General features: G+C 42.3%; 113 protein-coding genes, 4 pseudogenes and 1 riboswitch (1 of these 118 running past the window's edge). Of the genes and pseudogenes, 96 read left to right on the top strand and 21 right to left on the bottom strand.

The genetic code is table 11. The annotated features are described in order from the left end of the window. Positions 1–92: 92 nt before the first annotated feature. Positions 93–311 (bottom strand): annotated as a pseudogene (locus tag EV207_RS08595) (LysE family translocator); the annotation flags it as partial. 103 nt (positions 312–414) lie between these two features. Between EV207_RS08595 and EV207_RS23430 the strand changes: the two are divergent. From EV207_RS23430 to EV207_RS08610, 4 genes are all read left to right on the top strand, one after another. Further along, positions 415–519, top strand: a complete 105-nt coding sequence (locus EV207_RS23430; RefSeq protein WP_243646998.1) for a DUF692 domain-containing protein — start codon at positions 415–417, stop codon at positions 517–519. Between the two features lie 114 nt (positions 520–633). Continuing rightward, positions 634–825, top strand: a complete 192-nt coding sequence (locus EV207_RS08600) for a hypothetical protein (RefSeq protein WP_132745716.1) — start codon at positions 634–636, stop codon at positions 823–825. Positions 826–858: 33 nt separating this feature from the next. Continuing rightward, positions 859–1,422: a histidine phosphatase family protein gene (locus tag EV207_RS08605; RefSeq protein WP_132745718.1), complete on the top strand. Its 564-nt coding sequence runs from the start codon at positions 859–861 to the stop codon at positions 1,420–1,422. A gap of 47 nt (positions 1,423–1,469) precedes the next feature. Further along, entirely contained in the window at positions 1,470–1,940 is a 471-nt protein-coding gene (locus EV207_RS08610) for a GNAT family N-acetyltransferase (protein WP_132745720.1), read from the top strand. Positions 1,941–1,997: 57 nt separating this feature from the next. Here the strand turns inward: EV207_RS08610 and EV207_RS23890 are convergent, their stop codons facing one another. After that, on the bottom strand, positions 1,998–2,162 hold the full coding sequence (locus tag EV207_RS23890) for an NUDIX hydrolase (RefSeq protein WP_132745722.1): 165 nt from the start codon (positions 2,160–2,162) through the stop codon (positions 1,998–2,000). Positions 2,163–2,394: 232 nt separating this feature from the next. On the opposite strand from EV207_RS23890, the gene EV207_RS23710 reads away from it, so the two are divergent. From EV207_RS23710 to EV207_RS08630, 4 genes and pseudogenes are all read left to right on the top strand, one after another. Beyond that, positions 2,395–2,517 carry a hypothetical protein gene (locus EV207_RS23710; protein WP_279389183.1) on the top strand — a complete coding sequence of 41 codons (123 nt, stop codon included), beginning with the start codon at positions 2,395–2,397 and terminating at the stop codon, positions 2,515–2,517. Positions 2,518–2,573: 56 nt separating this feature from the next. Beyond that, positions 2,574–3,628, top strand: a pseudogene (locus EV207_RS08620) (bifunctional transcriptional activator/DNA repair enzyme AdaA). A gap of 68 nt (positions 3,629–3,696) precedes the next feature. Further along, a complete protein-coding gene (locus tag EV207_RS08625; RefSeq protein WP_132745724.1) occupies positions 3,697–4,518 on the top strand; it encodes an alpha/beta fold hydrolase in 822 nt (273 codons plus the stop codon). 6 nt (positions 4,519–4,524) lie between these two features. After that, complete coding sequence (locus EV207_RS08630) at positions 4,525–5,091, top strand: class I SAM-dependent methyltransferase (protein ID WP_132745726.1); 567 nt, start codon at positions 4,525–4,527, stop codon at positions 5,089–5,091. Positions 5,092–5,115: 24 nt separating this feature from the next. Here the strand turns inward: EV207_RS08630 and EV207_RS08635 are convergent, their stop codons facing one another. Then, positions 5,116–5,733: a LysE/ArgO family amino acid transporter gene (locus tag EV207_RS08635; protein WP_132745728.1), complete on the bottom strand. Its 618-nt coding sequence runs from the start codon at positions 5,731–5,733 to the stop codon at positions 5,116–5,118. A 167-nt stretch (positions 5,734–5,900) separates the two neighbouring features. On the opposite strand from EV207_RS08635, the gene EV207_RS08640 reads away from it, so the two are divergent. Next, positions 5,901–6,440 carry a DinB family protein gene (locus EV207_RS08640; RefSeq protein ID WP_132745730.1) on the top strand — a complete coding sequence of 180 codons (540 nt, stop codon included), beginning with the start codon at positions 5,901–5,903 and terminating at the stop codon, positions 6,438–6,440. Between the two features lie 64 nt (positions 6,441–6,504). Here EV207_RS08640 and EV207_RS08645 read toward each other — a convergent pair whose 3' ends face one another. After that, positions 6,505–6,930 (bottom strand): FAD-dependent monooxygenase, encoded by a 426-nt coding sequence (locus EV207_RS08645; protein ID WP_132745732.1) that lies wholly within the window; start codon positions 6,928–6,930, stop codon positions 6,505–6,507. Between the two features lie 364 nt (positions 6,931–7,294). Between EV207_RS08645 and EV207_RS08650 the strand changes: the two genes are divergently transcribed. The 3 genes from EV207_RS08650 to EV207_RS08660 all read left to right on the top strand — a co-directional run bounded on the left by EV207_RS08650 (position 7,295) and on the right by EV207_RS08660 (position 9,583). Then, entirely contained in the window at positions 7,295–7,771 is a 477-nt protein-coding gene (locus EV207_RS08650) for a DinB family protein (protein WP_132745734.1), read from the top strand. A 152-nt stretch (positions 7,772–7,923) separates the two neighbouring features. Then, entirely contained in the window at positions 7,924–8,775 is an 852-nt protein-coding gene (locus EV207_RS08655; protein WP_132745848.1) for a VOC family protein, read from the top strand. Positions 8,776–8,794: 19 nt separating this feature from the next. Continuing rightward, positions 8,795–9,583: a PhzF family phenazine biosynthesis protein gene (locus tag EV207_RS08660; RefSeq protein ID WP_132745736.1), complete on the top strand. Its 789-nt coding sequence runs from the start codon at positions 8,795–8,797 to the stop codon at positions 9,581–9,583. A 119-nt stretch (positions 9,584–9,702) separates the two neighbouring features. Here the strand turns inward: EV207_RS08660 and EV207_RS08665 are convergent, their stop codons facing one another. Further along, entirely contained in the window at positions 9,703–10,896 is a 1,194-nt protein-coding gene (locus tag EV207_RS08665; protein ID WP_132745738.1) for a styrene monooxygenase/indole monooxygenase family protein, read from the bottom strand. Between the two features lie 151 nt (positions 10,897–11,047). Here EV207_RS08665 and EV207_RS08670 point away from each other — a divergent pair, with 151 nt between their 5' ends. The 5 genes and pseudogenes from EV207_RS08670 to EV207_RS08690 all read left to right on the top strand — a co-directional run bounded on the left by EV207_RS08670 (position 11,048) and on the right by EV207_RS08690 (position 16,495). Beyond that, positions 11,048–11,965, top strand: coding sequence for an aldo/keto reductase (locus EV207_RS08670; protein WP_132745740.1), 918 nt, complete (start codon positions 11,048–11,050; stop codon positions 11,963–11,965). 344 nt (positions 11,966–12,309) lie between these two features. Next, positions 12,310–12,954: pseudogene (locus EV207_RS08675) on the top strand (transglycosylase domain-containing protein). Positions 12,955–13,085: 131 nt separating this feature from the next. Beyond that, complete coding sequence (locus EV207_RS08680) at positions 13,086–13,634, top strand: RNA polymerase sigma factor (protein ID WP_165886879.1); 549 nt, start codon at positions 13,086–13,088, stop codon at positions 13,632–13,634. Next, positions 13,627–14,319: a response regulator transcription factor gene (locus tag EV207_RS08685; protein WP_132745744.1), complete on the top strand. Its 693-nt coding sequence runs from the start codon at positions 13,627–13,629 to the stop codon at positions 14,317–14,319. Before EV207_RS08680 ends, EV207_RS08685 begins: the two co-directional genes overlap by 8 nt. Continuing rightward, positions 14,297–16,495, top strand: coding sequence for a sensor histidine kinase (locus EV207_RS08690; protein ID WP_132745746.1), 2,199 nt, complete (start codon positions 14,297–14,299; stop codon positions 16,493–16,495). The genes EV207_RS08685 and EV207_RS08690 overlap by 23 nt, the downstream gene beginning before the upstream one ends. A 48-nt stretch (positions 16,496–16,543) precedes the next feature. Here EV207_RS08690 and EV207_RS08695 read toward each other — a convergent pair whose 3' ends face one another. Together EV207_RS08695 and EV207_RS08700 are read right to left on the bottom strand one after the other, a co-directional pair. After that, the gene (locus EV207_RS08695; protein WP_132745748.1) at positions 16,544–17,479 is read right to left on the bottom strand and encodes an aldo/keto reductase; all 936 of its coding nucleotides are present in this window, start codon (positions 17,477–17,479) and stop codon (positions 16,544–16,546) included. Positions 17,480–17,577: 98 nt separating this feature from the next. Continuing rightward, entirely contained in the window at positions 17,578–18,462 is an 885-nt protein-coding gene (locus tag EV207_RS08700) for an AraC family transcriptional regulator (RefSeq protein WP_132745750.1), read from the bottom strand. A gap of 114 nt (positions 18,463–18,576) precedes the next feature. Between EV207_RS08700 and EV207_RS08705 the strand changes: the two genes are divergently transcribed. The 4 genes from EV207_RS08705 (at position 18,577) to EV207_RS08720 (ending at position 21,470) form a co-directional block, all read left to right on the top strand. Then, complete coding sequence (locus EV207_RS08705; protein ID WP_132745752.1) at positions 18,577–19,482, top strand: EamA family transporter; 906 nt, start codon at positions 18,577–18,579, stop codon at positions 19,480–19,482. 58 nt (positions 19,483–19,540) lie between these two features. Then, positions 19,541–20,164, top strand: coding sequence for an FMN-binding negative transcriptional regulator (locus tag EV207_RS08710; protein WP_132745754.1), 624 nt, complete (start codon positions 19,541–19,543; stop codon positions 20,162–20,164). A gap of 194 nt (positions 20,165–20,358) precedes the next feature. After that, a complete protein-coding gene (locus EV207_RS08715) occupies positions 20,359–20,586 on the top strand; it encodes a hypothetical protein (protein ID WP_132745756.1) in 228 nt (75 codons plus the stop codon). Positions 20,587–20,651: 65 nt separating this feature from the next. Continuing rightward, positions 20,652–21,470, top strand: a complete 819-nt coding sequence (locus EV207_RS08720) for an MBL fold metallo-hydrolase (RefSeq protein WP_132745758.1) — start codon at positions 20,652–20,654, stop codon at positions 21,468–21,470. A 31-nt stretch (positions 21,471–21,501) separates the two neighbouring features. Here the strand turns inward: EV207_RS08720 and EV207_RS08725 are convergent, their stop codons facing one another. Then, on the bottom strand, positions 21,502–22,050 hold the full coding sequence (locus tag EV207_RS08725; protein WP_132745849.1) for a flavodoxin family protein: 549 nt from the start codon (positions 22,048–22,050) through the stop codon (positions 21,502–21,504). A gap of 142 nt (positions 22,051–22,192) precedes the next feature. Here EV207_RS08725 and EV207_RS08730 point away from each other — a divergent pair, with 142 nt between their 5' ends. From EV207_RS08730 to EV207_RS08760, 7 genes are all read left to right on the top strand, one after another. After that, a complete protein-coding gene (locus EV207_RS08730) occupies positions 22,193–23,092 on the top strand; it encodes a LysR family transcriptional regulator (RefSeq protein WP_132745760.1) in 900 nt (299 codons plus the stop codon). 211 nt (positions 23,093–23,303) lie between these two features. After that, positions 23,304–23,708 carry a hypothetical protein gene (locus tag EV207_RS08735; RefSeq protein ID WP_132745762.1) on the top strand — a complete coding sequence of 135 codons (405 nt, stop codon included), beginning with the start codon at positions 23,304–23,306 and terminating at the stop codon, positions 23,706–23,708. A gap of 129 nt (positions 23,709–23,837) precedes the next feature. Next, on the top strand, positions 23,838–24,554 hold the full coding sequence (locus EV207_RS08740) for a response regulator transcription factor (RefSeq protein ID WP_132745764.1): 717 nt from the start codon (positions 23,838–23,840) through the stop codon (positions 24,552–24,554). Then, the gene (locus EV207_RS08745) at positions 24,551–25,588 is read left to right on the top strand and encodes a sensor histidine kinase (protein ID WP_132745766.1); all 1,038 of its coding nucleotides are present in this window, start codon (positions 24,551–24,553) and stop codon (positions 25,586–25,588) included. The genes EV207_RS08740 and EV207_RS08745 overlap by 4 nt, the downstream gene beginning before the upstream one ends. A 17-nt stretch (positions 25,589–25,605) precedes the next feature. Then, the gene (locus EV207_RS08750) at positions 25,606–26,859 is read left to right on the top strand and encodes a molybdopterin-dependent oxidoreductase (RefSeq protein WP_132745768.1); all 1,254 of its coding nucleotides are present in this window, start codon (positions 25,606–25,608) and stop codon (positions 26,857–26,859) included. Positions 26,860–26,888: 29 nt separating this feature from the next. Continuing rightward, positions 26,889–27,080 (top strand): twin-arginine translocase TatA/TatE family subunit, encoded by a 192-nt coding sequence (locus EV207_RS08755; RefSeq protein WP_132745770.1) that lies wholly within the window; start codon positions 26,889–26,891, stop codon positions 27,078–27,080. A gap of 77 nt (positions 27,081–27,157) precedes the next feature. Beyond that, positions 27,158–27,236, top strand: a riboswitch (ZMP/ZTP riboswitch). A gap of 42 nt (positions 27,237–27,278) precedes the next feature. Then, complete coding sequence (locus tag EV207_RS08760; RefSeq protein ID WP_132745850.1) at positions 27,279–28,130, top strand: bifunctional 5,10-methylenetetrahydrofolate dehydrogenase/5,10-methenyltetrahydrofolate cyclohydrolase; 852 nt, start codon at positions 27,279–27,281, stop codon at positions 28,128–28,130. Between the two features lie 46 nt (positions 28,131–28,176). Here EV207_RS08760 and EV207_RS23715 read toward each other — a convergent pair whose 3' ends face one another. Beyond that, positions 28,177–28,338, bottom strand: coding sequence for a nuclear transport factor 2 family protein (locus EV207_RS23715; protein WP_279389184.1), 162 nt, complete (start codon positions 28,336–28,338; stop codon positions 28,177–28,179). An 81-nt stretch (positions 28,339–28,419) separates the two neighbouring features. Here EV207_RS23715 and EV207_RS08770 point away from each other — a divergent pair, with 81 nt between their 5' ends. Together EV207_RS08770 and EV207_RS08775 are read left to right on the top strand one after the other, a co-directional pair. Further along, on the top strand, positions 28,420–29,247 hold the full coding sequence (locus EV207_RS08770) for a thiamine pyrophosphate-dependent enzyme (RefSeq protein ID WP_132745772.1): 828 nt from the start codon (positions 28,420–28,422) through the stop codon (positions 29,245–29,247). 75 nt (positions 29,248–29,322) lie between these two features. After that, positions 29,323–29,877, top strand: coding sequence for a hypothetical protein (locus EV207_RS08775; protein ID WP_243646999.1), 555 nt, complete (start codon positions 29,323–29,325; stop codon positions 29,875–29,877). A 2-nt stretch (positions 29,878–29,879) separates the two neighbouring features. Here the strand turns inward: EV207_RS08775 and EV207_RS08780 are convergent, their stop codons facing one another. Next, on the bottom strand, positions 29,880–31,193 hold the full coding sequence (locus tag EV207_RS08780; protein WP_132745774.1) for a PQQ-dependent sugar dehydrogenase: 1,314 nt from the start codon (positions 31,191–31,193) through the stop codon (positions 29,880–29,882). Positions 31,194–31,406: 213 nt separating this feature from the next. Between EV207_RS08780 and EV207_RS08785 the strand changes: the two genes are divergently transcribed. Then, positions 31,407–32,816 (top strand): YVTN family beta-propeller repeat protein, encoded by a 1,410-nt coding sequence (locus EV207_RS08785; RefSeq protein ID WP_165886880.1) that lies wholly within the window; start codon positions 31,407–31,409, stop codon positions 32,814–32,816. 143 nt (positions 32,817–32,959) lie between these two features. Here EV207_RS08785 and EV207_RS08790 read toward each other — a convergent pair whose 3' ends face one another. After that, entirely contained in the window at positions 32,960–33,826 is an 867-nt protein-coding gene (locus EV207_RS08790) for a TetR/AcrR family transcriptional regulator (protein ID WP_132745778.1), read from the bottom strand. Between the two features lie 163 nt (positions 33,827–33,989). Here EV207_RS08790 and EV207_RS08795 point away from each other — a divergent pair, with 163 nt between their 5' ends. From EV207_RS08795 to EV207_RS22985, 7 genes are all read left to right on the top strand, one after another. Continuing rightward, positions 33,990–35,525 carry a DHA2 family efflux MFS transporter permease subunit gene (locus EV207_RS08795; protein WP_132745780.1) on the top strand — a complete coding sequence of 512 codons (1,536 nt, stop codon included), beginning with the start codon at positions 33,990–33,992 and terminating at the stop codon, positions 35,523–35,525. Between the two features lie 130 nt (positions 35,526–35,655). Then, positions 35,656–36,846 carry an MGDG synthase family glycosyltransferase gene (locus EV207_RS08800; protein WP_132745782.1) on the top strand — a complete coding sequence of 397 codons (1,191 nt, stop codon included), beginning with the start codon at positions 35,656–35,658 and terminating at the stop codon, positions 36,844–36,846. Between the two features lie 190 nt (positions 36,847–37,036). Beyond that, positions 37,037–37,774 carry a class I SAM-dependent methyltransferase gene (locus tag EV207_RS08805; RefSeq protein ID WP_132745784.1) on the top strand — a complete coding sequence of 246 codons (738 nt, stop codon included), beginning with the start codon at positions 37,037–37,039 and terminating at the stop codon, positions 37,772–37,774. A 181-nt stretch (positions 37,775–37,955) separates the two neighbouring features. Continuing rightward, entirely contained in the window at positions 37,956–38,456 is a 501-nt protein-coding gene (locus EV207_RS08810; protein WP_132745786.1) for a DinB family protein, read from the top strand. Positions 38,457–38,537: 81 nt separating this feature from the next. Further along, entirely contained in the window at positions 38,538–39,092 is a 555-nt protein-coding gene (locus tag EV207_RS08815; RefSeq protein ID WP_132745787.1) for a spore coat protein, read from the top strand. Between the two features lie 243 nt (positions 39,093–39,335). Continuing rightward, the gene (locus tag EV207_RS08820) at positions 39,336–40,313 is read left to right on the top strand and encodes an RpnC/YadD family protein (RefSeq protein WP_132745788.1); all 978 of its coding nucleotides are present in this window, start codon (positions 39,336–39,338) and stop codon (positions 40,311–40,313) included. A gap of 328 nt (positions 40,314–40,641) precedes the next feature. Then, positions 40,642–40,794 (top strand): hypothetical protein, encoded by a 153-nt coding sequence (locus EV207_RS22985; RefSeq protein ID WP_165886881.1) that lies wholly within the window; start codon positions 40,642–40,644, stop codon positions 40,792–40,794. Between the two features lie 93 nt (positions 40,795–40,887). On the opposite strand, the gene EV207_RS08825 is transcribed toward EV207_RS22985, so the two are convergent. Beyond that, positions 40,888–41,157: a hypothetical protein gene (locus EV207_RS08825; protein ID WP_132745789.1), complete on the bottom strand. Its 270-nt coding sequence runs from the start codon at positions 41,155–41,157 to the stop codon at positions 40,888–40,890. 281 nt (positions 41,158–41,438) lie between these two features. Further along, on the bottom strand, positions 41,439–42,857 hold the full coding sequence (locus EV207_RS08830) for a YfcC family protein (protein WP_207902936.1): 1,419 nt from the start codon (positions 42,855–42,857) through the stop codon (positions 41,439–41,441). Positions 42,858–43,029: 172 nt separating this feature from the next. On the opposite strand from EV207_RS08830, the gene EV207_RS08835 reads away from it, so the two are divergent. The 5 genes from EV207_RS08835 (at position 43,030) to EV207_RS08855 (ending at position 48,493) form a co-directional block, all read left to right on the top strand. Further along, a complete protein-coding gene (locus EV207_RS08835; RefSeq protein WP_132745790.1) occupies positions 43,030–43,854 on the top strand; it encodes a MurR/RpiR family transcriptional regulator in 825 nt (274 codons plus the stop codon). Positions 43,855–43,878: 24 nt separating this feature from the next. Continuing rightward, positions 43,879–45,000 carry a M20 peptidase aminoacylase family protein gene (locus EV207_RS08840; RefSeq protein ID WP_132745854.1) on the top strand — a complete coding sequence of 374 codons (1,122 nt, stop codon included), beginning with the start codon at positions 43,879–43,881 and terminating at the stop codon, positions 44,998–45,000. A 12-nt stretch (positions 45,001–45,012) separates the two neighbouring features. After that, positions 45,013–46,137, top strand: coding sequence for an o-succinylbenzoate synthase (gene menC, locus EV207_RS08845; RefSeq protein ID WP_132745791.1), 1,125 nt, complete (start codon positions 45,013–45,015; stop codon positions 46,135–46,137). A 162-nt stretch (positions 46,138–46,299) separates the two neighbouring features. Further along, positions 46,300–47,886: a plasmid pRiA4b ORF-3 family protein gene (locus tag EV207_RS08850; RefSeq protein ID WP_165886882.1), complete on the top strand. Its 1,587-nt coding sequence runs from the start codon at positions 46,300–46,302 to the stop codon at positions 47,884–47,886. Positions 47,887–48,004: 118 nt separating this feature from the next. Continuing rightward, on the top strand, positions 48,005–48,493 hold the full coding sequence (locus tag EV207_RS08855) for a peptidoglycan-binding domain-containing protein (protein WP_132745793.1): 489 nt from the start codon (positions 48,005–48,007) through the stop codon (positions 48,491–48,493). A gap of 54 nt (positions 48,494–48,547) precedes the next feature. On the opposite strand, the gene EV207_RS08860 is transcribed toward EV207_RS08855, so the two are convergent. The 3 genes from EV207_RS08860 to EV207_RS08870 form a co-directional block, all read right to left on the bottom strand. Next, a complete protein-coding gene (locus tag EV207_RS08860) occupies positions 48,548–49,573 on the bottom strand; it encodes an LLM class flavin-dependent oxidoreductase (protein WP_132745794.1) in 1,026 nt (341 codons plus the stop codon). 117 nt (positions 49,574–49,690) lie between these two features. Further along, positions 49,691–50,992 carry a helix-turn-helix domain-containing protein gene (locus EV207_RS08865; protein ID WP_132745795.1) on the bottom strand — a complete coding sequence of 434 codons (1,302 nt, stop codon included), beginning with the start codon at positions 50,990–50,992 and terminating at the stop codon, positions 49,691–49,693. Between the two features lie 34 nt (positions 50,993–51,026). After that, positions 51,027–52,328: an amidohydrolase gene (locus EV207_RS08870; protein ID WP_132745796.1), complete on the bottom strand. Its 1,302-nt coding sequence runs from the start codon at positions 52,326–52,328 to the stop codon at positions 51,027–51,029. Positions 52,329–52,546: 218 nt separating this feature from the next. Between EV207_RS08870 and EV207_RS08875 the strand changes: the two genes are divergently transcribed. From EV207_RS08875 to EV207_RS08920, 10 genes are all read left to right on the top strand, one after another. Continuing rightward, on the top strand, positions 52,547–53,932 hold the full coding sequence (locus EV207_RS08875) for an aminotransferase family protein (RefSeq protein WP_132745797.1): 1,386 nt from the start codon (positions 52,547–52,549) through the stop codon (positions 53,930–53,932). A 65-nt stretch (positions 53,933–53,997) separates the two neighbouring features. Beyond that, positions 53,998–55,479 (top strand): aldehyde dehydrogenase family protein, encoded by a 1,482-nt coding sequence (locus tag EV207_RS08880; protein WP_132745798.1) that lies wholly within the window; start codon positions 53,998–54,000, stop codon positions 55,477–55,479. A 58-nt stretch (positions 55,480–55,537) separates the two neighbouring features. Continuing rightward, positions 55,538–56,995 carry a Na+/H+ antiporter NhaC gene (nhaC, locus tag EV207_RS08885; RefSeq protein ID WP_132745799.1) on the top strand — a complete coding sequence of 486 codons (1,458 nt, stop codon included), beginning with the start codon at positions 55,538–55,540 and terminating at the stop codon, positions 56,993–56,995. Positions 56,996–57,122: 127 nt separating this feature from the next. Next, positions 57,123–58,301: a flavin reductase gene (locus EV207_RS08890; RefSeq protein ID WP_132745800.1), complete on the top strand. Its 1,179-nt coding sequence runs from the start codon at positions 57,123–57,125 to the stop codon at positions 58,299–58,301. Between the two features lie 34 nt (positions 58,302–58,335). Continuing rightward, positions 58,336–59,787: a 4-hydroxyphenylacetate 3-hydroxylase family protein gene (locus EV207_RS08895; protein ID WP_132745801.1), complete on the top strand. Its 1,452-nt coding sequence runs from the start codon at positions 58,336–58,338 to the stop codon at positions 59,785–59,787. Between the two features lie 12 nt (positions 59,788–59,799). Continuing rightward, on the top strand, positions 59,800–60,330 hold the full coding sequence (locus EV207_RS08900) for an FAD synthetase family protein (protein WP_132745802.1): 531 nt from the start codon (positions 59,800–59,802) through the stop codon (positions 60,328–60,330). 50 nt (positions 60,331–60,380) lie between these two features. After that, a complete protein-coding gene (locus tag EV207_RS08905) occupies positions 60,381–60,818 on the top strand; it encodes a RidA family protein (RefSeq protein ID WP_132745803.1) in 438 nt (145 codons plus the stop codon). Positions 60,819–60,836: 18 nt separating this feature from the next. Continuing rightward, positions 60,837–61,523: a DUF1028 domain-containing protein gene (locus tag EV207_RS08910; RefSeq protein ID WP_132745804.1), complete on the top strand. Its 687-nt coding sequence runs from the start codon at positions 60,837–60,839 to the stop codon at positions 61,521–61,523. A gap of 222 nt (positions 61,524–61,745) precedes the next feature. Beyond that, positions 61,746–63,179 carry an amino acid permease gene (locus EV207_RS08915; protein ID WP_243647000.1) on the top strand — a complete coding sequence of 478 codons (1,434 nt, stop codon included), beginning with the start codon at positions 61,746–61,748 and terminating at the stop codon, positions 63,177–63,179. A gap of 16 nt (positions 63,180–63,195) precedes the next feature. Further along, entirely contained in the window at positions 63,196–64,449 is a 1,254-nt protein-coding gene (locus EV207_RS08920; protein WP_243647001.1) for a Zn-dependent hydrolase, read from the top strand. Between the two features lie 54 nt (positions 64,450–64,503). Here EV207_RS08920 and EV207_RS08925 read toward each other — a convergent pair whose 3' ends face one another. Next, a complete protein-coding gene (locus tag EV207_RS08925; RefSeq protein ID WP_132745805.1) occupies positions 64,504–65,748 on the bottom strand; it encodes a cytochrome P450 family protein in 1,245 nt (414 codons plus the stop codon). A 231-nt stretch (positions 65,749–65,979) separates the two neighbouring features. Between EV207_RS08925 and EV207_RS08930 the strand changes: the two genes are divergently transcribed. The 19 genes from EV207_RS08930 to EV207_RS09020 all read left to right on the top strand — a co-directional run bounded on the left by EV207_RS08930 (position 65,980) and on the right by EV207_RS09020 (position 88,193). Then, the gene (locus EV207_RS08930; protein WP_132745806.1) at positions 65,980–66,633 is read left to right on the top strand and encodes a hypothetical protein; all 654 of its coding nucleotides are present in this window, start codon (positions 65,980–65,982) and stop codon (positions 66,631–66,633) included. 68 nt (positions 66,634–66,701) lie between these two features. Further along, positions 66,702–67,352, top strand: a complete 651-nt coding sequence (locus tag EV207_RS08935) for a YesL family protein (protein WP_132745807.1) — start codon at positions 66,702–66,704, stop codon at positions 67,350–67,352. Between the two features lie 176 nt (positions 67,353–67,528). Beyond that, on the top strand, positions 67,529–68,530 hold the full coding sequence (locus EV207_RS08940; protein ID WP_132745808.1) for a LacI family DNA-binding transcriptional regulator: 1,002 nt from the start codon (positions 67,529–67,531) through the stop codon (positions 68,528–68,530). Between the two features lie 60 nt (positions 68,531–68,590). Then, positions 68,591–69,466 carry a carbohydrate ABC transporter permease gene (locus EV207_RS08945; protein WP_207902937.1) on the top strand — a complete coding sequence of 292 codons (876 nt, stop codon included), beginning with the start codon at positions 68,591–68,593 and terminating at the stop codon, positions 69,464–69,466. Between the two features lie 206 nt (positions 69,467–69,672). Beyond that, on the top strand, positions 69,673–70,341 hold the full coding sequence (locus EV207_RS08950) for a carbohydrate ABC transporter permease (protein WP_243647002.1): 669 nt from the start codon (positions 69,673–69,675) through the stop codon (positions 70,339–70,341). Positions 70,342–70,386: 45 nt separating this feature from the next. Beyond that, positions 70,387–71,649: an ABC transporter substrate-binding protein gene (locus EV207_RS08955; RefSeq protein ID WP_132745810.1), complete on the top strand. Its 1,263-nt coding sequence runs from the start codon at positions 70,387–70,389 to the stop codon at positions 71,647–71,649. A gap of 24 nt (positions 71,650–71,673) precedes the next feature. Next, the gene (locus EV207_RS08960; protein WP_132745811.1) at positions 71,674–72,930 is read left to right on the top strand and encodes an amidohydrolase family protein; all 1,257 of its coding nucleotides are present in this window, start codon (positions 71,674–71,676) and stop codon (positions 72,928–72,930) included. Positions 72,931–72,934: 4 nt separating this feature from the next. Beyond that, on the top strand, positions 72,935–74,995 hold the full coding sequence (locus EV207_RS08965; RefSeq protein ID WP_132745812.1) for a YyaL domain-containing protein: 2,061 nt from the start codon (positions 72,935–72,937) through the stop codon (positions 74,993–74,995). Positions 74,996–75,007: 12 nt separating this feature from the next. Beyond that, positions 75,008–75,643: a D-sedoheptulose-7-phosphate isomerase gene (locus EV207_RS08970; protein WP_132745813.1), complete on the top strand. Its 636-nt coding sequence runs from the start codon at positions 75,008–75,010 to the stop codon at positions 75,641–75,643. After that, complete coding sequence (locus EV207_RS08975; protein WP_132745814.1) at positions 75,640–76,623, top strand: ROK family protein; 984 nt, start codon at positions 75,640–75,642, stop codon at positions 76,621–76,623. Before EV207_RS08970 ends, EV207_RS08975 begins: the two co-directional genes overlap by 4 nt. Beyond that, on the top strand, positions 76,616–78,769 hold the full coding sequence (locus tag EV207_RS08980; RefSeq protein ID WP_165886883.1) for a Sip1-related alpha-galactosidase: 2,154 nt from the start codon (positions 76,616–76,618) through the stop codon (positions 78,767–78,769). Before EV207_RS08975 ends, EV207_RS08980 begins: the two co-directional genes overlap by 8 nt. A gap of 18 nt (positions 78,770–78,787) precedes the next feature. Then, a complete protein-coding gene (locus EV207_RS08985) occupies positions 78,788–78,964 on the top strand; it encodes a hypothetical protein (RefSeq protein WP_165886884.1) in 177 nt (58 codons plus the stop codon). A gap of 64 nt (positions 78,965–79,028) precedes the next feature. After that, the gene (locus EV207_RS08990) at positions 79,029–80,372 is read left to right on the top strand and encodes a GH1 family beta-glucosidase (protein WP_132745817.1); all 1,344 of its coding nucleotides are present in this window, start codon (positions 79,029–79,031) and stop codon (positions 80,370–80,372) included. Between the two features lie 304 nt (positions 80,373–80,676). Continuing rightward, positions 80,677–81,351, top strand: coding sequence for an aspartate/glutamate racemase family protein (locus EV207_RS08995; RefSeq protein WP_132745818.1), 675 nt, complete (start codon positions 80,677–80,679; stop codon positions 81,349–81,351). After that, positions 81,344–82,903 carry an FGGY-family carbohydrate kinase gene (locus tag EV207_RS09000; RefSeq protein ID WP_132745819.1) on the top strand — a complete coding sequence of 520 codons (1,560 nt, stop codon included), beginning with the start codon at positions 81,344–81,346 and terminating at the stop codon, positions 82,901–82,903. The genes EV207_RS08995 and EV207_RS09000 overlap by 8 nt, the downstream gene beginning before the upstream one ends. Next, positions 82,842–83,759, top strand: a complete 918-nt coding sequence (locus tag EV207_RS09005; RefSeq protein ID WP_132745820.1) for a class II fructose-bisphosphate aldolase — start codon at positions 82,842–82,844, stop codon at positions 83,757–83,759. Before EV207_RS09000 ends, EV207_RS09005 begins: the two co-directional genes overlap by 62 nt. 18 nt (positions 83,760–83,777) lie before the next feature. After that, positions 83,778–86,252, top strand: coding sequence for an alpha-mannosidase (locus EV207_RS09010; RefSeq protein WP_207902938.1), 2,475 nt, complete (start codon positions 83,778–83,780; stop codon positions 86,250–86,252). Continuing rightward, positions 86,245–86,895: a class II aldolase/adducin family protein gene (locus EV207_RS09015; protein ID WP_132745821.1), complete on the top strand. Its 651-nt coding sequence runs from the start codon at positions 86,245–86,247 to the stop codon at positions 86,893–86,895. The genes EV207_RS09010 and EV207_RS09015 overlap by 8 nt, the downstream gene beginning before the upstream one ends. Beyond that, the gene (locus EV207_RS09020) at positions 86,892–88,193 is read left to right on the top strand and encodes a four-carbon acid sugar kinase family protein (protein WP_132745822.1); all 1,302 of its coding nucleotides are present in this window, start codon (positions 86,892–86,894) and stop codon (positions 88,191–88,193) included. The genes EV207_RS09015 and EV207_RS09020 overlap by 4 nt, the downstream gene beginning before the upstream one ends. 60 nt (positions 88,194–88,253) lie before the next feature. On the opposite strand, the gene EV207_RS09025 is transcribed toward EV207_RS09020, so the two are convergent. Further along, entirely contained in the window at positions 88,254–89,126 is an 873-nt protein-coding gene (locus EV207_RS09025) for an AraC family transcriptional regulator (RefSeq protein ID WP_165886885.1), read from the bottom strand. A gap of 132 nt (positions 89,127–89,258) precedes the next feature. Between EV207_RS09025 and EV207_RS09030 the strand changes: the two genes are divergently transcribed. The 13 genes and pseudogenes from EV207_RS09030 to EV207_RS09095 all read left to right on the top strand — a co-directional run bounded on the left by EV207_RS09030 (position 89,259) and on the right by EV207_RS09095 (position 103,087). Further along, complete coding sequence (locus EV207_RS09030) at positions 89,259–90,032, top strand: phytanoyl-CoA dioxygenase family protein (RefSeq protein WP_132745824.1); 774 nt, start codon at positions 89,259–89,261, stop codon at positions 90,030–90,032. Between the two features lie 54 nt (positions 90,033–90,086). Continuing rightward, positions 90,087–90,932, top strand: a pseudogene (nagA, locus tag EV207_RS09035) (N-acetylglucosamine-6-phosphate deacetylase); the annotation flags it as partial. Positions 90,933–91,045: 113 nt separating this feature from the next. Continuing rightward, positions 91,046–91,633, top strand: coding sequence for a DUF624 domain-containing protein (locus EV207_RS09040; protein WP_132745826.1), 588 nt, complete (start codon positions 91,046–91,048; stop codon positions 91,631–91,633). Between the two features lie 303 nt (positions 91,634–91,936). Then, the gene (locus EV207_RS09045; RefSeq protein WP_243647003.1) at positions 91,937–93,259 is read left to right on the top strand and encodes an ABC transporter substrate-binding protein; all 1,323 of its coding nucleotides are present in this window, start codon (positions 91,937–91,939) and stop codon (positions 93,257–93,259) included. 55 nt (positions 93,260–93,314) lie between these two features. Continuing rightward, positions 93,315–94,274, top strand: a complete 960-nt coding sequence (locus tag EV207_RS09050; protein ID WP_341539798.1) for a carbohydrate ABC transporter permease — start codon at positions 93,315–93,317, stop codon at positions 94,272–94,274. Then, positions 94,271–95,143: a carbohydrate ABC transporter permease gene (locus EV207_RS09055; RefSeq protein WP_132745827.1), complete on the top strand. Its 873-nt coding sequence runs from the start codon at positions 94,271–94,273 to the stop codon at positions 95,141–95,143. The genes EV207_RS09050 and EV207_RS09055 overlap by 4 nt, the downstream gene beginning before the upstream one ends. 409 nt (positions 95,144–95,552) lie before the next feature. Continuing rightward, on the top strand, positions 95,553–96,356 hold the full coding sequence (locus tag EV207_RS09065) for a DeoR/GlpR family DNA-binding transcription regulator (RefSeq protein WP_165886886.1): 804 nt from the start codon (positions 95,553–95,555) through the stop codon (positions 96,354–96,356). 75 nt (positions 96,357–96,431) lie between these two features. Next, positions 96,432–97,502 (top strand): Gfo/Idh/MocA family protein, encoded by a 1,071-nt coding sequence (locus EV207_RS09070; protein ID WP_132745830.1) that lies wholly within the window; start codon positions 96,432–96,434, stop codon positions 97,500–97,502. A gap of 51 nt (positions 97,503–97,553) precedes the next feature. Further along, the gene (locus EV207_RS09075; RefSeq protein WP_132745831.1) at positions 97,554–98,330 is read left to right on the top strand and encodes a sugar phosphate isomerase/epimerase family protein; all 777 of its coding nucleotides are present in this window, start codon (positions 97,554–97,556) and stop codon (positions 98,328–98,330) included. A 58-nt stretch (positions 98,331–98,388) separates the two neighbouring features. Then, positions 98,389–99,792 carry an alpha-galactosidase gene (gene melA, locus EV207_RS09080; protein WP_132745832.1) on the top strand — a complete coding sequence of 468 codons (1,404 nt, stop codon included), beginning with the start codon at positions 98,389–98,391 and terminating at the stop codon, positions 99,790–99,792. 339 nt (positions 99,793–100,131) lie between these two features. Beyond that, a complete protein-coding gene (desA, locus tag EV207_RS09085) occupies positions 100,132–101,187 on the top strand; it encodes a Delta(5) desaturase DesA (protein ID WP_132745833.1) in 1,056 nt (351 codons plus the stop codon). Positions 101,188–101,354: 167 nt separating this feature from the next. Beyond that, entirely contained in the window at positions 101,355–102,491 is a 1,137-nt protein-coding gene (locus tag EV207_RS09090) for a sensor histidine kinase (protein ID WP_132745834.1), read from the top strand. After that, positions 102,488–103,087 (top strand): response regulator transcription factor, encoded by a 600-nt coding sequence (locus EV207_RS09095; RefSeq protein ID WP_132745835.1) that lies wholly within the window; start codon positions 102,488–102,490, stop codon positions 103,085–103,087. The genes EV207_RS09090 and EV207_RS09095 overlap by 4 nt, the downstream gene beginning before the upstream one ends. Here EV207_RS09095 and EV207_RS09100 read toward each other — a convergent pair. Further along, a complete protein-coding gene (locus EV207_RS09100; RefSeq protein ID WP_132745836.1) occupies positions 103,080–103,871 on the bottom strand; it encodes a class I SAM-dependent methyltransferase in 792 nt (263 codons plus the stop codon). The two genes, EV207_RS09095 and EV207_RS09100, sit on opposite strands and share 8 nt — an antisense overlap. 110 nt (positions 103,872–103,981) lie before the next feature. Here EV207_RS09100 and EV207_RS09105 point away from each other — a divergent pair, with 110 nt between their 5' ends. From EV207_RS09105 to EV207_RS22995, 10 genes are all read left to right on the top strand, one after another. Continuing rightward, positions 103,982–104,911 (top strand): LysR family transcriptional regulator, encoded by a 930-nt coding sequence (locus tag EV207_RS09105; protein WP_132745837.1) that lies wholly within the window; start codon positions 103,982–103,984, stop codon positions 104,909–104,911. Continuing rightward, positions 104,898–105,044 (top strand): hypothetical protein, encoded by a 147-nt coding sequence (locus EV207_RS22990; RefSeq protein ID WP_165886887.1) that lies wholly within the window; start codon positions 104,898–104,900, stop codon positions 105,042–105,044. Before EV207_RS09105 ends, EV207_RS22990 begins: the two co-directional genes overlap by 14 nt. Positions 105,045–105,533: 489 nt before the next feature. Further along, positions 105,534–105,743: a hypothetical protein gene (locus EV207_RS09110; RefSeq protein WP_132745838.1), complete on the top strand. Its 210-nt coding sequence runs from the start codon at positions 105,534–105,536 to the stop codon at positions 105,741–105,743. 246 nt (positions 105,744–105,989) lie between these two features. Further along, positions 105,990–107,312 (top strand): MmgE/PrpD family protein, encoded by a 1,323-nt coding sequence (locus tag EV207_RS09115; RefSeq protein ID WP_132745839.1) that lies wholly within the window; start codon positions 105,990–105,992, stop codon positions 107,310–107,312. A 70-nt stretch (positions 107,313–107,382) separates the two neighbouring features. Further along, entirely contained in the window at positions 107,383–108,045 is a 663-nt protein-coding gene (locus EV207_RS09120) for an ABC transporter permease (RefSeq protein ID WP_279389185.1), read from the top strand. Positions 108,046–108,062: 17 nt separating this feature from the next. Further along, positions 108,063–109,070: an ABC transporter ATP-binding protein gene (locus EV207_RS09125; protein WP_132745840.1), complete on the top strand. Its 1,008-nt coding sequence runs from the start codon at positions 108,063–108,065 to the stop codon at positions 109,068–109,070. Next, entirely contained in the window at positions 109,067–109,807 is a 741-nt protein-coding gene (locus EV207_RS09130; RefSeq protein ID WP_132745841.1) for an ABC transporter permease, read from the top strand. The genes EV207_RS09125 and EV207_RS09130 overlap by 4 nt, the downstream gene beginning before the upstream one ends. A 13-nt stretch (positions 109,808–109,820) precedes the next feature. Then, positions 109,821–110,723, top strand: coding sequence for an ABC transporter substrate-binding protein (locus EV207_RS09135; protein WP_132745842.1), 903 nt, complete (start codon positions 109,821–109,823; stop codon positions 110,721–110,723). An 8-nt stretch (positions 110,724–110,731) separates the two neighbouring features. Next, the gene (locus EV207_RS09140; RefSeq protein ID WP_243647004.1) at positions 110,732–111,568 is read left to right on the top strand and encodes an SIMPL domain-containing protein; all 837 of its coding nucleotides are present in this window, start codon (positions 110,732–110,734) and stop codon (positions 111,566–111,568) included. Between the two features lie 126 nt (positions 111,569–111,694). Next, complete coding sequence (locus tag EV207_RS22995; RefSeq protein WP_165886888.1) at positions 111,695–111,856, top strand: hypothetical protein; 162 nt, start codon at positions 111,695–111,697, stop codon at positions 111,854–111,856. 27 nt (positions 111,857–111,883) lie between these two features. On the opposite strand, the gene EV207_RS09145 is transcribed toward EV207_RS22995, so the two are convergent. Both EV207_RS09145 and EV207_RS09150 read right to left on the bottom strand, forming a co-directional pair. After that, on the bottom strand, positions 111,884–112,516 hold the full coding sequence (locus tag EV207_RS09145; RefSeq protein WP_132745843.1) for an NAD(P)-dependent oxidoreductase: 633 nt from the start codon (positions 112,514–112,516) through the stop codon (positions 111,884–111,886). 65 nt (positions 112,517–112,581) lie between these two features. Then, entirely contained in the window at positions 112,582–112,995 is a 414-nt protein-coding gene (locus tag EV207_RS09150; RefSeq protein WP_132745844.1) for an Rrf2 family transcriptional regulator, read from the bottom strand. Positions 112,996–113,353: 358 nt separating this feature from the next. On the opposite strand from EV207_RS09150, the gene EV207_RS09155 reads away from it, so the two are divergent. Further along, a protein-coding gene (locus EV207_RS09155) for a xanthine dehydrogenase family protein molybdopterin-binding subunit (RefSeq protein ID WP_132745845.1) crosses the window boundary here: on the top strand, positions 113,354–115,343 show its 5' portion. It continues 338 nt past the right edge of the window; the window shows 1,990 of its 2,328 coding nt (coding positions 1–1,990); the start codon lies at positions 113,354–113,356; the stop codon falls past the right edge of the window.

Here is a 115,343-nt window from a genome sequence, read left to right on the forward strand (position 1 = left end):
GAAAAACACCTTCAAATTCCGAAATAAATGAAGGCGTTTGCCAATTTTCATCCAAATTGCTTCTTCGGTTAGTCCTATGAATAATCCGGGTTAAAAATGGAAAACAAAAAGGCTGACTTTACAATGATGGCTGAAAGACCTACAACAGCGGCGAGGGTATGGATCAGGAGCGCAGAACAAATCCCCAATGTAGTTTTAAGCCCTCCCTTTCTTCCCAATGTTAAAGTGTTTTTTGTTGCAATAACGTTATCTGGTCCGGGTAATAAGATCAAAAGAACAGACATAAGAACAAATAGGTAAAAGTGGCCCATGGTATTAACCGCCTTTCAAGGATGATGGGTACAGCTAAAGTAATAAATACAATTTAACATAAAAAGAGTGGTCCTTAATAGAACGAATTTAGGGGGTTACATCGTGGCTTTCCGTGCAATCATTGAGCCGGAGGTGATCACTGAATTTGTCAAGGAAACAAAATGCGGACTCTTACTGGATATAGCACATGCCCAGATGACAGTATAGTATTTAGAAACGAGTGTCTATGATTATCTAAAAGGATTTCCGCTTGATCATCTGTGCGAGTTACACATAACCGGAATACAATCCGATGGTAATAGGTTAAGGGATAGCATGCCTGTGGCACCTGATGATTTTATACTCGCGGAATGGGTGACAACAAAAGTGAAAAATGGATATATTCCTGAACCATGGGTGGCCGCATTAGAATATGGCGGTGTAGGGCCGATATTTGAGTGGCGGAGTGATATAAATGTCCTCGAACAACAAGTGCCTAGGTTATTTGAATTGAACCATGGTGGAAGGAATTAATCCAAAGGTCGGTTGATTATAGGAGGTGGCCTATTGAGTACAAACCTTTATTTTGTGCGTCATGCCCATTCTACATATACACCAGATGAATTAGGAAGGCCGTTATCAGAAAAGGGTTTCCAGGATGCCAATAGGGTTACTAAGTTGTTAAGTTATAAACACATTGATCATGTTATTTCAAGTCCCTATTTAAGGGCTAGGCAAACTGTTGAAGGGTTGGCGGATTCTGTAGGCAAAGACATTAAAATAATAGAGGGATTTAAAGAAAGAAAGTTACAAGATGGATCCGCGGGGAATTTTGAAGAAGCGGTCAAGAAAGTTTGGAGTGACTATTCCTTTGCTTGGGAGGGCGGGGAATCGAATCTAGAGGCTCAGAAAAGGGGTATAGTCGCCACTGAATGGGTACTGAAGCAATTTAAAGGATCTAATGTTGCGATCGGAACGCATGGCAACATCATGGTTCTTATCATGAATTATTATGAGAAACAATATGATTATGAATTTTGGAAGCAGCTTGCCATGCCGGATATTTATAAACTGTCTTTTGATGGTGATAAATTAATAGGATGTAAAAAGATATGGAATCACCAACGATAAAAAGAATAAAAAATAAGCAAAATCAAAAGAAAAAAGGATGTTAAGACATGAAAATACGCACAGTTAAAGCTTCTGACTATAACGACATCATACCTGTCATCAACGATTGGTGGAGCGGGCGGCAAATGGCTGATATGCTGCCAAAATTATTTTTTGTCCATTTTTCAAATACAAGCTTCATTGCAGAACAGGATGGGAAGATCATCGGGTTTTTAATCGGCTTCCTCTCGCAAACCTATCAACAAGAGGCATACATTCACTTCGCCGGTGTTCATCCTGAATATAGGAAACAGGACATTGGAAAACGGCTGTATAATACATTTTTCAATGTTGTTCAGGAACATGGACGCCATATTGTTCGTTGTGTCACGTCACCGGTAAACAAGACATCTATTGCTTACCATACCGAGATGGGTTTTGAAATTGAAAATGGGGATAAAAGTGTGGACGGCCTGCCTATAGGCTCCAATTACGACGGTCCAAATCAGGAAAGGGTATTGTTTATTAAAAGGCTTTAAGAAGGGCGCAGCAAGGTGACTTTTGAAGAAGCAGCTAATAACATCCACAGATTATTGCTAAAGGAGAGAATTTAATGGGCCGACGTCAACAATATAACCGGCCTCTTCCATGACTTCTCTTTTGACACCATCAATCGGTGACTCACCATGTTCAAGATGTCCGCCTGGCAAAGTCCAATTTCCGGATCCATAATTTATTTTCTTGCATAAAATTCTTTCCATTTCATCAAATATAGCGGCAAATTGGTCCTGTTATTCAGCGCTAAAATAGTAGAACAACTAGAATGGTCGTCAAATGATGAAATTGAACAGATAGCCTTTTTTGAGCAAAATAGCCTTCCTGCTCGGATCCATGAGTGGAATGTAAAAAGAATCAATGATGCTTATCAAAATAAAGTCAGCCATTTATACATTTTTAATAAGGAATAATCTACCTTTCTGCTAGGAGGAAACAGTGAATAGAATAGATGTTATTCGCAAAGAAGAAAAGACATATCACGATTATTGCTATGATGCCATCACATTTGTTGTTCAAAAAAAATATCAATGCCTGAATTTCGGCGGCAGAATGTTATGAACACGCTATACTAGGAAAATGAATAGCATTCCCGGGCTTAGTATAGGAGGAAAAGCATGATAACAGTCGAAAATAAAAAGGAATTTTATCAAGCTTTAATTGATAAAAAGCCGGAATACGAAGGGATCTTTTTTGTAGGAGTCAAGACAACAGGGGTGTTTTGCCGTCCAACGTGTCCTGCCAGGAAACCTAAATATGAGAATTGTGAATTTTACGAAACCGCAGAGCAAGCGCTTCTAGCCTCATATCGACCTTGCAAACGCTGTCAGCCGCTCTCACATCCTAACCATGTCTCGGAGCTGGTCCAAAAGCTTGTCAGGGCGGTAGAAGAGAATCCGGAAAAGAGATGGAAAGACAAGGATTTTCAAGAACTATCGGTGGATGCTTCAACAGCGCGCCGTCAATTCAAAAAGCGATTAGGCATGACGTTTGTTGAATACGCCCGTGCTCGGCGGATGGGGCTTGCCATGAAACAAATCAGAGCGGGCCAAGCCGTGATTGATGCCCAGCTTTCAACAGGATATGAATCCAGCAGCGGCTTTAGAGATGCCTTTTCGCGGATAATGGGTGCGGCACCTGCGCGCGCTGGGCAAAGTAAGATTCTTAAGGCATCATGGCTTGATACACGTCTTGGGCCTATGATAGCCATAGCGGATGAAGATGAGCTGTACTTATTAGAATTTGTGGATCGCCGCGGTCTGGAACGAGAAGTAGAAAGGCTTCGACAGAGAACAAAATCTGCTGTCATACCGGGGTATACAAAACCGATTCGTTCAATTGAGAATGAATTAAGCGATTATTATAAAGGTGAGTTAAAAGCTTTTAATACACCGATTGTTTTAATTGGATCCCTTTTCAAAAGGGTGTCTGGGAAGAGTTAAAGAAAATTCCTCCAGGTGAAACAAGGTCTTACGCTGAACTTGCCGCTGCTATTGGGAACCCATCAGCTTATAGAGCTATTGCTCGGGCAAACGGTGCAAATCAGCTTGCGATTATTATCCCGTGTCACCGTGTCATTAACACGAATGGAGAACTTGGCGGCTACGGCGGCGGACTTGCCCGTAAGAAATGGCTGATCAATTACGAAAAACAGGGAGGATTAACACAATGAACCATTTAGAACGCGCTGAATTATTAAAAAGTCTCCATTTCAATGAATTAGTATGGGGAGGTTAGAGCATGCCATATTGCCAAGTTAAAAAAGCCAATATTTATTATGAAGAATACGGGATCGGAAAGCCGATTATAATGATTCATGGCTTTACCCCCGATCATAGATTAATGACCGGCTGCATGGAGCCAGTTTTTAAAGAAAGAAAAGGGTGGAGACGAATCTATATCGATCTTCCGGGCATGGGACAAACAAAAGATTACGAACAAATCAATAACACAGATGAAATGCTGGATGCGGTATTGGATCTTATTGATACCCTTATTCCAAATCAAACCTTTTTAATTGCTGGGGAATCTTATGGGGGTTACTTAACAAGGGGAATCATCGCAAAACATCATGAACAGGTCGAAGGTGTCGTGTTAATTTGCCCTATGATTTTACCTGAGAAGGAAGATCGGACACTTCCAAACCATTATATCATTGAAAAAGATGACGACTTTCTATCCCATTTAACTAAAGAGGAAGCAGAAGATTTTAGCTCCATGCATGTTATTCTGAATGAATATATCTGGCATAGGTATCAGGACGAAATATTATCCGGTTGCAAGATAGCTGACGAAGCCTTCTTATCTAAGATTAAAAAGCAATACGGTTTCTCATTTAGTATAGATGAGATTGTATTTGAGAAACCAAGCGTTTTCCTAGTTGGCAGACAAGATGCTTCGGTTGGATATAAAGATGCGTTTGCGATTCTGGATAAGTTTCCAAGAGCAATGTTTGCTGTTTTAGATAAGGCTGGACATAATCTGCAAATAGAGCAGCCTAACATTTTTCATTCCATGATTAATGAGTGGTTAGATAGAGTGGAAAGCCATGGCAGGTGTTGAAAAGTGATGAATCAAAAAGATATCAAGGTCGTTATTGGGGCGGGAGAATATCGCAACAACCCAGGTTGGATCCATACCAAAGAAGAAGAGCTTAATCTGCTTAATAAAGATGACTGGGACCGCATGTTTAAGTACGATGACATCTCGGCCATTTTAGCAGAGCATGTATGGGAGCATCTTTCATTTGAAGATGGCATTAAAGCAGCAAGGATGTGCTATGACTATCTGAGACCTAATGGATATATTCGTTGCGCGGTGCCGGATGGTTTTTTCCCTAATGAAAGTTATCAAAATATAGTAAAGGTTGGCGGCCCGGGTCCGAAAGATCACCCGGCTGCCAGCCATAGGATCGTTTATAATTATAAGACTTTTACCAAGATGTTTCATTCCGCTGGATATGAAGTCAGGTTGCTTGAGTATTTCGATGAAGATGGCCAATTCCGCTGCAATGACTGGAATGGGGCAGATGGTGTGATTTTCCGGTCGAAAAAGTTTGACCCACGAAACCAAGGTGGAAAGCTGCAATTCCCCTCTTTAATTCTTGATGCTATCAAAACGGAAGAGAAAGGGTGATCATCCTAAGCTTGTAATTTTTCTTTAGATAGAGCTGAGGAACTCTTTTCCTATGAAAATAGCAACAAGCCAAATTATGAGGGCAGACATCTTGTTTAACCTGACGATCCATTTACCGGTTGTATCCACTCTTCCCAGTATCCTGCCGGCTATTGCTAAACCAAAGAACCATATCCATGACACGGCAATACAGACCATCGCAAAAACAAATTTATCCAAACCAGTATAACTAATGGAATTTGTACCAATCACCCCAATGGTGTCTATTATGGCGTGAGGATTTAATAAGGATACTGAAGTGGCAAAGGTCACTTGTTTTTTGGCAGACATTCTTTTTCCTGTTGTTTCATCCTTCGAAGGCACAGTTCGCCAGATGGACCAACCCATGTAAACTAAGAAAATAAAACCGATGCCATAAACAATGGTTTGGAGCCAACTAAACGATAAGACAATCACAGAAACACCTATAACAGCCAAGATGATGAGGATTGTATCACAAATAGCTGCCGTGAGGATAACGGGCAGAGCGTTTCTGAAATGTGATTGTAATGCGCCTTGATTAAACACAAAAACATTTTGTGGACCTAAAGGTAAAATAAGGCCAAAGGCTAAAAGAAAACCATGCAAAAATGCTTCAAACACTTTCTAACCTCCTGATATGACGGTCTTTTTCACCGCCCGAAAGTGACCGATAGTTTGTTACAACTTAAGTATAATTCATTTCTTCAGTAAAATGGATATAGTCGAACTAAACCAACATTTTTAAAGGTAAGATAATGATTCCGACAAATGCGAAAGGAAGAATGACGATGTTAAGTGAAATAGGAGAGATATGCAAAATTAAGAAAGTATCGGGGTATAGTCCCCAAATTGGTCATTTGGTTTCAATGATGAATTATGCTAGATTCACAACATTGAATGAGGTAAAAGGGCTGAATATCGATCAGTTGGATTTTATGTATAACGATAACAGTAACTCCATTGGGGCATTGCTATGGCATATAGCCGCAGTGGAATTTGGTTTCCAGACTGAAATTTTTGAAGGCCGAATGCCGAATAGAGAAGAAGTTGAAGAATGGCAAGCTGCTTATGGTCTTGGTGAAATCGGTCGAAACAAAATTAAAGGTAAGTCATTAGAGTTTTATATAAATAAATTAAATGATGTCAGACAAAGAACTCTTGAAGAATTTAAAAAGCTGGAAGACAGCTGGCTATATATTGAAAGGGAATGGGAAGGACACTTGTCAAATAATTATTTTATCTGGTTTCATGTCTTTGAGGATGAACTAAATCACCGCGGTCAAATCAGATGGTTGAGGAAGCGGATGGGTGAATATGAGGAGGGCTGAGAATGGAAAAGCTAAAACCAAGATTGGGTTTAAGGGTCAAAAGCCTTGAAGCATCTACAAACTTTTATACCGATAATTTTAATTGGAAGAAGGAATGTGAGGACACGGAAAAAGGGTTAGTTCGGTTACATGATTGCGAAGGACTAAGCTGATCTGTATTCTCTTGTACTAGCATTTTTAGCATTTCTTTTGCCTTTTTACTATGAAGGCCTTGAGTAAAATCAGCCTGTGCAAGTGTCTTCGCATTAAGAAAACCAAAATTGCCAGCCATTGATCTGCCAGCTTGTTGTATGTTCTGTTCGAGCCCTACTTGCCGCATCAACTCCATAGCACGAATGCGAAGGCCCCGGGCCCGCGGATGAATGGATGTGCCGGAATGCCGTTCAATAACGACATAAGGGATTTGGTGTTCACTAAGGAAAACAGCCATGGATAGACCAACCAATCCGCCTCCGACAATTAAAATAGGCGTTGTTGTTTCTTGTTTCATATGAATCTTCCTCTCTTTCGTTTTAAAAAGAGTAGCATGTTATTGTGAACTGAAGGTGAACGGTTATTCGGTCGGGTAATTATGACAGGAGTCCATGACCGGAAGACAGGGATTCCAATTTCGAATATTATTGCCCGGGAATTATCACAAAGTAAATGGCTGATGTTTCAGCATAGTGCACATTTCCCTTATTTAGATGAAATTGGGCAATTTGTTGCTGAGGTAAACCGATTTTTAAAGAATAATTTGCCCGCTTGTTGAAAAGAAGAAGGGGTTAATTGAAGTAAAGTTGAAATACGAATTATATTGTACAGATGTTTTGAAATAGAGTTAAACTAATTTTAATTTGAAAGGAGTCAAAAAAATGAACACAAATGATTTGCTTATCCTAAATTTTGAAGAGGTTCGCCGCCGTAGTATTGCTATCTGGACATCTATTCCTGAAGAATCATTGGACTTCCAGCCTGATCCCGAGGCAATGTCATGTCAGGAAATGATAAGGCACGTCATTGAAGCGGAGTATCTCTATCACCAAATTTTGAAGAATCATGGGAGTGCCTTTTTAACCAATGTCCATAACCCTTACGAATCCAGAGTATTTACCACGGTTAAGGAAGAACTAGAGTTTGCTATGCCATATCGAAAGGAATTTTTAAATTATGTAAAGTCGCTTAGTAATGAGGACTTAAGCAATATAAAAATAGACCGTTCTGATGCAGGCTATATTCGTTCACTTGGTGATATGCTGCTAAGAATTGCCTATCATGAATCGGTTCATGCTGGACAACTTCTTGATTATTTGCGTACCGCTGGGGTAGATCGAGCTAAAATGTGGGATTAAGTGCCGGCTTTAAAGAGTTAACTTTATCCAAAAGCGTAGTATGGCTTAAGGCTACTTACTTGCCAATAGAAAAAGTTGAAAATATAATTACTTACATAAAGTTAATAACTAATTTATTTTTTGTAATTATAAAAGGAAGGTAAGTGGCTACTATGGAATTTCATTGCGACGGGCACATCTACCCAGGACAAGTTGAATTGAAAGTTGAAAATTTAAAGCGTTCAATTTTATTTTACCAAGAAGTTATTGGGTTTCGAATTCTCGAACAAACGGAAACAAAAGCCTTGCTTACTGCAAATGGACAAACATCTTTGTTAACAATTGAACAACCAGAAAGCGTGATCCAGAAACAGCCACATACAACGGGCTTATATCATTTTGCGCTTTTGCTGCCAAATCGGACTGAATTAGGGAAAATATTAAACCATTTTATCAAACTCGATTTGCCATTAGGCGCATCAGATCATCTTGTAAGCGAAGCACTTTATTTAAATGATCCTGACGGGAATGGCATCGAAATCTATGCTGACCGGCCTGCGGCGACATGGCAATGGGAAAATAATCAAGTTATTATGGTAACCGATCCATTAGACGGCGATAGTCTTCTTAAGGAAGTAGACGGTGAAGACTGGCAGGGACTCCCGGCAGATACGATAATGGGCCATATCCATCTTCATGTATCTGACTTAGCTAAAGATGCCGAATTTTACTGCAAAGGTCTAGGGTTTGATATTGTCAGCAAATACGGCGGTCAGGCACTTTTTATATCAACTGGTGGATACCATCATCATATTGGTTTGAATACATGGGCTGGAGTGGGTGCCCCCAAGCCTTCGGAACATAGTGTTGGATTAAACTGGTATTCTCTAATATATCCAAATGGTGAAGCCATACAAGCAGCTATTACGAGGTTACAAAAGATCGGGGCGGTTGTTAAGAAAGAAAATGGATTCTTTCTTACGAAGGACCCGTCAGGTCATAATATCCGATTGGCTGGATGCTGAAAAAAAAGGAGGAGATTAAATGTCGGTTCGTTTTTATCATATCAATGCATTTGCTAAAGAGCCGTTCTCCGGCAACCCTGCTTGTGTTTTGATTTTAGAAGATCCAAAAAGTGATGCGTGGATGGGGCAAATTGCCAAAGAATTAAATCAACCGGTTAGTGCGTTTGTTTATAAATTGGATAAAGAATATTATTCGCTAAAATGGTTCACACCAACCCACGAGCTTGATTTATGCGGACATGGCACACTTGGGGCTGCTCATATCCTTTGGGAAAAAGGAGTTGTATCCAAGCATACTGCCTTGTCTTTTCAAACGAAATCCGGTTCCCTAGCAGTTGACTATACCACAGAAGGGATTCGAATGCCGTTTCCGGCAGATCCCTCTAGAGCAACTGATTACCCCGAAACTTTAACTAGAGCGTTGAATGTTCCGTTTAAAAATGTGGAGCGGAATCAACAACGTTACATCGTGGAGCTTGAAAATGAGGATAGCGTCAAAGAATTGAAGCCAGACTTTGAATTGTTGGCACAGCTTCCGGTTACCGGAGTCATTGTAACGAGTACATCCTCCAAGTATGATTTTATTTCGAGGTATTTTCCCCCAAGGATAGGCATTAAAGAAGATTATGTAACTGGTTCGGCTCATTGCGGCTTAGCCCCCTATTGGAGCGAGCGGCTTGGTAAACAAAAGCTAAGAGCTTACCAGGCATCAGAGCGCGGTGGAGAAATGAACATTGAACTTAAAGAGAAGGACGTTTACCTAACGGGAAAGGCGATTACTTTAACCGAAGGGGAACTTGTTTTTTAGCACTTTCAACGACTCGCCCATTTACCCGATCCCATCTAAGATAAGAGCTATCTAAGATGGGATCGTGTCGTGAATGCAAATAAAGCCCCCTTTAAAGGGGGCTGCCTGTTCAGTCGCTTCTACTGACTTAATACTCCGTTCTTTTCAAAAAAATCGTTGTAAGCTGTAGTAGGGTGTTCAAACCATTTAGCGATATGGGCAGCAACAGCAGAATCCTCGGCGCCTTGCATAATCATCCCGAGAACATGATCAGGGAGCGGCTTCATCATAGCATTGCTCCACCCGATGACGTGTGTTACATAAGGCTTAATACGCTCCCAGTATTTTTCCGCTGTCGCCTCGTTCCATCCGGAATCGAGGTCTTCAATAAGAGATAAAAAGAGCTGCTCTGTCACGAATGATGCAGTATTGTCACCTTGTCCGGTAATCGGGTCATTTAGTATCACGCTGTCACCGCACCCTATGACGGTTTTGCCGTTAACGGTGCAATAGGGGAGGTGAACCTTTGGCCGGATAGCGGTGCGGATAAAGGCTTGTTCATCGCACAAATCCAACACTTCTAAATCCATACGTTCCCTAATTTCCGGGAAAAAGGATTCGGTTAGATCAATCATAGCTGTCTTAAAGTCAATGGCATGCCTGACCCTGTTAAATACATCAAGTTTTCCACCAGGGATGGCTTCAACAAATAATACCGTCGTCTGGCCATGTTCCGTGTATGCGGGAATTTCAAAGAGCTCACCTTCCCCCGGAATGATATGGGCAATGATTCCGGCGGGTTCCGCATGCCGGACGCCATGAAAATAACCGGCTGAGCATTTTCGTAACGGCGACTTGGGCTGTTCGAAGCCTCTATTCAGCTGGAACGGGGCGACAGGACCTGAACGGCCGGTGCAATCCACTATAAGGTCATATGACTCAGCCAATTGCGTGAGCTGATCCGCTGTTACTTTTTGATAGACAAAATGAACACCTTTTTGTTCTAAATCATTCATGCACTCTGAGAAATAGAGCCGCTGATCAACCGATTGAGCATGGTTGTCAAGATGGCCTGAGAAAAGTGTTTTCCCGCCTACTGAAATGTGAACCGTATGTAACTTTTTTGCTTCCTGCCAATTGGGCATATGGTAGCGTTCTTCCCTTGTCAATGCAGGTGAGAAGTGGACCTGTGTTGATCGCACCCTGCCGCTGCGAATCTCCTCAGCTGTTTCTTTAGTAAAAATGGTCACCTCAAAATAAGGTTTGCTTAGCAACTCATAAGCTAAATGAATACCTGCAGTCCCGCAACCTAAAATCGCGATTTTCTTATTCAATGAAGCTCCTCCTTGAATTTATTGTTTTTTAAATTATATCCCGACGGTCCTCAAGCGTTAATAGGGCGTATGAACGAAATAAGACGGATCAGACTCGCTATCAACCTATCAATGTTAAAATAGAATCATAACACGTGAGAGAGGTGTTCTTTTGAAAAAATTAAGATTAGGCAGCAGTAATTTGGAAGTTGGGGAAATTTCACTAGGCTGTATGCGGATGAACAGTCTGTCGAAAAAGGATGCAGCCTATGTGATTGACAACGCCATAGCATCCGGAGTGGATTTGTTCGACCATGCGGATATCTATGGCGGCGGAAAATCTGAAGAGGTTTTTGCTGACGCGATTGAAATGAACCCTTCTGTTCGGGAAAAAATCATTCTTCAGACAAAATGCGGCATTCGTGATAGTTTTTTCGATTTTTCCAAAGAACATATTCTTCAATCGGTCGAAGGCAGCCTGAAGCGGTTAAAAACAGAATATATCGATATTTTACTGCTTCACCGGCCGGATGCCTTGATGGAACCCGAAGAAGTGGCCGAAGCCTTCTCCTATCTGAAGAAAAGCGGTAAAGTGCATTATTTTGGCGTGAGTAATCAAAATCCGATGCAAATTGAATTATTGAAAAAGTATTTGAAGGAAGACTTGATTGTCAATCAGCTGCAATTCAGCATCATGCACACGCCGATGGTGGATGCAGGATTAAATGTCAACATGCGGCATGATCCGGCGACCGTCCGTGACAGCAGTGTAATCGAATACAGCCGGTTGAACGATATGACCATTCAAGCATGGTCACCGTTCCAATACGGGATGATAAAGGGGCCATTTGTTGGTAACGATGATTTCCCTGAAGTTAACAGCAAGCTGCAAGAACTTGCCGAGGAAAAAGGCGTGACGGAATCTGCTATTGCCATTGCTTGGATTTTACGACACCCGGCGAGAATGCTTCCTATTGTCGGGACGATGAACCCAGGACGCTTAACAGACATTGTGAAAGCAACCGAAGTTGATTTAACTAGAAAAGAATGGTACAACCTCTATTTGGCGGCAGGAAATGAGTTGCCATAAAATATCAATAAATGAGAGAGTCCCAAGAGCTATAAGCTTTTGGGACTCTCTTTTTTTAAAAAGGGGTCTGACCCCCAGGGGTCAGACCCCTTATTTTTCTTCCTTACAAAATTGTAAGGATCAGGCGATGGAATGAAAGGTTAATCGATTTTTAAGAGGCGTTTCCCTTCTTATAATAAAGGTATAGATGTAATAGGTTTCTTATTGGATTACTTTAAGGAGGCAACAAATAAATGAGTTTATCATATTTAATAGACGATACGAGAACACGGAAACGACAAGAAGTGAAAGAAAAACGCAGAAGGTTGCGAGTGAAACGCTATGCTGTTCTTTTTTCGGTATTAATGATTTTGTGTTTAGCTTGCCTTTCAGCAGTAACCATTACCGGAAATGCCTTGATTGATGAGAAGAAAATTGAACAATTGCAGCATCCGGCTAAATCCGACAGCCATGCTTATGTTCCGATTCAACAAATGCCCGATTATGTATGGGAAGCGTTTATAGCTATAGAGGATCAGCGGTATATGTCCCACTTCGGTGTTGACCCGATTGGTTTAGTAAGGGCGGCATGGACTGATATAAAAGAGGGGACATTTGCCCAAGGTGGGAGCACGATAACCATGCAGCTTGCCAGGAATTTGTATTTGTCCATTGATAAGACGATCACACGCAAGTTCAAGGAAATGATCATTGCCGTTAATCTTGAACGGAAATATTCGAAGAAAGAAATTCTTGAAATGTATTAGAATGATATTTATTTTGGTCATGGAAAATACGGTATTGAACAGGCTGCAGAATTCTATTTTGGAAAAACTGTGCGAAAAGGCAATGGCAAGAACACCATCACTTTGAAGGAAGCGGCAATGCTGGCTTCGCTTCCAAAAGCTCCTGAATATTATTCACCAATTAAATATCCAAAAAAAGCGAAAGAACGACAAGAGGTTGTTATCCATAAAATGGTTGATATGGGATTTATAATAGGGGTCTGACCCCTGGGGGTCAGACCCCTATAAACCTTAAGAAAATCTTAAGGTTTATAGTCACTAGATGTTAAGAAATGGTGTCTACAATAAAGATAACTCGGGATGATCTGATATACTTTTTGAAAGAGGGATTACAAATGATGACGGCCGAAGTCATAGAAACAGAAAGTCATTCATCTAGCTTTGAAGCTTTTGTTTCTTATTATCACAAACCATTACTAAATTATCTTGAACGGATTTTACACGATCCTGCTAAAGCCGAAGATATTATACAAGAGACATTTCTTAAATTTTTGCTTCAGATTAAATATAAACAAACACCAGACAATGTGAGGGCTTGGTTATTTCGGGTTGCTACCAACCTTTGCCGGGATTATTGGCGAAGTGCGGGCTACCGAAGAGAAAAGCAGCTTCTCGATCAGCTGCCGGAACAAAAGGACAGATGCGCTCAGGCAGCCGAATTTTACGAGCGCGCAGAAACCCGCATGGAAATGTTTCAGCTTCTAAGCGAACTTTCGGAAGCACACCGGAAAATCATTATTTTACGATTTTACAATGATATGAAATTACAAGACATCGCGGCGGTTATGGGATGCCCGGTCGGTACCATCAAATCGCGGCTGTTCCATGCTTTGCGTTACTTAAAGAACCGTATGGAAGAAGAGGGGAGAAGAGGATTTGGATAATTTCACTGTTTTAGTAGTCGATGATGAGAAAGAAATTCGGGACGCCATTGAAATCTATCTAAAGAATGAAGGGATCACCGTAATAAAAGCCCATGACGGAATTGAAGCGATTGAAAAATTGAATGAAAATGACATCCATCTGATAATATTAGACATCATGATGCCGAGGCTTGATGGGATCGCGACGACGTTTCGCATTCGTGATGATAAGGATATCCCTATCATCATTCTCAGTGCCAAGGGAGAGGATACTGACAAAATTCTTGGTTTGCAGATTGGCGCCGATGATTACGTCACAAAACCCTTTAACCCTCTTGAACTCATTGCCAGGGTGAAGTCGCAGCTAAGGCGATATGTGACGTTTGGTACATATGAAGGGAAAGACAAACTAATTAATCTCAACGGCTTGACGCTTGACCAATCAGCAAAAGAAGTGACAGTTAACGGTGAATCTGTGAAATTAACACCGATCGAATATAAGATTGTCGAATTGCTCATGACAAATGCCGGCCGCGTCTTCTCCATCACGGATATTTACGAACGGGTCTGGAATGAACCAAGTTATAATGCTGAAAATACAGTAGCGGTTCATATCCGGAAAATACGTGAAAAAATTGAGATCAATCCAAAAAATCCGAAGTACTTAAAGGTGGTGTGGGGCATTGGATACAAAATGGAAAAATAGTTTGGTTGTTTTGATATGGCTCATCCTATTAACATTCGGAATAAGCGGTATTCTGTCATTAATAACACAGGGTAGTCAATATATTGGCAGTTATTATCAAACACCCCGCTTTGATAACGACTTAAACCAATTTATTGGGGGTTTGCAAACATATGAATTAGATGCAATGACGAAGGAGGAAGCGATAGATGCCATACATGTTACGGAAGATGATATTAATACATACCGTAATATCCACTATGGTGACCTGCCAACCCAGCTTTCCGTCATTAAGGATAATTATAAGCAAAAAATCACAGACGCCGAGGCGGAAAATAATAAGGATGCAGTAAAAAAATTAAAAGCGGCAAGAACTAAGAAATTAAAAGATATTACTGAGATCTTCAAAAACGATGAGCTCATCAAAAAGAAAATTAAGAAAAATAAAGCAGGGCAGATTAATGCCTATTATAGTAATTTAAACAATCAGTATCCGCTATTCAACAGGTACAAACAGGATTTTAAATATTATTTAAAAGACACGAAGACTGGCAAGGTTTACACGAACTTAAAATCAACACAAGACCCCGATAAGTATTTTAAAAAGGATATGGTTTTCATTCGAAGTTACCCTTCTGCAAATTATGGCTATCTTTCTGTTGACAACGGATCGAAGTATGGCAATGGGGAGCTTATGCATATTATTAACCAAACGCCTAGAAACTTTGAGGGCACGATTGCTGTGCCAAAGTCTTTGCCGGCTGACAGCATCGTTATGGAAGGTTACCATACCTATCATAAAGGGCAAGTTATATTTTTTATCTACACAATCAGTAGTATCGTCGCTTTGGTTTTAAGCTTGTTGTTATTAAGGACATCATCAGTTATTGAATATAGGTCTAACATTAAAGAAAAATGGCAGCCCATATATAATCGCATCCCTCTTGACGCATGTCTGCTCATTTTTATTGTTACGATCGTCATCATTTTACAGGCATTGACAATGAGTATGGATTATTACTCATATATAGACCCTTTTGCCGTTTTTCTGCAAATCATCATTCCGGCCATTATTGTCGCACTCACTTTAATCCAGATCATCCTTTTAAAAGGCAGACTAAAAGGGATTGGGCATCCTGAAATAGAATGGCAGAAGAGTCTTGTGCGCAGATCATTTAAGGGTATTAGGGAAGCCTTTTTTACCAGAAATTTTGGCTTTCAATCGATTCTTGTCTTAGGTGTTATCTTTGCATCGGGATTTGGGCTAACCGTCGTTTTATTATACCCTCAGACCTTCTTTATTTATATACCGTTATTTATCATTGTAACCATCCCTACTCTTGTAATCACCACAAGGTGGATTGGACGATTCAATAGAATGATTGATCATACATCGGAGCTGATCAAAGGGAAGAGCCAGCCAGATTTGCCGGCTAAAGGCCATTCAGCAATAGCCATACTTTCAGGTAATATTAACAGGCTAAAGCAGGGTGTGCGGGTGTCGCAAGAAAAGCAGGTAAAAAGCGAACGATTAAAAACGGAGTTGATCACAAATGTCAGCCACGACCTGCGCACACCTTTAACATCAATTATTACCTACACTGAACTTCTGAAAACACCTGAGCTGTTAGATGATGATCGCAGCGCTTATATCGACATCATCGATCGCAAATCCAAACGGCTAAAGGTCCTTATCGATGATTTATTCGAGGCTTCTAAGATGGCCAGCGGCAATATTGACCTTGTTAAAGATAAAGTAGATATCAATCAACTGCTGGAGCAAGGGCTTGCTGAAAATGATGAATCTATAAGTGATTCAACGCTGCAATTTCGTGTGACAAAACCTGATTCACCTGTCATTTGTTTTGCCGACGGTCAAAAATTATGGCGCGTTTTTGATAATTTGATTGGCAACATTCTGAAATACGCATTAGAAGGGACACGAGTATTTATTGCCGTCAAAACAGTTAACAGCCAGGCAGTGATTACTTTTAAAAACATAACAAAATATGAGCTGAGCGAAAATATTGATGAGCTTTTTGAACGGTTTAAACGCGGTGACACATCGCGTCATACGGAAGGGTCTGGGCTTGGGCTCGCCATCGCAAAGTCGATTATTGATCTGCATGATGGCACCATGGATATCGAAGTGGATGGTGATTTATTTAAAGTAACGATTACGCTTGATTTGTCGTAAAGATGAAAAGGATGAAGGCTGCCCGGCAGCGCTTCATCCTTTTCTATCTTATGGCTGGAAAATCCGGCTGATTTTCTCTACGTCCTCGTTTGTCAGTTCCACATCAAGTGTCTTAAGATTTTTCACAACTTGCTCTGGCTTTTTGGCCCCTGGGATCAGCACATCAATGGCATCTCGGGTTAAATACCAAGCAAGCACGACATGGGCGATTTCAGCCCCTTTTTCGTTGGCAATCTCGCGCAGTTCATCAACCTTTTCTAAATTGCGTTCGAAGGCTTCACCTTGGAACAACGGGTTTTTAGCCCGGCCATCATCAAAGGTTGTTTTTTTATTGTATTTTCCGCCAAGGAGCCCGGCCGCAAGCGGAAAGTAAGGGATAAATGAAATATTATGTTCCTTTGTAAAAGGCAAAATTTCTTTCTCCGCTTCCCGTTTGAATAGGTTGTATTCTGATTGCAGGACATCGACATAACCATCCTGATTCGCTTCTTTTAATTGATCAATCGAAAAGTTAGAGACACCGATCGCTCTGATTTTCCCTTGATCTTTCAATTCTTTCAAAGCACCGACGGCTTCCGCTTTTGGCGTGTCTTCATCTGGAAAGTGAATGTAAAACAAATCAATATAGTCGGTTTGCAGCCGTTTTAGGCTTCCATCGACGGCTTGTTTTAGAAATGCTGGTGAATTGTCAAATACAACATCGCCACCAACAAACTTGTGGGCGCCTTTGGTAGCAATAACGGTTTCTTTCCTCATCTTTTCTTCCTTTAAAACGTCACCGACGAGTTCTTCTGACCGCTCCGGCCCGTATATAAAGGCTGTATCCAGGAAATTAATGCCGTGAGCTAAAGCAGTCCGCACGACATCTTTACCGGTTTCTTCACTTAAGTTTGGGTAGATATTGTGCCCGCCGACAGCATTTGTCCCAAGACCAATAGGATTCACATATAAATCAGATTTGCCGATTTGAGTTTGTTCCGCCATGTTGTCATTCACTCCTTATTCCGATTTAGTATCATCATAACAAAATGTCCATCACGGTTAGAAATAATTTGATTAAGCCCCTACAAATCATTCATTTATTAAAGACTGTCCATTTTATATTTTTTATAAGCTAATGGTGTCATGTCCATTGCTTTTCGGAATTTATCAATAAAATAGCTTGTACTATTAAATCCAACTTGGTAGGCAACTTCCGTAACATTGGATTCCGCTTGTTGCAGCAAGACTAAACTTTTTTGAATGCGATAATCAATGACATAACCGAGCGGCGTTGTTTGTAACATGCGTTTGAAATAGCGGCAGCATTCAGATCGGCTCAATTGACCCGCTCTTGCAATATTGTCTAACATAATTTTCTCAGCATAATGCAGGTGTATCCAATTTAACATTTGCTTCATTCGATGGCTCTTTAACATTTCCGTCTGATCGTATTCTAATTGAAAGCCATTAATGACTAGGTTTTGCCAAATTAACGTTAGCTGCAATGTAAGATTAATTTCATAGTAAAGTGATTTTTGCTGAATCAGTTGATTTATATTTTTGATGGCATCCAATATGTTTTTCCCCCAATCCACATTTGCACCCAGGTGAAGATAAGGTAAATTGGTTGCCTGAATATAGGGATATACATAGGTTGTATAAAGTTCTTGCGACAGAATAAAACGCGGAGAAACATTTAAACAAATATAGACACAGCCTGAATTGTTCATATCTTCCGCCAGATGCAAGCAGCCGCTATTTATAAATAAGCCGTCTCCTTTTTGAACCGCCAGTTTTTCTTCATTTATTTGAAAGATTGCTTCCCCTTTTACAATTAGGACAAATTGAATTTCATCGTGCCAATGAAGTGGTATATAGCCATGGATATTGTGATCAATTGTTGTTTCGTAACAAGCAATCGGTAACACAACTGTACGATGCTTGGTGAGCTCCTTTAAGCTTTGATCGACCACAAAGTTTTTCAATTGCAAGAGATCACCTCAATATATTTATACTTTACTATTCAATATGAGTATTTTTAAAACAAATTTCCCCTTATTATAACACTATAATTATATTTAGAAGGTGGAGAATCAATCATGAATGGACCTAATAGAAAAACAGGGTTATTCCTCGTTATAACAGGAGCGATATTTTGGGGTATTGGCGGCACAGTGGCGCAAAAACTCTTTCAACAATATGCCATCAATGTTAATTGGCTTGTAACGGTTAGATTACTCATAGCAGGATTTTTACTCTTAACAGTTCAATTTTTTGGTAAAGATCGTTCTCAGATACTTGGTGTTTGGAAAAAGAGAAGGACGGCTGTCCAACTGATTATTTTCGGGGTATTTGGCATGCTTGCGGTCCAATACACGTATATGGCATCTATTAAATATGGTAATGCTGCTATTGCCACGTTATTACAATATTTAGCACCCGCAATGATTATCATTTATTTAATTTTACGTAAACAAACTGTTCTGACCGGGCGAGATTTGGCAACTGTTTCACTTGCTTTAGCTGGTTGCTTCTTCTTATTAACTAACGGCTCCATTTCTGGGCTATCTGTGCCGACATCTGCCATTGTTTGGGGTGTTTTATCTGGCGTAGCGTTAGCATTTTATACCTTATATGCCGTTCCTCTCCTTAAGCAATACGATTCCCTTGTCATTGTTGGCTGGGCGATGATTATCGGTGGTTTTGCATTAAGCTTTATACATCCGCCTTGGCAAGTCAACCTTGCAACCCTTACGCTGGAAGCTTATTTGTACTTAGTATTCGTCATCATATTTGGGACGATGATCGCATTTTGGTTTTATATCGAAAGTTTACAAAGTCTTTTACCTAAGGAAACAAGTCTTCTAGGCAGTTTGGAGCCGCTTGCAGCTGTTTTGACAACGGTCTTTTGGTTAAAAGAACCTTTTGGACATTTTCAATGGGGTGGTACGGCTTGTATCATTGGGATGATTTTATTATTGGCATTGGATAAAAAAACGTCTTAATGAAAATGGATATATTTATACCAATCGAATAATTATGAAGGGATGGAGGAGATTCGATATGTACATTCCAAAACACTTTATGATAAAAGATGAAGAGGAAGCTTATAACATTATTAAAGAACATAGTTTTGCTACACTGTTTTCCCAGCACAACGGGGAGCCATTCGCAACGCATTTGCCTCTAATATTAAATAGGGAAGAAGGTTTATTATACGGGCATTTTGCTCGTCCGAACCCCCAATGGCGAGACATAGAGGATCAAAACGTACTTGCCGTCTTTCATGGACCTCATGCCTATATCTCTTCATCTTGGTATGAAACTACTAAATCAGTGCCGACATGGAGCTATGTGGCGGTCCACGTAACAGGGCGAGTTAAAATAGTAGAGAACGAGGAGGAGTTAATCGGTTACCTTCATGATTTGGTACAGGCATATGAAGAACCGGACAGTTCCTATAATTTAGAAGAAATAGACCCAAGCTTCATTAGTGGGATGTCTAAAGGAATTGTTGGCTTTAAAATAAACATTGATAAAATGGAAGGGAAGTATAAATTAAGTCAGAACCATTCTTCGGAACGGAGAAAACGTGTCATTGACCAACTCGAACAAATTCCAGGTGAGGACGCCAAGCAAATTGCAAAACTTATGAAGGAGAATCTTGGTAACAAAAAAGTGAAGTAATATGAATTAAAAAATGTTAGAGTTTTTACCGAACGCACATTCCCTTTTGGTTTGAGTTTTGCTATAATAAAAGCTATAATAATTTTAATTATTCCCCATAATCCATCCTTCATAACTTAGACATTTTTTAATTCCTAAAGGGATGTGGTAATACTATGAATTCTGAACCTTCACCAATGATGAAGATGGTGTAGTTGAGGATTAAAGACTATGGATTTGTCAATCAGGCGTTCATTAAAGGCTATAATGGGTTTGAATCAGAAATGAAGAGAGTTCCTGATATTGTAAAATCCTTCTATCAATATGATACGGCCGTTATGCTGACATTGTTGTTTTACACCGAGTTAAACGATAAAAGACAAGGCGAATTGGCGAAAGATCGTCTTTTGGCACTCTATAAAACTATTAAACTGGCACTATAGTATATTTATAATTGGCAATATTATAATATAAAAGTTGAAACAGATATAAGAAGGGATGGAAATGAATGCAACATTATGTTTGTGTGACTTGCGGAACGCAATATCCTTCGACGCAAGAGCCGCCAGCTGAATGCACGATTTGCAATGAAGAACGGCAATACGTGGGCCCGAATGGTCAAGTTTGGACGACATTAGAAGACATGCGGCAAAGCGGTGAATGCCATAATGATATTCTTCATGAGGAAGAAGGGCTCTACAGCATAACAACCAAGCCAAGTTTTGCTATCGGCCAAACGGCTTACCTCATCCAAGGTCAGTCATTCAATCTCTTATGCGATTGCATAACTTATATCGATGATACAACAATCGAGGCTATCAAGAAGTTAGGTGGCGCCGACGCGATCGCCTTATCACACCCTCACTATTATTCCGCACAGGTAGAATGGGCTGAGGCGCTGGATGCGCCAATTTATATCCATGAAGATGACAAAGAATGGGTGATGAGGCCGAGCGACAAAATTAAGTTCTGGTCTGGTGAAGTACTTGAATTAAGTGAAGATCTCACTCTGCATCGCTTAGGCGGTCATTTTAAAGGCGGATCGGTTGTACATTGGGATAATAAGAAGAATGGCACTCTTTTTACAGGTGATATCATTCAGGTTGTCGCGGATCGTGGGTGGGTAAGTTTTATGTATAGCTACCCTAATAGCATCCCGCTGCCAGCTGAGAAAGTCGAAGATATAGCAAATAGGGTAAAGGATTTGACCTTCGATCGCTTATACGGTGCCTTTCATAGAGTTATTAAAGAGAATGCAAATGAGTCGGTCCAAAAATCCGCCAAGCGCTACATTGATGCTATCAAAGGGAAGTTATTTACAACATAGAAATAGGATGAACATTCCGTTCATCCTCTCATCATCCTTCATAGGCTTTTAATTTGTTATTCAATTGCTGAGCTGCAAGTATTGCTGCCTCATCCTGCCTTATATCTCCCGGTTTATTTCCCTCACCAAGAACATAGCCGTCAAAGGACATTCCCATAAAATCAAAAATGTGCTGAAATTGCTGGATCAGTGGTAACCCTTTCACATAAGGATTATCTCCCCCTACAGCAATGACAAACGCCTTTTTGGCAGACATTGATGCCTTGAAATTGGAGTAATTTGTATCCCTTAATGACTGTGACCAGCGATCGATGAAATTTTTCATAGTGCCTGACATGCTGTACCAATAGATCGGCGTAACGAATATTAGGATGTCATGCTGTAAAATTCGGTCAATGATTGAATTGTAATCATCGCCTATATTCTGAAAGCCCCCAAGTATATGGCGCTGGTCAACAATAGAATGGATGCTATAATCCCTGAGATATATTTTTTCCGCTGCTAATTCTTGAACGGCATAATGCGCTAACATTTCAGTATTCCCTTCGCGTGTCCCTCCATAAATGATGCCGATCGTCATCATGATCATTCCCTTCTAACCCATGGTATTTTAATAACCAACTTGTTGTTTGATTACATCTATCTTATTATGGAATCATAAATCAATAAAGATGATAAATTTGATATTATAAATCGGAAATATCGATTAAGGGGCGGTGGTTATGGAAATAAAGCAATTGATGACGTTTAAAACAGCTGCAGAAAATTTGAATTTTACGAAGACAGCAAAGATCTTAAACTTTGCTCAATCCAGTGTTACCGCACAGATAAAGGCTCTTGAAGCTGAAATTGGAGCACCATTATTTGAACGCCTAGGAAAACGATTAGTTTTAACGGAGGCAGGAAATAAGTATAAATTATATGCTGATAAGATGGTCAGGCTTAGTGATGAGGCTAAAATGGCGGTTAATGGGGTAGAGGAACCGGCAGGCACCCTCACAATAGGTGCCCAAGAAAGTCAATGCACATATCGGCTCCCGCCTATACTAAAAGCGTTCAAGACGAAGTTTCCGCGTGTTAAACTCGTCTTTAAGCCTGCCCATTCCGATGAAAAGGCAAGAGAGCATCTTATGGAAGGACTGCTTGATGTTGCTTTCATTATGGACATATGCAAACCTGAAGGGGCGTTAAAAATTGAGCCTCTTGTCAAGGATGACATAAAAATGGTTGCCCCGCCTTCGCATCCGTTAGTGGCTAAACCTGAAGTTTTCCCTAAGGACCTTGAACAGGAAACGCTTTTACTCACAGAAATTGGCTGTTCTTACCGGTCTATTTTCGAAGGGTTCCTTCATTCATCTGAGGTGTACCCTTTGGATAAAATAGAATTCGTCAGCATAGAGGCCATAAAGCAATGTGTCATTGCCGGGCTTGGCATTGCTTTGCTGCCGGCTATTGTTGTGGAAGAAGATATCAAGATCGGACGCATGAAAGAGATAGCCTGGAAACATCGGGAACCACCAATTTTCACTCAAATTGCTTGGCACAAAGATAAATGGATGACACCGCCTTTAGAGGCTTTTATAGATTTAACCCGAAAAATATTTATCGAAGGAAAGGCTTAATAAACCCAAAAGGTAAGGAGATCAACTCCTTGCCTTTTTATATAGTTAGTGGTCAATTCAGGTGTTTCATAAGGAGCATCAAATGATCGTAAAAAATAGTTTCCGCGTTTTTCATGATTTAATACTTTGTTAATCTTTTCGTTAGGAATTGATAAGGTTTATTTTTTAGGCTTAACTGTGAAAACAAATAGAAAGGAAAGGGTGAAGGTAAATGATTACTTTAAACAAACCTATATTAACTTTAGCAGCTGCTTGTGTTCTCACATTAAGCGGATGTGCAGCGGGACATTCCGACACAAACAACGGAGGTTCCGAACAAAAAATGCACGATAATAAACAGGACGATATGAAAAACAAAGACGACATGAAAAGCAAAGATGATATGAAAAGCAAAGACGACATGAAAAACAAAGACGACATGAAAAGCAAAGATGATATGAAAAGCAAAGACGACATGAAAAGCAAAGACGACATGAAAAGCAAAGACGACATGAAAAGCAAAGATGATATGAAAAGCAAAGACGACATGAAAAGCAAAGATGATATGAAAAGCAAAGACGACATGAAAAGCAAAGACGATATGAAAAGCAAAGATGATATGAAAAAAGATCAGTAATAAACATAGAAACGGAAATTTTAGAGATCACGGTTCCAAAATGACTTCTTTTTTATGCACCTTCTTAAAGCTTCCTTTAAAACCAGCTATAATAATAAGAAAATAGATATTTAAAAGAAGGTGCTTTCCATGAGTTACAAAATTTTGGTTGTTGATGATGAAGCAAATATTACTGATGTTTCGAAGAGGTATCTGGAAAGAGAGGATTTTGATGTCATTCTCGCATCAGACGGCGTGGAGGCACTTGAAAAGTGGCAATCCGAATCTCCAGACTTGATTGTTCTGGATGTGATGATGCCGAAAAAGGACGGTTGGCAGGTATGCGAAGAAATCCGTAATGAGGATGAGGTGCCGATCATCATGTTAACGGCGCGTGGAGAAGAAATGGATCGAATTATGGGCTTGACGATGGGTGCTGACGATTACATCACAAAACCATTCAGCCCCCGGGAGTTGGTCTTACGAGTGAAAACCATTTTCCGGCGTATGAATATTGGATACAAGAAAAAGGCAAAGGATGACTTATCCAAATCAAATCGGATAACGTATGGCAGGTTGGATATTGACCCAGAAACGAGGATCGTTCTTATTAACAACCGGGAGATCGATCTAACCATCAAAGAGTTTGATGTTTTATGGCTGCTCGCCAGTCATCCTAACCAAGTGTTTTCAAGAAATCAGCTTCTTGACCAAATTTGGGAACTGGACTACTTCGGTGATACCACAACCGTGACCGTCCATATCAGCCGGCTGAGGGAAAAGATCGAAGCGATCCCTTCAAAACCTCGTTTTATTAAAACGGTTTGGGGGATTGGTTATAAGTTTGAGGATCGTGATGACGAATGAAGTTACGTAGTCAATTGATGATTGCTAACGGTCTAAGCATTGGGTTTATTTTCATTTTTTTAATTTTTAGCTATATTAGGATGTTCCTTCATCTGGAGGCAATTTTAGTATTAACCGCGGTGACGCTTTTTGCCGGTGTGATTTCTTTTTTGACGCATTATATATTGACAAGACCGATTCATCGTGCAATCCGGACCATTTCATTGGAAACAAAAGAAATTTCTGAAGGAAAGTTTGAAGGTAAGGTTCCGGCGATGGGTCCCATTGAATTTCGGGAGTTGGCTGATCATTTTAATGAAATGAGAGGCAAGCTGGCGCAAAGTTTTACCCGTCTGCAGCAAGCTGAGATGTCTCGCAAAGAATTGGTGGCCAATGTTTCTCATGATTTAAGGACACCGCTGGCATCAATACAATCTTTTGTAGAAGCACTTCAGGACGGGGTGATTGAAGATGACTATACTTTTCAAAAGTATTTAAAAACCATCAGTTTGGAGACAGGGCGAATTAGCCATTTAATCGACGATTTGTTTCAGTTGTCAAGATTAGATGCTGGATCGGAAACCTTTCAACCGGAACCTTTTCACCTCGATAATCTGATTCTCGAAACGCTTGAAAACCAATATGTCCAATTACAGAATAACCAGATTGAGGTTTCCGTCCATATTCCCGATAAAATGCCGCCTGTTGTGATTGTTCCCTATCAAATCAAACGCGTCCTCATCAACATTTTGCAAAATGCGATACGTTATTCACCGACTGGCAGCCTGATCACGCTTGAAGCGGAAAATCTGTCAGGGGAACAGGTGAAAGTGACTGTTTCCGATCAAGGTGAAGGAATGATAGAGGAAGATATGGCCGCTGTGTTTGAACGGTTTTATCGTGTGGAAAAATCAAGAAACCTAAATTACGGCGGGTCAGGATTAGGGCTATCGATTGCAAAATCCATCGTAGAAATGCATGGCGGGTCAATTGGTGTGGAGAGCACACTGGGGAAGGGAAGCATGTTTTGGTTTACACTTCCTAAATACAACTAAAAGGGAGGGGGTTCGTGGTGGACAAAAGGCAGGGCTGGCTGAAATACCCCTTTGGGAAAAAGTTAAAAAGACTGCATAAATGGAATGCTTGGGTGATTTTACTGTTAGCGATTACGGGGATCATGCTTTATTTGCCTTTCCTTCGCCGCTATGTAGCGCCATTTAGGGTAAATTTAAAGTTGGTTCATATTTATCTGGGTTATGTTTCTATTTTTCTTTTACTCCTTTATACCCCATTATTAACTAAACATATGAAACAAATCTGGAAAAGAGTGAACCATCGCAATAATCTCCGGTTTGTCCTTTTTATTATTATCGGATGGAGTGTCTCGGGGATAATCCTGGCCTTTTACCGCCATTTTCCAGATGTCTGGAGTTCAACCGCCCTCATCTTCCACGATTTGTTCACGTTTGTCGGGATCCCGTACACGGTGTATCACGCGATTTCAAGAAGTCGTTGGCTGAAGAAAATGGATAGGGAAGAACGCAAGACCCGTGACCAGAAGAAAAACTTAGATGGTACTCAACCTCTTGCCCCTAAAAAAAGAGAAACATTGATGTCGCGTAGAAAATTTATCCGCCTAAGCGCGGGAGGGCTTCTTGTTGTTGCAGTCGCTCCATTTTTCTACGGTTGGCTTGGCCGAATCGCTGGATTCAGCGGTGAATCACTGTTAAAACAAACCAAAAGAGATGGAAATCATATGGTGCCGCAACCCGAGCCGGCCCCTGGCTCCTTACCACCGAAAGGCGGCGGGGCAAATGGCACCTTCAGGATGTATACAGTCACTGATGTTCCTGCGTTTTCATCGGATACATGGTCATTCACAATTGATGGGCTTGTGGATCACCCTTTAACTTTTAATTGGAAAGAATTTTTGAATTTGCCGCAAAAGGTTCAAGTCAGTGATTTCCATTGTGTGACCGGCTGGTCGGTGTACCATGTCACATGGCAAGGTGTTCCGCTGTCTTATTTGTTAAAAAAGGCTGGCGTCAAAAATAAGGCAAAATACGTGAAGTTTTATTCCGGTGATAGCGTTTATACAGACACCTTAACGATTAAGCAGGCACATATGGATGATGTTATGGTCGCGGTGTTACGGGACGGAAAACCGATTCCGCAAGATTATGGTGGACCGTCAAGGCTTATCGTACCGGAAATGTACGGTTATAAATCGGTCAAATGGCTAAACAGAATGGAACTCATTGATCAACCATGGACGGGATTCTGGGAAAAACGCGGTTATAAGAAAAATGCTTGGTACCGTGGTTAACGGACGGGGATGAAAGGAGCTGAAACATCATGCCTTTTAACATTGGGATCGGCGGGTTTATGTTGATTTTTACGGCAGCCATTCTTTTATTCGGTCCGAAAAAACTTCCAGAGCTAGGGAGAGCTGTCGGGCAAACGTTGAAGGAATTTAAACGCTCTGTTAATGATATAACGGACAGTCAGGATTCGGATGTTAATCGCGACCAAAATAAAGAAAATTAACAGATAAGTTAATGGGCAGTTGTTTTAATATGCATTTTGAAATGGTTTTGTTTTCTGGTAAAATAAACTTAAATAAACCTTCGATGTGTAACTGGCGAAACGTGGATCACCACGAGGGAGCACATCGTTATACAGCCGTTCGCCTGGGCAAAGGTGAGGAGATTAATCTCCTTGCCTTTTTATATTTTTAGGAGGATGATGATGGAACCAATTATTCTTGACGGTACTGTTGTTGCAAAACAGATTAAAGATGGGTTAAAAGGGAGAGTTGAAAATTTAAGAGCCAAAGGCATCACCCCATGCCTTGCGACGATCCTGGTTGGCGGTGACCCGGCATCAGAGACCTATGTGAGAATGAAGGGAAATGCATGCAGCCGGCTCGGTATTAGCTCCAAACGTGTCCATTTGCCAAAAGAAACGACGACAATAGCTTTATTGGATGAAATTAACAAATTAAATGAAGATCCACAAATTCACGGCATATTGCTGCAGCATCCCGTTCCCGGCGATATTGACGAAAGGGCAGCATTTGAAGCGATTGATCTAGAAAAAGATGTAGATGGTGTCACAAGTGCAACGTTTGGCAGAACGGCATTGGGGTTAAGCGGCTTTCCATCATGTACTCCAAAGGCGATTATGACTATCCTGGACTATTATAATATAACAATCGAGGGTCAAAATGCCGTTGTTATAGGTCGCAGCCCCATACTGGGTAAACCGGTATCAGCCTTATTATTGAATAGGGATGCAACGATAACGACCTGTCATTCCAAAACAAAAGATATTGATAAAATTGTCCAAAACGCGGATATCGTTGTTGCGGCCGTCGGAAAACCAAAGTTTGTGCAAGGCTCTTGGATTAAGCAGGGAGCAATTATTTTAGATGCTGGATATAATGAGGGGAATATAGGCGATGTCGATTATGATGCATGTCTGACTCAAGCAAGTGCCATTACCCCGGTACCGGGTGGTGTCGGCCCCGTCACAATAGCAACCTTGCTGTCACATACGGTTGAAGCGGCAGAAAGGAGTGCCGGGAAAAACGAATAGATAAGAACCCCCTGAATTCTGCTATATTAGCAGGATTCAGGGGTTTTTAGCGGCTTTTATCTAGTACGCTTAAGTGCTCATGAACGACCATCCATCTTCCGTTTATTTGTTTAAAAACATTGGTCCCCCGGCCATAACCTTCCTTTTGTGCGACATAAATGATGGGAATAGGTGCCGTTAAATTGGCGAAGTATTCTGACTTTGCCAAAGGCGTATTTTTTATAAAATTTAGGACTTCGTGGCATTTTAACTACTAAGCTTTATTTATAATAGAAAGGGACGAATCTTCTTGAAAGCAGCGGAGCTTTTGGTAAAATGTCTTGAACAGCAAGGAATAGAATATATTTTTGGCGTGCCTGGTGAAGAAAACATTGATTTTATAGATGCACTTAATAACTCATCCATTCTTGGTGATTTGTATGAAAATCTTGAGTGTTTAACATTGCAAATTAACAAAAAGGAGGCTATTGATCCATATTTTCACAAAATAAAAGAAACAATAACGAGTGATATAATGCTAACTGCTAAAAGTGACGCTTTCCCGATGGCGCCACAAAGAATTATTAGGGACATCCAAGCTGCGCTTTCAAGCGATGATATTTTACTAACTGATGTCGGGGCTCATAAGCTCTGGATTGGCAGACAATATGAGGCACTGAAGCCGCATCGCTGTATCATTTCGAACGGACTTGCGTCAATGGGTGTGGGGCTCCCCGGTGCAATCGGTGCGAAGCTTGCCTTTCCCGACAAAAAGGTATTGGCAGTTTGCGGTGATGGGGCATTTATTATGTCAATAACTGAGTTTGAAACAGCCGTGCGGTTAAAATTGGCGATTGTTATTATAGTTTGGCGGGATGGAAGGTATGGCATGATTGAATGGGAACAGGAAAACAAGTTAGGCAGGTCATCAAACATTCAATTTAATAACCCCGATTTTATGGCACTGGCAAAAACCTATGGCGCAAAAGGATACAAAGTTGAACAGGCGGCGGATTTGTCAGGGATCTTGCAAAAGGCATTTTTGGAAGATAGGCCGGTCATCATTGATTGCCCAGTTGATTATACGGAAAATTTCCGTTTAAGCAAACGCTTAAACGAATTCAAACAAATGAATTAAGCTTAATTCGTATTCCTTATAATGATCTGAAAGACATCTGAATATAGTATGCTTAACAACGATTGAAGGAGAGCGATGATGTTTTTGCTTCAGCCGATTGCTAAGCATGCGAAAGCCATATCTAATACGTTTATACAAGCTTCTATACCAAAGAAAGTTGCGATCACCGCTCTATTAAGCGGCGTATCGGCCATCATCCAGTCAGCCGGCGGTTTGATACCGGCTGTTGGGCTGTTCATTAGTCCCTTTGCGACTGCACCCATTATACTAATGATGATTTTAACCGTCAGATATGGCTTTGTTGGTTACTTCTTAACGATCTTCTTGTTATTCTTCATTCAACCGAGCGAAGTCATTGTCTTTCCATTCACAACCGGGCTATTAGGGATCGGGATTGGTCTATCCTTCCATATATTAAACAGTCGCCTTAGCATTATATTGGCAGGGGCAGGCGCATTGTTTGCAGGCATTCTCATTTTGATGTTAGGCCTTCGATTTCCGGTGTTGGGACCGTCGGTTTACCTGGGCGCAGGCTTGCGAACCTTTCTATTTATAGCACTATTTTCTTTTTTATACAGCTGGATTTGGGTTGAACTGAGTATATTTCTATTGAAACGGCTCAGGCGATGATGTTATGCCTTTGTAACGCGCCAAATCACACCGGTTTTTGCCGGTGCTTCACGTGCTGGAGGAAAAATGCCAAAATCAACGATATACATCTCGCCATTCGGTCCAAAAACAACATCGATCGGACGTTCGAAACCGCCGCTATTTGTCGCTGATGCGGCGCCCCCGGTTTTATTCACAGCGAAAGGGCTTACATTTCCTGTCCTGAGATCAATCCTTGAAACGCGGTGACCGACACGGGGTGCTGGCTTGCCTCCAGTAGTTGTTGGCGCTTCACTGCCGAATTCAGCAATGAAAGCATCCCCAATTGGTGCAAAATCAGTACGGCTATTAAAGTCAAAACCCATTGCAGCTGAATGAGGGGCAAAACGTGACAACGGCTTTGGCGGTTCCATGGGATGGCGGCGTAACAAAAATTCCGGTTGTGGCTTGTTCTCCGGTTTAAACATCGGCGCTGTAATAGGGTATCCCCCCGTATAATCAGGCCAGCCATACCACATTCCCGATCTTATAATACGGAACTCATCCGGGGAATTTGCGACAGGGCGGCTTCCGCGTTCATCAATCCCGTGATTGGCCGCAAATAACCGATTATGCTTATCGAACTTGATACGAAATGGATTCCTTAATCCCCAAGCAATGAGTTCAAGCTGTGAGCCATCCCGATTCGCTCTTAAAATACTTCCGCTCGCCTTTATAGATCCTTTAATCGTTTCGCCGGGATATGAGGAAATACCATAAGGTGAATAAGCCCCTGTGACCGCATAGTCTTCAGATGCTGCGCTTAGAAGGTTTTTGGTTTTATAGTTTTTGCCTCGCAACTCAATATCCGAACCGGGATAATCGTGAAAAAACGGATAGCTTTTCACCCAATGATTGTCTTCTCCAACAACCCCTGAATTTGTCGCTGTTCCTTGTCCAAAATACATTTTCCCATCGGGACCAAACACCACTCTATTATTATGGTGATCACCCCAGCTTGGCAGCCCGGAAAGGATATCTTCTTTTTGACCATCAGGTTTAATGACAGTAATGGCTCCTCTGTGCGAGACGAAAATATTTCCTTCATATTCATTGATGCCTGTCAGCGGCGGATGAAAGCCGTCTGCAATCATTTGATAACCAGAAGGTGTCAGACGGCCGACCTCCCCGTTTCCCGTTAAAACTCCCGAATTGGCGACAAGCATGTCCCCCGAGTCCGTAATCATTAAGTTAATAGGCGTCATCAATTCCGTCCAAAAGATTTCTATTTTATATCCGGAAGGCAACAAAATATCTTTTGGATCTAACTTTCTAATCCTCCTATCCGCAATCACCATATGTCCAGCCCCCTATAGAAAATTAGGTCTATCTTATAATTGATATTCACATTCTAACTGTCCATATTCACGATAGGAATGAAATAATGCAAAAAGATTGAAGATTTAATACTTTGTTAATATTTCCGTTAGCAATTGATAATCTTTTCGTTTTATCCTTGCTTCATAGCGAATGCTAGAATGCTAAATTTTATGCTATGGAGGAGAAATCAGATGCTGCAAAAATTTAAAGGTCGAAAAATGGTTCCATTCATGTGTCTCGTTCTGTGTCTAATCTTATTGCTCTCAGGCTGCGGCGGTGCGGCAGATACCAAATCAGAGGATTCAAACAAGAATACCGGCAAAGAACCTAAGACCGACCAACCGCTGCTGTATGTTAATAACAGCGGGTCAAACAATGTACAAGTCATTGATCCAAAAACCAACAAGATTATCAAGACAATTCCAGTCGGTCAACACCCTACATATAACGAGGTGACCCCTGGCGGCCAATATGTGTATGTTGTTAACAGTGGATCGAATAATGTTTCGGTTATTGATACAAAAATGTCCAAAGTTAAAAAAACGATTTCGGTAGGGAAAACACCTAAAGGGATCAACTTTACGCCTGATGGAAAATGGGCGTACGTTATTAACGAAGGAGAAAACACAGTATCGGTAATTGATTTGAAGTCAATGGATGAGACAGGGAAGATTGATGTAGGAAAACATCCACATAACGGCGTTGCAAGCCCAGACAGTAGTAAATTTTACGTTACAAATACAAACTCGAATTCAGTTTCCGTAATCGATACCTCCAGTCAAAAGGTGAAAAAAACGATCAATCATGTTAAGGGGGCACCGCATAATCTCACAATTACCCCTGACGGAAAAACGCTTCTGGTCAGTTTAACTAAAACGAATGCTGTAGGAGTCATTGATCTTAAAAAAGGGGAAATGATCGATACCATCCCCGTTGTCACAGGGCATCATGTCATGGATGTCACACCTGACGGACAATATGCTTATGTGGGCGGCATCGGTTCAGATGCTGTCTCGGTAATCGACATTCCCAAACGGCAGGTGATTAAAACAATTCATGTAGGACAAGGACCGCATGGCGTGGCTGTTACGCCTGATGGAAAGAAGGCTTACGTTGGAGTGACAGGTGAAAATACAGTGGCTGTCATCGATATCGCGAGCAATAAGGTGATCGAAGATATAAAAACGGATAAAGTGCCGTTTTTTGTAAGTATATTGGGAAGCCATGCCAGCGATCATCGACAACCTGTGCATCAAATGGCAATGGATAAGGATCAGCAAAACAAAGACACAATGGCAAGCACCGGAAATTCAACGAAGAAGTCGCCGCCCAAACAAACAGCAAGTTCACCTCTGCTTAACAAGGGGAAAACATACAGATATATGTTTAAAAAAGCGGGCACATATAACGTTCATTGCAATCCGCACCCATTTATGATAATGACAGTCATCGTAAAGCCAGATGGCCAACCAAAAGAAAAAAAGATTGACCTCAAAGACTATAAATTCACACCAAATAAAATAACGATATCGGCTGGATCAACAGTAACATGGACCAACCATGACAATGATCAGCATAACGTGACGATCGAAAGTAAATAAGTGTAAAAACGGTTTGCCTTTCCAAAAGATAAAAAGGCGCAGCAGGATTCTTCTTAAGATGCTTGTACTATCAAAAATAGTTAAAAAGGCATCCCTCGGGATAGTTTACTTCCCAAGGGATTTTCTTTAAATAACAACAATCTCTACATAATCTTCCAGGCCATTTTAACAATATGGCTCGCTTCATGTTCGAGCTCGGTTTGTTCAAAGGCTTGTTCAAATGACATGAGGACACTTTCGATTAAGAAGGTCCGCGGATTGTCCGACTGCAGTTCAGAGAGTAGGAATTGAATATAGTCCTGCTGTTTTGAAAAACCTTTTTCATTAATTTTATTACTGAGCCTATTCAATTGTGCGATAACCTCTTTTTTTAGATCAGTTGTATCCCCATCATTAGTTATGTCAAGCCAATTTTCTGGCAAAAAGGGTTTTTCGTTTTCTATTTGTTCTTTTATCATTGATTTTACTCGCGTTAAAGCGTATTGGATGACCTTCTCGGTTGAAATGTCCTTATTTGACCCCAGCTTCCATACATGCATCAAATGATGGGCAATTCCCACAAGCATGACGGCATGTTCTAATGTATACGGCCTTGCTTTAGGCGGGTATAGACACCCGAGTCTTTTGGAGATCCATTGCAGTTCGGTGTGATGTTGCTTTTTCATGAAGGCTTTCAGCTCGACATCATCGGAAAAAGACACCGTTTCAAAAACCGCAAATATATGGTGCTGCTTGTTCATATTCATCCGCACAGCCATTTGGCGGACGAAGACTTCTTCACTATCAACTTCTTTGCCGATGGCAAGTTCTCTGCGCTTTTGGTCTACCTCTTCCGATACGAACGCCAAAATGGCCCGCAAACATTCATTTTTCGAATTAAAATAATTGTAAAATGTCCCTTTGGCAATTCCTGCCTTATCCAATATATCCTGAATCGACGTTAATGCGAAGCCTTTATCGACAAATAATTGGTGTGCGGCTTCAATGATTTGTTTTCTTTTTGCATTCATTTTATCTCACCTTTATAATCATGGTCTATTTTTATCATGGGTGTATAATTCCTATTATATCAGTGATTAAATATAATTTAAAATTTTGTTGTTGCATTAATTAGACTATCGGTATAAACTATTTAAGTGATTTATCTTACATGGAAAGCAGGGCTGATTCTATATGTCGAAAACCGATTCTATTCAAAACAAACCGCCATACGGCATGATTGCCATTTTATTTATTGGGGCGTTTATTGCAATATTGAATGAGACATTGCTAAATGTTGCGCTTCCTTCAATTATGAAAGAGTTTGATGTAAATGCAACGGCGGTTCAATGGCTCTCGACAGGTTATATGCTTATAAATGGAATTTTAATACCAGCAAGCGCCTTTTTCATTCAGCGCTTCACCGATAAAAAGTTATTTATTACTGCAATGGCATTGTTTACCTTAGGAACGTTCTTAGCAAGCATCGCTCCCGTGTTTGGCGTGCTGCTCGCGGCACGGATGATTCAGGCATCAGGTTCCGCCATTATGATGCCACTCTTAATGAATGTCATGCTGACCGCTTTTCCAGTAGAGAAAAGAGGGGCAGCAATGGGGACATTTGGACTTGTCATGATCACGGCGCCTGCGATTGGACCGACACTTTCTGGATGGTTAATCGAGCATTACAGCTGGAGAACGTTATTTGATATTGTCCTGCCAATTGCGCTGCTAACCTTGGTCCTTTCTATTTTTAAGCTAAAAGATGTGACTCAACAACGTGCCATGAAGCTTGATATCATTTCACTTATCTTATCATGTATTGGATTCGGCGGATTGCTTTATGGCTTTAGTTCCGCAGGTGATAAAGGATGGGATAGTCCATATGTATACGGTACGATAATTGTCGGGGCACTTGCGTTAATTACCTTCATACTCCGTCAGCTTCGGATGGATGATCCCATGCTTGAGTTTCGTATCTTCAGGTATCCGATGTTCGCCCTGTCTTCAGCCATTTCCATCGTTATAGCCGTCGCGATGTTTTCGGCGATGATATTGATGCCCATTTATGTGCAAACACTTCGTGGGATTTCGCCGCTTGATTCGGGCTTGCTGATGCTTCCAGGTGCTATTGTAATGGGGATTATGTCGCCAATTACGGGTAAGCTCTTTGATAAATACGGGGCTAGAACACTTGCTGTGTTTGGTTTGCTCGTTACTGTTGTGACATCGTATTACTTTAGTAAAATTAATATGGATACGACTTACTTTACTCTTGTATTATTATATACATGTCGCATGTTTGGGATGTCTATGGTGATGATGCCGGTGATGACAAATGGGTTGAATCAGCTGCCGGCAAGAGAAAACCCGCACGGAACAGCAATGAATAATACGCTTCAGCAGGTATCAGGTGCCATAGGTTCTGCTTTGTTGATCACAGTAATGAACAATCGTACTGAAGCAAAAGCAAAGGACTTAGCCGCTCATGTGATGTCAACTATGGATGCCAATACAGCACAGCCATCAGCGCAGACTGCCGCTGAAATGAAACAGCATATTATGAATCAAGCGATGCTGCATGGCATCAACTTCACTTTTTTCATTTCAACCTTGATAGCGGCTGTCGCACTTATCCTTGCTCTCTTTATTAAAAGGGTTAAACCGCACCATGAAGAAGAAATAGTTGAAGAAGGTACAATTAGCTCTAAAGAGGGAGTTACAGGGTGATTGATTGACTAAAGGACTTGCCATTTTGGCAAGTCCTTTAAAATGGAGATTTGATTTGAACATTTCACGCCTCATTCAAGTCCATTAATTATGGCACATTTTGAAGATGTGTTAAAAGGAGTGGACTAGCATGTCACTGACCATTGCTATTTTGACCGGGCGATATGGCGACGGTCATATAAAGGCAGCTGAGGCATTGCGTGATGCTATGGTTCAGCTTAATGATCGTCAAAACATTAACACTGTTCTTTTTGATGTTACGGATCTTTTGCCGCAGTTTGCTGATAAACTTACAAAAAAACTATTTGTAAGCGGCATTAAAAGATTTCCGTCACTATATGATTATCTTTATGAGAAAACACGTGCCGAATCGAAAATCACTACAATAGCAAAGAAAAGACTTCATGGTTTAGGATTAGGTCAGCTTTACGAATGGCTGGGCGAGAAAAAACCCGACGCAATTATAAGCACTTTTCCCGTAGCTTCTGGAATGCTTTCCGAGCTTAAAGAACTTGGGCTTATTATCACACCAATATACACAGTCATTACGGATCATACGGTTCACAGCTCATGGATTAATCCATATATTGATCATTATTTTGTTGCCTCAAAGCTGGTTAAAAGGGATATGATCAAATATGGTGTGCCGGAATCATTTATTACGGTAACTGGTATTCCAGTCCATCCCAATTTCTCATTACCCTTTTCGAAAAGAAAGGTTAAAGGGAAACTAGGTCTTAATCCAGATCTTCCTTGTATTTTATTAGCTGGCGGCGGGTTTGGCGTTTTTAATAAAATTGAAAATCTCCTTCAGGAATTGAACGACCTTATGGTACCGTTTGAAGTTGTTGTGATATGCGGCAGGAACCAAAGACTTCTCAAGCGGATAAAGAAAAAAGAAGTTGAATACTTGTATCCTTTAAAACTATTGGGCTTTGTTGAAAATATGCACGAATGGATGGCTGCTGCTGATCTGCTTGTCACAAAGCCCGGCGGCATAACGGTATCGGAAGCCATTGCTGCTGAAGTCCCGATGTTGATTGTGCGCGCTCTGGGAGGGCAGGAGAATGACAATCTCCATTTTTTGCTTCAATCCGGTACAGCTTTGTATACTGAAAATCCTGGCATGTTACGAGATAAGTTAAAAAAGCTGCTAACACCTGGGAGCCTTGATGTCCTAAAACAAGCCATGATCCCGTATCAATGGCAAAAGGACTCGGCATTCTTAGTGTGCAGAAAAGTACTCGAGGAAACGTGCGCCTTAGGGAGAACCGCTAACGCTGCTGTTGGAGATATCCCGGTATTAGAGCCTGGTATATAGCTGAATATATAAGGTTTAATTGCACATAAATTGTGGAAGTATTGACGTATAGAATTACGGCACTGATTTAAGGGCCTAAACCTAATATACGAGGAGAGGATGCAATGGTAAGAAGGAGAGGGATAGCCTCCTAAATAGATATGGTAATAATTTTAGGAGGCTATTTTAATATATAGGAGTTGTATGAACGATGAAACAAAACAAATATGATAACGAGAATTTCTTTTCTTCGTATGAGCAAATGCCGCGATCAGTCAAAGGGCTTGAAGGTGCTGGAGAATGGCATGTATTGAAAGCATTAATCCCAGAGCTGCGAAATAAAAGTGTGCTTGATTTGGGGTGCGGTTTTGGTTGGCATTGCCGGTTTGCCCGCACGGAGCATGCGAGTTCTGTGGTAGGTGTCGATATATCTGAAAAAATGCTTCAAAAGGCTTGCGAAAAAACGGATGATCCCTTGATTTCGTATTTAAAAATGCCAATTGAAGACATTGATTTTTCGGACTCTCAATTTGATGTGGTTCTCAGTTCGCTCGCTTTTCATTATATAAGATCGTTTGATGCAATCTGCAAAAAAGTCTTTGATTGCCTAAAGCCAGGCGGTGCATTTGTCTTCTCGGTTGAACATCCAATCTTTACTTCACGAAACGAACAGGATTGGTATGTCGATGATCAGGGGAGGCGCCTGCATTGGCCAGTTGACAATTATCAATTAGAAGGTTTGCGGGAAACATCATTTTTGACTGAGGACGTTGTAAAATATCATAGTACATTCGCAACGTATATAAATGACGTAATAAATGCAGGTTTTAGCATAAAGGCGGTCAGGGAGCCGATGCCTTCTGAAGATATGTTAAAAAATATCCCAGAAATGAAAGATGAAAACCGCAGGCCTATGTTTTTAATTGTCTCAGCGGAAAAGGAAAAATAAACTATTTAAACGAAGCGTTCCTACAAGAGGTAGGGGCGCTTTTTTTGTTAAATGAAAACCCTAGGCCTAGCCTAGGGTTTTCATTTAACAATAATTAAACTCCCCTGACACTCTTTGTCAGGGGAGTTTGCATATAATTTAGACAACAAGTGAATACCCATCCAAAAGGAGGCTATATTTCATGAATTATGCAATAGACATGTATGGATACAACGTTTGGGCGAATAAAACGATCATTAATCGATTGAAAGAACTCCCAAATGACGTTTACCAAAAGGAAATTACAAGTGTTTTTCCTTCGGTATCAAGCGTGTTAGCACACATCTATATTGCTGATCGTGGCTGGTTAGGTGTCCTTTCTGGCAAAGAAATGAAGGAAGCATTTGCTATGGAGGACGAGTTGAGGGAACGGACAGAAAAGATGGGCATCGAAGAAATGGAAACGATGTTTAATGATTTATCAGAGCAGTATAAAGCGTTTCTCGAACAAAATAATGACCTAGATAAAAAGACTATACTTAACAATACTTGGACAGGGAAACGGGAAACAAGTTTGTCTGAAATCGTCCTGCATGTCGTTAATCACGGGACCTATCATCGCGGGAATATAACAGCTATGCTGCGGCAAATGGGCCATGCCTCAGTAATGACCGATTATGGTTTGTATTGGTATTCGAAATAAATGATTGCATATTTCTGCATAGCCAATCAGATGTAGGACATGATAATCCTTGTGTAATAATTTACAAGGGAGGGTCATGTCATGCAGCTAGCTGGTCATGAGTTTCATGATTTAAGTGAATTAGTAATGAGTTGCTATAACACAGTCACTAGTATGTCAGGTTACATTAAACAAGCTCAAGATCCAGAACTAAAGCAATTGCTGGAGCAGCACTTTCCAAAACATGTTGCAGATTATAACATGAAGGTGGAATTTCTGCAGAACAGCAGCACTCCGGATATTACAAAATTCGTACCAACTGAGTTGCACCCGAAAATGAATAATTATACGATGTCACCCATGCCGCAGTTACAGCCAGTTGACATCAATTTAAACGCCGTGCAGCATAACGATCGAGAAATTGCCACTGCCTATTTACTTAACCAAAAAGGAGCAGCTATGAATTATGCAAAATCAGTATTGGAATGTTCTAATCCTGATTTACGGACCTTTTTGGAAAATGCCTTTTTGAATAGCAGCAGGCATGCCTATGATATGTGGCAATACATGGTCAGTAAGGGATACTATCCATTGTCACCGGCACCCGTCACAGAGATTCAACAAACTGGCGGGATCTATCCTATAGTCAATCAATAATCCAAAATATAAAAATAAGAGAGGTATGGATCATGTTCGTACCTCTTTTGTTTTTACCGAAAAAGTCGTTGAAGAGTATGTGTTAAACGAAATTAAAAAAAGATTTTTCGGAATGTGTGTTCCCATTTAGGTTTTATTCTGGTATAATAAATATAGATCGTTTCACTGGTTTTATCTCCTCATAATAACTTTTTCGCATCTTAGACATTGATTTTATAATTCCTTAAGGGATGTGTTAAAATAATGTCAAATGCCTCACCCTTTATGGTTTTCGAAGAACAAGCCCCATATTTAGATCAAGATGGACTTTGGAAAAAGATTTTAACTGAATTGTTTGAGCCGTTCATGCTGTTTTTTGCCCCTGAACTTTCTGAGAACATCGATTGGAGCAAGAGAGTTGATTCGCTTGAACAGGAGCTGCCTGGGACTTTTCCAGTGAAAAAAGGAAAGAAATATACTGATAAAATTATGAAAGTCCATTTAAAAAATGGCAGCGAACAGTGGATTTTGATTCATATTGAAGTTCAATCTTCCAAAGACAACGACTTTTCAGAACGTATGTATATGTATTTCTCACGTATTTTTAATGCCTATCACCGAAAAATCTATGCTATTGCCGTTTTTGCCGATGATCGGAAATCCTTCAAACCAAACACTTTCACCTATAACTTCTACGGTACCCGACTAACATATACATATAATACCTATAAATTGTTGGACCAAGACGAGAATACATTATTGCTGTCGGAAAATCCATTTTCTTTGGCTGTTTTAGCAGGGATTTATATGATCAAGGGTAAAAACAATGCCGTCCAGCGTTATCAGTTCAAACGTCGTTTGCTCCAACTCTTGCTGCAAGGTAAAGAAAATGACTATAAACGTAAAGAAATCAACGCATTATTTTATTTCATTGATTTTTTACTGGAAATTCCTTTGGAAATGACTAGTGATCTGCTACGCGATATCACACCATTAATTGATAAGGAGGCAATTCTTATGAACCAGGCTATGAATTCTGAGCCTTCACCAACTTTAAAAGAATTTCTTGATATGAAAAGGGTAGAGTGGAAAAGAGAAGGAAATTTGGAAGGTAAGATAGAAGGGAAGATAGAAGGGAAAAAGGAAATGGCTAGGGCGATGTTCAAAGAAGATATTCCTTTTGCCCTGATTTTGAGGATCACTGGACTTAGTAAGGAGGAGCTTGAGAATATAGTAAAATAAGAATTGTGGGGATGTGATTACAATTATTTATACAGTTATAAAAAAACATCACCCAATGCCCAAACAATACCGGCTAGACTTCGTAATAAAAGCCCCGCGGAAAGTAACAGCAAACTAAGTTTTATTAGTATTTCAGGGATGATACTGCCTATCCTTGCCAAGCAGTTGTATTTTTGCTAACACGATGAATGCCCCGGTAAATAACGCTATTGGAATTTTTGATGGAAAACGTCACCTTACCTATCCCAAATCCTATTTATAAGTCATTTGGGCAACAGGAACCTGGAAAGGTTTTTGCTGGATATAAAATGATTGAGGGATCGCCATAATGTTGTCTTCTATTGAGGGATTATCTTCGGAGCTTGCCTCTTTTCTAATTGAGCTGCATTCAATTCCCGAAAAAGAATTAGCAGCGATATTGTTGGAAAAAGCAGATATCCATAAAGATGCTTCGAAAATGCATCAGACATCACCCGGATGATCTGGAAGGCTATCTAAATGCCTGGGAGTATTGGGAAAAGACCGTAAAAGAGTCATAAAAAAGGGGGCGTATAATCCCCCTAATCTTCAGGGATCAATCCCAAAAACGTGCGACAACATAGGCATCATTACCTTTAGTCAGTGCCAGTTCAGCCTGGTGGTTGGACCCATCGACATAGTTCCCTACATAAAAAACCTTACATTCTCCTTCTGATAAGGATACTCTCCCAACAGTTTCAGGTGAATTGCCCTTACCGTCGATTTCTTTCAATGTGTAAGTAAAGGTAGCGTTACCGGAATCAGCAATGCATACTTTAAAGTTCCCTCCGCCGGAATGTGCCACCTTGTATGTAACATACGTCATTCCGTAGTACCCTAAATCATCCCATTCGCCAGCCCCAAAAGGTTTATCAGCCTTTGCAAATGCAGTACAAGGGACTAACAACATGACAACCAATGACATTACCAGTAACTTGATTTTTTTGATAACAATTCCTCCTTTTGTTATTTTTCTTATCCCGAACCCTATCTAAAATATGTAGGTGCTGTGTGTCCAATGACAATGATATAAAAATAAAAATCCCTTAGTAATGGAAGGCCCATTTTGTAAGGGATTTTGATGTCAAGATGACATTTGTTTTCTAATTAATTCGGCCCCCAACCGATCCAGACGCCGATCGCGAGTGTGACACAGGAAATGACATACCAAATGATAACAAGAGGAAACATGAACTTAATCCATTTTGTCCAAGAGACACCGCCGATCGCAAGGCAGGCCATTAAGACACCGGATGTCGGTGTGACGGCGTTCATGAACCCGTCAGCCAGTTTGTATGTTTGGACGGCAACTTGTCTCGGGATGTCCATAATGTCGGCAAGCGGGGTCAGAATCGGCATGAGAACGGCGGCCATTCCGCTTCCTGATGAAACAATTAAGGCGAAAATCGAGTTGGCGAAAAACATGCCAATCGCTCCGGTCACAGATGAAAAGGGCTCCAAGGCCACAGCTAACCCGTGAACAACAGTATCTAATATTTTGCCGTTTTCCAAAATGATTACGATGGCTCGAGCGAAGCCAATCACGAGGGCTCCGTAGATAAGCTTTTGCGCGCCGCCCATGAAAACCGAAACGACTTTATTCGGAGTCATTTTTGCCAAGATACCTGTTCCAATGGCAATGAATAGGAAGAGGGCGGTCATATGGTTCAGCGACCAATCGAACTTGAAAACACCAAAAACGTAAAAGAGCACGGTTAGACCAAAAAAAGTGAGAACAATTTTATGCTGAGTGGTAAACGGCACATCTTGATCGGGGACCTCGATATCAGATTTCGCAAACCGCTCGTCCCCCATAATGCTTCTTGCAGGATCCTTTTTAACGCGCCGAATATAAAGGCAAATATAGGCGATTGTGACACCAAGAATAATGACATAAGTGATGGCTCTGAAGATCGCCCCTGAGTATAAAGGCAATTCCGCAATTTTTTGGGCGTACCCAGTTGTTGCGGGGTCGAGGAATGACGTGTTAAAACCGACGTAAGCGCCGAGTTTGATCATAGCGATACCGGCAATTGCATCGGCTTTCATCGCTTTGGCGAGAATGATGCCGATCGGAACGAAGGCGATTACGGCGTTAACGATAATACCAAGCAATCCGCCGATCGAGAACAGGACAGCAATCGCGATGATTAAGACATACTGTTTGTTCTTCGTCTTATTAATCGCTTTCATAATACCCGCGTCAACTGCTCCGGTGGATTCGACGACAGCAAAAGCTCCACCGACAATCAGCACAAGGAAAATTAGCTGAGCAGTCTCAACTAACCCGCCTTGAATCGATAAAAACAGATCCATAAAGTCAGCCGGCCGGGACGCCACAGTGTGGTAGCTGTCAGGGACAACGGTTGTCACACCGTCTTCCGTCTTGCGGTCAAACTCACCCGCCTGGAAAAGGTAAGTGGATGCCACAGCTAAGAGAAGAATGATAAATAAAATAACGTAGGCGTCAGGCATGCCAATTTTAAGCTTTTTCCTTTGGACGGGCTTTTCGGTTTCCGCTTTCATTTTCTAACCTCCTTGTAAATTAAAGATGGATGACTACAAATTAGTACGGGTCCTTTTAAAATTATATTGCAATTACTATTGCGAAAATTCTGTACGTGCGCTAAATTATAATAAATGATTTCATTTATTTCAATACTTTTTTAAAATAAATCATTTATTAGGTGGTTTTGCAGTGGATTTCAGGATGCGTATTCAAAAGAATAGAAATGACCTAACAAAAGGAATGAAAAAAGTAGCCGGCTTCCTATTAAAAGAACCGGCCGCATTCGCAGCCAACCCCGCTCGAAAGGTGGCTGAAGAAATTGGCGTGAGTGAAACCATGGTCGTCCGCTTTTGCCATGCCTTGGGTTATAAAGGTTACGGCGAGCTGCAGAAGGAAATCCGGGACTTTGTGTTTAATTTAAAAAATCATGACAAGGAAGAACACACTGATCAGGAAACCCTGGCGATTTATGAAAAAAGAATGTTGGAGGATCAAGCTAACATCCAGCAAACAGCGAAAATGGTTGATCCACAAATGTTTGATCTTGCGGTAAACAAACTCGCTGAAGCAGAGCGGATTCTAGTAGCTGGCCGCCGATCATCATTTTCAATGGCGCATTGGTTTACTTTCATGCTGAATTTTGTTTACGGCAAGGCCCGTTTATTTCGCCAAGAAACCGATATTCACTTAGAAGACTTATTGGCAGGCAGTGTCCTCGTTGCCTTTTCATTTTATCGTTATGACTTAGATACCTTGTGGCTCGTTGAAGAGGCTAAGAAGCGCGGCATATTTGTGATCGGGTTCACCGATTCCTCGATTTCGCCGATTGTTGATTATGCAGACGCTTTATTTCCGGTTCAGCTTACCGAGCAGTCCGTTCCTGATGCCGCGCCGGTCACCTTTTCGCTGTTAAATGCGATAATCTCCGGTGTGTATGCCAAGAACCCTGAACGGGCAAATCGGCACATTGATGCTTATGAATCAAGACGATTAAAAAACTTTTTTATTGATTAAGGGAGAGAAGATATTGTGGGAGATATGACGATCGACGCGATTAAACCGAAAGTAAAGGAGATCTTTGACCATCTTCACAGCCATCCGGAAGTCAGCTGGCATGAGGATAAGACAACTGCCTATATCGCTAACATTTTAAAAGAAAACGGCTGCCGGGTGACCAAGTTTGATGATTGTACAGGGGTTGTCGGGGAAATCGGCCAAGGGAAACCTATCGTAGCCGTTCGAGCCGATATTGACGCGTTATGGCAGGAGGTTGACGGCGTTTTCCAGGGCAATCACTCTTGCGGCCACGATGCGCACATGTCAATGGTTCTGGGTGTGTTATTTACACTTAAGAATATGAGGCAGCTGCCAAAAGGAACGATAAGATTCATTTTTCAACCGGCTGAAGAAAAAGGGGCAGGCGCTCTGAAAATGGTTGAAAAAGGCGTTGCAGAAGATATCGATTTTCTCTATGGTGTTCATTTGCGTCCTATCCAAGAAACAGCAAATGGGAGAGCGGCGCCGGCTATCGTGCATGGCGCATCGGGAACGATGAATGGCGAGATTCATGGTGAAGAGGCGCATGGAGCACGGCCTCATCTTGGGACAAATGCCGTGGAGATCGGCGCAACGCTTGTTCATGAGTTAGGTCATATTCATCTTAACCCCATGATCCCGCATTCAGTGAAGATGACAAAGCTATGGGCAGGCGGCGACAGCGCAAATATCATACCAGGTCATGCCTCTTTCAGTATTGACCTTAGGGCTCAAACCAATGAGATTATGGCGCTTTTGATTGAGCAAGTTGAAAATGTTGTCCAAACGACTGCGGATTTCTATAAGGTCAAAATTGAATTATCCAAACCGTCACATATCGCCGCAGCAAAGGTCCATTATGAAGCCCAAAGGTATATGGCAGATGCCATCACAGAAATTTTAGGTAAAGACCATCTTGATGAGCCGCTCGTCACTCCCGGCGGGGATGATTTTCATTTTTATACGCTTAAGCGCCCGAGCATTAAAGCGACGATGCTTGGATTAGGCTGTGACCTCGCCCCTGGTCTCCATCATCCGCAAATGACGTTCGATCGGGATGCTTTGTTTTCAGGGATACAAATCTTAACCACTGCCATTTTGAATACACTGGAACAGGAAGTTTAAGGAGGGAAGAGTATGACCGGAAATGCTGTAAAAGTTAAGGAAGTCGTCTTGAGGAAACTGCAGATGAGGTTAAAAAACCCATTCGCAACGAGTTTTGAAACGATGCAGGATAAAACATTTTGTCTTCTTGAAGTCATTGATGAGAACGGGAACATTGGCTGGGGTGAATCGGTTGCTTCGGATCTGCCTTTGTATAATGAAGAGACCGTTAAAACAAATCAGCATATCTTGGAGGATTTGCTGATACCTGACATTTTAGGGCAAACGATTGGGCATCCTGACGAGATTAGTGAACGCTTCTCGCCGATCCGCCGCAACAATATGGCCAAGGCAACGATTGAGACAGCCATATGGGATTTATTTGCAAAAAATAACAGGATGCCATTGTCACAAGCCCTTGGCGGCAAAAAAAAGGAAATTCAGGTCGGCATCAGCATCGGCATCCAAGACACAACAAAAGCGCTTTTAAACCAAATTGAGGGATTCCTTACTCAGGGCTTCCGAAAGTTCAAGATTAAAATCAAGCCGGGAAAAGATGTTGGTGTTCTAAGAGAGGTAAGAGAGGTCTATCCCGATATTCCAATGATGGCTGACGCTAATTCTGCCTATACACTAAAGGATATCGATCATTTGAAACAGTTGGATGATCTGAACCTCATGATGATTGAACAGCCGCTTGATCATGACGATATCGTCGACCATGCTGTCCTGCAAAAAGAGATTCGGACACCCATTTGTTTGGATGAAAGCATCCACTCTGTAAAAGATGCCATGCGGTCACATTCACTCGGCAGCTGCAAAATCATTAATATCAAGATAGGCCGGGTCGGCGGTTTAACCGAAGCCAAGAAAATCAATGACTACTGCAAACAAGTCGGCATGCCGGTCTGGTGCGGTGGCATGCAGGAAGCAGGCGTCGGCCGCGCTCATAATATCGCTGTCACCACCCTTGATCAATTTACCCTGCCTGGGGACACAGCCCCATCCAGCCGTTATTGGGATGAGGACATCATCGAACCTGAAGTCACTATGACAGGCGGCATCATCCAAGTGCCGGACAAACCGGGGATTGGGTTTGAGGTGAATCGAGAAATGTTAGAAAAGTTTGCTGTGTATGAGAAAGCTTTTAAACTTTAAGGACAATGGACTTATATTTAAAATGAGGACGCATATCCCACATGAATATTAGCAAAAGACTGTCCCGGCATGATAGGGACAATCTTTTGTGTTCCCGGGTGTTTCATTTATGTTATACTCAGAAAAATACCAATAAGTCAAGCATCTAAGGAGCGCAAATTGATGATCTATCAAATGAAAATAACACTGAAGCATATGAAACCGCCTGTATGGCGGAGGATACAAGTCGACAGTAACTTCACGTTCGCTAAGCTGCATAACATTATCCAAATCGCCTTTGACTGGTATGACTATCATCTGCATGAATTTATGTTTGACAGATCTGATGACCGGCGGGTTGATCAAGAGTCTCAACAAATATCAATTTTTTCAAACCAACAATTGACGATTGGCATGCCTCATGAGGATGACTTTGGTCCTCCGCCGCTTGATGAAAGGGAGCAAATGATTGGCGACTATTTTGAAAAAGAAAAGGACAAATGCTTGTATGTCTACGACTTTGGCGATGATTGGCAGCATGAGATCTTACTTGAAAAAATTTTACAACCGGAAAAAGGGACAAGCTATCCGCGCTGTATAAAAGCAATGAGAATAGCGCCCGAAGAGGACAGCAGGGGTGAGCTGCTGTCGGGTGAATTAGTGCTTCCGGAGGTTGACAGCAAGATATTAACCAAGGAGATTAATGATAACCTGCAAGGTTTTGAAAATGAAAAGGACTGGGAGGAAATCAGTGCGGATAATGAAGAACACTGGTTCCAATTATTCGACCAAGTGACCCGATTTAAGAATCTAAAGCCTTGGAATTGGTTGTCTAGTGATCAAATTATTGTTCTGAATATCCCTGAGATGGATGACTTAGTTTACTGTTCGATCATGGGAGGGGCGGGTGAGGAGTTTGGCTTAGCCGTTTACCGGGGCGATAACGGGTTAAAGTCCTTACTAAAAACACTGGAAGGTCCGGGAGACTATTTTGACATTGTGTTAAAACAAGACGCTCTCCATCTGTCGTTATGTGACCGTGGCGAGCTTGAACCGGAAGATTATGAACTTATTAAGACCTTAGGTTTAAGCTTTCGGGGGAAAAAACAATGGCCAATGCTCCGCAGTTTAATTCCCGGCTATTTTCCATGGAGTCTTGATGATGGGGAAGTGATTTGTTTAACAGCAATACTGGAACAAATCTGCCATGTTGCGGAAATGGTCAAAGAAAATCCTGGGCAAATTCCTGAATTTAATTTCGAGACGCTTTTTTACCGCTACTATGTTGAAACGAAGCATGGGATCGATTGGGAAGAGGGAGCCATCCGTCCGACAATAGAAAAGGAAGAGTTACAAGCCCAAGAACCCGCTCTCATGGTTGAATCGGAATTCAAATTAAAAAAGCTGAAAAAGGATTTTAAAAAGGTAAATGCCACAATAGAATTCGCATCCTTTTATTCACCGGAACCGATCCAGGAAAACGAAGGCGAACGTCCATATTATCCCCATCTTACAGTTGCTGCAGATCATGAGCACGGATTGATTTTCGGCCACGATCTGCTTCATCCGGAACAATATGAATTGAGGCTGCAGGCATCTTTTATTCAAATGGTCGAAAGCCTTGAAATTATTCCTGGTGACATGCTGTTTGAGGACGAACAGACGGCATGGGTATTGACCCCAATATTAGACAAGCTGGGCATTAAATATGAGATAGTCGATAGCCTCCCCGCCATTGACGAATTCCGCCGGGAGATGACGAGGTTTTGACTTAATCAATAGTTTGGAAAAGACTTAATGTAAAATAGCTCATTTATACCAGTTTACTTGTTCAAGCTAAGGGGTAAAAGTAGGTGACAGTAAAAACTCGAAAAAAGGAGGCGAAGTCATGAGTAAGAAATGGTTAATATCCATTTTCTCTTTGACTTTGGTTTTCGTGTTTGCGTCGTCATCGGCAGCTTCTGCTGCTGGCGGTTTTCATCATCCGGAGCATTGGGATAAAAATACCATGCTATATCAAGGGGAATCCGGGACGGAAATTAAGAATCTCCAGTACATTCTTAATGTCATGTCTTTTTATACTGAGACAGGTATAACCGATCCGGATGGTATTTTTGGACCAAAAACAAGGCAGGCTGTGATGAAGTATCAAGAAGCCAATGGCCTTGTTCCTGACGGGATCGTCGGCCCTAAGACATGGAAGAGCTTCTCGAAGTTCATCGAAAAGAAGAATGGGTCAACTTATGGAGCTGGCGGATATATGGGATTAAGGCTGGAATGGAAATATGACAACAACTCAGATGGATCTGATTCAACAGCCTACGTTTATGGCAACGGTGATACGCTGAGCGATAAATACCGCTTGTATTCTCGTTAGGTTTTAAAAGAGGCCTGGCCCGGGACTTTAATCCCAGGCCAGGCTCCTTCATTTCTATTCCTTTATTATCCCGGCAAGAAGTTCGTAAGACCGAAGCCGATCATGATGATCAAAGATTTGCGAGTTAACAATGATTTCATCGGCCCCCGTGTCATCAAGAAAGCTTTGAAGTTTTTCTTTCACCAGACTTGGCGTTCCCACCATTGATGAATTTAGCTTATCTTTTATAGCCAGTCTTTCATAATCAGTCATTAGGGCATTAATGTCATCAACCGGTGGCTGCAGACGGCCGGGTTTTCCTCGAACGAGACTAAGGAATTGCTGCTGCTGTGATGTTGCGAGCATATTCGCCTTTTCTTCGCTATCAGCGATAATCACGTTGGCACCGAGCATGACATAGGGCTCATCGAGTACCTGGGAAGGCTGGAAGTGAGTCCGATAAATGTCTAAAGCAGGCAAAGTGTTTTCGGCAGCAAAATGACTGGCAAAAGAAAATGGCAAACCGAGTTCTCCAGCTAATCGCGCACTAAAACCGCTTGACCCTAATAACCATATTGGAATCGTCAAGCCTTCACCTGGTACAGCATGAACATTCAGTTGATAAGGCTCTAATGAGGGATCGAGATAGCCTCGCAGTTCGGCGACCTGTTCGGGAAAATTCTCGCCATTAACCTTAACATCCCGGCGTAAAGCCCTGGAGGTAATATGGTCCGTTCCTGGCGCGCGGCCAAGACCAAGGTCAATCCGGCCGGGATACATCGATTCCAGCGAGCCAAACTGTTCAGCTATAACTAACGGCGGATGGTTCGGCAGCATAATCCCGCCAGAGCCGACACGAATATTTTCCGTCCCCGAAGCGATATAACCGATCACGACCGATGTAGCAGAACTAGCAATCCCTGGCATACTATGGTGCTCTGCGACCCAGTAACGGTTGAATCCCCATTCCTCAGCCTTTTGAGCTAACTGCAAACTATAGCGGAACGATTCAGCAGCCGTTCCGCCTTCTATAATGGGTGCGAGATCCAAGACGGAAAATGGGATATCTTTTAATTCCTTTGAAGTGTTTTCTTTAGGCATTTCCGTTCACTCCTTTTCAGGCGAAGATCTTATGAAAATAAGTCTCCATATGAAACAGTTTACCTATCTATCCATGACAGATGCCAATTTTTTGCTCGCAGACAATAATAGCGCAGTTTAGAGATCGGTACCAACACGATATATTCTTCTGGGTCTGCCCCTTGATGTTGGAGCATCTTCACCTATGATTTCCGCGAGTTCCTGTTCCGCCAAACTATTTAGAATTCGGCGGGCATGCCTCGGGGTCATTTTAAGCCATTCAGCAACATCCGATGCTGTTATCGCGTGATTTCCTACACCGGTTTGAACAGATAGTATCTTGTTGAAAGTTGTTATGGTCACCCCAGCCTGTTTTAAACGATCACTGATTTCTTTGTTTTCATTTCGATAGCCATATGCAATACTTTGTTGTTCCTTTAGCGGACCTTCAATGGTTCCGTTATTGTCAACGAGGAAAGCGCTAAATTCCCCATATTTTTGTGCATGGTATAAAGCAAGGCGGGCGCTTTCTTCAGCGGCCAAAGAAGTCTCTCCATAGCCAATGCCTATATTGGAAGGTAAATCGGAAATTAAGGAGAGCTTTTCCAAGAGAGTTAATCCCTGCTGTCCGCTTCCTTCCAAAGACCCCCTGGTAGAAAACACAATTGAATTGCCAATTCCAAGAGACACATAAGAACCGGAAATAGATTCCGCGTAATCGACAATGGCGTTCTGTAATTCTAAATCCAACCTGTGTAAATCATACGAAAACGATTTGTTGCTGTCTATCTTTTTTGCATCACCCGTTCTAATCAGCATCACCGCAATTTGCGATTGTTTGAATTGTTGTGTTTCCCACTGTTGGTATGCCGCTTTCAATGTCTCTCGGATATTGACCCTTGTCGGTGTCACGCGATACACAGGCACGCTTAAAGACTCTAATTGTTCATAAACATAACGTAGGCATGTGACACATACATCAACTTTGTTGTCTTTAAATAAGTTTTGATGAAAAGCGACAATTTCTTCGAATGGGGTGTACCCTTGGTATTCATATAGATAAAGTTTTTCATAAGGGATGCCAAGATCATCATATGTTTCATAAACATCGTGTTCTTCGAGCATATCTAAACTAATTCTTTGAATGTTTTTGCGGTCCTTATAGCCGATTTCCATGAGTGTCTTTGTTAAACTAGATCCATCAAGCTCCAAATAGAAAGAAAGTTTATGTAAGCCATTTTTCTTGGCTAAAGTATATGGTGTTAATCCCGAAAAGACCCAGATATCGATAACCCGCTCATTCTTTTGGACAATATTGGTTATTTCTTCCGGGTCATGATACATAAGCTGAACGGGATAAATGTTGTCATATTCCTCGGCAATACGATATATAAAATTAACAGAATCCTTTGGTCCGACAATTCCCAGTTTTGCTTTCATAGTAACCTCCGCTTATATTTCAGAAAAATCTAATTTATGCTTTATCGGCATGACATGCGCAAAGGGTAAGTGTTTTAACAGCAATAGACATGACCTGTTCATCAAAATCAAACCTCTCATTATGATGCCCCGCAGCAAGTTTGGTACCAAATACTATATATGCAGATAAACCGCCTTTTTCTTGAACACGTGACATCATATAGGTCGCGTCCTCAGAACCTGGAGAACCCGTTGTTGCTTTGACCGAATGAATCTCTGTGATGTTATCAGCCTGTTGACGAATAAAGCCGAGTAATTCCTCGCTTGGCTCACAGCTTTCTGCGCCACCCACAATATCTATACTGGCATCAATCTCATACATACTAGCCGCCGCTTTGACTATTTTTACAGCCTTTTGATACATATGTTGGTTAATTTCAGTTGTTGTCCCTCGGGTTTCTGCTTTTAAGTGTGCTTGCCCAGGGATAATATTCCGGCCGCTTCCTGCATGCAAAACCCCTACATTGACTCTTGACTGACCCTCACTATGGCGGGAAATAGCATGCATATTTAAGGCTGCTGCCGCGGCGGCGAGAAGGGCGTTTTTCCCGTCTTCTGGATTTGCGCCTGCATGGGCCGATTTTCCAGTATATGTGACGTCGAATTTCGTTGTGGCAAGATGTCCTAAATTACCGCAAATAAGTTCTCCGAGGTCAGCATCCAATCCAATATGAGTGGCTATAAAAAGATCGACATCGTCAACAACTCCCTTTTCTACCATGGATTTTGCCCCGCGGACGCCTTCTTCAGCAGGCTGGAAAATAAGCTTGATTCTTCCTTTGAGCCGTGACTTGATTTGGGATAAGACGTAAGCAACACCCAAACCAATCGATGTGTGTGCATCATGACCACAGGCGTGCATCATATTAGTATTCATTGATGCGAAGCCTTCTCTAGCGGGAAGGTGATCTTTTGAGGATGATTCTTGTATATCCAAAGCGTCCATGTCAACACGGAACCCAATGGTCGGTCCAGGTTGACCTGTATCAAGTATTGCAACAACACCGGTAAACCCCCCGGAAAAATGTCTCAGCCATTCCGGATCAGCGCCTTGTGACAGGGCGCGTTTTTCTTGTTGTTCAAGGAACTCCTTGTCAGGAACTCCCATTCGTGCATCTGTATCAATAACATCCATCCCTGTGCGGACATCATAACCCCAGGAAGAAAGTTTTGATGCGACAATGCTTGCTGTCCGAAATTCTGCCCACCCGGATTCTGCATGTTTGTGAAAATCACGCCGCCATTCAATTAATGTTGGATAAATCTTTTCGGTTAATTTAGAAATGTGATCGATCATTTTCCTCGCCTCCATAGCCATTTTAAGATAAATAAAAAATTTTTTGAAGAAAAAACGGTGTAACCTAAAAACTATTTTATGTGAACAATCAATAGGCGTCTTTATAATGGCGGTTTTCTATCTTAATTTAGTCTTGACAATAATCAAACAATTTCGTAAAATCCAAATAGGGAATAATTAAGGATATTATCCCTAATTATATCACACTAGGAGGTTTTATGGTGGCTAATCTTTCTCAACAAGTTTCCGGGATTGATCAATTAGGTGAATGGGATAAAAAGTATTATCTTCACCCAACGACTGTTCCGAAAACATTTAGTGACAACGGTCCTAAGATCATTTTTACGGAAGGAAACGGCATCAGGGTAAAGGATGCCAAAGGGGATACCTATATTGATGGGGTTTCCATGCTTTGGAATGTTAATTTAGGGCATGGTCAGAAGGAACTTGCTGATGCGGCGTATGAACAAATGACGACACTTGCTTATGGCTCATCATTTTATGGCTATTCAAATGAACCCGCCATTCGCTTGGCAGAAAAGGTAGTTTCCATTGCTCCGGGTGATTTAAGTGCTATTTATTTTACATCAGGCGGTTCGGAATCGAACGACACGGCTTTCAAACTAGCAAGATTTTATTGGCACTTGAAAGGCCGAAAAGGGAAGAAAAAAATCATCTCTATTACAAATAGCTACCATGGTGCGACCGTCGCAGCCGGAACGGCAACAGGCATTGATGCCTTTCACAACTTTGCAGGCTCAAGGGATATCGACATTTTAAATGCAAAAGCCCATTTAACGAATTGTGAGCTAGGGGATAAGAGCGATCCAAATTACGAAGGGTGCATCCGCGATACCATTGAAAAGGAAGGATCTGAAGCAATAGCTGCAGTTATTATGGAGCCTGTTCAAGGGGCAGGCGGCATTCATATTGCGCCGGACGGTTACCTAAAAGCGGTGAAAGATCTATGCGAGGAGAATGATATTCTCTTTATTATGGACGAAGTGATTTGTGGTTTTGGCCGTACCGGAAAAATATTCGGTTCAGATAATTGGGATATTGTACCTGATCTCATGAGCGTAGCCAAAGGGATTACAAGCGGATACTCTCAACTGGGCGGCGTCTTAATGAGTGAAGAAATTAGAAATACGCTGGTTCAATATGATCAAATTTTGGGCCATGGCTTTACCTATAGCGGTCATCCCACCGCTTGTGCTGTAGGTTTGAAAAACCTTGAAATTATTGAGCGTGACAAAATAGTTGAAAATGCGAAGAACATGGAAAAAGAACTGAAGAAGGGCTTTAAATACTTAGAAGACAATCATGCCAATGTCGCAAAATCCAGGGCGCTTGGCTTAATATCAGCCTTTGAATTGCAGGCAGACCGTGATGCGGACCTACCCTTTGACAAATCAATCCGGGCTGCTGCTATCGTTGCTGAAGAGTGTTATAAACGTAAACTTATCTTGAGAACAGCCGATTTTGAAGAAGGGAAAAATATTGTTGCGATCGCTCCTCCGCTTATCACCAAAAAGGAAGATGTAGAGGAGATTATTAATATCATAGATGATGCTGTTACAGCCTTTGAAAACAAACTGGAATAAATATGCAGGCGGAAGGCATATTTGCTTTCTGCCGTGCAACCTTTATTTTGAATGGAGGGCTACTATTGGCGGAACAAACATTGGGCCTGCAACCTAAGGTGACTGAGTTTTTAACCAGCAAGAAAGGTTTGTATATTAACGGTGAATTTGTCGAATCGGTTTCAGGCAGAACATTCAAAACCTATAACCCTGTGAACGGTGAAGTTTTGGCAACTGTTAGTGAGGCAATTGACGAGGATGTTAATAAGGCGGTTAATGCAGCAAGAAAAGCTTTCGATGACGGTCCTTGGCCGAAGATGGATGCGGCGGAAAGAGGACGATTATTGTACAAGCTAGCTGATCTAATCGAAGAACATAAAGAAGAGCTGGCCCAGCTGGATACGCTTGATAATGGCAAACCGATCACAGAAATGCGTATGGCTGATATTCCTCTTACCATTGACATGTTTCGGTATTATGCCGGCTGGACAACCAAGATGACGGGCCAGACGATACCGGTCTCCGGACATTTTTTCAACTATACTCGCCATGAACCGGTAGGCGTCGTTGGTCAAATTATCCCCTGGAATTTTCCGATAAATATGGTGTCTTGGAAGGCGGCGCCAGCTTTAGCTGCGGGTTGTACTGTGGTCCTGAAACCTGCAGAACAAACCCCGTTGTCCGCTCTTTACTTTGCAAAACTGGTTGAAGAAGCGGGATTTCCTAAGGGTGTTGTCAATATAATTACGGGTTTTGGAAAAACAGCGGGCGATGCGCTAGTGAAACATCCGGAGGTTAATAAAATTGCCTTTACCGGGTCCACTGCAGTTGGGAAACAAATTATGAAAGAAGCGGCGAATACGATGAAACGGGTATCGCTTGAGCTTGGAGGAAAGTCACCAAATATCATTCTCCCAGACGCTGATTTATCTAATGCGGCTCCCGGAGTGTTTTCGGGCATAATGGCGAATCAAGGTGAGATTTGCAGCGCTGGATCAAGAGTCTATGTACAGAAAAAGCATTTTGATCACGTCGTTTCTGAACTTGTTTCCTATGCAAAAAATGTGAAGCAAGGCAATGGATTAGATGAAGAGACGGAGATGGGGCCGCTTGTCTCAAAAGTGCAGAAGGATCGTGTTATGAATTACATTAATATAGGCAATGACGAGGGAGCGGAAATGTTAACAGGAGGAGGTTACTCTGAAAAGGGTTATTTTGTCGAGCCAACCGTTTTTACGAATGTGAATGATGGGATGCAAATCGCCCGGGAAGAAATTTTTGGCCCGGTGGTTGTTGTGATGCCCTACGATAGTTTGGATGAAGTCATCGAGAGGGCGAACAAATCCCCTTATGGCTTGGGAGCGGGTTTGTGGACAGAAAATCTCAAGAATGCTCATTATGCTGCCAATCGTCTTAAAGCTGGAACAGTATGGGTGAACTGTTATGATGCACTTGATCCCGCCTCACCATTCGGCGGTTTCAAAGAATCCGGATTCGGCCGCGATATGGGGTCTTATGCCTTAGATAATTACACGGAAGTTAAAAGTGTCTGGATCAATTTGGAGTAGTTTTCAGCATGAATCATCTCTCTCATGTGTGACTTAAACTAATCAGGGAGTGAAGCGAGTGAATCAGGAAAGAGGACGGCAAGAGGGGGGAATTCCGCCTATTTGGCTGGCTTTGATACCAATTGTGTTTATGGCTATTTCCCTTGTGATTGGGATTGGTGTTTACGGGACCGCTCCCCACGTTCCACTGTTATTAAGTACTGTCGTCGCGGTGATTGTTGCTCTAACACTTGGCCATTCATGGAAATCGATAGAAGAGAGCATGGTTAGGACAATCAGTGTATCACTGAAGGCTATCCTTATATTGATAATAATAGGGAGCTTTATCGGGGTGTGGATGGCAGGCGGTATTGTTCCTTCAATGATCTATTACGGACTCGAGATATTGTCGCCGACTTATTACTTGCTGACGGCCTGTGTTATTTCTATTATCGTCAGCATGGCCGGAAATTCATGGTTTGCAGCCGGCACAATCGGCGTTGCACTTATGGCAATTGGAGAAGGTTTGGGGCTTCCGTTACCAATGGTTGCCGGTTCGGTTATCTCCGGCGTCTATTTTGGCGATAAGTGCAGTCCGTTATCAGATGTGACCAATTTTACATCTGCAGTCGTGCGCGTCGATTTATTTGAGCATATCCGAAATCTTATGAACACAACGATCCCTACAATTATCATTTCTCTTATTATATATACAGTTCTTGGGTTTAAATTTAGTGGGGCAGGTTCAGATTTGTCACAGGTTGACATCATTAAACAAACACTTTCCGAACAATTTATTATATCACCGTGGTTGCTGCTTCCATTACTTTTTATTGTTTTAATATTCATACTTAAGATACCGGCTATCCCTGGCTTGATGATCGGAGTTATTATCGGTGTATTCTGCGCTGTTTTCATCCAAGGTGTCCCACTGGGTGATGTTATAACTTCTATGAACGAAGGGTTCACAGCCAAAACTGGCAATGACATTACTGATCAACTTTTAAACCAAGGCGGCATTCAAGATATGGCTTATGTGATTACCCTCATTATAATTGCTTTATCATTTGGGGCGACTCTTGAAAAGGCAAAAATTATGGAGGCTATCCTCGGGGGGCTGCTTCGCCGAATAAAACGGACAGGAAGCTTAATCGCTGCTACCGCTGTGACGTGTTATACCTCTAATGCGGTAGGGTGTGACCAATTTATGTCCGTAATTATCCCGGGGCGCTTGTATTTGGATGAATACAAGAAACGGGGGCTGCACCCAAAACTGCTCGGCCGCACACTGGAAGATTGCGGAACGGTCATGGCCAACTTGATTCCTTGGACGACAGGCGGTATTTTCATGGCCTCAGTCCTTGGTGTTTCTCCTGTCGATTACGCTCCGTATGCATTCTTTTGCTATATCAGTTCAATCGTAGCTATCATTTACGGTTATTTCAATATTAAAATTAACCGTTTGCCAGTACAAGAAAAAACGGAAGAAGGCGGCAAAAGTGAACATACACATGGATCTGGTGTGCCAATCGATTAAATAAACGCTTAGGCCAATTATCTAAAAATTTAGTATTGACATACATTTTGTTATTGTGTAAGATCCTATTAAGGGAATAATAAAGGACACATTCCTAAATTAATTAATGATGAGAGGAGAGATCTTTATGAAAACCGACACGGCAAAAGCAAGTTCCAACGGACATCGCCTAGTCGACAGTGATTTGTTCAGGGATGTTATTGGTCATTTTGCCAGCGGTGTGACGGTCATCACTACAAGGCAGAATGAAAATAACTTTGGGATTACTGCCAGTGCGGTCACATCCCTTTCTGTTGATCCGCCGATGCTGCTTGTATGCGCTAATAAAAAGACAGGCACATGCCAAGCGATTTCGGCTTCAAAGACCTTCGGTGTAAACATCCTTCATGAAGATCAAGGCGACTTGGCATTGCAGTTTGCCAAGCCAAATACAGATAAGTTCAAAGATACACCGATCTCATATGGGGAACTTGGGGAGCCGTTGTTGAAGGATGTCCTAGCGAATCTCGAGTGCCGTGTTGTAGAGGAAGTGACAGGCGGCACCCATTCTGTCTTTCTAGCCGAGGTGCAAAACGCACGGGTTGAAAAGGGCATGCCGCTGACTTATTTCCGAGGCAAGTTTGGTCACTTTAAAGAGGCGAATGACGAGAGGGTTTATAGGCAGATTCGCAAGTTAATCTTGACGCGTGATTTTAAGGCGGATCAAATGTTAGACCTCGAGGAACTTGCTTACCAGCTTGATGTGCCCCGTCAAGCCGTCTATTACGCGATGACGCGATTGGAAACAGAAGGCCTAGTAAATCGGGAAGAAGAGGACCATTACATCGTCACACCTTTAGATGCGGGAACGCTTAATGATGCCTTGGATACCCGATGTGCTTTGGAAGTCGCGGCAGTCGAACAAACAGCAAACCGGCTTTCAGACAAAGAACTGACGGAGTTGCAAAAGCGTCTGCAGGCAACTTTGTTTCAGGCAAACGAGAACCCGAAAACGGACCTCTACATAGAGGCGAATACGGCATTTCACGATTATACAGTTGCAGTAACCAAGAACCCGACATTGCTCGATGCTTACCGCCGAGTCACAGCTGAAGCCGTGATGTCAAGTGCCTTGCGTGCGGCGCTTGAAGCAGGCGACGAGATGGCTCAGAAAGAGCTTGCACTTCTAGCTCGGGATCACATTGCGCTGACAGAAGCTTTTGAAGCGGGAGATGTCAAAGAGGCCAAACAAGTGATTCTCCAGCATACCGCAAATGCCAAGCGTCTTGGACGCTATTTGATCGATAGTGCTGGAGGCAAAATTTGATCGATTCCAACCAATCGGATAAGGAGGAAACAACATGACACTTATGACTGGCCAAGAATACCGCCAATCATTGAACGATGGACGTGAGGTTTACATTGATGGTGAGAAGGTTAGGAATGTAGCAGACCATCCGGCTTTTAAACCAATTATTGATGTCAAGGCCCGTATGTATGATATGAGCCATGAGGAGCGCTACGCTGACGTATGCACCGCCACATTGCCAGATGGTGACGCAATCTGCCGCGCCTACCAATTGCCGAAAAAAAAGGAAGATCTGACTGCTATCAGGCGTTATGTCGAGACAGTGTTGGATGATTTAGGCGGGGTTGTCTACAGGGTGGGGGATGAAACAATCGGTGAGATGTGGTCCCTCTACGATGCTCAAGATAAATTAAACGAGATTGATCCAACTTACGCGGATAACATCAGACATCATGTTGACCGGGTCGCGAGGAGGGATTTATTCCATGTATCGGCCAACACCGACCCTAAGGGTGATCGCAGTAAACTTATCGAAGGCAAAGACGGGGGAACACTGCTTCACGTCGCCTCCGAAAATGACAAAGGGATCGTTGTGCGAGGGGCTAAATTTGAAACAGCTGCGGCTTACGCCCACCAAGCATTTGTTAAGCCGACGATCTCAAATTGGACGAATGAAAAGATGGATCCCTTCGCCTGCGGATTCATCTGTGATATGGGGTCTCCTGGATTAAAGCACATTTGCCGTTCTTCTTTAGGTAAAGGAAGAGATCCAGAAAATTATCCAATGTCCACACAATTTGATGAACTGGATACACTTCTTGTCTTTGATGATGTCCTAATCCCGTGGGAAAATGTGCTGTTTCATCGGTCCATCGAATCAGCGCAGTACATTCGCAACACACTGCATCGCTACTCTGCATTTAATTATGTTTTGCGCCTTCTAAGACGGGCGGATCTATTGATAGGGACAGCTTTATTGAATGTTGAGCAGACTGGCCTGACAAAAATCCCGGCTGTAAAGGAGAAACTTGCCCAGTTAATTAGCTACCGTGAGGGGATTAACGCTCATTTAACGGCAGCCGTGGCTGAGGCCGAGAAGAGCCCAGGCGGTTTAATGATGCCAAACCAATCGCTATTGTATACAGGGCGTATCTATGCTCTGTCAAACTTCCCGGCGATGGCCCATCTAACCCGCGAATTGGTCGGCGGTCAGCTGGCAATTAGCCCGGATGCAGAGACGGTGGCGGATCCGAAAGTCAAAGACTATATAGACAAGTATTATTCAGTTGGGGGATGGCGTTCCGAAGACCGGACCAAACTGCTATACTTCGCCCGCGACTTACTTAATTCATCTTATGCAGGACATAAGATCACCTTTGAACTTTTTGCTCAAAGCCCGCCATTCGCTCAATACTTAGCAGCATACAATAGTTTTGATCTCGAACAGGTTCGGGAGAAGGTACGCAAGGCGGCGAAGCTTACACAGGAGGTTGTTAACGGATAAGGAGTGGTCGATGTGCAAGTGCATTCTGTAGAAAGTTTGAGTCTTCCCTCATCGATACTTACTATCGGAGCGCTGGATGGTGTTCACTTGGGTCACCAATCATTAATCCATCATGCAAAAAGAAGGGCAAATGAATTCGGGGTGCCTTTAGTGGTATATACATTCGATCCTCCGCCAAAGGTCTATTTTCAACACTCAATACTTCTGTCACCCCTTCCAGAAAAGATCAGAAGACTAAGGTTACTCGGCGCGGATCATGTTGTCATTGCACCATTTGACACTAACTTTGCCACAATAGGCACGCATGCCTTTCTTGACGAACTCTCGCATTTGAACCCGTTAGAAATTTGGGAAGGCTCCGATTTTCGATTTGGAAGTAACCGGGACGGTGATTTAAATACTTTACGAAAGCATTTTGAAGTCCATGTTTTGGACCCTATACGATGTCAGTCAGGCAAGATTATTTCTTCTAGCAGAATCCGCAGCTGTTTGATGCAAGGGGAGAAAAAGCAAGCTGAACAGCTCTTAGGCTGGCCAATATAGGGCAGACGTTCACCTTAAAATTTGATATGTAAAATAGGAGGCATTTACCAATGCAAATTAAAAGATTTCGGAAATTTGAGACTAAGAATTTTTATCCATCCGATTTGGGCGAAGCGGAGCATCATATAAAAAACGAGCTTAGCATGGCGGTCCGGGCTGGTAACCGGATATTCCTAAGAGGACAAACAGGTTTTGATCTTGAAGGCAACTTTCATGGGAAAGGAGATGTCGCGAAACAAACCGACATGGCCTGCAGGTGTGTCAAACAGTTGCTTGAAGAAGCCGGGGGTTCCGTGAACGATATTTGTAAAATGACGGTGTATTTAACTGACCGCTCCTATCGCAGCAGCGCATATGCCGTAATAGCAGAGCATTTTCGCGGTGTCTATCCATGCAGCACGGGTTTGGTTGTAAATGGCTTGGCTATGCCGGAAATGCTGATGGAAATTGATGTTGAAGCAATTGTCAGCAACCGGATCAATGACTAATAAAGTGGAGGAATTTAAATGAATGTAACGAGCACATTTTCAGTAGCGGGACGCTGTTCGTCAACAGGGTCTTTAGGAGCGATTGTTACATCCAGCAGCCCGGCTGTCGGGGCGCGCTGTCTAAGCGTCAAGGGGAAGTCCGGTGTCATCCTCTCGCAAAATGTGACTGACCCGAGATTAGCAAGTGTTGGCTACTCTGCCCTAGAGCAAGGTTATGATGCTAAGGGAGCTATAAGGTCAATGACGAATGCCACTCCTTTTCCAGAATATCGGCAATTGGCAGTCGTAGACGGCAAAGGCAAATCGGATGTTTTCACCGGGGAACAGGCATTGGGTGTCCACGGTGAATATTGTTCAGATAATGTTGTCTCCATTGGCAATCTATTAAGTGACGCAACGATACCGGAGGCAATGGGAGAGCATTTCATAGACAATGGGAATTTATCTTTGCCAGAACGTCTGATTTCAGCTATTGAGGTTGGATTTATGATGGGAGGGGAACTAGATCAAGAGCATTCCATAGGCCTGATTGTTTACACCTATGACAATTTTCCTTACGTTGATCTTCGTATAGATTACAGTGATGATCCTCTTCGCGACCTTAAACAATTATGGGAAATTTATGGTCCGCAAGCAGAAGATTATAGGGTTAGGGCGCTTGAACCGGAACGGGCCCCTTCTTACAACGTTAAAGGCGATGAGTAGTCTTATTCAAAAGATGACGTGAAAACATTTATTAAGCAACAATGTCTTGTATATTGATCTTCTACTACTATAAAATCTCCGTGGAGCACGATGTCAAAATGGCGATCAATGGCGTCTGTACATAATTCCATTTGGAGATTTTTTTTATTAAACCATCCCAGCAGTCATTTAAAGTGACATCTATATCCGTTATCGGAAAAAAAGCGATAGGAAGGTGAAATCGTGACAAATGACCATAAACAAGAAATAGGCACACAGCACAAGCTAAAACAAAGCTTGAAGACTCGCCATGTGACGATGATCGCACTTGGCGGTATTATTGGGGCCGGGCTCTTCGTGGGCAGCGGCGCCGTTATCAATGCAACGGGGCCGGCAGCCGTGCTTAGTTATATTCTTGCCGGGGGTCTTATGGTTTTGATCATGCGTATGATAGGAGAAATGGCGGTTGCAGAGCCGTCAACCGGTTCAATCTCTGATTATGCCAGAAAGGCATTAGGAAACTGGGCCGGTTTCACAGTTGGCTGGCTCTATTGGTACATGTGGATCATCGTCCTTGCTATAGAGGCTGTTGCAGGTGCTGGTATATTAGTAAACTATCTAAATATACCTTCTTGGTTGTTGTGTTTGTCATTGATCGTCCTGCTTACTTTGACTAATCTTTATTCAGTCGGGTCATATGGTGAGGCCGAGTTTTGGTTTGCATCTATAAAAATAGTGGCAATTATTGCTTTTATTGCCGTTGGTGTTTTATTTTTAATAGGATTGTGGCCCGGTGATTCACCCGGTCTTTCAATGATATATAGCGACGGAGGCTTCTTTCCTAAAGGGGTGGGGGCGGCTTTAATCGGCACCGTAACAGTCCTTTTCTCGATTGGCGGGGCAGAAATTGCAACAATTGCCGCTGCAGAATCAGATAATCCTGAAAAGAATGCAGCAAAGGCAACAAATCAAGTGATGTATAGGGTGTTTTTCTTTTATGTCGTTTCCGTCTTCTTAATAGTATGTATTGTTCCGTGGAATATTGATTTTGCCGGGGTTGCTATTAAAAGCCCGTTTGCTATGGCACTTAATGAATTGGGCATTCCTGTTGCAGCTGCAATCATGAAAATAGTGATTCTTACAGCTGTTCTTAGCTCGCTTAACTCATGTCTTTACATTACCTCCAGAATGCTGTTTGCGCTCACCAGGCACGGTGATGCACCGCCAATCTTCTTGAAAACGACCAAACGCGGTGTCCCGGTCTGGGCGATCCTTGCGGGAACTACCTTTGGTTATGTTGCTGTTATTTTAAACTACTTTTTTCCTGAAACCGTTTTCTTATTTCTAATAAATTCTGCAGGGGCAATCTCTTTATTTTATTATCTGATTATTGCATATTCAGAAATTAAGCTGCGTCGCAAGCTTGAACAGGAAGCACCTGAAAAATTGAAATTAAAGATGTGGTTATTTCCTTACCTCACTTACTTTACAATTTTTTGTATGTTAGCGGTTTTGATTGCAATGTTATGGCTGCCTGATACGCGACCGGAAATCCTGATGAGTTTTGTCAGCCTTGTTATTATTCTTGTTGCATATAAATTCCGGGCCAATAACCAATATACAGATGGTTCATATGCCAAAACGGATGAACCAGTGGGCAAAAGTCCATTTAATTAGGAGGCATCGATAAGAAGTGATTGGGACTATACAAATTAACATCGACCGACTCAATAAAGATCTTGATAAATATGCGCGTTTTGGAGAGGATCCAGAGGGCGGCATTACAAGGCCCAGTTTTTCCGAGCCGGATCTTGGAGTAAGGAAATTATTCATTAAAGAACTGCGCTATCTCGGACTGGAAGTCTCGATTGATGGAGCAGGGAACATTTGGGGGAGTTTAAAAGGAAGCGGGAAGAAATCTGGGAGCATCGTGATCGGTTCTCACCTGGATACCGTTCCAAACGGCGGGAAATACGATGGGGCGCTTGGTACGCTTATGGCTAAAGAAATCATCCGAACCATTATTGATAATAAAATCTCACTTGACCATGATGTCGACATTGTATCCTTTACAGCGGAAGAGTCAAATGATTTCAATATATCAACATTCGGAAGCCGCTCTTTTGCCGGCCGTTTATCACCTGGTTTTATAAAGGGTGTATCTGATTCCAATGGTTTGCGCCTTGCTGATGCCCTTAAAAGTGTTGATGGCGGAATCGATCGTTATGCATCTATGAACTATTTAAGAAAAGATAAAAAAGCATTCATCGAACTTCATATAGAACAGGGCAAGCGGTTGGAGGACAAGAATATCTCCGCAGCTGTGGTGGATAACATGGTGGGGATATATAGGAATACAGTTACTGTCACAGGTGAGGCCAATCATTCAGGAACAACGATGATGGCGGATAGAAATGACGCGCTGACAGCGGCCGCTGAAATCATTTTAGCGATTGAGAGACTCGGCAATGCCGACCCAACTGACCTTGTCGCAACGGTAGGGAGATTAAGCGTAGCACCTAATGCTGTCAACATCGTGCCTGGTAAAGTCGAATTTACCTTTGAAATAAGAGGAGAAACTGAAAGCAGTGTTCAAAAGATGATTGAAAGCATACAGGATTATTGTGAGGAAGTATCTGAAAAACGTAGAGTAACTATCGATCAGGAAGTTATTCAAGATCAAAAACCTGTCGCCATGGATGCTGGAATTGTTCACATCTTACAAAAGACCGCCGAGGAATTAAGCGAACCTTATCTGACAGTAACGAGCATGGCAAGGCATGATGCGGGTTACATGACAGAGGTTTGCAAATCGGCAATGCTTTTTGTAAAAAGTATTGATGGCAAGAGTCATTGCCCTGAAGAATATAGCACCCTAGATGATATTGAAAAAGCGGGAAACGTTATGCTTCAAGGTATATTGAATGTTGATCGGGAGCTGGATTAGATAATAAATGAACATGCCCGTGATCTGCAAAAATGAGCACGGGCTTTAAATGTATCAATCAAAACGGCGCCAAGTAACAGGTAATTTGTCCAAACCCCTCATTAACATCCCTGGACGCCATGTTAACGCATCAGGCTTACATGCGAGTGCAAGATTCGGCACTCTTCTTAGCAGTGTATTAATAGCGAGCTCTGCTTCAAGACGGGCAAGCGGGGCACCAAGACAAAAATGGATCCCCTTTCCGAATGCAAGGTGGCGATTGGGCTCACGATTCAAGTCTAATTTATCCGGTTCAGGGAAGTGTTCCGGATCGCGATTGGCAGAATCAAGGGCAATCAGGACAAGATCGCCTTTAGAGATTGTCTTTCCTATAAAATCAATATCTTCACTTGCCCACCGGCTTGTGCTGAACATAACTGGCCCGTCATACCGAAGCAGTTCCTCGATGGCATTTTTTATTAATTCGGGATGATTTTGCAGCAGCCTTTTCTGTTCGGGATGTTGCAGCAATGCGAGTACCCCGTTGCCGATTAAATTAACCGTTGTCTCGTGACCGGCAATCAAAAGGAGAAAGACCAGTGAATAGAGCTCCTGTTCGGTGAGCTTGTCACCTTCTTGTTCTGCCAAGATTAAATCACTGATCATATCCTCTCGCGGGTCTTGACGTCGCTTATCGATCCAATCCCGCAAATAACCTACAAAAGCTTCAATGTCTCCCTTAACTTCTTTCGCTCGCTCAGCGTTGTTAACAGTTTCCACGATACGATTGGACCAGCGTCGGAACTTATCATGGTCCTCCTTTGGCACGCCAAGCATTTCACAGATCACAATAATGGGTAGCGGAAACGCAAGCGATTGGATTAAATCGATTTGGTCTTTATCTTCCATCCCGTCTAACAAATCATTCGTGATCTCTTCAATTCGCCCCCGCAGCCCTTCGATTTTCCGAGGTGTAAAAGCCTGCTGAACGAGGCTGCGCAACCGCCTGTGATCGGGCGGGTCGGAAATTAACATATGTTTCGCTAGAATGTTGTTCTTCGGGTTCAGAGGCGAATCGGCCGCAATCTCGTGTCCGGCATTCTCGGGATCCTTAACAAAGCGGGGCTCCTTCAAGGCAAGGGCAGCGTCTTCATAGCGAGTGATAATCCAGGCCTGCTGGCCATCAGGCATGATTGTCTGATAGACGGGTTCGTCTTTTCTCAGATCGCTAAATGTTGGATAAGGATTCTGATTAAAATGATCATCAAATAAATTCAACTTTACATGTGACTCTAGGTGTTTCGTTATTTGATCAGACATATCGTTCCCCCTAATCATGATTTTTCATCATTCTTTAGAACTGTATAGTTTAATTATTAACTCATCGGTCTTTTGAAGTCTAACACAACTAGGCATCCCTTATTAAGGGACTTCTTAATGATTTTCTCGGAACAAACGTCCCTATAGATGAACGTCTGTGCGGGTATACAATCCGTTTATCCTGTCCACTCTTTTATTGACACATAGGTTTCAGAAGGATGGGTATAAGGGATGAAAGAGAAAGACTTTTCTATAAAAATGATCGGTTATATTATTTTGGCCGGGGCTGTCTTAACACTAATTTCAACAGTGCTCCATCCCCTTACAATTGATCCGTGGAATGGGCTTCGAGCAATAGCCGAGATCCAGCATGATCCTGCCATGTGGATGTCGGATCACATCCTCATGCTGGTGGCGGTCTTTTTGTGGCTGTTCGGACTGTCAGCCGGGGAACTAAGGTTAACTCGGCCAACAGCTGCATCACGCAGCGCCGGACGGCTTTTTAGTGTATCTGTGGCAATATGGGTATTGGTTTTGTGCGCGGAATTAACGGCACTGCCTTTGCTGGCGGCAAGGGCTGATCCATTTACCGAGAACACGGTCTTTCTCGTCTGGAAGGCTTTGTTTTCCTTTGGACTCTTAAGCGGCTATATTGCTGTTGTGCTTACTTGGCTTGGCGTGTCACTTCTTAGCAGCCATCTTCAAAATACTGGTGAAGGTCCAAAGTGGATGGGGTTATTAGGTTTTTACGGAGGCTGGCTCGGTGTGATTGGCATTCTTTTCACTCTTATATTTCCGTCGATCGGGATTTTTCTGCTTCCCATCACATCAGCCATACCATTTCTCTGGACGATTTTTTTTGGATGGCGGTTGATAAAAAACTAATTTAAAGGGATTCGACATTTTTTTGTCGAATCTTGAACTAAGACCAGAACCAGAAAAGAGGTGAAAAGATGAGTTCCAAAACGATAGGCGGCACGATTTACAATGTAACGGTTTGGATAGGCAACTTTGCATACATACAATTGCTTTGGTTGCTATTCCTAATTCCCGGGCTCGTTGTTTTTGGTATCTTTCCGGCAACAGCAGGAATGTTCTACGTTGTAAGAAAGTGGTTAATCGGCCAAAGTGATCTTCCCATATTCCATTCATTTTGGATGGTTTATAAAAAGGAATTTTTTAAAGTAAACATGCTAGGACTCCTGCTTACAATGATAGGGTATGTCCTTTACGTTGACATCAATTATTTCGTGTTCAATGGAAGCTTCATCCAATCGATCGGAAAAATTGTTGCAATAATTTTAATCTATTTATTTATAGGGACATGCATCTATTTTTTCCCTGTATATGTGCACTTTAAATTTAAACTGTTAGATTATCTTAAATACAGTTTTCTGTTCAGTTTGTCTTTTCCCAGAAGGACCGCATTATTAATCGCTATGACCGTCGCTGTCAGTTACGCATTTTCCAAAATCCCAGGATTGATCATTTTTTTCTTCGCATCTTTCATTTGTTTTCTATGGATGTGGGGCGTTTACACTATTTTTCTAAAACAAAAAATAAAAAATGATTTTGCAGCCACTATAACCAATCCAAACAGATGAACAGCTACCTAAGAGGGAAAAGAAAGATCGGCAATATTTTTAATTATCATATTGACAGAATATTTACCAATGTTTATAATTTGATTCACGAAGTTGACTCGGAATCTAATTTTGGGACCGGTCCCAAAATAAAATAGGAACGGTCCCAAAATATTTAATTTTTTGTCGGAGGGAAAATGATGAGCTCTACGATTAGGGATATCGCGAAACTGGCTAACACATCAAAAAGTACCGTTTCAAGATATTTAAATGGACAAGCAGTAAAGAAAAAGACTCAAGAAGCCATTGAAAAGGTCATAAAGGATTTAAATTATCATCGAAACATCCATGCGAGACGCTTGGTCATGAGCAAGACGCTGACTATTGGTGTTGTAGTTGAGGAAATTACAAACGTTTTTAATACAAACATTTTAAGAGGGATAGAGCAAATAGCGAAGGAAAAAAAGTTCAACTGCGTCTTCTACAGTTGGTCTTCCAATTCAAACCATGAGGAAGGGTTCCTGGATCTTCTCCATGAAGGCCAGGTGGATGGGTTAATTTTAATAAGCTTTAAAAAGAGGGACAAGCCGTTATTAAATATGATAGCCGAATCCGACTATCCGATCGTTTTAATCGGTGACTCTCAGTTGACGGAATCGGTTTGTGCCATAGATATTGATAATTCCTTTGGGATATCGGAGGCTGTTAGGCACTTGCACGAGAATAACCATCGGGAAATTGCCTACATATCTGGCCCTAAAGGAGCAGCTGCAACTGAGACAAGGCTGCAAAGCTATAAATCAACAATGGCACAGCTCGGATTAAAAATCAGGCCTGAATTCATTGTAGATTCTAATTGGACGAATGAAACAGGGCATACGGCAATGCAAAAACTCTTGAGTATTGGCGGTTTTACCGCTGTTGCCGCTTCGAATGATGAAACAGCGATTGGAGCTATCAAGGCAGTGCAGGAAATGGGTTTGCAGACACCTGTTGATATCGCGGTTACAGGCTTTGATGATATACCTGTAGCGAAATGGGTTTATCCTTCTTTAACGACAATCAGGCAGCCTTTTGCTGAGATGGGCGTTGTCGCTGCGAAAGAGTTGTTCAAGCGCATTGAAAAACAAGACAGCGCAGATCCTATGAAACACTTATTAAAACCAGAATTGGTTGTACGCCGCTCTACCATTTGCTAGACAATGGTGCGGCGCAGGATTAAATCTTAAGGCAAAAAAATATTTAAAGGCGGTGAGCGTTTGAAAACGGCTCTTGATCGATCACGATTCGGATTTTACTTCGTGACCCCGTTTTTTATCATCTTTTTGATATTTGGATTGGCGCCGATTCTATATTCACTCTACTTGAGTTTTACAAGTTGGGACGGGTTTACAGACCCCGTGTTTGTCGGTTTTGCCAACTATAAGAGATTGTTAGGGGATACGCTATTTTTTAAATCGATTCTTAATACCATGATCATTTGGATTTTCTCAATAGTGCCCCAACTGATCCTTGCCTTGGTATTAGCCATTATTCTCAATGAAAAGTTTCTTCGCGGAAAGAACTTTTTCAGAGCTGTTTATTATTTCCCGAATATTGTAACACCTGTCACTCTTGGTGTCCTATTTAGCCTAATGTTTGATTGGCAGACAGGCAGTGTTAACCATTTGCTCGTCAGTCTTGGCATCATCGACCAGCCGATCTACTGGCTTAACAGCCCATGGTTATCAAGAATTATAGTTGCAACGGTTATTATGTGGCAATATTTTGGCTTTAACATGCTCGTTTTTATCGCTGGCCTTCAATCAATTCCGCAAGAACTTTATGAGGCGGCTGAGGTCGATGGCGCCAATCGGCTGCAAGTCATTTTCAAAATCATGCTGCCACTCTTAAGACCTGTTTTGCTTTTCACTATGATCACATCTATTATAGGCGGCCTGCAATTGTTCGATGCTCCTCTAATGATAGGGGATGGACCGGAAAACTCGACGATGACGATGGTCATGTACCTTTATGAAACCGCTTTTAAGAATTTTAACTATGGTTACAGTGCGGCGATTGCCTATGCCATATTCATTATTATCCTAATATTCTCCATTGTTTCTCTTAAATCGCAAGCTAGAAAAAAAGATTAAGAGAATGATGAAGTGAAAGAGCTGGGAAGGGGTTGTTTATTATTTTAAGGGGAAAAGGGATATCTTTTGGACGAATTGTAGTTTATTTATTGCTTTTAGCCGTAGCATTTCTATGTTTAATGCCGTTTTATAGCATGATCATTTCTTCGACACATACGAACGCTGATATCGCAAGGAAACTTTTGCTTTTGCCGGGAAAACACTTCATGGATAACTACACGAGATTGGTTGATACGGTGCCGATATGGCGGGGGTTCTTAAACAGCGTGTTTATTACATTCACATCTACCGCCTTAACGCTTTACTTCTCTGCATTAGTGGGCTATGGCTTTTCAAAATTTAATTTTAAGGGGAAAGACATTCTGTTTGTTTGTGTACTAAGCACGATGATGATACCAGGTCAGTTGGGTATTATAGGCTTGTATAAAATGATGGATATTTTCCATATGTTAAACACCTATTTTCCGATTATTCTGCCATCCATTTCAAATGCGTTTGGCGTTTTCTTCATGAAGCAAATGGTTGATTCAAGTGTGCCGGCAGAGATTCTGGAATCGGGACGAATCGATGGCTGTGGAGAAGTTAAAATATTCCACAGGCTTGTTTTGCCATTATTAACACCCGCTATTGCGACACTCGGAATTTTCTCTTTCATTGGAAAATGGAATGAATTTTTAACACCAATGATTCTGCTTTTCGACAATAACCTGCAACCGCTGCCAGTCATGATTGCCAGTGTAAAGTCGCAATTTGCCACGGATTTTGGGGCTATGTATGTAGGGATCGTGATTTCAGTTATACCTATATTGATCTTCTTTTCTATCGTTTCAAAAAAGATTATCAGTGGCATTACTGCCGGAGCACTTAAGGGATAAAGGACAAGCAAAAATAGTGATGTAAATAAGAGAGGTGTTTTTCGAATGAAAAAGTTTTTTTCGCTGTCCTTAATAATGATTTTGATTTTAAGTATGCTCGCGGGTTGCTCTACTGTAGAAAGCGCGGGTAAGGCAAACGATGACAACACATTGGTGATTTGGACATTCTTCGGTGATGTCAAATTAATGGCAAAGAAATTTGAGGAAAAGTATCCAAATGATCATGTTATCGTGAAGGTTTTCCCTGGAGACCAATACAAAACAAAGCTTCAAACAGCCCTTCAAGCCGGAGGGGATGATGCACCAGATATTTTTGACTTAGAAAGAAGTTATATGGGCAAGTTTATCAACTCGGATTTTCCGGTTAATCTTACGAAAATAGGCGGTGAAGAGTTAGTAAAGGGCTATGTTCCTTATGTTCAAGAACTAGGAAGGGATAAAGACGGGGATCTTATGGCCGTTGCCGACACATCTTCCCCCGGAGGATTTTGGTGCAAAAAGGCAAATGCTAAGAAATGGCTTGGAACAGACGATCCAGAAAAAATAAGTAAAATGGTTGAATCCTGGGATAAGATTATCAAACTCGGCGAGAAAATTAATAAAAAGAGTCATGGCAAAGTCCACCTGATCTCTCATTTTGGGGATGTATACAATGTGGAAGCTTATCATTTACAACCCTTTGTAAAAGATAAAACTCTGCAGATTGATGATGGCTGGAAAAAGGCTTACAAAATACAAAAGGAAATCTTTCAGAATGATGTCGGGGCCCACCTTGAGTTTATGTCTGCCGGCTGGAACAATGCGTTGAATGAAGGCAACGTTATATTAACTGCGATGCCTGCTTGGGCGAGTTTTATGATTGATAACGAAGACGGAAAAGCTGAAAATAAATACGCCGTGGCCAAGACGCCAAAAGGTCTCTACTTTGGCGGAACATACCGGGCGATAAATCGAGCCTCAGATAAGAAAAAGTTAGCTTATAAATTCCTGAAATTTGTAACAAGTAAAGAATGGCAGCAATTCAACTTAGAAAAAACGGGCAATGCACCAGCTCTGAAATCCGTTTATAAGGATAACTTTGATTCTTATACGTCTCCCTTAACAGGACATCTAAAAATATTGAAACAATACTATGATCTCGTTGAAGACGTTCCAGCACAAAAAGCGGGCAAGTATAGCGAAGATCTGCTCGGAACATGGCGGATTGTGGCTGGGCAAGGAATAAAAGATGATAAGGATTTTAATGATGTGGTCACACAGTTTAAAAAGAAAGTTAGAATTCTTTATCCGGAAATTAAAGTGAAGTAGAGAATAGCTGGAAGGAGCCATACCATGAACAACCTACAAGAGGCAATAAATAACATAAGAATCATAGATGGACATGAACATATTGATATGTATGAGGTCAGGAAAGAGAGGAACATCGACTTTTTTAAATTAATTCATTACCTGGAATCTGATATGATCAGCGCCGGGATGAAAAGGGATATTTTGTATGGAAAATCGCCGCTATCCGATAAAGAAAAAGCAGAACACTTTTTAAAATACTGGGATAAAACGAAGAACACCACTTATGCATTGATGATAAAAGATGCGATGGAAGGCCTTTACAATATGGAAGATTGGTCAGTGAAGGGACTGCTTGCATTAAATGAAAAGGTAAAAGCCAAGACGAACGACAGAAGCTGGTTCAAAGAGGTTTTAAATGACAAATCAGGGATTGATCTCGCTTTTACATTAGTTCAAACGACAGACGTTGATTTTTCGCTATTCCGGCCCATTTTATTTTTAGATTTTATGTTTAGGCTAAGAGGTCCTGCCGACATTGAATTTATCAAGAAAAAGAGCAAAATGGCCATTCATTCATTAAAAGACTATCAGGCTGCGGTGAGGGTGATTATTGACAATCTGGTAAAAGATGGCATGACTGCATCCAAATTAGGCCACGCTTACTGGCGGACGCTATATTCACAAAAACCAACATATCATGAGGCGGAACAGGTTTTTAACAGGCTAAAAAGCGGTTTTATAAATGGCGGTCTCTCACAACAGGAAGCCATGACGCTGCAGAACTTTCTCATTCATTATGTCATTCAATGCTCAATTTCGAACGACTTGCCGATTCAGATTCACACCGGCCACCAAGAAACCAGTGTTTCACGAAATGGCAACATCATAACGAACTCTAAGGTTACCAATTTAATTCCGATTCTTGCGGAATACCCTGACGGCAAATTCGTGCTTCTGCATAACGGCATACCATACCATCAGGAATACTTATCGATCGTGAAGAACTTTACCAATGCATACGCGGACTTTACTTGGTCTTACATCATCTCTCCGACGCTGGCCAAGCAGCTTTTGCACCAGACGATTGAAATGGTGCCAATGTCGAAAATATTCGGATTTGGCGGGGATTACAATTCTGTAGAAGGAACTTATGCCCATCAGAAGCTGGCGAGAAAAATAGTGGGCGAAGTCTTAACGGAAAAAACAGAAGCAAACATATTTTCCGAGCAAGAAGCTATAACATTTGCCAAGCGGATTTTCAGGGATAATTTAATCGACTTTTACAAAATAGAGGTGTGATGCGATGTTTGTTGTGAAATCAATAGCAGGGGCAGGGGTTGGCAGAGAGCAGAAAAAAGGGGTATTGATCAGGCCAGCGGGCTCAAAAAACGATGATATCGGATTAAGGTTCGATTCACTTCTTGACGTATACAAGCCTGATAATCAGATGGAAAGTATTTTAATAGATAAGATAACGCAGAATAATGGCAAACACCATGCCGTTGGAGCGGGAACAGCATTTGACGTTTCTGCTGAGTGGACAGACATCCAGGATGACTGCGGCTATACATCTGTCTACTTAAAGGTCAGGTATAAAGATCATGCTGAAGGGGAGTATGGCTTCCGTTTTTGCGGACAGCTGCTGGGAGCAGGGGAACCTACTTGGATGATTCCAGGTGTGTTTTATAAGAATAATAGTTTTGAACAAAATACGAGGAAGTATCCACGGTATAGTCGGGAAAACGTAAATAGCGAAAAGATGATGTCAAACTATTGGTCGTTTCGTTCGGACAGGGCGGCCTTGCCGGCCATTTTCGCGTGGAACGATGATGTATGCGGGGCGCTGTGTGTTGAGGAACAATCCGCAGTAGGCATGACAGGAGTAGGCTTTCAAAGAGAAGATGGGAAGACCGACATTTGGATTAACTTTCCCTATCGCGAGGAACCGGTAACTTTCGTTGGAGAACCTGTCCCTGATCCAGCTGATGTAACCTATTATGCCTTCCAGCCGGGAGAAGAGGTTGAATTACATTTTAAAGTTTATATTGGATCACCTGATTTGCATTCTTATGATCCTTTTGTCCGGCAAATGTACAAATTACACCAACAAGAAAACGATCTGAACCCTTGGATGGGTCTCCAAGAGGCGGCGGAACATACGGCTTGCGGCCTATATAACTGGCATTATATGCCTGAACATCAAATATTAAATGAAACGGCAGCGTTTGACCGTGAACTTAATAATAATGTCAAAGGGATGGGTGACCGGCCGCATATGCATGTCGGCTGGGTGAGCGGGGTCCCCTATGCTTATGCATTATTGAAATACGGGCGAAAAAAAGACAAGAAGGCTTATATTGACGCGGCTGTCGGGGTATTGGACAACATTGCCTCCGCTTTAGCTCCAAGCGGCTTGTTCTGGGCATCATGGGTGCTTGGAAAAGGATGGGGAACAGGCTGGAATCCGAAATCTGATTGGCTTCAAGCAAGAACGATCTCAGAAGCAACGCTTTTTATGACCCGCGCCCTATCGATGGAGAAAGAAAGGGGCGTCTCTCACCCAAGTTGGGAAAAAGCTGTCCGTTCTAACCTTGACTTTGCGCAAACGATTCAACGGAATGATGGGAACCTCGGTTCTTACTACGATTGCAATAGTGGAACCGTTGAAGAATGGGATGGGGCAGCAGGAATCCTATGGATTGCCGCCCTTTTGGAAGGTTACAATTTTTTTCAAAAGGAGGAATACAGCAAGGTTGCTGATAAGGCTGGTGACTATTATTCCAAATTTATTTTAGATGAATATATTTATGGTGCGCCAGAAGACGTCCATCTTACGCCAACATCAGAAGATGCTTACAATGCTGTGGTTGCCTACGTGTTGTTGTATGAGGTGAGTTATGACAAAAAGTGGCTGAAGCTCGCGGTTCTTGCCGCTGATTGGATGATGACGTTCCGCTGGTCCTATAATCTGAACTTTCCTGACAATACATTTTTAAAACAATATGACTTTCGTTCACGGGGAGCTGATCAGGCTTCACCTTCCAACCAGCATTTACATAATTATGGGTTATTTTGTGTTCCAGAAATGCTGAGATTGTGGAACTATACCCATGATGCTTATTATTTGGAACGGACGAGAGATAATCTGCTATGCTTCCTGCAATTTATTGCGAGAAAAGATGGTGATTTTAACGCATACAGAGGGATGGTTACCGAGCGATTCTATAATACCAATTGCTTTCAACCTAAGGGGATGATGTTAACGCTATCACATTCCTGGTGTGTCGGCCTTGTCTTGTATGCTTGCCAAGAAGCACTGCCGTATGCTGAAGATTTAAAAATTGATAGTTATATAGAATCGTAACGGAGGGGAGAAATGGAATTGAACAGACAAATCCAAAGGCTGCTGCAAACTTATCCTGACCTTGTAGAATGCCAGGACGCTATTATGGACGCCTTTCAAGCACTAAAAGAAATGTTTGAAAACAAAGGGAAACTATTGCTGGCTGGAAATGGCGGCAGTGCCTCGGACTGTGAACACATTGTAGGGGAATTAATGAAAGGGTTTGTTTTAAAGAGAGCATTGCCCCAGTCTGAAAAAAATAAGCTGGCCGAAGCGGGGGACGATGGAGGATATATCGGGCATCACTTGCAAGGGGCGCTGCCGGCCATATCACTTGTCGGTCACACCTCTTTGATGACTGCCTTTGCCAATGATGTTGCACCCGATTTGGTGTTTGCCCAGCAGGTGTATGGCTATGGAAAAGCTGGGGATGCTTTCTTAGGAATTAGCACGTCAGGCAACTCAAAGAATATCGTTCAAGCTGCTACTGTGGCCAATTCACAAGGCATGACAACGATCTGTTTAACAGGAAAAGGCGGCGGAGCATTGAAGGAGATTGCTGATATTACGATTGATGTTCCTTACCAAGAAACCTTTATGGTGCAGGAGAGGCATCTGCCGATCTATCATAGCCTATGTTTGATGTTAGAGGAGGCATTCTTTGCATGAATTTACTTGCCGGATTGGATATTGGCGGTACGAAGTGTGCGGTTGTTTTGGGGGTAGAGGACAGGAATCAGCATGTCGAAGTGATAGCGAGAAGATCATTTCCAACGCCTGATAGTCCTGGGCTCGCGATTGATAGAATGATGCAGAACCTTGAAGACATGATAGCTGCTAGAAATGACTTGAATTTGCTTTCTATTGGGATCAGCTGCGGCGGACCGCTTGACAGCAGGAAGGGTCTTATCTTATCGCCGCCTAATTTGCCGAATTGGGATCGGATCGATATGATTACACCTCTTCAAGAGCGTTTCCATGTTCCCGCCGCGATCCAAAATGACGCCAATGCTTGTGCGCTCGCAGAATGGAAATGGGGAGCAGGCAAGGGATACAAAAACCTGATATTTTTGACGTTCGGAACCGGCATGGGTGCTGGCTTGATTTTAGATGGACGCTTGTATTCCGGCACGAACGATATGGCAGGTGAAGTCGGGCATATTCGGCTTGAGGATGAGGGACCAGAAGGATTTGGAAAAGCGGGTTCATTTGAAGGCTTTTGCAGCGGCGGCGGGATCGCCCGCTTTGCTCAATACAAAGTAAAACAGCACCTAACCCAAGGGGAATCTACCAGTCTATGCGGTGATATAACAGCAAAATCGGTGGCAGAGGCGGCGCTTGCCGGCGATGACCTGGCCTGCGAGATATTCGAAGTGGTAGGCCAAAAGCTTGGAAAGGGGTTAGCTATTTTACTGGATATTCTTAATCCTGAAAGAGTAATTATCGGAAGTATCTATTCACGGCAAGAAGACTTGTTAAAGCCCACGATGCTAAAGGAGCTCAAGAAAGAAGCTCTTTCTCACGCGTATCAAGTTTGTACGATTGTGCCTTCAGGGTTAGGAGAAAAAGTCGGGGATTTGGCTTCTTTATCGGTGGCAAAACATGCACTGGATAACATACCAAATAAAAAAGGAGAAGGCCATGTTTGAGATACAGCAGTTACAAGATGGATTACATGTGATAGCGGACAATCAAACATTGTTTGAAGGCGTAAAGGTCTCATTAACACTTGATGGAAATGATAAAAGAACATTGTTGCCGTCAGGTCTGGAAAAAAGAGAAGGCACCACTGACTTGGGAAATTATACAGAATATATATGTGAGTTCAATGAAGAAAACGGAGGGAATCAGGCTATTGTCAACTTCCGCAGCTTTTACGACTTAACTGTTGTTCATGTTACGGCTGAACTTGAGAAGGAAAAGCTATTCAAAAAACAGCCGTCCTTCGCCGCCAACCATGCTGTCACTATTACGCTGAACAGCCCTGTCCAAAATTATCAACTATTGGCAAATTACCAGCATAAAAGTTGGTGGACGCGCCCTTTCTTTGGCGACAATCTCCGCATGGTGCCGGAAAAGACACAGTCGCTGCTGCTTAAGATGGCAAATGGCTACCATCATGTTCTCCCTGTCGTCGATGGAAATCTCCGCACAGAACTAGCGGGAGGATGCGATGGCTTGGAAGTATCAGTTTCCCCTTTTCAAGGCGGGTTTAGGAGTCTTTCTAATGTTGCCTTCATCCTAGGGTCAGACACGGACCCATTCCAATTAGTTGATGCCAATGTAAAACGTGCCGCTTCTGTTATTGGCCAATCTATTATGAGCAGGCAAGAGAAAACCTATCCTGAGATATTGGATTACTTAGGCTGGTGCAGCTGGGATGCTTTTTATCATGATGTCAATGAACAGGGTTTATTTGCAAAAGCAGAAGAATTACAAACGCTGAACTTGCCGGCAAAATGGATCATGATCGATGATGGCTGGTCTGAAGTAAGGGATAATAAGTTGTTTTCCTTTGAAGCGGATAAAAACAAATTTCCAAACGGCTTATCTTTTGTTACCCAAAAACTTAAAAGCAACTTTGGCATCAATTGGGTCGGTGTGTGGCACACGATAGCAGGCTATTGGGATGGGGTCCACCCGGAAAGCTCAATCGCTGCTGACTGCCGGCAAAATCTTTACCAGACCAACCAAGGAGCCCTTGTGCCTGTTCCTGAGGCGGAAAAAGGATTTGGATTTTGGCATCAGTGGCATAAGAAGCTGAGAGAGGATGGCATTGATTTTGTTAAAGTCGACAGCCAAAGTGCCATCGCAAACTTTTTCGAACACGAATTGTCAATTGGAGAGGCAGCTGCCGGTGCTCATACAGCCCTAGAGGCGTCATGTTCGCTCCACTTTAATAACACAGTCATCAATTGTATGGGCATGGCTGCGGAGAATATCTGGCATCGGCCTTACTCATCAGTATCGCGAAACAGCGATGATTTTGTTCCTGAAAATAAAAACGGTTTTAGAGAGCATGCCCTGCAGAATGCCTATAACTCCCTTTATCACGGCCCATTTTATTGGGGAGATTGGGATATGTATTGGAGCAGGAATCATGATGATCAGCAAAATATGATTTTAAGAGCAGTCAGCGGCGGTCCAATTTATATAAGTGATAAGCTCGAAAAGACAAACGCCGATTTGGTGCGGCCGCTTGTGTATAAGGATGGGCGAATTATCCGGTGCGACAGGCCGGGAATGCCAACTAAAGATTGCTTAATGCAAGATCCAATCAGCAGCAGCATTCCTCTAAAGATTTGGAATCGCAAAGGCGATACGGGAGTGATCGCAACTTTTAACATAAGTGAAGCGGGCAGCAGCGTCCATGGCGCCATAAATCCTCAGGATATACCCGGACTAGATGGGGAAGATTTTATCCTTTATGATGTGCTACAGAAAACATACGAAACAGTTAAGAAAGACGAAACGAAAGATATCAGTTTAGAGAAAGACGATGCTGCCATTTATTTGGTTGTTCCAGCAGATGAGGTCGTGAACCCACTAGGTCTTATCAATAAATTGATTCCAAGCGACAGTATCTTGGAGAAGAGACAGAATGGACAGACCCTATCTTTGTTAATAAAAGAAGGCGGTTCCTTTGCTTTTGTTTCCATGGCAAAGGTCAGCCAAGTATGGGTTAACGGCAGACCAGTTGAAACGGAAGGACTGCCCGGACAGGAAAGTGTGTATGTGATCGACTGCGAAGGAGAAGAAGGCACCGTCAGAATAGATATTGCTATTAAAAATTAATCGATGGGAGGGGGAGCAATGGGAGCATTTAATCATTTGCATCTGCCGTCGGAAGAGATTCCGGTCATGGGTGATGTCGATACAGCGATTATCGGCGGATCAATGGCAGGGATTTCTAGCGCTTTAAAGCTGGCAGGCTTAGGGAAGCAAGTCATAATTGTTGAATCCAGAACATATGGGGCAGTCCGGATTTGAACGAAGTTAGTGAACAAATGACAAGAAATATTTCTATCCAGGAGTTAAAAGGAGGCCGACAAAAATGGCTATCATAACATTTCCTAAAGATTTCCGTTTTGGCGCATCGACAGCATCATACCAGATTGAAGGCGCATACAATGAGGACGGCAGAGGCATGTCAATTTGGGATACGTACAGCCGAATCCCCGGAAAGGTGAGAAACGGTGACAATGGCGATGTCGCCTGTGACAGCTATCATCGCATGGATGAAGATATTGCTTTGTTAAAAGAACTAGGTGTCAACACCTATCGCTTCTCCATTGCATGGCCGAGGATCTTTCCAGAGGGCAAAGGAGAGGTTAACCCGCAAGGTATTGAACATTATCATTTATTTATTGATAGATTGCTAGAAAACGGGATCGAGCCGATGGTGACCATTTATCATTGGGACCTGCCGCAGGCCTTGCAAGACAATGGCGGCTGGAAAAACCGGCAAACGATTGATGCCTTCGCGGATTACGCTGATTTACTGTTCCATGAATATGGTGACAAGGTAAAATACTGGCTGACAATTAATGAACCTTGGTGCGCATCATTCCTAGGCCATTTCTCCGGGGAGCAAGCCCCGGGAGAGCAAAATTTGCAGTCAGCACTGGATGTCGCCCATCACTTGTTAATCGCTCACGGAAAGGCAGTTCGCAAGTTTAGAATGAGAGACATCAAAGGGCAAATTGGCTTTGCACCTAATGTCACTTGGTATGAACCATACAGCAGCAAGCAGGAGGATCGTGATGCTTGCAAACGGCTGTCGGGCTGGTTTATGGAATGGTTTTTCGGTCCGGTTTTCAAAGGGTCATACCCGCAATATCTCGTTGATTGGTTTGCGGAAAAGGGCGCACATGTGACGATTCAAGACGGTGATATGGAAATGATCTCGGAACCGATTGATCTGCTCGGCATCAATTACTATACCGGCACCGTTGCCCGCTATAAAGAAAATAAGGGTTTGTTTGATTGTGAGCATGTTGATATCGGATATGATCATACAGATATTGGCTTTAAAATTTTCCCTGAGGGTTTCTACCAGGTTCTCTTGGATATTAAGAAGAAGTATGGCGACATTCCGATCTGTATTACTGAAAATGGCGCCTGTTATAATGATGAACCTGTCGAAGGAAGAGTCAAGGATGACCTGCGGATTAAGTATTATAACCAGCATTTAATTGAAGTGAACCGGGCCATTAACAGCGGAGTCAATGTAAAAGGTTATTGCACGTGGTCACTCTTAGATAATTTCGAATGGGCTTATGGATACAGCAAGCGTTTCGGGCTGGTCCATGTCAATTACAACACACTCGCGCGAACCAAAAAGGACAGTTTTTATTGGTATGGAAAATTGGCCAAAAACCATTGGTTTGAAGTATAGTGGACTGCAATGAAAATTCAGTTTACCGGCCAGACCGCCGGACTATTTTAATGGCAGTTTATTATAAAGAGGTTAAATAATCAAAATTGTATTGACATTTAAAAGAGTTATCACTAAGATAATAAACAAAAACCCACAAAATCAGTTAATATGACAACAGGATGCCCGTAAAAGTCAGTCATAAAATCAAAAATATATCACTCTATGCCACAATCAATCATTTGCCAAAAAGACGAAAAATCTATTCTTCCATTACATAACTGACTGAGCAGCTCCTAAAATCTAATAATAAGGAGAGATGATCGTGAATCAGACACTTGCCATTATTCATACAACACCAGTTACTGTAGAGCCTTTGAAAAATCTGGCGGCTAACCTATTGCCTGAATGCGGTGTTGTTAATTTAGTAGATGATTCCATTCTACCGGAGCTCGCCAAAATTGGCGGCGATACCGCGGCCGTTCAAGACCGGTTGATTCAGTATAGCAAAATTGCTGAAGATCTTGGTGCCAATGCGATTCTTAACGCTTGTTCATCGGTTGGCGGTGTCGTAAAAAAAATGGAACAAGCGGTTAAAGTACCAGTTGTCAGAATCGATGAGGAAATGGCAGAGCAAGCTGTTCATCAAGCAAAAAGTATTGGTGTTGCCGCCACTTTGGAGACCACCCTCGAGCCAACCCAAAATTTATTAATTGAAAAATCAAGTGAACTAGGCAAGAAAATTGATCTATGCCCATGTTTGGTCACGTCAGCATATGAAAAATTAATGGAAGGTGACAAAGAAGGGCATGACAGGATCTTAGGCAAAGCATTAGCCGAATTAATACAAAAGGTCGACATTGTCGTGTTAGCTCAAGCTTCGATGGCTAAAGTCGTGGAACAGCTGCCAAGCGATCTTCAAGGAAACTTTTTGTCAAGCCCTAAGATGGGGATGGAAAGGGTAAAACGGGTAATGGCAGGACTGCAGAGCGGTGTCTAGATTATTGAGTATTGATGTTGGGACGACACATATTAAAGCAGGTCTATACCGATTCGATGGCACATTGACTCATATAGCAAGAGAAAAAACACCTTACCAAAAAGATGAACAGGGATATCCTGTCATCGATCCGGCACACCTTTGGCAGAATGTTGCTGGATTAATAAAGGAATTGCTCCGCAATAATGATGATATAACCATTGCAGCAATCGGGGTAGCCAGTATGGCTGAGACAGGTGTGTTTGTCGACCGCAAAACCGGAAAAGAAAAGACAGCATTTATACCTTGGTTTAGTCAATGTTCCACACGGGAAGCAGCTTGGATTGAGCAACAAACCGACCCTTTTGAACAATTTGTAACTACAGGTTTGCACAACAGTTACAAATATGGGCTTCCCAAAATGCTTTGGTTAAAAGGGCGCGATTCTCAAATAGATAACGGAGCGGTCTGGCTCTCTGCTGCTGACTATATCGTTTATAAATTGACTGGTGAAGAAGTAACCGATTATACACTGGCAGCGAGAACCTATGCTTTTCAAATCTATGAAAAGAGGTGGCATACCAAGCTACTTTCACATTTCGGGGTAAATGTCAGTCCTTTTCCCAGAACACTGCCAAGCGGAGAACTTGCAGGATTAACAAAAGATTGGCATGCCAAACTTGGATTAAGCAAAGGCATACCAGTGGCGGTAGCTGGCCATGATCACGTGTGTGCGGCCATGGCGATCGGCGCTGTAACACCTGGCAAAGTATACGCTTCTTCAGGTACGGCGGAAACATTAATTGGTATTTGCGAAAAGGGCAAGCTTGGAAAAAAAGAATACCAATCTGGTCTAACATTTGGCAATCATCTGAAAGATGGCCTTTCCTTTTGGATGGGGAATATCCCTAATTCGGGAGGAGCGATTGAATGGATCAGAGACATTCTGGATGAGAAACAATTAACCTATCAATCAATGAGCGCTTTATTAAATGAATTAAAAGAGATCCCCACTGGAATTCTATTCTTTCCTTATTTATCCGGCAGCGGGGCGCCGCATAATAATGCTGCTAGTAAAGGTGCATTTATAGGGCTTGAGAGGGGCCACGAAAGGGCTCATTTGATGAAGGCGGTGCTGGAAGGCACCTCATTTCAGCTCAGAACCATCAAGGAAACCGCTGCATTCATCACCGGACAGTCGTGGAAGGACCTGATTATTGTTGGCGGTGGAACCAATAATGTCCATTGGATGGCAATCAAAGCCAATGTCTTGAACTGTATGTTAAGCGTCCCGAATGTGGAAGAAGCAACACTTTTAGGAGCCGCTATGATAGCCGGGGAACGATTAGGCTTTTGTAAGGCTGATGAGATCCATCAAAATATATCAGGTGATATGAAGGTTTATAAACCCGAGAAAACAGTCGCCACAGACTATAACAATATTTACCTTAACGGATACAAAGCAATTGCTGATGGCACCCGGTCATTATACCAAAATAGGAGTGGAGAATATGGATGTGAAGATACAACCCAAGAATGTTTATACGCTGAACCCTGTTCTGGGAAAAGCTGAAGAAGGCGGATATGCGGTTGGAGCATTTGCACCGCGTTACACAAAGATGATCAAGCCTATTTTAAATGCAGGGGAGCGGCTGCAATCACCGCTGATTGTACAAATTTCGGAAAAGGAACTTATAAGATATTCAATTAGCCCTAAAGAATTTGCCGATGAATTTTACAGCGTATTAAATGAAGAAAAGATTACGGTTCCGGTCGTGCTTCATTTAGACCATACCAAACATATGTCTGTCATTAAAGAAGCGATTGCTGCGGGCTTTACTTCCATTATGATTGACGCGTCAGAGCATCCTTTTGATCTAAACGTAAAAATCAGTAAAGAAGCCGTTGATTATGCCCATTCCAAGGGAGTAAGTGCTGAAGCAGAGCTCGGCAAGATCGGCACGACTGATTTCGTTGAAACAGATACTGATGAAGAACTATATACTGACCCAATCGAAGCCAGACAATTTGTGGAACAAACAGGGACAGATGCCTTAGCGGTATCGGTTGGCACGGCACATGGTGTTTATAAAGTGAAAAAACCGAAAGTTGATTTCGAGCGGTTAAATGAGATCCGTAAACTCACACAAGTTCATTTAGTTTTGCATGGCGGCTCAGGCGTGCCGGCTTCAATGGTCAAACAAGCCTTCTCCTTGGCAAACGGTGGTGTCAGTAAAGTCAATATTGCAACAGACCTTGAGGTTGCGGCATTAGCTGCACTTGGCAAAGAAGATAGAATGACAGATCAGGAGTGTTCCGATCTTCCGGAAGAACAGCTCTCGTTTGCCCGTCTGGCAGTAGAGAAAACAGTGTCAGATAAAATAACTCATTTTCTGGAAAGCGAAAATCGGGCAGTAGATTTTAAATAATAAGATGGAGGGATAAAGATGTCACATCACCCTAATGCTACAATGACCGAAAAGAAGACTGGCACGTTATATATGATTGGCAATGCCCATTTGGATCCCGTATGGCTATGGCAATGGCAAGAAGGATTCCAGGAAACAAAGGCAACCTTTCGTTCCGCGCTTGATCGAATGGCGGAATATGACGATTTCATCTTTACGAATAGTTCAGCGGCGAATTACGAATGGATTGAAAATAATGAACCTGGCATGTTTGAGGAAATAAAACAGCGGGTGAAAGAAGGGCGCTGGGTGATCGTCGGCGGCTGGTGGGTGCAGCCGGATTGCAATATCCCAGAGGGGGAATCATTTGTCCGCCAAGGATTATATGGCCAAAGATATTTCAAAGAGAAATTCGGGGTAACGGCGAAGGTCGGGTACAACGTTGACAGCTTTGGCCATCACGGCATGCTGCCTCAAATATTAAAGCAAAGCGGTATGGATTATTATGTCTTCATGCGCCCGTCGCCTCAGGAAAAGGGGCTGCCTTCAAGAGTATTTTGGTGGGAATCCGATGATGGCTCTCGGGTGCTAACCTACAGAATTCCTTTTGAATATTGCACCTGGGGAAAAGAACTTGATAAGCATGTTCAGCGAAATGCCGGGGAGCTGCGCGAACCTTTTAATGACCTGATGTGTTTTTATGGCGTTGGCAATCATGGGGGCGGCCCAACCAAAGAAAATATCGAAAGCATAAAGCGATTGAACAATAACCCCAACTTTCCAAATATGACCTTTAGTTCACCTAATGATTATTTTAAAACGATAGAACAAAAGAATATTCCGTTTCCCATTGTTCACGATGATTTCCAGCATCATGCGAGCGGGTGTTATGCAGCCCATTCAGGCATTAAGCAGTGGAACAGGAAGAGTGAGCACCTATTATTAAAATCGGAAAAAATGTCAGCCTTAGCGCATTGGACAACCGGACAAGCCTATCCTGATAACTATGGGCAAGCCTGGAAAAATACATTATTTAATCAATTTCACGATATCTTGGCAGGGACAAGTTTGGAAGTGGCTTATGACGATGCAAGACATGCATACGGTGAAGCCATGTCGATTGCCGAGCGGGGCTTAAACTATGCCGTTCAATCGTTTTCTTGGCAAATTGACATTGAAGAAGATGAAGCGATGAAGCCGATTGTTGTCTTTAATCCGCATTCATGGGAGACAAACGTGAACATGGAATTGGAGGTCGGCGGCTTAAAGGAAGATCACATTTTAACGGATGAAAAAGGGATTGAAATACCGATGCAAACCGTTAAGTCTCATGCTACGGCCGGGGGGCGCTACCGTCTCAGCTTTATTGCAAAGCTTCCTCCATTAGGATACCGTGTCTATAAATTAAAACGGATGTCTTCCAAGAAAATGTTTGCCCCTATAAAAGCAAATGACTACACGCTAGAAAATGGGAACTATAGGGTGGAAGTTGACCCAGAGACAGGCTTTATCACAAGCCTATACGATATAAATAATAAAATGGAAATTTTAGACGGACCCGCTGCCCGTCCTGTTGTGCTGGAGGACAAAAGTGATACATGGTCACACGATGTGCTGCGCTACGAAAATGAGTGCGGTGTGTTCAAACCTATCAAGATTAAAAGGGTGGAGTACGGCCCGGTAAAGTCGGTGATCCGTGTCATAAGCGAGTACAGCCGTTCAACCCTTGTGCAGGATATCACGATGTATAAGGAACTTAATCAAATCGATGTCCATGTGAAAATGAATTGGCAGGAAAAAATGAAAGCAGTAAAACTAAAATTCCCTATTAATTTGGTATTCAGAAAAGGGACGTATGACATCCCTTATGGGAACAAAGTCAGAGAATGCAATGGTGAAGAAGAACCGGGACAAAAATGGTTTGATTTGTCCGGCACACATCAACCAACTGGCAATATGTATGGTCTCAGTATATTAAATGATGGGAAGTACAGCTTTGATATTCATAATAAAGAAATGAGCATCACAGTGCTTAGAAGTCCTATTTATGCGCATCATGATCCGACTGTGCCGGAAGAGGACGGTCATTATTCTATTATTGACCAAGGGATTCAGCAGTTCACTTATAGTCTCTATCCGCATGAAGGCAATTGGGAAACGGCCGGTACTGTCAAACGGGCATGGGAGCTCAACCAACAACCTGTTTCAATCATAGAAACATATCATCATGGTACGTTGCCGCAAACAGATTCCTATATTTCAATTGATAATGATAATATCCTCGTCAGTGCTTTAAAGAAGGCTGAAGACAACGACGACCTTATATTAAGATGCTATGAAACGGTTAATACGGCCACCGAAGCCACAATTGTTCTGCCAAAATGGAACCGGGAGATTAAGACAGCCTTCAAGCCGTGTGAAATAAAGACATTCCGGATTCCAAAGGATCCAGGGAAGCCAGTCACTGAAACGGATCTGCTGGAGTGGGAAAGGGCAGAGGATAGCCATGGATAATGAACATACTATTCGCGAGCTGGGACAGTTCCTAACGGAGAATCGCTTTACACTAGGTAATTCAGGAAATATCAGCATCCGCCTGGGAGAGGACAGTTGTCTGATCACTGCCAGCGGCTCAGAACTAGGCAATTTAAGCGAAGAGGATTTAGTTGATTGCGCATTTGGAGAACAAAAGTGGAGCGGAGGCAGAAAGGCATCCAAAGAGTTGCCGATGCATCAAGCCATTTACGAGGAAAGACAAGACATTGGGGGGATTATTCATGCCACCCCCTTTTATAGCACGTTAATAGCCTGCTCCAATCTGGAGCTGCCGAAAGGATTGTTTGTTGAAGAAATGTACTATTTGGAGAAGATCGAACGTGTGCCCTTTTTTCAACCTGGATCGAAAGAGCTTGGCGAAGCTGTTCGGCAGGCAGCGGATAAAGCAGACATTATTTTAATGGAAAACCACGGGGTTTTGGTCTATGACAAGACATTGTCAAAGGCAAAAGCTGCTTTGGAAACATTGGAATTCACTTCAAAAATGGTGATTCAGGCAAAAGCCGTGAATAGCGAGCTGGCATTATTAGATAAAGAGCGGATCGCGTTATTTTTGGATGATTCAACTTATAAGCCAAGGAAGAGGTGGGGCGACCTATGATAGGGGTTGTCGCAGATGATATTACCGGTTCGAACGATATCGGCATCATGTTTGGCAAAAATGGCTATGTCGCTGACATCTATCCCTATGAATCATTAGTTAAAGAAGGAGATGGAAAGTCAGATGTTTTAATCGCTGACACACATTCCAGATTTGATTCCAAAGACCGTGCTTATCAGAAGGTATATCAAGCAACGAAAGAATTACAAAAGATAGGTGCCAAAACTTATTTTAATAAAACATGTTCTGTCTTTCGGGGAAATATTGGAGCCGAATTTGATGCCATGTTAGATGCGCTTGATGAGCCTTTCGCGGCTGTTATCCTTGGCTTTCCAAAAAACGGGAGAATCACTAAGGACGGCATCCATTATGTCCATGGGGTGAAATTAGAAGATTCGGCGTTCAAGGATGATCCTGTACATCCCATGGATGAGTCCGATTTAATTAATATCTTGCAAAAGCAAACGAAGCGAAAGGTAACAATGATTTCTCACCGCATAATCAGGGCAGGCGCTAGAAAGTTAAAAGAAGAGTTAAAAGAACTAAAACAGCGATTTAATTACGTCATTTTGGACGTATTAGACCAGCGGGATCTTAAGACGATTGCAGAAGCCGTAAAGGATCAGCCTGTCATTTGCGGCGCTTCCGCCATTGCTGAGGAATTGTCTAAAGTGTGGGATTATGCCGGGAACAGGCATGAACAAGCTGTTCCCCAATACAATTCGAAAATGGGGATCCTATGTGCAGCAGGGAGCCTGACGCCGCAAACCAAACATCAAATCGATTATATGAGGAGCCATTCAGATGCTGCTATTTTTGAGCTGTCTACACCGGAGCTGATTGATAAGGGCAATGAAGCCACGAAAGCCCTGTCAGCTCATATCATTCAGCAGTTGAAAAGCGGCAAAGACGTTATTGTTCATACGTCACATCAGCCTGAGGAAGTCAAGAAAACCAAACGAATTGGCGCCCAAAAGGGGTGGACCAATGAGAAAACATCACTATATATATCTAGTTCATTATCATCCATCGTTGCATCAGCAGCAGGTGAGGTTAAACAAAATGGATTGATTGTTGCTGGCGGCGATACCTCAGCAGCCGTCTGCGAAACCCTTGGGATTAAAGGGCTTAGAGTGCTTGAAGAACTGCAGCCTGGACTGCCCTCATGCATCACCCTGACTGATCCCAAAAAAGTGTTCATATTAAAATCGGGCAGCTTTGGCAGCGAAGATTTTATTATGCAAGCCTTTCAATATTTGAAAAGTAAACGAGAAGCTTCGAATCTAGCATCATCATGATCCGAAAATAAGTTGCTTTAAAACAAGGCGGTGTTCGTATGAAAAAAGCCATCATTTTCTTTAAATAGATTCTTTACGGAATAGTGCCGGCGATTTTCCCGTTTCTCTAGTAAATACTCGCGTAAAATAATGAACGGAGTTAAATCCTGTCGCTTCTGCAATGTATTTAATGGGGTATTCGGTCGATAAAAGCATATTTGAGGCTTGATTGATTCTTTCCTTCTTAACATAGTTCTTAAATGTTTCACCAGTTTCTGCCGAGAAAATCCGAGATAAGTGGCGGGCGGAAATATGCAGATAGTCGGCGACGGTTTCGAGAGAAAGGGGTTGCGTGAGGTTATCACGGATAAAAAGCTTTGCTTGGTACAAAGTCTTTGCGGTTTGCGGCAATCGTTTCTGCGCGACTTCATTGTGGGCTTTGAACAACGGGACGAACGACCACAGCAAAGCGTGTGAAAGGTGCTGCAGCCCATCGTTCAATGAGAACTTTTGTGAAGCTTGTGTTATAAGAGCACGCCAAATTAAAGCAGTTGGCGTCCCATGAGCATCATCGATGAGAAATGTTTCTTTATGTTTTAAACGGTGGAATTGTTGTATCGTTTCTTCTGTGCATTCAGATTCCTCCATTTCAAAGGCTACGAACAAAAGATACAATCCATCCTTACTGCGGATTTGGTGCGAGATATCAGGACGCGAACAAAAGATGACGCCGCTTCTTAAGGGATAGTCGATGCCGTGATCTTGATAAGTCCCTTCCCCGTCAACGACATAACATATTTCAAAAAAGGAATGTTTATGTACCGGGTTATCATAGTGATGGCGGGTCGCACCCCAGTAATGGACATTAAATGAAGCTCTATTACTTCGCAATCTAGTAATTTGTTGATCCAAATTTGTCCGAGCGGTATAACACGAGTTTTCAGATAGGTTCATCGCAGGTTCCCCTTTTTGTCTTAAAAGTACAAAATAGTGGCACGTGTTTACAAAGACAATTTGACTTGCCGAATCTAAAATAAAAGGCAACCACATGGCGTATCCATGTGCAAAAGAAGGAGGAGTTTGGTCATGATTTTATCAAAGGATGTTGATTTTTACAATGAAAACGGTTACTTGCTTGTCAAAGGTGTATTTAGTAGTGATGAAGTCGAAAACATGAAAAACGCGGTGGACAGCATTATTGACCGGGCGTCGAAAGCGGAATTAGATCGTAATCATACGTGGCAGGGCAGTTATCTCCCGCAAGAAGAATTGAAGCAGTTAGTGTTAAAGGGGTACCATGATGTTCATTATCACGCCGCGTCATTTACAAAAGCCGTTGTTCACCCAAACATGGTTGCGATCCTGTCAAAGCTTATTGGACCGAATGTCCAGCTTCACCATTCAAAAATGTTAGTGAAGCCGCCTGAGAAGGGTGCTGCTTTTCCTATGCACCAAGATTATCCATATTTCCCTCATACTCAGCATTCAATGCTCGCGGCAAGCGTTGCCATTGATGATGCAGATATGGAGAACGGCTGTCTGCATGTTGTCCCAAAATCACATAAACAGGGACCGATCGAACACCTTGGGAGCCATCACTTAGATCATGAAAAGTACCCGATTGAAATGGGAACGCCTTGCCCGGCACAAGCGGGTGATGTCCTCTTTTTTAACTATTTAACCATTCATGGGTCCGATATTAACCGAAGTCAGCGGATGAGACGCAACGTTTTGTTTCAATATCGCGATCCGGCCGATTTGCCTGCGGAAAATGTCCATGTCAACTGGGGGCAAGGGTTGATGGTATGCGGCGAAAATCCGGCGTTTCGTGAGTATAAACCAGAATATGTTTTGTCCTAAAAATTTTATCTTTAATTAAGCCATTAAGGAGAAAGCCTCTATGACTAAAAAAAAATCCATAACGTACAGATCATATGGGAAAACAGGGTTGTCCCCGCCGCTAGCGTATTTATTATCTATGGTAAAATTGAGAAGATTGAAATAGGGGATGCTTCTGTTCTAAAAGGAGATTATGAGGTCATTGATGGCGGGGGATGTCTGCTTATACCTGGGATGATTGATGTTCATATCCATGGTGCAGGCGGCTTTGATATGATGGATGGCACTGAACGGAGTATCCAGGAGGTGTCACTGAGGTGCGCTGCAACAGGCTGCACCTCGTTCCTCGCCACATCTGTCAGTTCTACCATTAAGGATTTAATAGACATGATCCGCAGTGTTAAGCGCGTCATTGGAAAAGAGGAAGGGGCAAAAATTGCCGGGATCCATCTTGAAGGCCCTTATCTTAACCCGAAACGAAAAGGGATGCAGAATGAAAGCGTCTTGCGTCAACCTGATGTCAATGAAATGAATGAAATATTTAAGGAAGCGGGATCATTGATAAAGATGGTTACCGTAGCTCCCGAATTACCGGGAGGAATGGACTTAATCGCCTTTTTGAAAAGGAAAGGCGTTATTATAGCCCTCGCCCACTCTGATGCAACGTATGATGAGGCCAAACAAGCCTTTAATGCTGGAGCAACTCATATCACACACTGTTTCAATGGCATGCGCCCGATCCATCATCGTGATCCCGGTCTGATCGTTGCAGCATTTGAAGAAAAATATGTCAGTTTGCAAGCCATCGTAGATAACGTCCACTTGCATCCTGCTATAATACGCTTGATGCATCGATTAAAGGGTCCAGACGGAATGGTATTGATTACGGATGCCTTACAAGCGATGGGGGTGGGCGATGGTTGAAGGTCAAATTGTATTTGAAGAGAAAACCGAAGACAAGAGAGAAGGAACCTATTTACCTGATTTATAGAAGGCGATGGATGTTATAAAAAGCGGGGAAAGGAGTTGCGCATATGAATTGGGGTTATTATAAAAAGGGAATGGACTGGATTGGGCTCATCATATGGATGAATGTGTTGTGGCTTGCTCTCTCATTAGCTATTATAACGTTTGTTCCTTCCACATTTGCAATGTTTTCAATTCTGTTAAAATGCAAAAAGGGAATGGATCATCATGAGGTGAATGCATCATTATTTTGGCGGGAGTTTACTAAGTATTTAAAAGTCTGGAAGGTTTATATATTCTCGGCAATCATTCTGGTCTTTGGGGCTATATTGTATGTTGATTATAAAATCATTACAATGTACCACAGCCCTTTCCTTCTAGTCCTAGGTTATGCTCTCGTGACTTTTTTTATTTTGTATTTCATGGCTTCCTTATACGCCATTCCCATATTAGTTCACTATAACTATTCCATTCCGAAAACCTTCATGCTATCGGTTCTTTCAATTATTAGGCAGCCGGTAAAATCGATCATCATGATGGTCTGTATTCTAGCTATTGCTTTATTGTTATTATATTTTACAGGCTTTGCAATAATGATTTTCGGCGCTTTAATAGCCTACACGATCTGCAGTATTATTAATCCGCTGCTTAATTAAATAGTTTCTTTCGAACAAGCTTGCCAATCGGCAAGTTTTCTTTATTTACATAAAAGAGGTGAGTGACTAGAACGCAACAGAGAATTTATTATAAATTAAATTTACAAAATATATTGACAACGCAAGCGGTTACATTTAATAATATAAACAAGACACAAAATACCACAAAATAACTTAATATAAACCATAACACTTAACTATAATCGGTAAATAAATAATGAAAATACATAAAATACCACAACTATTATTGTTGTTTTTGTGATTGTTGGGTTTTAAAAAATGAGAAGGGATGGGTGATGTCATTTGAAAGGTTTGGTAAGGAAGAACGTTTTAATCGTTATGATAGCCATTCTATCAATTAGCCTGCTATCAGGCTGCGCCGGAACGAGAAGCAAGGAATCCTCTGCAAGCAAAGAGGGGAAAGTAACCGTTGATTTTTGGACGTTCTGGGGATCTGAAACCCGAAAGCCAGTCATTGAAAAGATTATTAATGATTTTAATAAATCACAAGATAAAATCTATGTGAAACACACATATCTCCCATATGGAGATATTTGGACCAAAGAACTTGCAGCGGTTGCAGCAGGCAATCCGCCTGACGTTGTCATTAATGATATTAACACTGTTCAGCACCGAGCAGCGAAAAATCAAAACACCGATCTCAGTAAATATATAAAAGATTCGTCTTTTAAAGATCGATTTTATCCTCAGCTGTGGCAAACGGTTCTCTATAAGAATCACCCTTATGGCGTACCTTTTAATACGGATGAACGTGTCCTTTATTACAATAAAGATCTATTTAAAAAGGCTGGTCTAGACCCAAATAAGCCGCCGCAAACATGGGATGAGCTCTGGTCATACGCCAAGAAGCTGGATGTTAAGGAAAACGGAAAATATAAGACAATCGGATTTTACCCTTTATGGGGTGTAGGTGCCGATGTTTGGATGTTGAATGCGGACGGCACATCTTTCTTTGATTATGAAAAGAACAAGCCCGTAGTTAATGATCAAGATAACATTGATGCACTTAATTGGGCCTTGAAATTCCAGAACCATTATGGAAAAAATACAATCCAACAATATAAAGCCCAATTTGGGCAGCAACAAGCTAACCCCTTTATTGCTGGAAAAGTGGCCATGTATACCGAAGCAGCAACGTTCTACACACAATTAAGAGACTATGGAAAAGATATTAATTGGGGCATTACGAAGCTTCCGGCCAAGACAAAAGGATCGGGACATACAAGTTGGGGCGGAGGATTTGCAGCGGAAATTCCCAAAGGAGCGAAGCATCCAAAAGAAGCTTGGGAATTCATCAAGTATTTAACAGGTAAAAAGTCACAAGCGTATTGGGCTGCAAAAAACTTTGATTTGGTTGCCAATAAAGCAGGAGCAAAGGCTGCCGCCACTAGTGATTTGTTAAATGCCAAAGGGAAAAAGACATATAAGTTCATTTCTGAATATTTTAACGAAACCGAAATAACACCAACACCACTCTCAGCACCGGATTATACAAGCATCATCAATCCGGAAATTGATAAGGCCATGGCGGGCAAGAAGTCGCCGGAGCAGGCTATGAATGATGCCCAAAAGGCAGTCGAAAAGCTAATCAGTAATCATCAGTGATCACATTTAAATAGGGGGGGTGAGCCCCCTATTTATCATTAAGGAGATGAGAGACATGATGGAGCCGCCGATAAAAACGGCCATTCATTCAAATCAAATCAAAAAAGTAAAAAGGAAGTCAAGTTTACAAAGGAAAGAAAGCTTGCAAGGTTACCTTTTTATTGCCCCCTGGCTCATAGGGATGGTATTTATTACAGCCGGACCGTTGCTATTTTCCTTTTATGGAAGTTTTACAAACTACGATATTACGTCACATATGGATTTTATTGGGTTGAAAAATTATATCAGAATGTTTACGAACGATGACCTATTTTGGACGTCACTATTTAATACATTGTACTATGTTGTGATATCAGTGCCGATAACAGTTGTAGCTGCGTTGCTTTTAGCCGTTTTGTTAAATCAAAAAGTTCCTGGCATGAGGATATTCCGTACCATTTATTACTTGCCTGCGATCTTGTCCGGTGTTGGGGTTTACTTATTATGGATGCAGCTTTTGAGTCCAACAGGCTTGGTGAATACCGTTTTAGACTGGTTTGGCATAAATGGGCCCGCCTGGCTCTTTGACCCTAAATGGACAAAGCCTGCATTAATCTTTATGAAACTATGGAGCGTCGGGGGCAGCATGCTACTGTACTTGGCTAGCTTGCAAGGCGTGCCGAAGTCATTATATGAAGCGGCAGAAATAGACGGCGCGAATGCTTTCCAAAAGTTTCGCCATGTGACATTGCCCATGATCACACCGGTGCTTTTCTTCGATTTAGTGACAAGTACAATTGGCGGCTTTCAGATCTTCCAAGAAGCGTATGTCATGTCGCAAAATGGTGACGGGGGTCCTGCCAATTCGTTATTGTTTTTTAATTTGCATATGTGGAATAAAGCATTTGAAGTTTTTGACATGGGATATGCCATGGCGATGTCATGGATCTTGTTTGTGATCATATTGGTTCTTACGATTATAAATATTAAACTAGCACCTAGGTGGGTCCATTATGAAGGGGAGAAGAATTCATGAGCTGGCCAGTGAACCAAGTCAATTATTTTAGTAGTGTAAAAGCAAAAAAGCGTTTGTCAACAATCATCATTTTATCTTTCCTTATTATTGGAAGCATTGTTCTTTTGTTTCCTATTTGGTGGATGCTATCAACATCATTAAAATCCATGCAGGAAATCATGCAATTTCCGCCAACATTTTTTCCTAAAGAGATCCACTGGGATAACTATGTTAAAACACTGCAATCAGCGCCATTCCTCGGGTATGCCTTAAATACACTGTTCATTACTGTAAGCGTCGTTATCGCAAACGTCGTAATGAACTCATTCATCGCTTACGGTTTTTCAAAAATTTATTTTAAGGGCCGAAATGCGTTGTTCATGATTGTATTGTCAACGATGATGATTCCGGGTTTCGTAACCCTGATACCACAATATGTTTTCTTTTCAAAGATCGGCTGGATCAATACGTATTTTCCATTGATTATACCGGCGCTTTTCGGCAATGCCTTTTTCATCTTTTTGCTAAGGCAATATTTCATGACCATTCCAAATGAATTAATTGAAGCGGCCAAGATTGATGGGGCAAGCCATTTTTATATATGGCTGAAACTGATGATCCCATTAACGAAGCCGGCGCTTGCGACAGTTGCGATCTTCTCATTTAATGGGGCATGGAATGATTTCTTGGGACCGTTGTTGTATGTAAACGAGCAGTACATGTACACCCTGCAAATTGGGTTAGCCTTTTTCAAAGGACACGTGTCAACAGAGTGGAACTATTTGATGGCAGGATCCTTATTGGTGCTGCTGCCGGTGATTATCCTGTTCTTTATTTTCCAACGTTACTTCATTGAAGGCATGAATATAACGGCAGGGACGAAAGGCTGATTTTAATAACAGAATGGAGCATGCCTCTTGCAAACTTCTTATAAAGTGATTGTTTATCACCATACACATTGGGATCGTGAATGGTGGACAACGATGCAAGACCAAAGAGTGGGAATTCAATGAGTGGTTCCATGGAATTTCCGGGCAGCCTATGGGTTATGGGGGCCAATCCTGGTCAACAGCTATGTATCTTTTTGCCTGTGATACCGTGCAAAACCGTGAAGTAAGTGTGTTTAATCGGGAGCATAACTGGTAAAAAAACTTCCGCGAATTAAACATTTTGGACGAGATATACGATGTATAAGAAAATACAGCTAAGCTTTTGTACGTGTTAAAATGAACGAAGAAAAAGATAACGTGAATTTTTCTGATAGTTATTTAAAAGTAAAGGATGGCGAGGAGATTGATTGTGGCCCAAAGACGAAACAAAATTAAAGAGTTGGTGCTTAAAGAAGGCAGTGTTAAGGTATCTGAGCTTGTAAAGGTTTTCCAAGTCTCAGAAGAAACGATCCGCAGGGATTTAACACAGCTTGAACAAGAGGGTCTTCTTAAAAAAAATTATGGTGGAGCGATGCTCATTGAAAAGGAGGAAAAAAATGATAACATCCCCCCTGTCCGGCAGCGGCAAAACCAATACTCGGAGGAGAAGGATGCGATCGGGAGGCGTGCAGCTGAACTCGTTAAAGATGGAGAAATTGTCATACTTGATGCAGGTTCTACAACGTGGTACACAGCAAGGCATCTAAAGAACAAAAATGATCTCACCATCATATCTAATGGCTTAAATGTCGTTGATCAATGCTCGGAGAATACAACCTACTCCGTCTATATGTTAGGTGGAAAGTTAAGGCGCAATTCGATGAGTTTTGTAGGTCCCCAAGCAGAAACAGAGCTGAAAAATTATAGTGCAGACTATGTTTTTCTTGGCACATCAGGTATTTCTTTAAACCAAGGCTTTACAAGCTCCGATTTATACGAGGCGAAAATTAAGAGCCAAATGGCAACATCCGGTGACAAAATTATCATTTTGGCTGATCACAGCAAGTTGTCAAAGGCTGGTCTTGTTTCCTTCTGTGAGTTTGGGGATATTGATATGTTAATCACAAGTGAACTTGCAGATAGAGCCATTTTACAACAAATTCGCCAGCATGGCGTAGAAGTGATCGCTGTTCCGCTTTCGGTAGAAACGAGCAATCCAATGGCCCCATTATAAGGCTATCGTAAAGACTTTAAGGCTTAGGTTTTAAATGAATGACAAAGATATATCAACCTTAGGGAGGAAAAGAACATGACCAAGACATTGAAGGTAGGATTAATTGGAGCCGGCGGGATTGCCCAGGGCGTCCACATCCCAAACTATTTAAAATGCGGAGAAAAGGCAGAGATTGCGGCAGTTGCTGATGTTGCTAAGGAAAAAGCAGAGGAATGCGCCCAAAAATTTAATATCCCAAACATGTATGGCCATTATCAAGACATGTTGGAAAAGCAGGATTTGGATGCTGTGAGTGTATGTACACCGAACAAATTCCATAAAGAAGCTAGCATTGCAGCCTTAAATGCAGGGTGTCATGTTCTATGTGAAAAGCCACCTGCCATGAATATTCAAGAAGCTGAGGAAATGGCACAAACAGCCGAGGAAGCGGGCAAAATATTAACCTATGGTTTTCATTTTCGCCACGCTCCGGAAACAGAAGCACTCAAACGCTTCGTGGATGCCGGTGAAATTGGCAGCATTTATTCCGTCAATGTCAATGCGATGAGACGCCGCGGGATTCCCGGCTGGGGTGTGTTCACAAATAAAGAGCTGCAGGGAGGGGGGCCGCTAATTGACATTGGGGTCCATATGCTGGATACGGCCTTATATCTGATGGATTACCCTGAGCCTGATACTGTACTCGGGGCAACCTATCAAAAGCTGGGCAACCGTAAAGGTGTTGGTTTAATGGGTGAATGGGATTGGGAAAATTTCACCATTGAGGATATGGCAAGAGGCATGATCACCTTTAAGAATGGTGCTTCGATCCTGCTTAACTCGTCATTTGCTGCAAATGTAGAAAAGGTTGATGAAATGAATGTCTCCCTTATGGGTGACGAAGGCGGCGCTGATTTGTTCCCACTAAGAATCTATCAAGAAAAGCATGATACGCTAGTGAATCTGACGCCAATCAAGCTGCCAAAAAAGGGGTACCACGAGTTGGAAATTGAAAGGTTTGTTGATGCTTGCCTAAATCAAACAACACCTTTGTCTACAGCACGTGAAGGGGTGATCTTGCAACGGATTATACAAGGACTCTATCAATCTGCTGAAACAGGCGAAGCCGTTAAACTTGATCAATTCATTATAAATGGCATCAAATAATTTAGAACTGTGTTAAGGCATTATAAAAATTAATTAAGGGAGCGAAAAAACATGGCTAGAGTAGGCTTGCAGCTTTTTTCTGTTTGGAAAGACGCGGAGAAGGATTTTTTAAATACTATCGAACGGGTCGCAGATTTAGGTTACGAAAGCATTCAATTTGCAGGTTTTTATGATACCCCTATTGAAGACGTAGCGGACTTAATGGAACGGAAGGGGATTACTGCCGCAGGGGCGCATGTGCCAATTGAGCAATTACAGGGAGAGGCCCTAGACCGTGTGTTGTTTGAACACGAAAAGCTTGGCAACCAATTAATCATATGTCCAGCACTGCCAAAACATATGAGGGATAGTGAGGATGCCTGGCGAAAGTCTGCTGAATTATTTAATGATATTGGCCAAAGGTGCAAGGAGGAGGGATTCACGTTTGGCTATCACAATCATGATTTTGAATTTGAAGAAGTGAACGGCCAGACTGGGTTTGAACTGATATTTAAAAATACGGACCCTGATATCGTAAAAATGGAGCTTGATTGTTATTGGGCGAGCTATTCAGGGGTGGATCCTTATTCTATCATCACAGAATATAAAGATAGATGCCTTTCTTTGCATGTTAAAGATATCAAAACAGTTGGCGAAAAGACTGTGAGCACTGAGATCAGCAAAGGTGAGCTGCCTCTTCAACAACTGATAGAAGAAGCGATGAAGCATGGCACGGAATGGTTTATCGTTGAGCAGGAAGACTTCGAGGGTGATCCGTACGAAAGCTTGGGGGTAAGTGCCAGTAATTTGTCTGATTTGGCAGCAAAGGCAAGAAGCAATGTGAATTAAAGAAAAGAAGGTACGAAAAGGATGCGGGGAGAGAGGGACCAGAAATGGAGGCTTGGAAATGATAAAGGTTGCTATGATAGGAGCGGGCAGCATTGAATTTACGAAAAGAATTGTAAAGGATATCTTATCTGTTCCGGAATTTTGCGATACGGAGTTTCGGTTCATGGATGTGAATCATGCCAATTTAAACAGCGCGGCAAAATTTTGCCGCGCAATTATTAACAGGAACGGGCTTCCGGCAAATATAATAGAGACGGTCAATCAAAAAGAGGCTGTTAAGGACGCGGATTATGTGCTTTGTACCATTCGCGTCGGCGGTTTAACAGCGCTTGAACATGATATCGAGATCCCTTTAAAATACGGTGTTGACCAATGTGTTGGCGATACGCTTGGACCTGGAGGTATTTTTTATGGTTTAAGAATGGTTCCAGCGTTGCTTGACCTTGCCAAGGATATGAGAGAAGCGGCACCAGGTGCGTTGCTTATCAATTATGCCAATCCAATGGCTATCAATACTTGGGCACTGAGAAGAGCTGGCGGGGTTCGGTTCATCGGTTTATGCCATGGTGTACAAGGCGGCCATCACTTGTTGGCGAAGGCACTCGGCATTCCTAAGGACGAGCTTAAGATTACAGCGGCGGGTATTAATCATCAAACATGGTACATTAAAGCGAGTTACAGAGGTCAGGATATGAAACCCAAAATATTGGGAGCTCTACAGAAAGATAAAGAATTGGCGGAAAGGGAACCGTGCAGAATCGATGTCTTGCAGCGGTTCGGTTATTTTTCAACGGAATCCAATGGTCATTTAAGTGAATATCTGCCATGGTACCGCAAAAGGAAAGATGAGCTGGACCAATGGATTTATTCCAAGGATTGGATTGGGGGAGTTTCTGCGGGATACTTAAAAGAATACCGCAAACAGGCTGAGCGTTTCATTCAAAATTTCCCGGATCCAAATGATGCCGATGACAGACAATTAAGCATCTCCCGTTCTGATGAACATGCGTCATACATTATTGAAGCCCTAGAAACCGGCCGACCATACCGAGGCCATTTTAATGTAGAGAATAAGAATATGATCACAAATCTTCCAAATAGGAGTACGATTGAAATCCCTTGTTATGTCGATGCCGGTGGAATCCATCCCACTTTCATCGGGGATTTGCCGCTGCAATGCGCAGCAACATGCCGCACGAGCATAAGTGTACAGGAAATGGCGGTAGAGGCGGCATTGAATGGTGATCGTGATTTGGTGAAATTAGCTGTTCTGCACGATCCATTAACGGCGGCTGTATGCAATACGAATGAGGTTTGGCGGATGTGTGATGAGATGTTAGAAGCATTAGCACCCTGGTTGCCCCAATTTAACGGTGAAGGCCTCCGCTGGAAGGATAGACCTCAGCCCAGTGATGGGTTAAATTATGAGCGGCCGCTTGCCGGGGTTAGCGCACACAGCTGATCGTGATAACTATGGATCGGGAAAAATGGCTGGGACGGGCATGCAAGAGGGCGAATCGTGCCCGTGAGCCAAGAAAGAAGCAGCCAGCGGTAACGAATAGGAGTTAATCGTGCCTGAAGGATGTCCGGCGGAAGGATCGGGACATCCTTTTTTGGTTTTGGAAAAACGATAATATACGAAAAAATAAACCTGATCCGCTTTGGTGTCGGATACCGTTAATAGAGTAGGGAACCATGACATTTGTCATATGTGCTACCTGACGTTTATGTCTATAATTGCCCACTGTATGTCTTTATTATTGGAGTAGACGCAAATTCTCTATCCAATAAGGAGGATGACATGAGCAAAGAGAGACAAAAACAGTTAAAGAAAAACGTTGCACCTTTTGAAAGTTCGGATATTATCTCAAGTATTAAACAACTGATAAATACACTTTTGCCATTCTTCGGGTTATGGTTTCTAGCCTATCAAAGTTTAGCCGTCTCGATTTGGCTGACCCTGGCACTCTCTATTTGTGCATCAGGATTTGTCATTAGAATTTTTATCATCTTCCATGACTGCACACACCTGGCCTTTTTTAAGAATAAGAAAGCTAATCGAATCCTAGGAACCATAACTGGTATCATCACCTTGTTTCCTTTTGAAAAATGGAAGCGTGAACATGCGATTCATCATGCGACGAGCGGCAACTTGGATAAACGCGGAACCGGAGATATTTGGGTGATGACGGTTGATGAATATGTTGCCGCATCCTTTTGGGGCCGATTATCTTACCAGCTTTATCGTCATCCAATTGTTATGTTTGGATTAGGTCCATTATATCTTTACTTAATCGTTAACCGCTTTAACCGTAAAGGGGCAAAACGAAAGGAAAGATTGAACACATACCTGATCAATGCTTCAATCGTTTCTATATATGGCCTTTTGATTTGGTTAGTCGGCTGGCAAGCTTTTCTGGTTATTCAACTGCCTATTCTATTAATAGCAGGCGCCCTTGGCATTTGGCTATTCTATGTGCAGCATCAATTTGAGGATTCTTACTTTGAAAATGAAGACGAGTGGGATTTCGTAAAAGCTGCAGTTGATGGGAGTTCGTATTATAAACTCCCGAAGATACTGCAATGGGTGACAGGCAGTATTGGCTACCACCATGTGCATCATTTAAGTCCAAGAGTCCCTAACTATAATCTTGAAAAAGCACATGACATGACACCGCCGCTGCAACACGTCACGACAATTACACTTTCTACGAGTTTAAAATCGATTCGTTTCCGACTGTATGATGAGGAAAGCCGGTCGTTTGTAAGCTTTCAAGAAGTAAAGCATCGCTTAAGAAAAAAGACAAAATCAAGCGTGCAAATACCCAAAAGAAGGCCGAGCTTTCAAGAAAAATAATGTGAGGCTTCCAGCGCGGGATTAAAACAAATGTAGGCCCTTCAATTTTGGATTGGAGGGCTTTTGCTCGTTTGCGGTGCGCTTTTGGTTATAATAAAAAGTATATAAACAATTGGCGATTCAGTACAAGATGGAGTCGCTTGCGGATGAGTCACAAGGAGGGCGCTATGCGGAATTGGTTTCACATCTTTCCAAAAAACACGGGACTCAGCTCTTATGTTTGGATTATATTTTGTCTGCTCCCGTTTTATTTCATTATTAGGTCAGCATCATTCATAGAGATTACTTTCGGCATTATCATGATCATTTTATTTTTTATTGCCTATAGGCTATCTTTTATTTCTACGAGCGGGTTTGTTTATCTATGGGTGAGTGCAGAAATGGCGATAAGCATTTTCATGACTTTACATTTCGGATATTTTTATTTCTCGCTTTTCTTGGCCATTTTTATTGGGAACATTCAAAATAAAATTGGATTTTTCACATTGTACAGCATTCATCTTCTTACCACAATTGCTGCAATTAACATAGGCTTTTTTATAAAAAACGATCTGTTTTTTTCCCAATTGCCATTTATTATAATTGGTTTAATTGGCGTGATTCTGCTGCCGTTCAACATGTACAATCGCAACAAGCGTGAAGTCCTTGAAAATCAATTAGAAGATGCAAATAAGAAGATCTCTGAACTTGTCGTTATAGAAGAACGTCAACGGATTGCCCGCGATCTACATGATACCTTGGGGCAAAAACTTTCGCTCATTGGATTAAAGAGTGATTTGGCTGGGAGATTGATTGACGTTAATCCCATTTCCGCAAAAAATGAAATTAATGATATCAACCAAACCGCAAGGACGGCATTAAAAGAGGTGCGTGAGATGGTTTCCGATATGAAAGGCGCAAAACTGAAAGATGAAGTCATCCGGATTAAGCAAATATTAAAGGCCGCAGAAATCGATTTTACAATAGAAGGCAATCCGCAGCTTGAAAGTACGCCTTTATTGGTCGAAAATGTGCTGAGTATGTGTTTGAAAGAAGCTGTAACCAATGTTGTCAAGCATAGTCAGGCGACTTGTTGCAGTATCATGATTAAACAATCACATGATGAATTGGCTATCGAAGTGCATGATAATGGCATTGGCATTACCGGCAGTGCGGATTCTTTCAAAGGCCATGGACTTAGCGGCATGAGAGAACGTCTGGAATTTGTAAATGGCAATTTAAGCATTGAGTCATCGAATGGTACGATTGTTAATCTTCGAGTGCCCAAGGTTATTAAGGAGACGAAACAGGAGGGATTGGTGTGATTCGCATTGTGATTGCAGAAGATCAGCAAATGTTGCTTGGAGCACTTGGATCGCTGTTAGATTTGGAAAAAGATATGAAAGTCGTCGGAAAAGCGAGAAATGGTGAAGAAGCACTAACTTTAGCAAAGACGTTTCAGCCTGATATATGTATCATGGACATTGAAATGCCGTTAAAAAGCGGACTGGATGCAGCGGAGGAATTGAAAGATCACCCGTGTAAAGTGATCATTTTAACGACTTTTGCGCGGCCGGGTTATTTTGAACGTGCCCGCGCGGCGGGGGTAAGCGGCTATTTGCTGAAAGACAGTCCTAGTGAAGACTTGGCGAACTCTATCCGAGTTATTATGGATGGCCGACGCATTTACGCCCCAGAGCTCGTTGATATGGCTTACGGTAATGAAAACCCGCTGACGAAGCGTGAAGAACAGGTAATTAAACTTATGGCTGATGGAAAAAACACAAAAGAAATTGCAGGACAACTTAATATCGCCAACGGTACCGTTCGCAATTATATTTCAATTATCCTTGATAAGCTTGATGTGACCAACCGGATCGAAGCCGTTTCCCGGTTTAAGGAAAACGGCTGGTTTAAATAAGGGGTCTGACCCCTGTTCCTTGCAACAATACAACCTTCAAGCAAAAGGAATCCGGCTGTCCGTGTTCATTAAATTGGAGATCAAACGTTTCTTTGCAATGGGACGGAGCCGTCTGCAAAAATTTGACCAGTTCATGACGAACATTAGCCGGTGTCGCGGAACGCTCCACCCAATTTGCAAATTCCAGGCGAAGATCCCACGTCGACATCTCTTCGTAAATCAGACCGCTTTGTTCAAAATCATAGCGCCACTCGGATAGTGTTTGCTCGCGAACATGTGACGGATCCCGCATGCGATCCACATCATTGATAAAGGTATCTAAAAGGGAATTTTCCGGCGCATAATGATCAATCATCAAAAACCTCCCGCCCGGTTTTAAAACACGGGCCGTTTCGCTTACGAATTGTTTTATATTTGAAAAATGGTGAGCAGCGAAACGGCATGTGACCACATCAAAGAATGAATCGGGATATGGCAAATCCTCAGCATCGCCGCGAAGAAATTCAACATTTTCGATTCCGCGGCTGTTTGCAAGTTCGGAAGCTTCTTGAACCATTTCTTCTGTTAAATCCACACCGTAACACCTTTCAACATATGGTGCGAAGGCAAGAGCAGTATGACCGGCACCTAATGCTATGTCCAGGACCTTTTCATTTCCACTCAATTTCGCTGACTCAACCATTAGGCTGAGATCCGCACCTTTAGCGTGCACGGACGAGTCTCGGTATTTTTCTGCCTTTGGACCAAATTGCTGCTGCACTTTAGCTTTTGCGTTATTTGACATGTTTTCAACCTCCCCGTGTTTATATAAATGATCATACTTTATGGCTTTCTATTCGTCTAAGATATATAATCTATTGCAATAATAGTTTCTAGCTATGGGGTGAAAGGATAATGGACATGCGGTTACTTGAATATGCTTTGGAAGTCTATCGTCACAAAAATTTTACTAAGGCGGCGGGGCATTTGCATATCGCCCAGCCGTCATTAAGCAAACAGATTGCAAAATTGGAACAGGAACTTGGTGTATCCCTTTTTTATAGGGGACATGGAGCCGTAGAACCGACACCAGATGGGGTGCGTTTTATTGAGCAAGCTGAAAAGATTTTGAACATGCGCAGGTCTCTGGAACGGGAAATGCACGAACGAAAGGAGGGTATAGGTGGAGATTTAACTATTGGCACAACCGCGATAACAGGAGGGCATGTGCTTCCGCCGATCCTTCGAGCCTTTACCGAACAATACCCAAACGTTCGTGTTCGTCTAGTAGAAGAGGCAACCGCAAAACTTACAGAACTAACGGCCAAAGGATTCATCGATGTGTCAATATTGGCACTGCCGGTGGAAGATGCCCGCCTGACCACGAAAACAATGTTAACTGAACCACTGTACCTTGTCCTCCCGCGGACTCAAAAGCCATGGATGTCCAAAATACTGCAAGGTTTGAACAGTTTCCAGGAGGCATCCGTCTCATTGCGATCATTATCAAGCAGCCCATTAATTTTATTAAAGCAAGGATTCGGCTTTCGCCGCACGGTTCTTGAACTTTGTGCCGAAAGCGGATTTCAGCCCCAGATCGCCTATGAGACAAGCAGTATAGAAACAGCACAATCGCTTGTAATGAACGGTCTGGGTGTGACCATCGTTCCAGAAATGGTCTTGCGCCGGGATCTAGAGCGGAAACTGCATTACGTCAAACTTGATTCAAATCCCACTCGTACATTGGTCTTCGCTATGAACCGGGAACGCTACCTGAGTATGGCGGCAAAAGCTTTAATTAAAATTCACGAAGAACAAGGAGGGGTTAATAATGGGGGGGAATAATAGATTGCAATTGCTCAAGGTCATGGAGATTTTGCGGACGGAGAGGGATGAAGAAAATGAACTAACATTAAAGGGAACCGAATGCGGCATGTCATGGGTTCAGGATGACACATTCCAGCACGATGAGGACTAAACAAAGTAAATAAAGTAAAAAATGTATTTTATAAGGTAGATAAAGACCCAAATCCGATAAAATGGGTAGAGAAGGCGTCTTCATAAGGTTGATGAAGACACCAAATCGGTAAAAAAAGGAAAAAATAGGGGTGAAAGATTTAACTTTTATATAAATATTTTAAAAAATCGAATTTACAATAGTATTTATATTATTGTATACTTGTAATACAACATACCTGAAAGCGCTTAATATAAGGGCTTTTTTCTTTTCCTAGGTGTTGTTTGACTCTTTAGATCTCTCGGAAAGAAGGGATAAAACTGATCGTTGAAAGAAAAAAGGTATCTGAGTAAATATTTAATCGCATTAAAAAGATGAAGAGGCAGTGCCCCTGCATGAGAAACGCAAAAAGCAAACTAGAAAAATATCAATCTACCACAATGGAGGTTTAACAAAATATTTGAAAAAGAGATCCATTTCTATAGTGAAGGTAGCAAATTAGTTGGGACGTTGTATTTACCAGATGACCTGAAAGAAGGGGAAATACGTCCAGCCATCATACCGAATTCCGGGTATAACGGGCTGTCTGAACAAGTTGAAGATATCAATAGTGCCATCACCTTTTTGCAGCTCCAAGAAAATGTCGACCATAATCGGATTGGCCTGCTTGGTTGGGGAATGGGAGCATCCAACGTCATTCAAGTGGCAGCAAAAAAATAAACGCGTATCAGCGGCGGCGGCTTCTACAATGGTGAACGCTGGTTAAAATCCATTCATACATACAAAGAATGGCGTGATATTTTGGAAGCATTGGAGGAGGATCGCATCCACCGTGTAACCAAGGGGCTGGAAGACAAGGCAAGGACGATTCATTTGGTAGACTTGCTTTATGAAGCGCGGCCTAAAAAGGAAATAGCTTTCCTAACACTAAAGGACGACTTATGATCTCGCCAAAGGAGTTGGAAAATGAAGAAACCTTCCTGTTCATATGTGTCTGACTTTATTCGAGGTGAGTCCCTTGACACTATTGGAAAAGGGACGCTGCAAGCATTGAAGGAAGCGTTAGCTGATATTATAGCCTGCACAATAGCTGGTTCATCATTAGCATCGTCTCGGATCACCTATTCTTTTTCTCGTAAACAATATGGAAGCGGTTCATGTTCGATACTGGGGTTTCCCGAAAAATTAACTCCCGCCGGAGCAACGCTTGTCAATGCTACAATGGCTAATGCACTTGATATCGATGACGGTCACCGGCTGACGAAAGGGCATCCAGGTGCAGTCATTTTTCCGGCTGTATTAGCTGCTGCAGAAGAACGAGAGGCTACTGTGATAGATTTTTTAACAGCTCTGTTAATAGGTTATGAAATCGGGATCCGAGCTGGCATTGCAGCGCATCATTTGCGGTCAGAATACCATTGTACCGGATCATGGGGGGTGCTCGGGGCCGCGGCGGGTGTTTCCAGGTTATTGAAGCTCACACCAGCAGCTATCGAAAATGCCCTTGGAATAGCAGAATATCATGCCACATACTCACCGATGATGCGCTGCATTGCCTACCCATCCATGGTGAAAGATGCTATTGGATGGGGGAGTATGACGGGTATCAGTTCTGCATATTTAGCTGAAGAAGGATTTAGCGGTATCCCGTCTTTGTTTACCTTCAAGGAATCAAATCCGTTCATACAAGACCTTGGCAACCGTTATCGAATCAGGGAGTTGTATTATAAACCATTTGCCTGCTGCCGCTGGGCACAGCCAGCTGTCCAATGTATCGAAACACTTGTTAAAGAGTACAAAACATTGAGTCCAGATAAAATCGATCGGATCACCATATATACATTTAGAAAATCCGCTGATTTATCAACTGAAATCCCTAAGACCACTGAAGAAGCCCAGTATAATTTAACCTTTCCGATCGCAGCCTTTCTCGTTTTCGGAGCAGTGGGGCCAAAGCAAGTGACAGAGGAACTTGGCAACCGTGACGTTCTAAAGATGATGGAAAAAATTGAAGTGAAGGTTGATCCGGATTTAGAAAAACACTTTCCCGAGAAGGCACTAAGCCGTGTTGAATTGGAAACCATTGATGGCAGAAAGGCAGAATCCCCGATCATTCAAGCAAAAGGTGATTTTGACTATCCTTTAACTTTAGAAGAAAAGCAAGCTAAGTTTATTCAGTTGACTGCACCTTCAATGGGTAGTAAGAAAGCTAGAAAGCTTTATAAAATGATTAGCGAGATTGAAAAGGCCGATAACCTTCAAGCGTTCATAAAAGAAATGGAAGAATGATCTTAAACCAAGGTTTTCTTCAAGTAATAGTTTGAATAATTATAATATTCGAAAAGGCAGGGGGAAGCTATTGAACTGGCTAAATGATTGGATCACTTATATCACCATTGATTTGTCCCATATTCTCAACTTGACGATGGAGCATGTTGAACTCGTTGGCTTATCCGCTATTGTCGCCATTGCGATCGGTGTGCCGCTTGGCATTTATTTAACGACAAATGAAGCTCTGGCTGGGACGGTCCTTCAAGCGACATCGATCATTATGACGATTCCGAGCATCGCTCTGTTTGGGATCATGATTCCGGTTTTTTCTCTAATCAATCAAGGGATAGGATTTGTACCGGCCTTCATCGCTTTAATTCTTTATTCACAGCTGCCGATCATCCGCAATACTTATACGGCGATAAAAAACGTCAATCCCGATCTCAAGGATGCTGCGATCGGGATCGGTATGAAACCTATTCAGAGACTGGTCCGAGTTGAAATCCCGAATGCCATCCCAATTATTATGGCGGGGGTCCGCACCTCCGTTGTCATGAATATCGGCATCGGTGCTATTGCATCCTTTATTGGTGCAGGGGGACTCGGCGTATTAATTAACCAAGGGATCACGAGAAGTGACGAAAAGCTTATTGTCACGGGGGCACTTGCAGTTTCCGTTTTAGCGATCATCGCCGATGCGATTCTTTGGATTGTCCAAAAATTATTGACGTCGCGCGGTTTAACTGATTAATATTTGGAGGTGGAAAAATGATTAAATTCGACCATGTGACAAAAATGTTCCAAGGCGGCGCTAAAGCTGTTGATGATGTCAATTTTACTGTTGAAGATGGTGACATTGTTGTTCTGCTTGGACCTTCGGGTTGCGGTAAGACAACGCTGCTGCGTATGGTTAACCGGTTGGAATCGATCACAAGCGGTGATATTTCTATCGATAATAAAAGCATTAAAAGATTGAATGACATTGAACTTCGCAGGGCCATCGGTTATGTCATCCAAAGCAATGGATTGTTTCCCAATATGACCATTGAATCAAATGTGACGATAGTCCCACAGCTGCTTCGGTGGGATGCAAAGAAACGGCACAACCGTTATAAAGAGCTGATGCAATTAATTGGCCTTGATCCCGAGAAATATGCGAAACGCTATCCCCATGAATTATCGGGCGGCCAACAACAGCGCGTCGGTGTCGCCAGGGCGCTTGCCGCCGATCCGCCGATTCTGTTAATGGACGAGCCTTTCGGCGCTCTCGACCCAATTATACGGGAAAAATTGCAGGATGAATTTCTTCAGATCCAGACCGAGGTGAAAAAGACGATCCTGTTTGTCAGCCATGATATTGATGAAGCCATCAAAATGGGTGATAAGATTGCTCTCCTACGTGATGGGAAAATCATGCAATATGATCGTCCGGCCGATTTGCTCACTCATCCAAAAAATGACTTCGTCTCCCAATTTATTGGGGAGGATCGGATGATCAAAGGCTTAAGTTTGCATACGATCAAGGATTTACTGCGAGAAGTTGGCTTAGCTGAAATGCCTCATCAGCATTATGACGGAAAAACAGTTGCGGGTTCCCAGAATTTGCGGAATACACTGTCAATTCTAATGAATCAAGGGGCTGAACAGGTGATCGTGACAGATCATAATGAACAAGAAATCGGTGCTGTCACAATTGACCTTATCCAAAGATATATCGCCAAGCAAATAAAAGGAAAAACTGACGCTTCCCTTCCCTTTGAAAGGGTGGTTCGATGAGCCGCAAGAAACTGATTACGAATGTCGTCAGGTATGTGCTTTACGCTTTGATGGTCTTATTCTTCATCTGGGCATTGCAGCATCACTATTTGGCTAGTATTTTTACAGAGTCCGATAAGTTCTTCGTCATGCTGAAGCAGCATCTTAAACTTGTTGTTGTGTCGTCCTTTTTAGCCATTATTATCGCTGTTCCTGCGGGGATCATCGTGACTAGGAAAAGTTTCAAAAAGGCCGAGTGGCTGGTGTCAAATGTTGCCAACCTTGGGCAAACGATTCCGAGCATTGCTGTTTTAGCGCTGATGATGGGGGTATTAGGACTCGGGTTTAAAACAGCGATATTTGCTTTATTTATCTACTCGCTTCTTCCTATATACCGCAACACGGTTGCCGGCATCAATTCAGTGAATGATAAGCTGATTGATGCTGCGAAAGGGATGGGTTTTAAACCTTATCAGATTCTGTTCAGAATCGAGTTGCCAAATGCGGCTTATTCTATTATTGCCGGTGCTCGGACGGCGATTGTTTTAAACATTGGAACAGCAGCCCTCGCATTTTTAATCGGAGGCGGCGGGTTTGGGACCTGGATTTTCACTGGCATTTCACTGTTTAACAATGATCTTCTTTTGTCAGGAGCCGTTCCTGTTATTTTACTTGCCATTATGGCGGATTACTTGCTTCGTTTATTGGAATATCTCCTTGTACCTAAGGGTGTAAGACGCTCTGCAAAAACATCATAAGGGGGGTATTTAAATGAAAAGGTTATTGAAAATCTCAATATTTATTGTCAGCATATGTGTGTTATCAGCCTGTTCATCATCCGGCGGCAAACATGTCACAATCGGCGCCAAGGATTTCACCGAGCAGTTTATCCTGTCTAAGATGGCGGTTTTCCTGCTTGAAGACCACGGTTTTAAGGTTGATGAAATGGACAACCTGGGAAGCAGCGTTCTTCGAAAGACGATGGAGACAGGTCAGATTGACATGATGTGGGAATATACCGGGACAGCACTCACCACGTATTTAAAGCAAGATCCCATTTCTAATCCGGATAAATCCTTTCAGAAAGTGAAAAAGATGGATGCAAAGCAAAATGATATCGCTTGGATGAATAAATCTAACGTAAATAATACGTATTGTCTATTGATGGACAAAAAAGAAGCGAGAAAACTTGGGATAAAAACAATCAGTGATCTGGCCGATTATATCAATAAACACCCAGGGAAAATGACAATGGGCACAGATGCTGAATTCGGCAGCCGTGCCGATGGGTTAAAAGGCGTAGAAACAAAATATGGTTTTCAATTTGGAGCTAAGCAGATTAAACAAATGCAGATCGGTTTGTATTATAAAGCGCTGCACAATGGTGCTGTAGATGTTGTTGCTGGATTCCAAACCGATTCAGGCATCAAAAAATATAATCTTCTCGTATTAAAAGACGATAAGAAATTTTTCCCGGTGTATGATGCTGCGCTTTCCGTCGACGCCGACATTTATAAAAAATATCCAGAAATCAAAAAGATTACAAAACCGCTCGCTGAAAAGTTAAACAGTGATGTGATGCGCGAGTTAAATTATAAGGTGGATGTCGAAGGAAAGAACGTATCTGTCGTCGCCCATAATTGGCTTGTTAAAAATGGGTTATTAGAAAAGTAAATACATGAATGAAAAATACGATTGGCAGGCATCGTATTTTTCGTTTTTCCGAAAAGTTAGGGGCAATAGAACAATCAAGCGGATCGAGCCTTTTAAAACTGCCGTACCGAGGCGTCCTGTCATTAGCATTTGCCATTTACCCCATTCCCTCGCATATAATAATTATAAGAAAAGAAAGTGAAAGGCGGTATAATATGTACTATTCTTATGCGGAACAGCACAGGCAAGATTCTCCACGGGTTATGACTGCTAATGGCGAGGCGAGCCTCTTGGTTAAGCCGGACATAGTCAGTATACAATTAGAGGTAATGACGGAAAACAAATCGTTAAGCCAAGCCCAGCAGGAAAATGCCTATAAAATGAATCGTGTGATTCAATCGCTGTTACAAGCGGGAATTCCGGGAGAAAATATCCAAACATCTGCTTATAATATAACTCCCAAATATGATTATATCGATGGGAAGCAGGTGTTCAGGGGTTATGAGGTAACCAACACGATCACAGTTAAAATGAAAGATATCGATCAAACCGGCCGGATCATTGATCTTGCCGTTAATAATGGTGTCAATCACGTGTCCAATATCCAATTTACGATTGATAATCAGCAAGAAATCTACCAGCAGGCGCTAAGCAACGCTTTAAAAAATGCCTTGGCGAAGGCGCAGACAATCGCCAATACTTTAAACGTAAATCTTGATGCCGCGCCTATAAAAGTTGTCGAAAAATCCAGTGAACCACCGCATACCTTTCAAACATTTACCGCAGCGGAAAGCACTGGCACAACCCCTATTGAACCAGGGCAAATTATGATTCGCGCCAGTGTGGAAGCACAGTTCCGCTATTGACGGCCGGCATGCGCCTGTTACCAAAGAATACTATAATGACTTCACCACAAGCGTCCATATAAAGAAATGGGCGTTATTTTTTTGTGAGGACGCAAAAATCCCAGTGAGGACCAGGGGATAGAAGAGATGGTAAAAGAAGTGAAGCCAACCATACATGACATGGGTGCAGCTTTGCTTCTTTTTTATTTTGCTAGGCGAAAGAATAGCATTGGCCGAAGAGTGTTAACCCATTGTTGTGGATTAGAAGGGTTAAAGTCCCAATTACTTGTTGATCAATTAATAAAGTAAATACTTAGGGGCTTTGCCCCTAAGTATTTACTCCGCTTCACCAACCACGGTAAATCTCTCGTTAAGGTGACTAGGATTTTCGATTTCATCGGCCACAGCTGCCGCGAAGTCGGCGTAACTGATATAGCTTTCACCTTTAGCATTCACAAGCAAATTGTCTTTTCCTGTTTGATAAGAACCTGTTTTTGGGCCATTAGGATCAAAAACAGCCGAGGGACTAATGAAGGTCCAAGTCAGACCCTGAGATGCCTGCAACTCTTGAAGATTTCTTGCTTGGCCTCTAGCGGTTGGTTTAAATTGATCAGGGAAATCCGGTGTATCGATAACCCGAGTGTTTTCATCAACATATAGGCTCCCTGCTCCGCCGACGATAATGACTCTTGTGTCTGTGCCTTTTAATGCTTCGATTAACGCATGTCCGGCTGTAACGTGTGGTTCTTCTTCACCTAATGGAGCCCCGAACGCATTAACTACAACGTCGTAGGGCTTGAGATCCCCTGATGAAAGGTCATAGATATCCTTCTCTATAACCCCCACATTTTGATCCGTTATTTTTGCAGCATGTCTTACGATAGCTGTGGCTTCATGCCCCCGCTTTTCAGCCTCTTTTAGAATAAGGTTACCTGCCTTACCGCTTGCTCCAATAACAGCTATTTTCATTTGTCATTCCTCCTCAAAAGTTTTGTAACAATAAAAGTTACAATCAGGCGGTGAAAAAATCTCTTTTATTCAAAGAGATGGTCTAATATGTTTTGAAGTGTTTGGTTGGCCAATTCCTCTTCTATCGTCTCCTGAACCTTATGGAACGTTGCATCCAAAGTAGACTGTATGTTCGCTCCCACTTCACAGTCGGGATTGGGATTCTGATGTATTGAAAAAACAGACTCCCGGTATCCTTGTATTGCTTTATAAATGTCCAATAAAGAAATATCAGAAGGAGACCGCGTCAATTTGATCCCGGGAATGCCTGGTTGTGAAGTCAAAAGACCGGCTTTTTTCAGTTCACTTGTAAGCCGCCGGATAACGACCGAGTTCGTTTGAACACTGCCAGCTATGAATTCGGATGTTAACTGATCACGCGGATTTAAGGCAGCCAATGAGAGAATATGAATGGATACAGCCAAACGATTATTTTTCATACCTGTTCACCACCGATGTAACAATTATAGTTACATTTCGAAATCATGTCAAGTTCGGTACTGTTCCTTAATAAAGTATCCCATAAAACAACTTTATATCCTTTCACGTCCGTTTGTGAAATGAGAGGAGGCGCTATAAAATGTGACAGGCGCATTTTATCAACCATTTTAAAAGCTTGTACGGCATGACGCCAAATCAAATTTTCACGGCAAAATCATGGACATTTTCTGGGTTCATAATCCAGTATCATTTGTTTTTTCTACATAATAACATTTTAATGAAATAAATATAGAATAGTCTTTGTTTTCGTGGCTATAAGAAAGGATAACTATCTAAGCCCAAAGGGGGGCTATTATAATGGAAACAGTCGGCCATAGTGTGATCAGAAAAGATGCATTTCAAAAGGTGACCGGGGCGGCTGAGTATACCGCTGATCGGAAAACCGTGGACACATTATACGCTAAATTGGTCATCAGTCCATACGCCCATGCCAAAATTCTAAATGTTGGCATTGCAAGGGCACAAAAAGTGACCGGCGTTCGGGCGATTTTAACCGGACAAAACACCACCCATCTATTAACGGGGGAAGAAATCAGGGATCGGCCGATCATAGCCTATGACCGTGTCCGTTATTACGGCGAGGTTGTCGCTGTCGTGATTGCTGATTCACTTGCCACCGCCAAACAAGCTGCTTATTTGGTCGATGTTAGTTATTCACCCCTTCCAGTTGTCAACTCCCCAACAGAAGCTTTTCAACAAGATGCACCACTCATCCATGAAAATCTAGGCAGCTACAAGAAAATTGAACATGTTTACCCCATACCTGGAACAAACATTTGTAATCACAACAAAATTAGAAAAGGCAACATGGATAAAGGTTGGCAAGCGAGTACCGTTATTGCCGAGAGAAGTGTGACGCTGCCTATCGCCGATCATGCTGCGATGGAAACACGGAGTGTAAGCTGCGAAATACTGCCAAACGGCCACGTGATTATTCATTCGGCATCACAGGCTCCGTTTGCCATCAAAAGATGGTTCGATAACCTGTTCAATCTTCCACAATCAAAAATAACTGTCTATACACCACTTGTCGGAGGGGCTTACGGCGGGAAATCCGCCATCCAATTAGAATTTATCGTTTATTTGGCATCAAAAGCGACAGGCGGTCAAAAAGTGTCACTAACAAATTCCAGAGAGGAGGATTTCGTTACATCACCCGTTCACATTGGTCTAGACGCACAGGTGAAGTTAGGCTCAGATTCGGAAGGCAATTTGCAGGCGGCAGAGATCCTTTTTCTTTTCGATGGCGGGGGTTATTCTGACAAAGCAACAGATATGAGCAAAGCGGCTGCGGTTGATTGCACGGGTCCCTATCATATTGAAAATGTCCGTTGTGATTCGCTTTGTATGTATACCAATCACCCTTACGCAACATCCTTCCGGGGATTCGGCCATCCTGAATTAACCTTTGCCATCGAAAGAACGATGGATCTATTGGCAGAGAAGCTTTCTATGGACCCGCTAGAATTGCGCTGGAAAAATGCGATCACGTGGGGACAGTTAACACCGACACAAGTTATGTTGAATAAAAGTGACATCGGTGATACCAAACAATGTATTGAAGAGGTAAAGGGATTGATTGATTGGGATGAAGGCACCCGGTTTGAAGTCGCAGAGAACATCGTACGGGCAAAAGGTGCCAGTTGTTTTTGGAAGACATCGAACATCGAGACGAACGCGGGTTCCGGTGTGATCCTGACCTTCAATGAGGACGGAACGGTTAACCTTAGCTGCGGGGTCGTTGAAATTGGAACAGGGTCACGCAGTGTTCTAGCGCAAATTGCCGCAGAAAGACTGGATATACCAGTAGATCAAATATATGTAAAAATGGATATTGATACAAGCATAACGCCTGAACACTGGAAGACTGTCGCATCAAGAGGTCTGTGGATGGCAGGAAGGGCGGTGCTTCGGGCGGCCGAAGATGCGATCGGACAGCTGTTCTGGGTTGCCTCACAAGTCTTGAGAGCTCCACCGGATGACTTGGAAATAGGCGGCGGTTATGTCTATATAAAATCGGAACCGCGAAAGAGAGTGACCATTCAAGAGATTGCCTATGGCTATGTCTATCCGAACGGCAATGGCATAGGCGGGCAAGTCATTGGAAGAGGCGTGTATACACTAGTGGGCATGACGTATCTGGATCCTGATACAGGCAAAGGCGATCCGGGCCCCGATTGGACGGTCGGTGCTCAAGCTGTTGAAGTAGAATTTAATGCACGGGACTTCACTTATAAATTGCTGCGGGCTGCAACAGTCGTTGACGCTGGAACAATCATTAATCCAA

Origin of the sequence: Scopulibacillus darangshiensis, assembly GCF_004341035.1 — a bacterium.
GTDB lineage: Bacteria > Bacillota > Bacilli > Bacillales > Sporolactobacillaceae > Scopulibacillus > Scopulibacillus darangshiensis.

Excerpts from the sequence above, each read along its gene's own strand:
- EV207_RS08610 (WP_132745720.1), top strand. The coding sequence starts at position 1,470 with ATGAAAATACGCACAGTTAAAGCTTCTGACTATAACGACATCATACCT.
- EV207_RS23890 (WP_132745722.1), bottom strand. The coding sequence starts at position 2,162 with ATGGAAAGAATTTTATGCAAGAAAATAAATTATGGATCCGGAAATTGG.
- EV207_RS08625 (WP_132745724.1), top strand. The coding sequence starts at position 3,697 with ATGCCATATTGCCAAGTTAAAAAAGCCAATATTTATTATGAAGAATAC.
- EV207_RS08630 (WP_132745726.1), top strand. The coding sequence starts at position 4,525 with ATGAATCAAAAAGATATCAAGGTCGTTATTGGGGCGGGAGAATATCGC.
- EV207_RS08640 (WP_132745730.1), top strand. The coding sequence starts at position 5,901 with ATGTTAAGTGAAATAGGAGAGATATGCAAAATTAAGAAAGTATCGGGG.
- EV207_RS08645 (WP_132745732.1), bottom strand. The coding sequence starts at position 6,930 with ATGAAACAAGAAACAACAACGCCTATTTTAATTGTCGGAGGCGGATTG.
- EV207_RS08650 (WP_132745734.1), top strand. The coding sequence starts at position 7,295 with ATGAACACAAATGATTTGCTTATCCTAAATTTTGAAGAGGTTCGCCGC.
- EV207_RS08655 (WP_132745848.1), top strand. The coding sequence starts at position 7,924 with ATGGAATTTCATTGCGACGGGCACATCTACCCAGGACAAGTTGAATTG.
- EV207_RS08660 (WP_132745736.1), top strand. The coding sequence starts at position 8,795 with ATGTCGGTTCGTTTTTATCATATCAATGCATTTGCTAAAGAGCCGTTC.
- EV207_RS08680 (WP_165886879.1), top strand. The coding sequence starts at position 13,086 with ATGATGACGGCCGAAGTCATAGAAACAGAAAGTCATTCATCTAGCTTT.
- EV207_RS08695 (WP_132745748.1), bottom strand. The coding sequence starts at position 17,479 with ATGGCGGAACAAACTCAAATCGGCAAATCTGATTTATATGTGAATCCT.
- EV207_RS08705 (WP_132745752.1), top strand. The coding sequence starts at position 18,577 with ATGAATGGACCTAATAGAAAAACAGGGTTATTCCTCGTTATAACAGGA.
- EV207_RS08710 (WP_132745754.1), top strand. The coding sequence starts at position 19,541 with ATGTACATTCCAAAACACTTTATGATAAAAGATGAAGAGGAAGCTTAT.
- EV207_RS08720 (WP_132745758.1), top strand. The coding sequence starts at position 20,652 with ATGCAACATTATGTTTGTGTGACTTGCGGAACGCAATATCCTTCGACG.
- EV207_RS08725 (WP_132745849.1), bottom strand. The coding sequence starts at position 22,050 with ATGACGATCGGCATCATTTATGGAGGGACACGCGAAGGGAATACTGAA.
- EV207_RS08730 (WP_132745760.1), top strand. The coding sequence starts at position 22,193 with ATGGAAATAAAGCAATTGATGACGTTTAAAACAGCTGCAGAAAATTTG.
- EV207_RS08735 (WP_132745762.1), top strand. The coding sequence starts at position 23,304 with ATGATTACTTTAAACAAACCTATATTAACTTTAGCAGCTGCTTGTGTT.
- EV207_RS08740 (WP_132745764.1), top strand. The coding sequence starts at position 23,838 with ATGAGTTACAAAATTTTGGTTGTTGATGATGAAGCAAATATTACTGAT.
- EV207_RS08745 (WP_132745766.1), top strand. The coding sequence starts at position 24,551 with ATGAAGTTACGTAGTCAATTGATGATTGCTAACGGTCTAAGCATTGGG.
- EV207_RS08755 (WP_132745770.1), top strand. The coding sequence starts at position 26,889 with ATGCCTTTTAACATTGGGATCGGCGGGTTTATGTTGATTTTTACGGCA.
- EV207_RS08760 (WP_132745850.1), top strand. The coding sequence starts at position 27,279 with ATGATGGAACCAATTATTCTTGACGGTACTGTTGTTGCAAAACAGATT.
- EV207_RS08775 (WP_243646999.1), top strand. The coding sequence starts at position 29,323 with ATGATGTTTTTGCTTCAGCCGATTGCTAAGCATGCGAAAGCCATATCT.
- EV207_RS08780 (WP_132745774.1), bottom strand. The coding sequence starts at position 31,193 with ATGGTGATTGCGGATAGGAGGATTAGAAAGTTAGATCCAAAAGATATT.
- EV207_RS08785 (WP_165886880.1), top strand. The coding sequence starts at position 31,407 with ATGCTGCAAAAATTTAAAGGTCGAAAAATGGTTCCATTCATGTGTCTC.
- EV207_RS08790 (WP_132745778.1), bottom strand. The coding sequence starts at position 33,826 with ATGAATGCAAAAAGAAAACAAATCATTGAAGCCGCACACCAATTATTT.
- EV207_RS08795 (WP_132745780.1), top strand. The coding sequence starts at position 33,990 with ATGTCGAAAACCGATTCTATTCAAAACAAACCGCCATACGGCATGATT.
- EV207_RS08800 (WP_132745782.1), top strand. The coding sequence starts at position 35,656 with ATGTCACTGACCATTGCTATTTTGACCGGGCGATATGGCGACGGTCAT.
- EV207_RS08805 (WP_132745784.1), top strand. The coding sequence starts at position 37,037 with ATGAAACAAAACAAATATGATAACGAGAATTTCTTTTCTTCGTATGAG.
- EV207_RS08810 (WP_132745786.1), top strand. The coding sequence starts at position 37,956 with ATGAATTATGCAATAGACATGTATGGATACAACGTTTGGGCGAATAAA.
- EV207_RS08815 (WP_132745787.1), top strand. The coding sequence starts at position 38,538 with ATGCAGCTAGCTGGTCATGAGTTTCATGATTTAAGTGAATTAGTAATG.
- EV207_RS08820 (WP_132745788.1), top strand. The coding sequence starts at position 39,336 with ATGTCAAATGCCTCACCCTTTATGGTTTTCGAAGAACAAGCCCCATAT.
- EV207_RS22985 (WP_165886881.1), top strand. The coding sequence starts at position 40,642 with ATGTTGTCTTCTATTGAGGGATTATCTTCGGAGCTTGCCTCTTTTCTA.
- EV207_RS08825 (WP_132745789.1), bottom strand. The coding sequence starts at position 41,157 with ATGACGTATGTTACATACAAGGTGGCACATTCCGGCGGAGGGAACTTT.
- EV207_RS08830 (WP_207902936.1), bottom strand. The coding sequence starts at position 42,857 with ATGAAAGCGGAAACCGAAAAGCCCGTCCAAAGGAAAAAGCTTAAAATT.
- EV207_RS08840 (WP_132745854.1), top strand. The coding sequence starts at position 43,879 with ATGACGATCGACGCGATTAAACCGAAAGTAAAGGAGATCTTTGACCAT.
- menC (WP_132745791.1), top strand. The coding sequence starts at position 45,013 with ATGACCGGAAATGCTGTAAAAGTTAAGGAAGTCGTCTTGAGGAAACTG.
- EV207_RS08850 (WP_165886882.1), top strand. The coding sequence starts at position 46,300 with ATGATCTATCAAATGAAAATAACACTGAAGCATATGAAACCGCCTGTA.
- EV207_RS08855 (WP_132745793.1), top strand. The coding sequence starts at position 48,005 with ATGAGTAAGAAATGGTTAATATCCATTTTCTCTTTGACTTTGGTTTTC.
- EV207_RS08860 (WP_132745794.1), bottom strand. The coding sequence starts at position 49,573 with ATGCCTAAAGAAAACACTTCAAAGGAATTAAAAGATATCCCATTTTCC.
- EV207_RS08865 (WP_132745795.1), bottom strand. The coding sequence starts at position 50,992 with ATGAAAGCAAAACTGGGAATTGTCGGACCAAAGGATTCTGTTAATTTT.
- EV207_RS08870 (WP_132745796.1), bottom strand. The coding sequence starts at position 52,328 with ATGATCGATCACATTTCTAAATTAACCGAAAAGATTTATCCAACATTA.
- EV207_RS08875 (WP_132745797.1), top strand. The coding sequence starts at position 52,547 with ATGGTGGCTAATCTTTCTCAACAAGTTTCCGGGATTGATCAATTAGGT.
- EV207_RS08890 (WP_132745800.1), top strand. The coding sequence starts at position 57,123 with ATGAAAACCGACACGGCAAAAGCAAGTTCCAACGGACATCGCCTAGTC.
- EV207_RS08895 (WP_132745801.1), top strand. The coding sequence starts at position 58,336 with ATGACACTTATGACTGGCCAAGAATACCGCCAATCATTGAACGATGGA.
- EV207_RS08905 (WP_132745803.1), top strand. The coding sequence starts at position 60,381 with ATGCAAATTAAAAGATTTCGGAAATTTGAGACTAAGAATTTTTATCCA.
- EV207_RS08910 (WP_132745804.1), top strand. The coding sequence starts at position 60,837 with ATGAATGTAACGAGCACATTTTCAGTAGCGGGACGCTGTTCGTCAACA.
- EV207_RS08925 (WP_132745805.1), bottom strand. The coding sequence starts at position 65,748 with ATGTCTGATCAAATAACGAAACACCTAGAGTCACATGTAAAGTTGAAT.
- EV207_RS08930 (WP_132745806.1), top strand. The coding sequence starts at position 65,980 with ATGAAAGAGAAAGACTTTTCTATAAAAATGATCGGTTATATTATTTTG.
- EV207_RS08935 (WP_132745807.1), top strand. The coding sequence starts at position 66,702 with ATGAGTTCCAAAACGATAGGCGGCACGATTTACAATGTAACGGTTTGG.
- EV207_RS08940 (WP_132745808.1), top strand. The coding sequence starts at position 67,529 with ATGATGAGCTCTACGATTAGGGATATCGCGAAACTGGCTAACACATCA.
- EV207_RS08950 (WP_243647002.1), top strand. The coding sequence starts at position 69,673 with ATGGATAACTACACGAGATTGGTTGATACGGTGCCGATATGGCGGGGG.
- EV207_RS08955 (WP_132745810.1), top strand. The coding sequence starts at position 70,387 with ATGAAAAAGTTTTTTTCGCTGTCCTTAATAATGATTTTGATTTTAAGT.
- EV207_RS08960 (WP_132745811.1), top strand. The coding sequence starts at position 71,674 with ATGAACAACCTACAAGAGGCAATAAATAACATAAGAATCATAGATGGA.
- EV207_RS08965 (WP_132745812.1), top strand. The coding sequence starts at position 72,935 with ATGTTTGTTGTGAAATCAATAGCAGGGGCAGGGGTTGGCAGAGAGCAG.
- EV207_RS08970 (WP_132745813.1), top strand. The coding sequence starts at position 75,008 with ATGGAATTGAACAGACAAATCCAAAGGCTGCTGCAAACTTATCCTGAC.
- EV207_RS08975 (WP_132745814.1), top strand. The coding sequence starts at position 75,640 with ATGAATTTACTTGCCGGATTGGATATTGGCGGTACGAAGTGTGCGGTT.
- EV207_RS08980 (WP_165886883.1), top strand. The coding sequence starts at position 76,616 with ATGTTTGAGATACAGCAGTTACAAGATGGATTACATGTGATAGCGGAC.
- EV207_RS08985 (WP_165886884.1), top strand. The coding sequence starts at position 78,788 with ATGGGAGCATTTAATCATTTGCATCTGCCGTCGGAAGAGATTCCGGTC.
- EV207_RS08990 (WP_132745817.1), top strand. The coding sequence starts at position 79,029 with ATGGCTATCATAACATTTCCTAAAGATTTCCGTTTTGGCGCATCGACA.
- EV207_RS09005 (WP_132745820.1), top strand. The coding sequence starts at position 82,842 with ATGGATGTGAAGATACAACCCAAGAATGTTTATACGCTGAACCCTGTT.
- EV207_RS09010 (WP_207902938.1), top strand. The coding sequence starts at position 83,778 with ATGTCACATCACCCTAATGCTACAATGACCGAAAAGAAGACTGGCACG.
- EV207_RS09015 (WP_132745821.1), top strand. The coding sequence starts at position 86,245 with ATGGATAATGAACATACTATTCGCGAGCTGGGACAGTTCCTAACGGAG.
- EV207_RS09020 (WP_132745822.1), top strand. The coding sequence starts at position 86,892 with ATGATAGGGGTTGTCGCAGATGATATTACCGGTTCGAACGATATCGGC.
- EV207_RS09025 (WP_165886885.1), bottom strand. The coding sequence starts at position 89,126 with ATGAACCTATCTGAAAACTCGTGTTATACCGCTCGGACAAATTTGGAT.
- EV207_RS09030 (WP_132745824.1), top strand. The coding sequence starts at position 89,259 with ATGATTTTATCAAAGGATGTTGATTTTTACAATGAAAACGGTTACTTG.
- EV207_RS09040 (WP_132745826.1), top strand. The coding sequence starts at position 91,046 with ATGAATTGGGGTTATTATAAAAAGGGAATGGACTGGATTGGGCTCATC.
- EV207_RS09050 (WP_341539798.1), top strand. The coding sequence starts at position 93,315 with ATGATGGAGCCGCCGATAAAAACGGCCATTCATTCAAATCAAATCAAA.
- EV207_RS09055 (WP_132745827.1), top strand. The coding sequence starts at position 94,271 with ATGAGCTGGCCAGTGAACCAAGTCAATTATTTTAGTAGTGTAAAAGCA.
- EV207_RS09070 (WP_132745830.1), top strand. The coding sequence starts at position 96,432 with ATGACCAAGACATTGAAGGTAGGATTAATTGGAGCCGGCGGGATTGCC.
- EV207_RS09075 (WP_132745831.1), top strand. The coding sequence starts at position 97,554 with ATGGCTAGAGTAGGCTTGCAGCTTTTTTCTGTTTGGAAAGACGCGGAG.
- melA (WP_132745832.1), top strand. The coding sequence starts at position 98,389 with ATGATAAAGGTTGCTATGATAGGAGCGGGCAGCATTGAATTTACGAAA.
- desA (WP_132745833.1), top strand. The coding sequence starts at position 100,132 with ATGAGCAAAGAGAGACAAAAACAGTTAAAGAAAAACGTTGCACCTTTT.
- EV207_RS09090 (WP_132745834.1), top strand. The coding sequence starts at position 101,355 with ATGCGGAATTGGTTTCACATCTTTCCAAAAAACACGGGACTCAGCTCT.
- EV207_RS09100 (WP_132745836.1), bottom strand. The coding sequence starts at position 103,871 with ATGTCAAATAACGCAAAAGCTAAAGTGCAGCAGCAATTTGGTCCAAAG.
- EV207_RS09105 (WP_132745837.1), top strand. The coding sequence starts at position 103,982 with ATGGACATGCGGTTACTTGAATATGCTTTGGAAGTCTATCGTCACAAA.
- EV207_RS22990 (WP_165886887.1), top strand. The coding sequence starts at position 104,898 with ATGGGGGGGAATAATAGATTGCAATTGCTCAAGGTCATGGAGATTTTG.
- EV207_RS09115 (WP_132745839.1), top strand. The coding sequence starts at position 105,990 with ATGAAGAAACCTTCCTGTTCATATGTGTCTGACTTTATTCGAGGTGAG.
- EV207_RS09125 (WP_132745840.1), top strand. The coding sequence starts at position 108,063 with ATGATTAAATTCGACCATGTGACAAAAATGTTCCAAGGCGGCGCTAAA.
- EV207_RS09130 (WP_132745841.1), top strand. The coding sequence starts at position 109,067 with ATGAGCCGCAAGAAACTGATTACGAATGTCGTCAGGTATGTGCTTTAC.
- EV207_RS09135 (WP_132745842.1), top strand. The coding sequence starts at position 109,821 with ATGAAAAGGTTATTGAAAATCTCAATATTTATTGTCAGCATATGTGTG.
- EV207_RS09140 (WP_243647004.1), top strand. The coding sequence starts at position 110,732 with ATGAAAAATACGATTGGCAGGCATCGTATTTTTCGTTTTTCCGAAAAG.
- EV207_RS22995 (WP_165886888.1), top strand. The coding sequence starts at position 111,695 with ATGGTAAAAGAAGTGAAGCCAACCATACATGACATGGGTGCAGCTTTG.
- EV207_RS09145 (WP_132745843.1), bottom strand. The coding sequence starts at position 112,516 with ATGAAAATAGCTGTTATTGGAGCAAGCGGTAAGGCAGGTAACCTTATT.
- EV207_RS09150 (WP_132745844.1), bottom strand. The coding sequence starts at position 112,995 with ATGAAAAATAATCGTTTGGCTGTATCCATTCATATTCTCTCATTGGCT.